This window comes from Streptomyces sp. NPDC049627, assembly GCF_044465645.1.
Lineage (GTDB): Bacteria > Actinomycetota > Actinomycetes > Streptomycetales > Streptomycetaceae > Streptomyces.
Map to the genome: position 1 here is coordinate 333227 of NZ_JBITLW010000006.1, position 114167 is coordinate 447393.

The 114167-nt window shown below is 69.3% G+C and carries 102 protein-coding genes, 1 tRNA gene and 4 pseudogenes (2 of these 107 running past the window's edge); 46 read left to right on the plus strand and 61 right to left on the minus strand.

Features of this window, described 5'->3' with window-relative positions; translation table 11 throughout:
• Positions 1-81: the 5' portion of a hypothetical protein gene (locus ACIBU0_RS18600; protein ID WP_398819158.1), read on the minus strand. The gene continues 663 nt to the left of window position 1, outside the view; the window shows 81 of its 744 coding nt (coding positions 1-81); it begins with the start codon at positions 79-81; its stop codon lies beyond the left edge, outside the window.
• A gap of 167 nt (positions 82-248) precedes the next feature.
• Here ACIBU0_RS18600 and ACIBU0_RS18605 point away from each other — a divergent pair, with 167 nt between their 5' ends.
• The 7 genes from ACIBU0_RS18605 (at position 249) to ACIBU0_RS18635 (ending at position 8565) form a co-directional block, all read left to right on the plus strand.
• Positions 249-1019, plus strand: coding sequence for an SDR family NAD(P)-dependent oxidoreductase (locus ACIBU0_RS18605; protein ID WP_398819161.1), 771 nt, complete (start codon positions 249-251; stop codon positions 1017-1019).
• Between the two features lie 122 nt (positions 1020-1141).
• Positions 1142-2260: an LLM class flavin-dependent oxidoreductase gene (locus ACIBU0_RS18610; RefSeq protein ID WP_398819164.1), complete on the plus strand. Its 1119-nt coding sequence runs from the start codon at positions 1142-1144 to the stop codon at positions 2258-2260.
• Between the two features lie 96 nt (positions 2261-2356).
• Positions 2357-4087: an amidohydrolase family protein gene (locus ACIBU0_RS18615; protein WP_398819166.1), complete on the plus strand. Its 1731-nt coding sequence runs from the start codon at positions 2357-2359 to the stop codon at positions 4085-4087.
• The gene (locus tag ACIBU0_RS18620; protein WP_398819169.1) at positions 4084-5547 is read left to right on the plus strand and encodes an aldehyde dehydrogenase family protein; all 1464 of its coding nucleotides are present in this window, start codon (positions 4084-4086) and stop codon (positions 5545-5547) included. The genes ACIBU0_RS18615 and ACIBU0_RS18620 overlap by 4 nt, the downstream gene beginning before the upstream one ends.
• A gap of 564 nt (positions 5548-6111) precedes the next feature.
• A complete protein-coding gene (locus tag ACIBU0_RS18625) occupies positions 6112-7053 on the plus strand; it encodes a hypothetical protein (protein WP_398819172.1) in 942 nt (313 codons plus the stop codon).
• 25 nt (positions 7054-7078) lie between these two features.
• Positions 7079-7558: a hypothetical protein gene (locus ACIBU0_RS18630; RefSeq protein WP_398819175.1), complete on the plus strand. Its 480-nt coding sequence runs from the start codon at positions 7079-7081 to the stop codon at positions 7556-7558.
• Positions 7559-7773: 215 nt separating this feature from the next.
• Positions 7774-8565, plus strand: a complete 792-nt coding sequence (locus tag ACIBU0_RS18635; RefSeq protein ID WP_398819178.1) for an alpha/beta fold hydrolase — start codon at positions 7774-7776, stop codon at positions 8563-8565.
• Between the two features lie 6 nt (positions 8566-8571).
• Here the strand turns inward: ACIBU0_RS18635 and ACIBU0_RS18640 are convergent, their stop codons facing one another.
• A complete protein-coding gene (locus ACIBU0_RS18640; RefSeq protein ID WP_398819181.1) occupies positions 8572-8967 on the minus strand; it encodes a nitroreductase/quinone reductase family protein in 396 nt (131 codons plus the stop codon).
• Positions 8968-9306: 339 nt separating this feature from the next.
• On the opposite strand from ACIBU0_RS18640, the gene ACIBU0_RS18645 reads away from it, so the two are divergent.
• A complete protein-coding gene (locus tag ACIBU0_RS18645) occupies positions 9307-10131 on the plus strand; it encodes an endonuclease/exonuclease/phosphatase family protein (protein ID WP_398819184.1) in 825 nt (274 codons plus the stop codon).
• Positions 10132-10325: 194 nt separating this feature from the next.
• On the opposite strand, the gene ACIBU0_RS18650 is transcribed toward ACIBU0_RS18645, so the two are convergent.
• The 4 genes from ACIBU0_RS18650 to ACIBU0_RS18665 form a co-directional block, all read right to left on the minus strand.
• Positions 10326-12611, minus strand: a complete 2286-nt coding sequence (locus tag ACIBU0_RS18650; RefSeq protein ID WP_398819186.1) for an ABC transporter permease — start codon at positions 12609-12611, stop codon at positions 10326-10328.
• Complete coding sequence (locus ACIBU0_RS18655) at positions 12608-13300, minus strand: ABC transporter ATP-binding protein (RefSeq protein WP_398819188.1); 693 nt, start codon at positions 13298-13300, stop codon at positions 12608-12610. Before ACIBU0_RS18655 ends, ACIBU0_RS18650 begins: the two co-directional genes overlap by 4 nt.
• A 58-nt stretch (positions 13301-13358) precedes the next feature.
• Complete coding sequence (locus ACIBU0_RS18660; protein ID WP_398819191.1) at positions 13359-13769, minus strand: hypothetical protein; 411 nt, start codon at positions 13767-13769, stop codon at positions 13359-13361.
• A gap of 200 nt (positions 13770-13969) precedes the next feature.
• Entirely contained in the window at positions 13970-15487 is a 1518-nt protein-coding gene (locus tag ACIBU0_RS18665; RefSeq protein WP_398819194.1) for a CehA/McbA family metallohydrolase, read from the minus strand.
• 241 nt (positions 15488-15728) lie between these two features.
• Here ACIBU0_RS18665 and ACIBU0_RS18670 point away from each other — a divergent pair, with 241 nt between their 5' ends.
• From ACIBU0_RS18670 to ACIBU0_RS18685, 4 genes are all read left to right on the plus strand, one after another.
• Complete coding sequence (locus tag ACIBU0_RS18670; RefSeq protein ID WP_398819197.1) at positions 15729-16577, plus strand: LLM class F420-dependent oxidoreductase; 849 nt, start codon at positions 15729-15731, stop codon at positions 16575-16577.
• 156 nt (positions 16578-16733) lie between these two features.
• The gene (locus ACIBU0_RS18675; protein WP_398819199.1) at positions 16734-19319 is read left to right on the plus strand and encodes a bifunctional FO biosynthesis protein CofGH; all 2586 of its coding nucleotides are present in this window, start codon (positions 16734-16736) and stop codon (positions 19317-19319) included.
• Positions 19320-19428: 109 nt separating this feature from the next.
• Positions 19429-19980 carry a hypothetical protein gene (locus ACIBU0_RS18680; RefSeq protein WP_398819202.1) on the plus strand — a complete coding sequence of 184 codons (552 nt, stop codon included), beginning with the start codon at positions 19429-19431 and terminating at the stop codon, positions 19978-19980.
• 82 nt (positions 19981-20062) lie between these two features.
• Positions 20063-21247 carry a DUF418 domain-containing protein gene (locus ACIBU0_RS18685; RefSeq protein ID WP_398819205.1) on the plus strand — a complete coding sequence of 395 codons (1185 nt, stop codon included), beginning with the start codon at positions 20063-20065 and terminating at the stop codon, positions 21245-21247.
• Between the two features lie 36 nt (positions 21248-21283).
• Here the strand turns inward: ACIBU0_RS18685 and ACIBU0_RS18690 are convergent, their stop codons facing one another.
• Complete coding sequence (locus ACIBU0_RS18690; RefSeq protein WP_398819207.1) at positions 21284-21793, minus strand: DUF2165 domain-containing protein; 510 nt, start codon at positions 21791-21793, stop codon at positions 21284-21286.
• An 88-nt stretch (positions 21794-21881) separates the two neighbouring features.
• Between ACIBU0_RS18690 and ACIBU0_RS18695 the strand changes: the two genes are divergently transcribed.
• Positions 21882-24458, plus strand: a complete 2577-nt coding sequence (locus ACIBU0_RS18695) for a tetratricopeptide repeat protein (RefSeq protein WP_398819210.1) — start codon at positions 21882-21884, stop codon at positions 24456-24458.
• A gap of 12 nt (positions 24459-24470) precedes the next feature.
• Here the strand turns inward: ACIBU0_RS18695 and ACIBU0_RS18700 are convergent, their stop codons facing one another.
• The 3 genes from ACIBU0_RS18700 to ACIBU0_RS18710 are packed head-to-tail and all read right to left on the minus strand — an operon-like array spanning position 24471 to position 26106.
• On the minus strand, positions 24471-25106 hold the full coding sequence (locus ACIBU0_RS18700; RefSeq protein ID WP_398819213.1) for a class I SAM-dependent methyltransferase: 636 nt from the start codon (positions 25104-25106) through the stop codon (positions 24471-24473).
• A complete protein-coding gene (locus tag ACIBU0_RS18705; protein WP_398819215.1) occupies positions 25103-25297 on the minus strand; it encodes a DUF397 domain-containing protein in 195 nt (64 codons plus the stop codon). Before ACIBU0_RS18705 ends, ACIBU0_RS18700 begins: the two co-directional genes overlap by 4 nt.
• Entirely contained in the window at positions 25294-26106 is an 813-nt protein-coding gene (locus ACIBU0_RS18710; protein WP_398819218.1) for a helix-turn-helix transcriptional regulator, read from the minus strand. Before ACIBU0_RS18710 ends, ACIBU0_RS18705 begins: the two co-directional genes overlap by 4 nt.
• A gap of 114 nt (positions 26107-26220) precedes the next feature.
• On the opposite strand from ACIBU0_RS18710, the gene ACIBU0_RS18715 reads away from it, so the two are divergent.
• From ACIBU0_RS18715 to ACIBU0_RS18730, 4 genes and pseudogenes are all read left to right on the plus strand, one after another.
• Positions 26221-26655: an ATP-binding protein gene (locus tag ACIBU0_RS18715; RefSeq protein ID WP_398819220.1), complete on the plus strand. Its 435-nt coding sequence runs from the start codon at positions 26221-26223 to the stop codon at positions 26653-26655.
• Between the two features lie 226 nt (positions 26656-26881).
• Positions 26882-27682 (plus strand): helix-turn-helix domain-containing protein, encoded by an 801-nt coding sequence (locus ACIBU0_RS18720; RefSeq protein WP_398819223.1) that lies wholly within the window; start codon positions 26882-26884, stop codon positions 27680-27682.
• A gap of 19 nt (positions 27683-27701) precedes the next feature.
• A pseudogene (locus ACIBU0_RS18725) lies at positions 27702-28059 on the plus strand (hypothetical protein).
• Between the two features lie 212 nt (positions 28060-28271).
• Entirely contained in the window at positions 28272-29387 is a 1116-nt protein-coding gene (locus tag ACIBU0_RS18730) for an ADP-ribosylglycohydrolase family protein (protein WP_398819226.1), read from the plus strand.
• 114 nt (positions 29388-29501) lie between these two features.
• Here the strand turns inward: ACIBU0_RS18730 and ACIBU0_RS18735 are convergent, their stop codons facing one another.
• Both ACIBU0_RS18735 and ACIBU0_RS18740 read right to left on the minus strand, forming a co-directional pair.
• Positions 29502-31076, minus strand: a complete 1575-nt coding sequence (locus ACIBU0_RS18735) for a sodium:solute symporter family protein (protein ID WP_398819228.1) — start codon at positions 31074-31076, stop codon at positions 29502-29504.
• Positions 31077-31202: 126 nt separating this feature from the next.
• Positions 31203-31988, minus strand: a complete 786-nt coding sequence (locus tag ACIBU0_RS18740) for an SDR family oxidoreductase (RefSeq protein ID WP_398819231.1) — start codon at positions 31986-31988, stop codon at positions 31203-31205.
• A gap of 76 nt (positions 31989-32064) precedes the next feature.
• Between ACIBU0_RS18740 and ACIBU0_RS18745 the strand changes: the two genes are divergently transcribed.
• The gene (locus ACIBU0_RS18745) at positions 32065-32904 is read left to right on the plus strand and encodes a hypothetical protein (protein ID WP_398819233.1); all 840 of its coding nucleotides are present in this window, start codon (positions 32065-32067) and stop codon (positions 32902-32904) included.
• A 125-nt stretch (positions 32905-33029) separates the two neighbouring features.
• On the opposite strand, the gene ACIBU0_RS18750 is transcribed toward ACIBU0_RS18745, so the two are convergent.
• The 3 genes from ACIBU0_RS18750 to ACIBU0_RS18760 form a co-directional block, all read right to left on the minus strand.
• Positions 33030-33221: a DUF397 domain-containing protein gene (locus ACIBU0_RS18750; RefSeq protein ID WP_398819235.1), complete on the minus strand. Its 192-nt coding sequence runs from the start codon at positions 33219-33221 to the stop codon at positions 33030-33032.
• Between the two features lie 217 nt (positions 33222-33438).
• Entirely contained in the window at positions 33439-34296 is an 858-nt protein-coding gene (locus ACIBU0_RS18755; RefSeq protein WP_398819238.1) for a helix-turn-helix domain-containing protein, read from the minus strand.
• A gap of 386 nt (positions 34297-34682) precedes the next feature.
• Entirely contained in the window at positions 34683-35438 is a 756-nt protein-coding gene (locus ACIBU0_RS18760; RefSeq protein WP_398819241.1) for a GPP34 family phosphoprotein, read from the minus strand.
• A gap of 250 nt (positions 35439-35688) precedes the next feature.
• On the opposite strand from ACIBU0_RS18760, the gene ACIBU0_RS18765 reads away from it, so the two are divergent.
• Together ACIBU0_RS18765 and ACIBU0_RS18770 are read left to right on the plus strand one after the other, a co-directional pair.
• A complete protein-coding gene (locus ACIBU0_RS18765; RefSeq protein ID WP_398819244.1) occupies positions 35689-38373 on the plus strand; it encodes a D-alanyl-D-alanine carboxypeptidase in 2685 nt (894 codons plus the stop codon).
• A gap of 198 nt (positions 38374-38571) precedes the next feature.
• On the plus strand, positions 38572-40434 hold the full coding sequence (locus tag ACIBU0_RS18770) for an MFS transporter (protein ID WP_398819247.1): 1863 nt from the start codon (positions 38572-38574) through the stop codon (positions 40432-40434).
• Positions 40435-40488: 54 nt separating this feature from the next.
• On the opposite strand, the gene ACIBU0_RS18775 is transcribed toward ACIBU0_RS18770, so the two are convergent.
• The 3 genes from ACIBU0_RS18775 to ACIBU0_RS18785 form a co-directional block, all read right to left on the minus strand.
• Entirely contained in the window at positions 40489-41358 is an 870-nt protein-coding gene (locus tag ACIBU0_RS18775; protein WP_398819250.1) for a MerR family transcriptional regulator, read from the minus strand.
• 65 nt (positions 41359-41423) lie between these two features.
• Entirely contained in the window at positions 41424-41927 is a 504-nt protein-coding gene (locus tag ACIBU0_RS18780; RefSeq protein WP_398819252.1) for a glutathione peroxidase, read from the minus strand.
• A gap of 9 nt (positions 41928-41936) precedes the next feature.
• Positions 41937-42929 (minus strand): ArsR family transcriptional regulator, encoded by a 993-nt coding sequence (locus ACIBU0_RS18785; RefSeq protein WP_398819651.1) that lies wholly within the window; start codon positions 42927-42929, stop codon positions 41937-41939.
• An 84-nt stretch (positions 42930-43013) separates the two neighbouring features.
• Between ACIBU0_RS18785 and ACIBU0_RS18790 the strand changes: the two genes are divergently transcribed.
• Both ACIBU0_RS18790 and ACIBU0_RS18795 read left to right on the plus strand, forming a co-directional pair.
• Positions 43014-44216 (plus strand): MFS transporter, encoded by a 1203-nt coding sequence (locus ACIBU0_RS18790; protein WP_398819255.1) that lies wholly within the window; start codon positions 43014-43016, stop codon positions 44214-44216.
• A 153-nt stretch (positions 44217-44369) separates the two neighbouring features.
• Entirely contained in the window at positions 44370-45155 is a 786-nt protein-coding gene (locus tag ACIBU0_RS18795; protein WP_398819258.1) for an SAM-dependent methyltransferase, read from the plus strand.
• A 38-nt stretch (positions 45156-45193) separates the two neighbouring features.
• On the opposite strand, the gene ACIBU0_RS18800 is transcribed toward ACIBU0_RS18795, so the two are convergent.
• Positions 45194-45628, minus strand: coding sequence for an SRPBCC family protein (locus tag ACIBU0_RS18800; RefSeq protein WP_398819261.1), 435 nt, complete (start codon positions 45626-45628; stop codon positions 45194-45196).
• 372 nt (positions 45629-46000) lie between these two features.
• Between ACIBU0_RS18800 and ACIBU0_RS18805 the strand changes: the two genes are divergently transcribed.
• Positions 46001-47095, plus strand: a complete 1095-nt coding sequence (locus ACIBU0_RS18805) for a substrate-binding domain-containing protein (RefSeq protein WP_398819264.1) — start codon at positions 46001-46003, stop codon at positions 47093-47095.
• A 39-nt stretch (positions 47096-47134) separates the two neighbouring features.
• Here ACIBU0_RS18805 and ACIBU0_RS18810 read toward each other — a convergent pair whose 3' ends face one another.
• Positions 47135-47500, minus strand: coding sequence for a hypothetical protein (locus ACIBU0_RS18810; RefSeq protein ID WP_398819267.1), 366 nt, complete (start codon positions 47498-47500; stop codon positions 47135-47137).
• A 1051-nt stretch (positions 47501-48551) separates the two neighbouring features.
• Here ACIBU0_RS18810 and ACIBU0_RS18815 point away from each other — a divergent pair.
• The gene (locus ACIBU0_RS18815) at positions 48552-50192 is read left to right on the plus strand and encodes an FG-GAP-like repeat-containing protein (RefSeq protein WP_398819270.1); all 1641 of its coding nucleotides are present in this window, start codon (positions 48552-48554) and stop codon (positions 50190-50192) included.
• Positions 50193-50382: 190 nt separating this feature from the next.
• Positions 50383-50775, plus strand: coding sequence for a hypothetical protein (locus ACIBU0_RS18820; RefSeq protein ID WP_398819273.1), 393 nt, complete (start codon positions 50383-50385; stop codon positions 50773-50775).
• Positions 50776-51204: 429 nt separating this feature from the next.
• Here ACIBU0_RS18820 and ACIBU0_RS18825 read toward each other — a convergent pair whose 3' ends face one another.
• From ACIBU0_RS18825 to ACIBU0_RS18840, 4 genes and pseudogenes are all read right to left on the minus strand, one after another.
• On the minus strand, positions 51205-52038 hold the full coding sequence (locus ACIBU0_RS18825; RefSeq protein WP_398819275.1) for a PIG-L family deacetylase: 834 nt from the start codon (positions 52036-52038) through the stop codon (positions 51205-51207).
• 253 nt (positions 52039-52291) lie between these two features.
• Positions 52292-52750, minus strand: coding sequence for an ATP-binding protein (locus ACIBU0_RS18830; RefSeq protein ID WP_398819276.1), 459 nt, complete (start codon positions 52748-52750; stop codon positions 52292-52294).
• A 33-nt stretch (positions 52751-52783) separates the two neighbouring features.
• On the minus strand, positions 52784-53062 hold the full coding sequence (locus tag ACIBU0_RS18835; RefSeq protein WP_398819654.1) for an HPr family phosphocarrier protein: 279 nt from the start codon (positions 53060-53062) through the stop codon (positions 52784-52786).
• Positions 53059-53298, minus strand: a pseudogene (locus ACIBU0_RS18840) (PTS-dependent dihydroxyacetone kinase phosphotransferase subunit DhaM); the annotation flags it as partial. The pseudogene ACIBU0_RS18840 and the gene ACIBU0_RS18835, both read right to left, overlap by 4 nt.
• Before the next feature lie 32 nt (positions 53299-53330).
• Here ACIBU0_RS18840 and ACIBU0_RS18845 point away from each other — a divergent pair.
• The 4 genes from ACIBU0_RS18845 to ACIBU0_RS18860 are packed head-to-tail and all read left to right on the plus strand — an operon-like array spanning position 53331 to position 57460.
• Positions 53331-53840: a putative PEP-binding protein gene (locus tag ACIBU0_RS18845; protein WP_398819279.1), complete on the plus strand. Its 510-nt coding sequence runs from the start codon at positions 53331-53333 to the stop codon at positions 53838-53840.
• A gap of 9 nt (positions 53841-53849) precedes the next feature.
• Entirely contained in the window at positions 53850-54926 is a 1077-nt protein-coding gene (locus ACIBU0_RS18850; RefSeq protein WP_398819282.1) for a medium chain dehydrogenase/reductase family protein, read from the plus strand.
• A gap of 60 nt (positions 54927-54986) precedes the next feature.
• Positions 54987-56852 carry a glycoside hydrolase family 15 protein gene (locus ACIBU0_RS18855; protein WP_398819285.1) on the plus strand — a complete coding sequence of 622 codons (1866 nt, stop codon included), beginning with the start codon at positions 54987-54989 and terminating at the stop codon, positions 56850-56852.
• Positions 56849-57460 carry a hypothetical protein gene (locus ACIBU0_RS18860; protein WP_398819288.1) on the plus strand — a complete coding sequence of 204 codons (612 nt, stop codon included), beginning with the start codon at positions 56849-56851 and terminating at the stop codon, positions 57458-57460. The genes ACIBU0_RS18855 and ACIBU0_RS18860 overlap by 4 nt, the downstream gene beginning before the upstream one ends.
• Before the next feature lie 263 nt (positions 57461-57723).
• Here ACIBU0_RS18860 and ACIBU0_RS18865 read toward each other — a convergent pair whose 3' ends face one another.
• Positions 57724-58992 carry an MFS transporter gene (locus ACIBU0_RS18865; RefSeq protein ID WP_398819291.1) on the minus strand — a complete coding sequence of 423 codons (1269 nt, stop codon included), beginning with the start codon at positions 58990-58992 and terminating at the stop codon, positions 57724-57726.
• Between the two features lie 57 nt (positions 58993-59049).
• Positions 59050-60171, minus strand: a complete 1122-nt coding sequence (locus ACIBU0_RS18870) for a DUF5937 family protein (protein ID WP_398819293.1) — start codon at positions 60169-60171, stop codon at positions 59050-59052.
• A gap of 12 nt (positions 60172-60183) precedes the next feature.
• Here ACIBU0_RS18870 and ACIBU0_RS18875 point away from each other — a divergent pair, with 12 nt between their 5' ends.
• On the plus strand, positions 60184-60555 hold the full coding sequence (locus ACIBU0_RS18875) for a hypothetical protein (RefSeq protein ID WP_398819296.1): 372 nt from the start codon (positions 60184-60186) through the stop codon (positions 60553-60555).
• Positions 60556-61091: 536 nt separating this feature from the next.
• On the opposite strand, the gene ACIBU0_RS18880 is transcribed toward ACIBU0_RS18875, so the two are convergent.
• The 6 genes from ACIBU0_RS18880 to ACIBU0_RS18905 form a co-directional block, all read right to left on the minus strand.
• A complete protein-coding gene (locus tag ACIBU0_RS18880) occupies positions 61092-62039 on the minus strand; it encodes a hypothetical protein (RefSeq protein ID WP_398819299.1) in 948 nt (315 codons plus the stop codon).
• A 344-nt stretch (positions 62040-62383) separates the two neighbouring features.
• On the minus strand, positions 62384-62533 hold the full coding sequence (locus tag ACIBU0_RS18885) for a hypothetical protein (RefSeq protein ID WP_398819301.1): 150 nt from the start codon (positions 62531-62533) through the stop codon (positions 62384-62386).
• A gap of 153 nt (positions 62534-62686) precedes the next feature.
• A tRNA-Arg gene (locus tag ACIBU0_RS18890) sits at positions 62687-62759 on the minus strand.
• A gap of 230 nt (positions 62760-62989) precedes the next feature.
• A complete protein-coding gene (locus ACIBU0_RS18895) occupies positions 62990-64513 on the minus strand; it encodes a hypothetical protein (RefSeq protein WP_398819304.1) in 1524 nt (507 codons plus the stop codon).
• Positions 64510-65436 (minus strand): hypothetical protein, encoded by a 927-nt coding sequence (locus tag ACIBU0_RS18900; RefSeq protein WP_398819306.1) that lies wholly within the window; start codon positions 65434-65436, stop codon positions 64510-64512. The genes ACIBU0_RS18895 and ACIBU0_RS18900 overlap by 4 nt, the downstream gene beginning before the upstream one ends.
• 228 nt (positions 65437-65664) lie before the next feature.
• On the minus strand, positions 65665-66486 hold the full coding sequence (locus ACIBU0_RS18905; protein WP_398819309.1) for a hypothetical protein: 822 nt from the start codon (positions 66484-66486) through the stop codon (positions 65665-65667).
• Between the two features lie 152 nt (positions 66487-66638).
• Here ACIBU0_RS18905 and ACIBU0_RS18910 point away from each other — a divergent pair, with 152 nt between their 5' ends.
• On the plus strand, positions 66639-67040 hold the full coding sequence (locus ACIBU0_RS18910; protein WP_123761386.1) for a helix-turn-helix transcriptional regulator: 402 nt from the start codon (positions 66639-66641) through the stop codon (positions 67038-67040).
• A gap of 221 nt (positions 67041-67261) precedes the next feature.
• On the opposite strand, the gene ACIBU0_RS18915 is transcribed toward ACIBU0_RS18910, so the two are convergent.
• Positions 67262-67870, minus strand: coding sequence for a hypothetical protein (locus ACIBU0_RS18915; protein WP_398819312.1), 609 nt, complete (start codon positions 67868-67870; stop codon positions 67262-67264).
• A 285-nt stretch (positions 67871-68155) separates the two neighbouring features.
• Positions 68156-70639, minus strand: coding sequence for a Mu transposase C-terminal domain-containing protein (locus ACIBU0_RS18920; RefSeq protein WP_398819315.1), 2484 nt, complete (start codon positions 70637-70639; stop codon positions 68156-68158).
• Between the two features lie 701 nt (positions 70640-71340).
• Between ACIBU0_RS18920 and ACIBU0_RS18925 the strand changes: the two genes are divergently transcribed.
• The 7 genes from ACIBU0_RS18925 (at position 71341) to ACIBU0_RS18955 (ending at position 80516) form a co-directional block, all read left to right on the plus strand.
• Complete coding sequence (locus ACIBU0_RS18925; RefSeq protein ID WP_398819318.1) at positions 71341-72234, plus strand: pentapeptide repeat-containing protein; 894 nt, start codon at positions 71341-71343, stop codon at positions 72232-72234.
• 228 nt (positions 72235-72462) lie between these two features.
• Positions 72463-73176, plus strand: a complete 714-nt coding sequence (locus tag ACIBU0_RS18930; RefSeq protein WP_133928839.1) for a TetR/AcrR family transcriptional regulator C-terminal domain-containing protein — start codon at positions 72463-72465, stop codon at positions 73174-73176.
• Positions 73177-73382: 206 nt separating this feature from the next.
• The gene (locus ACIBU0_RS18935) at positions 73383-74744 is read left to right on the plus strand and encodes an aminotransferase class III-fold pyridoxal phosphate-dependent enzyme (RefSeq protein ID WP_398819321.1); all 1362 of its coding nucleotides are present in this window, start codon (positions 73383-73385) and stop codon (positions 74742-74744) included.
• 44 nt (positions 74745-74788) lie between these two features.
• Positions 74789-76048, plus strand: a complete 1260-nt coding sequence (locus ACIBU0_RS18940; RefSeq protein ID WP_398819324.1) for an aspartate aminotransferase family protein — start codon at positions 74789-74791, stop codon at positions 76046-76048.
• A 43-nt stretch (positions 76049-76091) separates the two neighbouring features.
• Complete coding sequence (locus ACIBU0_RS18945) at positions 76092-77543, plus strand: amino acid permease (RefSeq protein ID WP_133928836.1); 1452 nt, start codon at positions 76092-76094, stop codon at positions 77541-77543.
• A gap of 59 nt (positions 77544-77602) precedes the next feature.
• Complete coding sequence (locus ACIBU0_RS18950) at positions 77603-79570, plus strand: acetoacetate--CoA ligase (RefSeq protein WP_398819327.1); 1968 nt, start codon at positions 77603-77605, stop codon at positions 79568-79570.
• Between the two features lie 40 nt (positions 79571-79610).
• Positions 79611-80516, plus strand: coding sequence for an amidohydrolase family protein (locus ACIBU0_RS18955; protein WP_398819330.1), 906 nt, complete (start codon positions 79611-79613; stop codon positions 80514-80516).
• 125 nt (positions 80517-80641) lie between these two features.
• Here the strand turns inward: ACIBU0_RS18955 and ACIBU0_RS18960 are convergent, their stop codons facing one another.
• The gene (locus ACIBU0_RS18960) at positions 80642-80941 is read right to left on the minus strand and encodes a hypothetical protein (protein ID WP_166662367.1); all 300 of its coding nucleotides are present in this window, start codon (positions 80939-80941) and stop codon (positions 80642-80644) included.
• 47 nt (positions 80942-80988) lie between these two features.
• Positions 80989-81366, minus strand: a complete 378-nt coding sequence (locus ACIBU0_RS18965) for a MerR family transcriptional regulator (protein ID WP_133928832.1) — start codon at positions 81364-81366, stop codon at positions 80989-80991.
• A gap of 123 nt (positions 81367-81489) precedes the next feature.
• On the opposite strand from ACIBU0_RS18965, the gene ACIBU0_RS18970 reads away from it, so the two are divergent.
• Positions 81490-82431, plus strand: a complete 942-nt coding sequence (locus ACIBU0_RS18970; RefSeq protein ID WP_133928831.1) for an aromatic alcohol reductase — start codon at positions 81490-81492, stop codon at positions 82429-82431.
• Positions 82432-83106: 675 nt separating this feature from the next.
• Here the strand turns inward: ACIBU0_RS18970 and ACIBU0_RS18975 are convergent.
• On the minus strand, positions 83107-84048 hold the full coding sequence (locus ACIBU0_RS18975) for an AraC family transcriptional regulator (protein WP_123761374.1): 942 nt from the start codon (positions 84046-84048) through the stop codon (positions 83107-83109).
• Positions 84049-84153: 105 nt separating this feature from the next.
• Between ACIBU0_RS18975 and ACIBU0_RS18980 the strand changes: the two genes are divergently transcribed.
• Entirely contained in the window at positions 84154-85185 is a 1032-nt protein-coding gene (locus ACIBU0_RS18980; RefSeq protein WP_398819335.1) for an aldo/keto reductase, read from the plus strand.
• 80 nt (positions 85186-85265) lie between these two features.
• Positions 85266-85682, plus strand: coding sequence for a pyridoxamine 5'-phosphate oxidase family protein (locus ACIBU0_RS18985; protein ID WP_123761372.1), 417 nt, complete (start codon positions 85266-85268; stop codon positions 85680-85682).
• 280 nt (positions 85683-85962) lie between these two features.
• Here the strand turns inward: ACIBU0_RS18985 and ACIBU0_RS18990 are convergent, their stop codons facing one another.
• The 12 genes from ACIBU0_RS18990 to ACIBU0_RS19045 all read right to left on the minus strand — a co-directional run bounded on the left by ACIBU0_RS18990 (position 85963) and on the right by ACIBU0_RS19045 (position 97222).
• Positions 85963-86598, minus strand: coding sequence for an LUD domain-containing protein (locus ACIBU0_RS18990; protein WP_351682941.1), 636 nt, complete (start codon positions 86596-86598; stop codon positions 85963-85965).
• A complete protein-coding gene (locus ACIBU0_RS18995) occupies positions 86595-88079 on the minus strand; it encodes a LutB/LldF family L-lactate oxidation iron-sulfur protein (RefSeq protein ID WP_398819339.1) in 1485 nt (494 codons plus the stop codon). Before ACIBU0_RS18995 ends, ACIBU0_RS18990 begins: the two co-directional genes overlap by 4 nt.
• Complete coding sequence (locus tag ACIBU0_RS19000) at positions 88076-88816, minus strand: (Fe-S)-binding protein (protein ID WP_123761369.1); 741 nt, start codon at positions 88814-88816, stop codon at positions 88076-88078. The genes ACIBU0_RS18995 and ACIBU0_RS19000 overlap by 4 nt, the downstream gene beginning before the upstream one ends.
• A complete protein-coding gene (locus ACIBU0_RS19005) occupies positions 88807-89703 on the minus strand; it encodes an amidohydrolase family protein (RefSeq protein ID WP_123765013.1) in 897 nt (298 codons plus the stop codon). Before ACIBU0_RS19005 ends, ACIBU0_RS19000 begins: the two co-directional genes overlap by 10 nt.
• 11 nt (positions 89704-89714) lie before the next feature.
• Positions 89715-90722 (minus strand): aldo/keto reductase, encoded by a 1008-nt coding sequence (locus ACIBU0_RS19010; protein WP_398819342.1) that lies wholly within the window; start codon positions 90720-90722, stop codon positions 89715-89717.
• The gene (locus ACIBU0_RS19015; RefSeq protein ID WP_351682958.1) at positions 90719-91477 is read right to left on the minus strand and encodes an SDR family oxidoreductase; all 759 of its coding nucleotides are present in this window, start codon (positions 91475-91477) and stop codon (positions 90719-90721) included. Before ACIBU0_RS19015 ends, ACIBU0_RS19010 begins: the two co-directional genes overlap by 4 nt.
• Before the next feature lie 29 nt (positions 91478-91506).
• The gene (locus ACIBU0_RS19020; protein ID WP_398819345.1) at positions 91507-92358 is read right to left on the minus strand and encodes a fumarylacetoacetate hydrolase family protein; all 852 of its coding nucleotides are present in this window, start codon (positions 92356-92358) and stop codon (positions 91507-91509) included.
• Positions 92355-92699: an L-rhamnose mutarotase gene (locus ACIBU0_RS19025; protein ID WP_398819348.1), complete on the minus strand. Its 345-nt coding sequence runs from the start codon at positions 92697-92699 to the stop codon at positions 92355-92357. Before ACIBU0_RS19025 ends, ACIBU0_RS19020 begins: the two co-directional genes overlap by 4 nt.
• Positions 92700-92706: 7 nt before the next feature.
• Entirely contained in the window at positions 92707-93591 is an 885-nt protein-coding gene (locus ACIBU0_RS19030) for a carbohydrate ABC transporter permease (RefSeq protein WP_123761365.1), read from the minus strand.
• A gap of 77 nt (positions 93592-93668) precedes the next feature.
• Positions 93669-94589 (minus strand): carbohydrate ABC transporter permease, encoded by a 921-nt coding sequence (locus tag ACIBU0_RS19035; RefSeq protein ID WP_123761364.1) that lies wholly within the window; start codon positions 94587-94589, stop codon positions 93669-93671.
• A 12-nt stretch (positions 94590-94601) separates the two neighbouring features.
• Positions 94602-95969 carry an ABC transporter substrate-binding protein gene (locus ACIBU0_RS19040; protein ID WP_123761363.1) on the minus strand — a complete coding sequence of 456 codons (1368 nt, stop codon included), beginning with the start codon at positions 95967-95969 and terminating at the stop codon, positions 94602-94604.
• 137 nt (positions 95970-96106) lie between these two features.
• Positions 96107-97222 carry an enolase C-terminal domain-like protein gene (locus ACIBU0_RS19045; RefSeq protein ID WP_123761362.1) on the minus strand — a complete coding sequence of 372 codons (1116 nt, stop codon included), beginning with the start codon at positions 97220-97222 and terminating at the stop codon, positions 96107-96109.
• 128 nt (positions 97223-97350) lie between these two features.
• Between ACIBU0_RS19045 and ACIBU0_RS19050 the strand changes: the two genes are divergently transcribed.
• Complete coding sequence (locus ACIBU0_RS19050) at positions 97351-98115, plus strand: FadR/GntR family transcriptional regulator (protein ID WP_123761361.1); 765 nt, start codon at positions 97351-97353, stop codon at positions 98113-98115.
• Positions 98116-98342: 227 nt separating this feature from the next.
• Positions 98343-101501 (plus strand): DUF1349 domain-containing protein, encoded by a 3159-nt coding sequence (locus tag ACIBU0_RS19055; protein WP_398819353.1) that lies wholly within the window; start codon positions 98343-98345, stop codon positions 101499-101501.
• Positions 101502-101988: 487 nt separating this feature from the next.
• Here ACIBU0_RS19055 and ACIBU0_RS19060 read toward each other — a convergent pair whose 3' ends face one another.
• The 7 genes from ACIBU0_RS19060 to ACIBU0_RS19090 form a co-directional block, all read right to left on the minus strand.
• Positions 101989-102303: a hypothetical protein gene (locus ACIBU0_RS19060; RefSeq protein WP_208299043.1), complete on the minus strand. Its 315-nt coding sequence runs from the start codon at positions 102301-102303 to the stop codon at positions 101989-101991.
• 191 nt (positions 102304-102494) lie between these two features.
• Positions 102495-103337, minus strand: coding sequence for an aldehyde dehydrogenase family protein (locus tag ACIBU0_RS19065; RefSeq protein WP_398819357.1), 843 nt, complete (start codon positions 103335-103337; stop codon positions 102495-102497).
• Entirely contained in the window at positions 103334-103882 is a 549-nt protein-coding gene (locus tag ACIBU0_RS19070) for an aldehyde dehydrogenase family protein (RefSeq protein ID WP_398819360.1), read from the minus strand. The genes ACIBU0_RS19065 and ACIBU0_RS19070 overlap by 4 nt, the downstream gene beginning before the upstream one ends.
• Positions 103879-104313 (minus strand): cupin domain-containing protein, encoded by a 435-nt coding sequence (locus ACIBU0_RS19075; protein ID WP_133928818.1) that lies wholly within the window; start codon positions 104311-104313, stop codon positions 103879-103881. Before ACIBU0_RS19075 ends, ACIBU0_RS19070 begins: the two co-directional genes overlap by 4 nt.
• 21 nt (positions 104314-104334) lie before the next feature.
• On the minus strand, positions 104335-104637 hold the full coding sequence (locus tag ACIBU0_RS19080; protein ID WP_133928817.1) for a putative quinol monooxygenase: 303 nt from the start codon (positions 104635-104637) through the stop codon (positions 104335-104337).
• Positions 104634-105704, minus strand: a complete 1071-nt coding sequence (locus tag ACIBU0_RS19085; RefSeq protein WP_398819364.1) for an Ldh family oxidoreductase — start codon at positions 105702-105704, stop codon at positions 104634-104636. The genes ACIBU0_RS19080 and ACIBU0_RS19085 overlap by 4 nt, the downstream gene beginning before the upstream one ends.
• A gap of 107 nt (positions 105705-105811) precedes the next feature.
• Positions 105812-106540 (minus strand): GntR family transcriptional regulator, encoded by a 729-nt coding sequence (locus tag ACIBU0_RS19090; RefSeq protein WP_398819367.1) that lies wholly within the window; start codon positions 106538-106540, stop codon positions 105812-105814.
• 80 nt (positions 106541-106620) lie between these two features.
• On the opposite strand from ACIBU0_RS19090, the pseudogene ACIBU0_RS19095 reads away from it, so the two are divergent.
• Positions 106621-107009, plus strand: a pseudogene (locus tag ACIBU0_RS19095) (MBL fold metallo-hydrolase); the annotation flags it as partial.
• A gap of 86 nt (positions 107010-107095) precedes the next feature.
• Here ACIBU0_RS19095 and ACIBU0_RS19100 read toward each other — a convergent pair.
• Positions 107096-107325 (minus strand): annotated as a pseudogene (locus ACIBU0_RS19100) (transposase family protein); the annotation flags it as partial.
• 50 nt (positions 107326-107375) lie between these two features.
• A complete protein-coding gene (locus ACIBU0_RS19105) occupies positions 107376-107594 on the minus strand; it encodes a hypothetical protein (protein ID WP_133928813.1) in 219 nt (72 codons plus the stop codon).
• A 368-nt stretch (positions 107595-107962) separates the two neighbouring features.
• Between ACIBU0_RS19105 and ACIBU0_RS19110 the strand changes: the two genes are divergently transcribed.
• Positions 107963-109144: a hypothetical protein gene (locus tag ACIBU0_RS19110; RefSeq protein WP_133928812.1), complete on the plus strand. Its 1182-nt coding sequence runs from the start codon at positions 107963-107965 to the stop codon at positions 109142-109144.
• 601 nt (positions 109145-109745) lie between these two features.
• On the opposite strand, the gene ACIBU0_RS19115 is transcribed toward ACIBU0_RS19110, so the two are convergent.
• Genes ACIBU0_RS19115 through ACIBU0_RS19125 form a run of 3 tightly spaced genes read right to left on the minus strand, consistent with a single transcriptional unit; the run spans position 109746 to position 113047 of the window.
• Positions 109746-110513, minus strand: a complete 768-nt coding sequence (locus ACIBU0_RS19115; protein ID WP_351675917.1) for a hypothetical protein — start codon at positions 110511-110513, stop codon at positions 109746-109748.
• 3 nt (positions 110514-110516) lie between these two features.
• Positions 110517-112607, minus strand: a complete 2091-nt coding sequence (locus tag ACIBU0_RS19120) for a hypothetical protein (protein ID WP_133928810.1) — start codon at positions 112605-112607, stop codon at positions 110517-110519.
• Positions 112604-113047 (minus strand): hypothetical protein, encoded by a 444-nt coding sequence (locus ACIBU0_RS19125; protein WP_133928809.1) that lies wholly within the window; start codon positions 113045-113047, stop codon positions 112604-112606. The genes ACIBU0_RS19120 and ACIBU0_RS19125 overlap by 4 nt, the downstream gene beginning before the upstream one ends.
• A gap of 518 nt (positions 113048-113565) precedes the next feature.
• Between ACIBU0_RS19125 and ACIBU0_RS19130 the strand changes: the two genes are divergently transcribed.
• Positions 113566-114167: the 5' portion of a hypothetical protein gene (locus ACIBU0_RS19130; RefSeq protein ID WP_398819373.1), read on the plus strand. It continues 112 nt past the right edge of the window; 602 of the gene's 714 nt are visible here — the first part of the coding sequence; its start codon is at positions 113566-113568; its stop codon lies beyond the right edge, outside the window.

Consider the following 114167-nt stretch of genomic DNA (forward strand, 5'->3'; position numbering starts at 1 on the left):
GGCGATGGCTCCGCCGGTCACCAGGGCCGACCCCACTGCCACGATCCTGATCTTCTTGTTCTTCAGTCTCCGCTTGGACATGGCGAGGATTTTGGATTCCCTTGACGGTCGCCGACAGGGTCAAACATCCCTACTTGTGAGTCACGTGAGATTCGCCTCAGCAACGCCGGCGACTTGCATCTGACGCATCGTCAGGTATGCCGCTACGATGCGGAGTCCACCGTGTCCACCATGTGCAGGGGGCCGCAATGGGCAAGCTCGACGGACGGGTCGTCATCGTCACCGGGGCAGCGCGCGGACAGGGCGAGCAGGAGGCGCGCCTCTTCGTCGCGGAGGGTGCGAGAGTCGTCGCCGCGGACGTTCTCGACGACCAGGGGCGCAAGCTCGCCGAGGAGCTGGGCGCCCTCTATGTCCACCTCGATGTCGGCGAGGAGGCGGACTGGCAGTCGGCGGTCGCCGCGGCGAAGGCGGCGTACGGCCATGTCGACGGCCTCGTCAACAACGCCGGCATCCTGCGCTTCAACGCCCTCCTCGACACGCCTCTCGACGAATTCATGCAGGTCGTGCGGGTGAATCAGGTGGGCTGCTTCCTCGGCGTCAAGACGGTGGCGCCCGAGATGGCCGACGGCGGCACGATCGTCAACACCGCCTCGTACACCGGGGTGACCGGCATGGCGGCCGTCGGGGCCTACGCCGCCACCAAGCACGCCATCGTCGGCCTCACCCGCGTCGCCGCCCTGGAGCTGGCCCCCCGGCACATCCGCGTCAACGCCATGTGCCCCGGCGCCATCGACACCGCGATGTCCAACCCGGCCCAGCTGGACCCGGCTGCCGACCTGGAGGAGATGTCCCGGGCGCTCGACACGCTGTACCGCAAGCTCGTGCCGCTCGGGCGGGTCGGGCAGCCGCAGGAGGTGGCGCGCCTCGCGCTGTTCCTGACCTCGGAGGACTCGTCGTACATCACCGGGCAGCCGTTCGTGATCGACGGGGGCTGGCTGGCCGGCGTCTCGGTCGTCTGAGCGCCGCCCGGCCTTCAGCTGACTGCCCGTCAGCTATTGACCATCCATGCGCCCGGTGCCACAGTCGGCGGCAGATCGCTATCTGACGAAGCGTCAGAAACTACTGGGGACGGTGAACCTCCTTGGAATTCGGGCTCTTTGTACAGGGATACGTGGGCAAGCGCGCCGAGACCGACCCGCTCGCCGAGCACAAGGCGCTGATGGAGGAGACCGAGTACGTCATCCAGGCGGACAAGTCCGGCTTCAAGTACGCCTGGGCGTCGGAGCACCACTTCCTGGAGGAGTACTCGCACCTCTCCGCGAACGATGTCTTCCTGGGCTACCTGGCCCACGCGACGGAACGGATCCATCTCGGGTCGGGGATCTTCAACCCGCTCGCCCAGGTCAACCACCCGGTGAAGGTCGCCGAGAAGGTGGCCATGCTCGACCATCTCACCGGCAACCGCTTCGAGTTCGGCAGCGGGCGCGGCGCCGGTTCGCACGAGATCCTCGGCTTCCTTCCCGGGATCACCGACATGAACTACACCAAGGAGATCTGGGAAGAGACCATCGCCGAGTTCCCCAAGATGTGGCTCCAGGACGAGTACGCCGGCTTCCAGGGCAAGCACTGGTCGCTGCCGCCGCGGAAGGTCCTGCCGAAGCCCTACGGGAAGTCCCACCCCGCGATGTGGTACGCGGCGGGGTCGCCGTCGTCGTACTCGATGGCGGCGAAGAAGGGGCTCGGCGTGCTGGGCTTCAGCGTGCAGAAGGTCGCCGACATGGAGTGGGTGCTGGAGCAGTACAAGACGGCGATCGTGGACGCGGAGCCGGTCGGGGACTTCGTCAACGACAACGTCATGGTGACGACGACGGCGATCTGTGCGCCGACCCATGACGAGGCGATACGGATCGCCCTGAACGGCGGGCTGCACTATCTGCCGTCGCTCGTCTTCCGGTATCACGACACCTTCCCGCGGCCGGAGGGGTTCCCGGTGTGGCCGGAGACGCTGCCCGAGTACACCGCCGAGTTCGTCGAGGTCCTCATCGAGGAGGAGCTGGTGATCTGCGGGGATCCGGACGAGGTGCTGCGGCAGTGCAAGCGGTGGGAGCAGGCGGGGGCGGACCAGCTGAGCTTCGGGCTGCCGGTGGGGATTCCGAAGGAGGAGACGTTGCAGACGATTCGGCTGATCGGGGAGCACGTGATTCCGAAGATCGATACGGATCCGGTTCATCGGACTTCGCGGTTCCGGAGCGGTGCCTGAGGGTTCGTCGGCGGCTGCGGGTTCGTGGGGGCTGGTCGCGCAGTTCCCCGCGCCCCTTGGCGGCATGTCCCACACGTGAGTTGAGGAGTTGACGTCATGCTCGATCACCTCATCAAAGGCGCGACCGTCGTTGATGGGACGGGCGCACCCGCCTACACCGCCGACGTCGGCATACGCGACGGCCGTATCGCCGTCATCGGCATCGTCACCGAAGAAGCCCGGTCCACCGAGGACGCCACCGGACTCGTCCTCGCACCCGGCTTCGTCGACCCCCACACCCACTACGACGCCCAGCTGTTCTGGGACCCGTATGCCACACCCTCCCTCAACCACGGCGTCACGACCGTCGCGGCCGGCAACTGCGGGTTCACGCTCGCCCCGCTCAACCCCGGCCGGCCCGCCGACGCCGACTACACCCGCCGCATGATGTCCAAGGTCGAGGGCATGTCGCTGGTGTCGCTCGAAGAAGGGGCGCCCTGGAGCTGGAACTCCTTCGGGGAGTACCTGGACGCGCTCGAAGGGCGGATCGCCGTCAACGCCGGGTTCATGGTGGGGCACTGTGCGCTGCGGCGGTATGTGATGGGGCCGCAGGCCGTCGGCGGACAGCCCACCGACGAGCAGCTCGACGCCATGCTCCGGCTGTTGCACGACGCCATGGATGCCGGAGCCTGGGGTTTCTCCACCACTCAGTCGTCCACGCACTCCGACGGGGACGGGCAGCCGGTCGCCTCCCGGCATGCGCTCCCGGCCGAACTGCTCGCGCTGTCGAAGGCCGTCGGGGAACACGAGGGGACGCAGATCGAGGGGATCGTCGCCGGGTGTCTCGATCAGTTCAGTGACGCCGAGATCGATCTGCTGGTGGAGATGAGCGCGGCGGCGGGGCGCCCCCTGAACTGGAACGTCCTGACCATCGACTCGGCCGTGCCCGCCCGCGTGCCCCGGCAACTGCTGGCGAGCGAGCGGGCGCGCAAGGCGGGCGGCCGGGTCGTGGCGCTGACCATGCCGATCCTCACGCCGATGAACATGTCGCTGGGGACGTTCTGCGCGCTGAACCTGATCCCGGGGTGGGGGCCGGTGCTCGGGCTGCCCGTGCCCGAGCGGATCGAGAAGCTGGGCGACCCCGCCGTACGGGCGGAGATGGTCAGGCGTGCCCAGTCCGAGGAGGCGGGTGTCTTCCGGCGGCTGACGAACTTCGGGCGGTACGTCATCGGCGACACCTACAGCGAGGCCAACCGCGGGCTGAGCGGGCGGATCGTGGAGGACATCGCGGCCGAGCGCGGGCTGGACCCCTTCTCCTGCCTCGTGGAGATCTGCGCCGCCGACGAGCTGCGTACCGTCCTGTGGCCCATGCCCACCGACAACGACCCCGCGTCCTGGGCCCTGCGCGCCGAGGCCTGGCAGCACGAGGACGTCCTGCTCGGCGGGTCGGACGCCGGGGCGCATCTGGACCGGATGTGCGGGGCGCCGTACACGACCCGGTTCCTCGGGGACTGTCTGCGCGGGCGGAGGCTGGCGAGCCTGGAGCAGGCGGTGAAGATGCTGACCGACGATCCCGCGCAGCTGTTCGGGCTGCGGGACCGCGGCCGGATCCAGGAGGGCTTCCATGCGGATCTGGTGCTCTTCGACCCGGAGCGGATCGACGCCGGTACGGCCACACTGGTGCACGACCTGCCGGGTGACAGCCCGCGGCTGGACTCCAGGGCGATCGGCGTGCGGGCCGTCTGGGTCAACGGGGTCGAGGCGATCCGCGACGACGTGGTGAGCGGGGCCGTGCCGGGGCGCGTGCTGCGGTCGGGGCGGGACACCAGGACGGTGGCCACGAGGTGAGCTCTCAAGGGCCGGTTCGGCAGCGGTTGTTCCTCGGGGGCTCGTGGGTGGAGCCGGACGGCGGCTATTACGCCGTGATCGATCCGGCGACGGAGGAGACCGTCGGGTGGGCGCCGGAGGCCTCGCGGGATCAGGTGCACGCGGCCTGTGCCGCGGCCCGCGAGGCCTTCGGGCCGTGGTCGCGTACGGCGCCGGAGGAGCGGGCGGCGGTGCTCGCGCGGGCCGCCGACATCATCCGCGGCCACCTCGTGCCGTACGCCGAACTCGCCCAGGCCGAGACCGGCGCGACCACCGGGACGGCCCGGGGCATGCAGGTCGGCGTCGGAGCGGCCCGGTTCCGGCGGTACGCGCGCGTGGAGCCCGCCGAGTGGGCGATCCCGCCGCAGGTCAACGAGGCGGGGCCGATGGGGAAGGCGGGTGTGATGGGCGCGCTGGCCGTCCGGCAGCCCGTCGGCGTCGTCACCTGCATCACCTCGTACAACAACCCGTGGGCCAACCCGGCGGGCAAGATCGCCCCCGCGCTGGCCATGGGCAACACGGTCGTCGTGAAGCCCGCCCCGCAGGATCCGCTGTCCGTCTACCGCATGGCGCAGGCGCTGGAAGCGGCAGGGGCGCCGGCGGGGGTGGTGAACGTCGTCTCCGGGCGGGCGGTGGAGGTCGGGGAGGCGGCCGTGTCGTCCCCGGACGTCGACATGGTCAGCTTCACCGGCTCCACGGCGGTCGGGCAGCGCATCGCCGAGGTGTGCGGGCGGGACATGAAACGCCAGTTGATGGAGCTCGGCGGGAAGGGCGCGGCGGTCGTCCTCGACGACGCGGACGTCGGGTCGGCGGCGGCCGGGATCGGGACGACGTTCTCCTTCTACAGCGGGCAGATCTGCACGGCGCCGACGCGGGTGCTGGCCCAGCGGGGCGTGTACGACCGGCTGGTCGAGCAACTGGCCGCGTACGCGGGACGGTTGACGGTGGGCGATCCGCGCGAGGCGTCCACGATCGTCGGGCCGGTCATCTCCGCGGAGCACCGGGACCGGGTCGAGTCGTACGTGGAGACGGGCCGGAAGGAGGGCGCGGTGGTCGTGGCGGGCGGTGAACGGCCGCCGTACGAGCGCGGTTTCTACGTCGCGCCGACACTGCTCGCGGACTGCACCAACGACATGCGGGTCGCCCGGGAGGAGATCTTCGGGCCGGTGGTCGTCGTCATCCCCTTCGGTGACGAGGAGGAGGGCATCGCCCTGGCCAACGACAGCGACTACGGGCTGATCGACTACGTGTGGTCGTCAGACGTGGCCCGCGCCTTCCGGGTCGCGCGGCGGTTGCGGGCCGGCGGGGTCGGGATCAACACGGTCGGCCGGAACATGGAGGCGCCGTTCGGCGGCTTCAAGAAGAGCGGAGTGGGCCGGGACGTCGGCTCGTACGCGCTGCACGCCTACAGCGAGGTGCAGGCGATCGTGTGGCCGGGGTGACGGTGGTCGGGGTGGCGCTCGCTTGCGCCCGCACGCGGGCAGGGCGCCGGGGTCGTCTACGGGTGGATTCGGACTGTCCGGGCCGTGTTCGGTGCCGTCGCCGTAGGCCTTGATCCGGCTGCTGTTCGTGCTGACCTTCGCCCTTCTTGACCTGGACCTTGCAGTCGAGGTCGGCGCAGTGCGGGCGTTCCTTGACGGCTCCGTCGAAGAGCATCCTGAACGGCTGCGAAACAACGCCGGTCACCTGGCCGGCGAAGTCCAGCGCTCAGGAACCGAGCTTCTTCCGTACTCCCGGCCCCGTGCAGTCGGCCGGTGCTCTGATGTCGACCGGGGCGAGTAGGTCGGCCCACGAGCACCGATGCGACCACAGCGCGTCGGTAGGCGCCGCAGCGACCGGGCTGTCGTACCCGAACAACCCGCTTCCTGTGTCCAGGCCACCAAGCAACCAGGCCGTCGGCGTAACCGCGAGCCGGGCCCGCGGTCCTGACAGATGTCAGGACCGCGGGCGAGCCGGTCCTCCTACGGTTCGAGGTGTCGCAGCGTTTCGGGGGAAGAGGGATGACCATGGCCGGACGCACCGGGTCCTGTCCAGGGCGGGGCAAGGCCGTGGCCGCGCTGCTGCTCTGTCTGGCAGCCCCGGCGCTGTCGGCCTGCACGACCGCACCACCACCCCCGTCTCCCCGGACCACCGCCCCCGAGCCGACCGTCGCCGCCCGCGCGCTCACGCCCGCGGAACGGCAGACCCTGGCCAGGGCCGAGGCGCTCCTGACGCGGAACTGCATGGAGGAGCGGGGATTCTCCTTCCACGTCACCGAGGACCTGCCGGACGGGGTCGACCGTCTCTTCCCGTACGTCGTCGACGACGAGGGCTGGGCCGCCGAGCACGGCTACGGCAGCGACATCCAGCGGAAACGGGACACCCTCGCCGCGAAGAGCCCGAACCAGCTCTACTTCCGGAGCCTCTCCGCGGAGCGCAGGGACGCCGCCGTGGACGCGCTGAACGGCCCGGAGCCGACGGGTCTGGAAGCGCGGGTTCCCGGCATGGGCGTCATCCGGCACAGCGATCAGGGGTGCGAGTCCGAGGCGCAACGGTCCCTCTACTCGGACCTGCGCAAGTGGTACAGCGCGTGGAAGGTGACGGACGCTCTCGAGCGGTCCGTACCGCCCGCGGTCGCACGGGACGAGCGCTTCACGGCGGCGGTCTCACGGTGGTCGACCTGCATGCGGACCAAGGGCCACTCGTACAGCTCCCCCCTGGAGGCACGACAGCGGTTCGTGCGTCCGGCGGGCGCGACCGGATCCGGCGAGTCCCGCGCCACCGAGATCGCGACCGCGAGGGCGGAGGCCCAGTGCGCAGGCACCTCGGGTCTCGCGAAGACGGCCCGCACGCTCGCGCTCGCTGAACGGGCGAGGATCGAGTCCGCCCATCCCACAGAGTTCATCAACAGGAAGACGCTGGAGTCCGGGGCGCTGAACCGCGCCCGGGACATCGTCAAGACCGGCTGACTCCCCATCTGAGAGGTATGAGCAAATGAAGCGACTCACTCTGCTCGCCACCGGTGCCGCGATGCTCTTCGCGACGGTCGGCCCGATGGCCGCCGCGCAGGCCGCGGACGGACCGGCCGCCGCGCCGCGCGCGGCCGCCGCCGCCGCGGAGGACGGCAGGCTGCACGCGTGGGCGGACCCCTACCAGCGGGGCGCCCACTGTTCCTGGTCGGGCAACAAGCGTGACTGGGACTACGGCGACGACGGTGTGACGGGCAACTGCGAGCCGATGCGCAACCGCGCCTCGTCGCTCGAGAACCGCGGGTTCGCGGGCGGCTACGACGATGTCGACCTCTACTACAACCAGGACCAGTCGGGGGTGTACGCCTGCCTCGGCCACGGTGACGCGTGGCTGGACCTTTCGGGAGGGGACTACATCTTCAACAACGGCCTGTGGTGGTGGGAGGGGAAGAACGAGTCGGTCAACAACAACATCTCCTCGCACTCCTGGACCGACGGCTGCTGACCGGCTGATGTCGACCGTGCCGGGGACGGGGCCCGGCACGGTCCACCGTTGTGACCGTCTCGTCCTGGGTTCACCGACACGGGAGCCACCCGACTGGTCGGGCGGGACGCCGGCTCGTGTGCGCTGCACGCGTACAGCGACCCGCAGGCGATCGTCCGGCCCGGTTGACCGGCCGATGGCTGGTGCCGGGAGGGCGAGTTGGGCACAGTCGCCCCATGGAGCAGATGGTGCGGGTCAGGGACGGCGAGGTCTGGGCGGACGACACGGGGGAGGCACGGGGGGCGGGGGACGGTCCGCCGCTGGTGCTGCTGCACCCGGGGGTCGGTGATTCCCGCATCTGGGAGCCGGTGCTGCCCGCGCTGCGGGAGCGCCACCGTGTCATCCGGTACGACGCCCGCGCCTTCGGCCGGTCCCCGGCGCCGACGACGTCGTACACCCAGAGCGAGGACCTCAGGAGCGTCCTCGACCACTTCGGTCTGGACCGGGCGGTACTGGTCGGCACCAGCATGGGCGGCAAGACCGCGATCACCTTCACCCTGGACGACCCCGGCCGCGTGGCCGCCCTGGGCCTGCTGGTCCCGGGCGTCAGCGGCTACCCGGACCTGGAGTCGCAGGAGCTGATCGAGCAGATCGGGAAGCTCGCCCAGGCCGGCGACATGGACGGCCTGGTCGCCCTGAGCCTGCGCGCCTGGGGCGCGGCGGGCACCGCCCCCGACACCGCCGCCGCCGAGCACCTGCGGGCGGTGATCCCCGCCTGGTTCAGCAGCTACGGCCACGAGAGGGAGGACGCCCCGGCCTTCGACCGACTCGGTGAGCTGAGCCTGCCGTGTGCGCTGCTGCTCGGCGAGAAGGACATGCCCGAAGTGGTCCGCTGCAATGAGGAGATGGCCGCCCGCATCCCAGGGTGCCGTCTCGTACGGCTTGAGGACTGCGACCACTTCCCGACCCTGCGGGCACCGGACGCGGTCGTACGGTTGGTGGCCGAGCTGTGCGCGCGGGTGGTCTGATCGGCGTCAGCCGTCCAGATCCACGCGCACCGTCAGCAGATTGGTCCCGAGCGCCCTGACTCCGACGCTGTTGAAGCGTGGCAGCCCGCGCAGGCGGGCGATGGGGTCGTCGTCCGGCAGCAGGTGGGCGGTGCCGGTGTGCCACCGCCCCCGGATCCGCACCCGCACCCGGGGATCGGCCTTGATGTTGCGGACGTACTGGGACTTGTCACCGAACTCCGAGACCAGCCAGAAGGAATCACCGACCCGGCGGCCGCCCACCGGCGTCTGCCGGGGCAGTCCGGAGACGCGGCCCGTGGTCTCCAGGACGGTCTGGAGCGGGAGACGGCGCAGCATCGGATTGCCGACGCGGCGCTGGAAGGCCGTGGCGGCGCGGAAGCGGAGATCGGCGAGGCGGGACATCGGCGGTGGGACTCCTCGGATTCTGGGAGAAAGATCGGTCGTCTGCTGGACTGCTGCTGTCGGTTCTCCGGGCTTGCTTTGTAACGCGGATTTCCAGGGTCGTCGACGTCCCCCGGAAGGCCCGGTTCCGCGGGCCCCCGTATCCCTGGCGTTCTGGAGACGTCTGATGCGTGCAATGCCCCGTCGTGCCCTGGCCGCCGTTCCCGCCGCACGCCGCACGCCGCACGCCGCACGCCGCGGGCAGCTCGCTTGCGGGATGGGGCACCGCGTCGCACGTGAACGGTCGAACTGTTGCTTCAATGGTCTCCGGCGCGGCATGACGAGAGCGGGTGGCTGCGGATGCGGGTCGTGACCTGGAACCTGTGGTGGCGCTTCGGGCCCTGGGAGGCCCGGCAGAAGGCCATCCTCGCCGAGCTGCGCGAGCTGCGCCCCGACGTCGTCGGTCTGCAGGAGGTGTGGGCCGCGGACGGCGAGAACCAGGCGGAGTGGCTGGCCGCCGAACTCGGCATGCACTGGGCCTGGGCGCCCTCACCCGCCCCCGAGCGCTGGCGCCGCCGCATCGGCGACCACACGGTGGACATCGGGAACGCCGTACTGAGCCGCTGGCCGATCGCCGCCGAGCGCACCCTGCACCTGCCCGCACCCTCCGATGTCGACGACGGCCGCCTCGCCCTCTTCACCCGCCTGGCCACCCCCTCCTACGACATCCCCTTCTTCACCACCCACCTCACCTCCGCCCTGCACGCCTCGGCCGTACGCTGCCGCCAGGTCACCGCGCTCGCCGAGTTCGTCGCCGAGAACCGCGTCGACACGCCCTTCCCCGTCGTCGTCACCGGCGACTTCAACGCCTGGCCCGACTCCGACGAGATCCGCCTCTTCGGCGGCTACCGGACCGCGCCCGCCGTGCCCGGCCAGGTCTTCTTCGACGCCTGGCAGTACGCCGACCCGTCCGGCCCCTCCGCCACCTGGGACCGCGAGAACCCGTACGTCGCGGCCGGCCTGGAGCCGAGCGTGCGGATCGACTACATCCACGTGGGGCCGCCCGGGCTCGGCGGGCTGGGGCACGTGCGGGGCGTACGACGGGCGGGCGACGGTCCGGTGGACGGGGTATGGCCCTCGGACCATGCGGCGGTGGTCGCCGACCTGCGGGACGGGCCGGTGTAGGTACGGCTACGCGCTGCGCCTCGACCCGATCTCCAACGCCGTCGGCAGGGCCGACGCGACGTTCTCCGTCTGGTACTGAGGTACGCCACGGGAGCCAGTCCAGGAGCCGCACCGGAAGACGCCCGCACGACCGTCTGCTGATTCGGCTCGGCCTACTGTGAGCAAGCCGAGCCGGTGCGGCGCAGGCGCTGTGTTCAGTCGCGGCGGATCAGTTCCGGGTCGATGCGCCGGCCGACGAGCGGCAGCGTTCCGAGGGCGGACAGGGCCGCCACACCCAGTGCCGCGAAGGCGAGCACCGGGAGGCCGGCGAAGTCCCAGTAGATCGCGCTCCCCCCGGTGATCAGGTAGCTGGACTCGGCGAGCTTGCCCGTCAGGAGGGCCAGTGCGAGACCGATGCTCAAGGGCAGCACGACCTGTACGCACTGCGCCGCCCGCATCGTCCGCGCCCGTGCGCCGATCAGGGTGATGGCGGTGACCTGCGGGCGCCGCTCCACCGCCCGGTCGGTCGCCGAGACGACGAAGGCCGCGGTCCCGATGACCAGACCCATGATCATGCCTACGGCGAGCAGGGTTTCGAGGACGGCGATCTGTTCGAGGCCCTCGATGTTCACGCCGACCAGCTCGATCTCGGCGATCGGTGCGACCGCGGCGATACCGTCGAGGACCTGGCGGACCTGATCGGGATCGGAGTCGCTGGTGAGGACGTACTGCCCCGACTCGGGACGGGCGCCCGCGGGGAGTTCGGACGGCGGGACGAGGATGGTGGCGCTGCCGGCCACGGACGGGTCGTACGGCGCGTACAGCACGCTGTCGGAGCTGAGGGTGAGGTGCAGCGTCCTGCGCTGGGCGCCTTCCCGCAGGTGGTAGGTGAAGCCGACTCCCGGGCGGATGCCGGGGTCCACCCCCGCGTTCGGGTTGTTGAGCATCAGCACCTTGCCGTCCACGCAGCCTTCCGCGCGCCGCACCATCTTCGCCAGCTGGGCGCAGGTGGCCACCAGCGCGGTGGCCTGGGGCTGGACTTCGGAGCCGGGTTTGTTCAGGTCCGTCCAGGAGTCCATCGTCAGGGCATGGGCACGTACCCCCGGCACCTCGGCGAGCCGGCGCTGTTGTTCGGCGGTGAGGTTGGACCGGGAGATGGAGTAGTCCTGCACTGGAGCGGACGGCCGGGAGACCTGGTCCAGCTGGATGAGCACGCCCTGGGCGAGGGAGGCGGCGAACACGAGCAGGACGAGACCGGTGACGACCCGCATGGTGCTGCCCGGTTCGACCTCGTTGCGGCGCATCGCCAGATTCAGGGTCAGGGACTGCGTGGTCCGTGCCAGTCGGCGGGCGAGGACGTAGGAGATCAGGGGCAGGGTCAGCACCAGCCCCAGGCCCGTCAGCAGGATGCCCGCCGGGATCAGCAGCACGTTGGGGCCGATGCTGTTGGCGGGATGGTCGGTGAAGCCGGTGGCGCAGTAGCCGATGACGATGCCGAGGCCGGTCACCAGCAGCAGGGCGCCCCACTTGGCCGGGCGCTTGGACACCGCGGTGCGGCGGACCGCCAGCGGATTGGCGGCGGCGTCGCGGGCGCTCGCCCGTCCGACGAACCAGGCGAGGACCGGGCAGCCGATCAGGCAGACGGCGATGGTGGTCGCGGAGGGCGCGCCGTCCTCCGGGTACCACCGCAGGCTCGGCAGTCCGGTCCGCGTCATCACCTGGTTGAGGACCCAGTACTCGCCGAGGCCGAGGATCGAGCCGAGCAGGGCCGCCACGACGGTTTCGGCGGCGTTGACCCGCTGGGTGCCCTTGGTGCTCAGGCCCAGCAGGCGCAGGGAGGCGAGGCGGCGGTTGCGGCTGGCGGCGGAGAGCCGGGCACAGACGGAGAGGAAGATGCCGAGGGGGAGCAGGACGAGGGAGCCCAGGGCGAAGCGCAGGTAGGTGAGGGTCGAGGGCTCGACGGCCGGGAAGGGGGCGTAGCTGTATCCCCAGCCCTTCAGGGCGCGTCCGCCGTCGGCGATCTTGCCGGGGGTCGTGCCGACGTAGGCGAACAGTTCGTCGGGATGGGCGAGTCCTGCCGTGCTGATCAGGCCCTCCTCGTGCCCTGGCAGGAGTCCCTTGACCGCGGGCCGGTCGCGGAGCAGGTCATGCACGCGGGGGGAGACGAACACCTCGCCCGGCTCCGGGAGCCTGTTCAGCCCCGGCGGGATCTTGTCCGCGTCCTTGGTCCCCTTGGCGACGAACACCCGGGTGAACGCCTTGGAGCCGTACGGGTCGGTCCGCTGGAGGACCAGCGTGGAACCCGCGGGCTGTGCGGAGCTGGACCGCGGCTGCCGTGCGGCGGCCCGGCCGTCGTGGGCGTCGAGGATCTGCGGGATGGTGAGGACCAGGGCGAGGCAGCACACCCCGAGGGAGCCGCCGGCGGCCATGAGGAAGAAGCGGATGCGGTTGCCGCGGCCGGAGCCGAAGAGCAGGCGCAGACCGAGCAGGAACTCCCTCACGCCGCCCCCCGGGGAGTGAGGACCCCGTCGGACATCGTGTAGTGGCTGTCGGCCTGCGCGGCGACGGCGGGGTCATGGGTGACCAGGATGACGGCGGTGCCCTGCGAGCGGGCCAGACCGAGGAACTCCTTCAGTACGGCGGCCGCGTTGGCGCTGTCGAGGGAGCCCGTCGGCTCGTCGGCGAAGACGACGGCCGGACGGTGGACCAGGGCGCGTGCGACGGCTACGCGCTGGCCCTGTCCTCCCGACACCTGTGAGGGACGCCGCTCGCGAAGTTCGCCGAGTCCGAGCCGGGCGAGGACCTCGCCGGCGGCCGCGAGCGCGGGCTTCTTGCGCTGCCCGGCCAGGCGCAGCGGCAGGGCGGTGTTCTCCTCGATGGTCAGCTCGGGGAGCAGTTCGCCGTACTGGAAGACGAAGCCGAAGCGTTCCCGGCGCAGCGTGCTGATCTCGTCGTCGGTGAGGTCGCCGAGCGTCTGTCCTTCGAACCGCACCTGTCCGCGGGCGGGGGGCAGCACGCCCGCGAGGCAGTACAGCAGCGAGGACTTCCCCGAACCGCTCTGCCCGGTGATGGCCGCGACCTCCCCTCTGGAGATCGAGAGGTGGGCGTCGCTGACAGCCAGTTGCTCGCCGTAGGAGAGGTCTACTCCCTGGGCGGAAAGGACTTCTGACGTACTGATGGCTTCCCCCAAAGAAGCGACCGGGCCCAGGGGGTCAACCTGGGCCCGGGACGTGCCGGTGTGCTGTCGCTTACCTCTGGTAGTGCTTGGTCGGCGAGCAGTTGTCGGGGTTCAGCGAACCCTTGTCACGGCAGACACGGATGTACGCGTCGTCGGTGTACTGCTGCGAGGGCGCCCAGTTGAGGTAGTCCAGCGGGACGCTCTGCTTCTGCTTCCCGTTGTAACGGCTCCAGTCGTAGCCCTCGACCTTCACCTGCATGTACACGTTGTGGCCGTCACCATTGTCGGTGTCCTTGAGGTTGCCCTTCCACTCGAAGGCACCGTGGTTCTGGCCCGAGGGCCACCACTTGTACTGGCCGCTGTTGAACTGCGCACCCGACGTCGACATCGTCGGAATGGTGTGCCACGAAGCGGCGACGGCCGTGCCCGCTCCCAGAGCGAAGAGGCCCGCGGCGAGAGCGCCTGCTGCCAACTTGCGCATGTTTCCTCCCGTTTATTTTCTGTTGTACGGCTTCGGTGGTCATGCCAAAGCCGCCGTGAAGCTAACATCGACGAAAAGGGGAGGATGGGCGTTATTGGTCGGATCCAGAGGTATTTGTCGAGCGTGAGATTCGGACAGCCTTACGATGATCTTGCTCTCGCTTTGCCAAAACATGACCATGATCGGCTGTGGCCGTGGTGCTACGAACGCCCCAGAAAAATGGGATTCGTGAACGCCGCCAACGCCCCCGGCAACGGCCCCGCCGCCGCCTCGTGCCGCAACTCCGCCCGCACATAGGCCGCGTACGAGGGCGTCGTGCGCCACTCCACGACCCCGGACCCCGCCACCGGCAGCGGCGCGCTCGTGAACAGCACGCCCTGGTCCGTCACGAAGCGGACCGTGCAGCGCGGGGCGCCCGAGGCCTCCAGGCGGACGGTGACCGGGGTGTCGCGGTCGACCTCCAACCGCTCGCCGATGCCCGCCTGTTCACCCCGTCCGCCCGACACCGTGAAGGTCAGGGAGACGTTCTTGGACTCGGCCACATATGACCGCCCCGCCCTGATCCCCTCCTGGATCGCCTCCCGCGTCAGGTCGTCGGCGAGGACCACCGTCTGCGGTGAGCCGACCGGGTCGGGATCGCGGTGGGCGTCGCTGTTGCCCATCGCCGGGATCCAGGAGCGGGAGTTCGAGCGCACGGCCGCGACGAGCGTGCTGTCCCAGTCGGCCAGCGCCACCTCGTCGTCGGGGGTGTACGGCCCGTTCCAGACCTCGATCGCGTCCGCCTCGCCGAAGCCGAACTTCCAGTTGCAGCCGACGCACGTGGCGTGCGGGTGGGCGGGGACGACGAGGCCGCCGGCCTTGCGGATCTGCCGGGCGAAACGGCCGAAGCGGTTGTCGCGCGCCCGGTAACGCCAGTCGATGAACGTCCCCGGCTCGGTGCCGAGCGCCACCACGTGGCCGTTGCGCGTCGTGACCTCCTCGCCCAGCATCAGCAGCAGGTCGTCGCCCGCCACGTCCGCCCAGTGGGCGTGCGAGGAGTGCGTGTTGTGCTCCGACGTGTTGATGAAGTCCAGGCCCGCCGCCCGCGCCAGCGCCGCGATCTCCGCCGGGGTGCGGCGGCCGTCGGAGTACCAGGAGTGCAGGTGGCAGTCGCCCCGGTACCAGGCGCGGCCCCGTCCCTTCGCCCGCTCCGGCGGGTACGCGGGCTCGACGGCCTCACCGGGCTCGCCGTAGGTCAGCGTGACGGTGATCTCGTACGACAGCCCCTGCGGCGCCACCGTGTAGGGGCCGAGGGCGATGGACCACGTGCCCTCCCGGAGCGGCCCCGGGATGTACCCCGGCGTCGCGTCGTCCGCCCGGATGAAGAACTCGGTCCTGGCGCCCCCCGACCAGCCCCGGAAGCCCTTCCCGCCCAGCTCGGTGCCGCGCCAGTCGAAGATGCCGATGTCGAGGGCGTTGCCCGGGGTGCCGGCCGGGACCGAGGGCTTGTCGTAGGTGTAGGAGACCTTGATCTCCTGTACGCCGTCCGGGATTTCGAGCGGTACGTACACGAAGTCGGGGGACCCGGGCGGCAGGGTGCCCCGCACCGTACGGGTCTGCGCCTGTCGGCTGTCGTCGGCGCCTCTCGCGAAGGTCACGCTTCCCAACGTAAGCGCGGCGGCGGCGCTCGTCACGAACAGTGCGCGTCTTCCCAGTCCGGCGTGGCTGTCCTCGCACATGCTGCGGCTCCCCAGGGCGTCGTGAGTGACAGGGCGTGGGTGGTGCAGTGGTGGAGCGGTGGTGGTGCAGTCGTGGTGGGTGCAACTGTCGTATTCAGCCGTGAACTGCCGGGCAAGGGAAGGGAATCGGCAGCCAATCGCCGGTCGATCGTCAGCTGACGGAGTCGCGGGGATGAAAGGGATGAAAGGTGCCGACCGGTCGGTATGGACATCCCTGCGTCCGCGCGGTACAGATGCAGTCATGCGCATCTCCGTGACGATCTTCCTCACCGACGAGACCATCACCCCGACCCGGCTCGCCCGTGAGCTGGAGCGGCGCGGGTTCGCCGGGCTCTACCTGCCCGAGCACACCCACATCCCCGTCGAGCGGACGACTCCGTACCCGGCGGGCGGCGATCTGCCGCCCGAGTACGGCCGCACCCTCGACCCCTTCGTCGCCCTCGGCCAGGCCGCCGCCGTCACCGAGCGGCTGGGTCTCGGCACCGGCATCACCCTTGTCGCCCAGCACGACCCGATCGCCCTGGCCAAGCAGATCGCGACGCTCGACCATCTGTCCGGCGGGCGGTTCACCCTCGGGCTCGGATTCGGCTGGAACGTGGAGGAGGCCGCCGACCACGGGGTCCAGTGGGCCTCGCGCCGCGAACTCGTTCGGGACCGGATGGCCCTGATGCGGGCGCTGTGGGCGGACGAACCGACCGCGTACGAGGGGGAGTTCGGGGCGGTACGCGCCAGCTTCGCCCACCCCAAGCCTGCGCAGAAGCCGCGCGCGCCGAAGGTCGTCGGCCCGCGCACGCTCATCGGCGGAGCCGCCGGCCCCAAGCTGTTCGCGCACATCTGCGAGTACGCCGACGGATGGATGCCGATCGGAGGGCGCGGACTGTCCGAAAGTCTCCCCCGGCTGCGGGCTGTATGGACCGACGCCGGGCGTGATCCGAACGCCCTCCAGATCGTGCCGTACGCCGTCTACCCCAGCCCTGGCAAGCTCGCGCATTACGCGGAGCTGGGGATCGAGGAGGTCGTGGTGCAGTTGCCGCCGGCAGGGGAGACGGAGGTTCTGCGGGTGTTGGACGAGTACGCCGAGTACTTGTAGCCGAGCGGGTGGGCAGCCAACCAGGGGCGCGGGGCTGTATCGATATGCGGCTCCGCCGCGTGGGCGCGACCAGCCACAACGAGCCCGCACCAGGCGACGAACAGCACCACCCCAGACCCCCTCCGACCCCCAGAATCCCGAACGTATGCTCAAGGAATGACGACTCCTGCGACCCCCGGAACCGGCCCGACCGAGAACTCCATGCGTCGCGCCCTCAAACGCGCCCGGGACGGCGTCGCCCTCGACGTCACCGAGGCCGTCGTACTGCTCCAGGCCCGCGGCGAGGCCCTGGACGACCTCGTCGCGTCCGCCGGCCGCGTACGAGACGCCGGCCTCGACCAAGCGGAGCGTCCCGGCGTCATCACCTACTCGAAGAGCGTCTTCATCCCCCTCACCCGGCTGTGCCGGGACAAGTGCCACTACTGCACCTTCGTCACCGTCCCCGGCAAGCTGCGCCGCGCCGGCCACGGGATGTTCATGTCCCCGGACGAGGTCCTCGACATCGCCCGCAAGGGCGCCGCCCTCGGCTGCAAGGAAGCCCTCATCACCCTCGGCGACAAGCCCGAGGACCGCTGGCCGGAGGCGCGCGAGTGGCTGGACGCGCACGGCTACGACGACACCATCGCCTACGTCCGCGCCATCTCCATCCGGATCCTGGAGGAGACGGGACTCCTCCCTCACCTCAATCCGGGCGTCATGACCTGGACGGACTTCCAGCGCCTCAAGCCGGTCGCCCCGTCGATGGGCATGATGCTGGAGACGACAGCCACCCGCCTGTGGTCCGAGCCCGGCGGCCCGCACTACGGCTCCCCGGACAAGGAACCCGCCGTACGCCTGCGCGTCCTGGAGGACGCGGGCCGTTCCTCCGTCCCCTTCACGTCCGGGATCCTGATCGGCATCGGCGAGACGTACGAGGAGCGCGCCGAGTCCCTCTTCGCGCTCCGCAAGATCTCCCGCGCCTACCACGGCATCCAGGAACTGATCATCCAGAACTTCCGCGCCAAGCCGGACACCGCGATGCGCGGCATGCCGGACGCGGAGCTGGACGAACTCGTCGCCACGGTGGCCGTCGCCCGGCACATCCTCGGGCCCGCCGCCAACATCCAGGCACCGCCGAACCTCGTGGACTCCGAGTACGAGCGCCTCATCCGCGCCGGCATCGACGACTGGGGCGGCGTCTCCCCGCTGACCATCGACCACGTCAACCCCGAGCGCCCCTGGCCGCAGATCGAGGAACTGGCCGAACGCTCGGCGGCGGCCGGCTTCGAGCTCCGCGAACGCCTCTGCGTCTACCCGGAGTTCGTGCAGCGCGGCGAGCCCTGGCTGGACCCGCGGCTACGTCCGCACGTCCGGGCACTCGCCGACCCGGAGACGGGACTGGCGCGCTCCGAGGCCCTCCCGGAGGGGCTGCCGTGGCAGGAGCCGGAGGAGGCGTTCGTCGCGTCCGGCCGTACGGATCTGCACACCACCATCGACACCGAGGGCCGTACGTCCGACCGCCGCGACGACTTCGACGAGGTGTACGGCGACTGGGGCGCCCTGCGCGAGGCGGCCGCGCCCGGGATGGCGCCCGAGCGGATCGACACGGACGTGCGCCAGGCGTTGCGCGTGGCGGCCGACGCCCCCACCAAGCTGACCGACGCCGAGGCACTGGCCCTCCTGCACGCGGACGGCCCCGCCCTGGACGCCCTCACCCGCATCGCCGACGACGTCCGCAAGTCGGCGGTCGGCGACGACGTCACGTACATCGTCACCCGGAACATCAACTTCACCAACGTCTGCTACACCGGCTGCCGCTTCTGCGCCTTCGCCCAGCGCCGCACGGACGCCGACGCCTACACCCTTTCCCTGGACCAGGTCGCCGACCGCGCCCAGCAGGCCTGGGACGTGGGCGCGGTGGAGGTCTGCATGCAGGGTGGCATCCACCCGGACCTGCCCGGCACGGCGTACTTCGACATCGCGAAGGCCGTGAAGGAACGCGTCCCCGGCATGCACGTCCACGCCTTCTCCCCGATGGAGGTCGTGAACGGCGCGACGCGCACCGGCCTGTCGATCCGCGAGTGGCTCACGGCGGCGAAGGAGGCCGGCCTGGACTCCATCCCCGGGACCGCCGCCGAGATCCTCGACGACGAGGTCCGCTGGGTCCTGACCAAGGGCAAGCTGCCGACGGCGACCTGGATCGAGGTGATCACGACGGCCCACGAGCTCGGCATCCGCTCGTCGTCGACGATGATGTACGGCCACGTCGACCAGCCCCGCCACTGGCTCGGCCACCTGCGCACCCTGGCCGACATCCAGCAACGCACCGGCGGTTTCACCGAGTTCGTCACCCTCCCGTTCATCCACACCAACGCACCGGTCTACCTGGCCGGCATCGCCCGCCCCGGCCCGACGACCCGCGACAACCGGGCGGTGACGGCCATGGCCCGCCTGCTCCTGCACCCCTACATCCCCAATATCCAGACGAGCTGGGTGAAACTGGGCACGGAAGGCGCGGCGGAGATGCTCCGCTCCGGCGCCAACGACCTCGGCGGCACGCTGATGGAGGAGACGATCTCGCGGATGGCGGGTTCGTCGTACGGCTCCTACAAGTCGGTGCGGGACCTGATCGCCGTGGCCGAGGCGGCCGGCCGCCCGGCGAAGCCGCGCACGACGCTGTACGGCGAGGTGTCGGAGGAACGGCAGCGGGCGGCCGCCGCTTCGGACGGGCATCTGCCGGAGCTGTTGCCGGTGCTGGACTGAGAATGAGTCCACCGCGGGGGTCGGTACGATGATCCGACCCCCGCCGGAGGGGTTCTCAAAGCCTTCCGTAGCTTTCCGTAGCGTTCCGTAGCCGAGGAGATGCGTGCCCGTGCCTGCTCCCAAGGTCTGGGTGACCGGTCTGACGGTGGGAGCGACAGCCGCCGTCGCCGTCCTCGCCGTGCAGGCCGACAAGGGGCCGCACCCGACGGCCACGGCGGCCCGCCCGAGCGCATCGGTGTCGGCGGGCGCGAGCCCCGCCCCGTCGAAGTCCTCCGCACCCGCCGCCGTGCCGGACGGCTCGGGCACGGGACGCCGGATCGTGTACTCCCTCGGCCGGAAGCGGGTCTGGCTGGTCGACGCGAGCGACGCGAGCCGCCGTACCTTCGCCGTCTGGCCGGGCACGGTGAGCCCGGACGCCGGCACCTACGCGGTGTCCTCGCGCAACGAGGCCACCACCGGCTCGGACGGCGTGAAGATCGAGAACATCGTCTACTTCACCGCGAAGTCCGGTATCTCCATCGCCTTCTCCAACGCCGTGGACGGCTCCTCGCCCCCGCCCGCCGCGGGCAAGCAGACCGGCGGGATCCGGATGCGTGCGGCCGACGGGGCGGCGCTGTGGACGTTCGGGGAGACGGGTACGACCGTGGTCGTGGTCAAGTAGGCGTCCTCTGCATCCTTCGATGTAGGGCAGGTTCGGCACCGCTCACGACGATTCGGGCCGATGCCGCCGTGACGATGAATCCATGACGCACACGGACGCGCGAGTGGCGCAGGCCCTGGATTCCTCGCCCACCGGACGGCGACTGCCCCTCCTCGACGTACTGCGCGGGGTGGCCATCCTCGGCACGCTCATGACGAACGTATGGATCTTCACCGGACCGGGCGGGGAGTGGGGAGCCCTGGAGTCCGGTTCGAGTGAGCTGTCGTTCGGATCGCTCGCGGGAGCCGTCGAGGCCACTTTCAGTGTGCTGGCGAACGGCAAGTTCCTGTCGCTGCTGACGATCCTGTTCGGCGTCGGGCTGGCCATCCAGTACGGCTCGGCGAAGCGACGCGGACAGCCGTGGCCGGGGCGCTACCGGTGGCGGGCGCTGTTCCTGTTCGGCGAGGGCACGGTGCACTTCGTGCTGGTCTTCGCCTGGGACGTACTGATGGGGTACGCGGTCACCGCACTGCTCGTCGCCTGGCTGCTGACCCGCTCGGAACGGGCACAGCGACGGGTGATGTGGTGGGCGGCGGGAGCGCATCTGACGGTGATCGGCCTGCTGACGGCGGCCCTGGCCCTGACCGGCGATGGCGAGGACGGCGGCAGCGTCTCCCGGGACGTGGTCGACCTGTATGCGCACGGCGACTACCTGGACCAGGTCAGCTTCCGCCTGGAGAACGCGACAGCGCTCCGCATGGAGCCGGTGCTGACCTTCTTCCTCCTGGTCTTCCTCTTCCTCCTCGGCGTACGGCTGTTCCGGGCGGGAGCCTTCGGCGCGGACGAGACAGCGCGCCGGCTGCGCTCCCGCCTGCTGCTGTGGGGACTGGGCCTCGGCCTGCCCCTCAACGCGGCGACGGCACTGGCCGGCCCGGACCTGTTCCTGCTCGCCCGCTACGGCACCGCCCCGCTGCTGGCCCTCGGCTACATCGGGCTGATCGGCGCCCTGGTGGACCGGGTACGGCGGCCCGGCCCGCTGATGACCGGGCTCACCTCCGTAGGCCGCACCGCCCTGTCCGGGTACGTCCTCCAGAACGTGCTGTGCGTCCTCGTCTCGTACGGCATCGGGCTGGGCCTCGCGGAGCGGCTGGGCGGCACGGGCCCCTGGTGGGTGGTGGGTCTGTGGGCCGCGGTCTGCACGGTGCTGATGGTGGGCTCCACGCTGTGGCTGCGGCGGTTTTCGGCAGGGCCCCTGGAGGCGGTCCAGAAATGGGCCCTGCGTCACTGATGCCCGTCCCGGTATCCGTCAGGCGTCGGTTATCCGTCAGGCGTCGGTCTGCCGTGCCTGCCCGAACGGCAGATGGTTGACGATCAGCACGATCCCGCTGAACACCAACACCCGGGTCGCGGCGTCGAGCCCGTTCCAGGTCTTGGACTGCCACATGGAGAACCACTCACCGCCGATCGCGATGAACCCGGCGCCGAAGAGCAGCAGCAGCATCAGCAGGCCGTAGGTGGAGAAGCGGCGGGCACGGACGTCGTCGCGACGGAACCACAGCCAGGTGCCGTATATCAGCACGAGGGCGGCAACGGTCTCCCAGACGATGATCGCGACGTACGCCGCGTCCTGAAGTCCCGTGCTGGTGATGGCTCTCCACATCAGGTCGTCGTCCTTGAACGTCGTGTCCATCGCCAGGACGTGCCGCACGAACTGCTGGTTCGTGCCGAAGTCGGTGATGTTCCCGAAGGCGACCAGGGCGATGTAGAGGGCGACGCTCGCGGTGAGGAGGGTGGCGGTGAGGTGAAGTGCGCTGCGTGGGGGTGTTGTTGACATGGTGGTCATCTTCTCTGGCGGGGCGGTGTGTTCGGTATGCATTGAGCCAGAATGATGGGCAGGAGAACCCGACCGGGAGGACGCACGGGTGGCGCAGTCGCGGCCGTCGATGCAGGAGCTGATCGCGCGGCGACAGCGTGCGGGCTTCGCTGGACGCAGTGCCGAACGGGCCGCGTTCCGCGCGAACTTCGACATTCCACCGGAGGACGACAGGCATCGGTTCCTGTTCCACGTGCACGGGAACGCGGGGGTCGGGAAGACTTTTCTGGTGCGCGAACTGGAGCAAGTCGCGCGTGACCGCGGTGCGTTGACGGCGTTCGTCGACGAGAACACGGGCAGCGTGCCGGAGGCGCTGGCGGCGATCGCCCGCCAGTTCGCCGCGCAGGGCCGGCGGTTGAAGGATCTGGAGCGGTTGCTGGCCACGCACCGGGAGCGGTGGCACGAGGCGCAGGCGGCCGCGGCCGCCGCGTTCGAACCACGGCCCCAGACGCCTTCGACAGGCAGCACGGCGGTGGCCAGGGCCGGTGTGTTGGGTCTGGGCATGATGCCGGTCGTCGGACCCTTCGCCGGCGTACTGGACCCGGCCCAACTCGCCCAGGGCGCCGACCGGTTACGGGCCTGGCTCAGCGCGCGTTTCCGCAGCCACCAGGACGTCGAGCTCGTGCTCTCGCCCGAGAGCGTGCTCACGCCCGTGCTGCTGAGCGAGCTGTCCGACGCGGCCTCCGCGGTGCCGTGGATCGTCCTGTTCTTCGATACCTACGAACGGACCGGGTCGTTTCTCGACGGCTGGCTGCGCGATGTGATGACCAGCGGCCGGTATGGCGCGCTGCCGGGCACGGTCGTCGTGGTGACGGCCGGCCAGCTGCCCTTCGACTACGTCCGGTGGCGCGGTTTCGGCGAGTTCGTGAAGGACGTACCGCTCGGGCCGTTCACGGACGCGGACGTGCGGGCGCTGCTTGCGTCCCGGGGAGTGGTGGCCGAGCCGGTCGTCGACGAGGTGCTTCGCCTCACCGGCGGACTTCCGGTTCTCGTGTCGATGCTCGCCGAAGCCCGCCCCGCAGACCCGGACGACGTGGGAGACCCGAGTCCCACCGCCGTGCATCTGTTCCTGAGAAGGGAGCAGGATCCCGTGCGGCGGGAGGTCGCCCTGCTGTGCGCGCTGCCCCGGCGGCTGGACGCGGACGTGTTCCGGACCTTGGTCGACCGACCGGACGACGAACTGGACGCGCTGTACGAGTGGCTGCGGGGCATGCCTTTCGTCGGCGAGCGGGGCGATCGGCTGCAGTATCACGACGTCGTACGGGCGCCCATGCTGCGCTCGCAACGGAGCCGCTCGCCCCAGACCTGGGCCGAGCGGCACCGGTCGCTGGCGGCGGCCTTCCGGCAGTGGCGGACCGAGACCGCGGCGGGCCGCGGCACCGAGGAGGCGTGGGCCGACGAGGGGTGGCGGGAACTGCGGCTGGCTGAGTCGTATCACCTGCTCTGCGCGGGGGAGCGGCGGGTGATGCCGGAGGTGCTGCGGGACCTCGTCGACGCCTGTGACCAGGGTGAGTCCATCGCCGGGCGGTGGGTGCAGATGCTGGTGGACGCGGGGCGGGACGCGGGCGTGGAGGCCCTGGCCGGGAGAGCGCACGAACTGTCGCGAGCGCTGGCCGTCGGCGGAACGGCGGACGTCCTGGGGGTGTTGCTGGGCGAGGCCGAGTTCGACGGGGCGACCGGTGCGGGCGGCTCTGGCGTGGCGGTCCTCGGCGGGGCCGGCTCGGCGGCATCCGGCATGGGGCAGGGCACAGCCCCGGCGGGCAGGGGCAGCGCGGGGGCCCCGGGCGCGGGCCGTGGCACAGGAGGCCGGCCCGGCGTGTCCCGCGATCCCCTGCCGCGGGGCCCGGGTCGCGGGGCACTGGCGCGCTCACGTGGCGGTGTGGTGGGCGCGGGACGCCGCGACACGCCGACCGGGGACGACTGGAGCTCCGTACTGCCCCGCACTGCCGTGGCCCGGGCCTACCGAGTCCGGGCCACGGCCCACGACCTGGCCGGCAACCTCCACGCGGCCGTCGCCGACCTGAACCGGGCGCTACGGATGGCTCCGCAGGACGCCCTCAGCCTCACCCTGCGCGGCGAGTACCACAGGGCCCTGGAGCTCTATGGCAAGGCGCTCGACGACCTGGACCGGGCGATCCGGCTCAACCCCGTCGATGCCTTCGCCTGGGCCTCCCGCGGCGCCACGCGTCTCAGCCGCGGCGAATTCGACGCCGCCCTCGCCGACCTGGACCGGGCCGTGGAGCTCAAGGCGGACTACCCCTGGGCGCTGGTCCGCCGGGCCCGGGTGCACCGTGCCCTCGGCGACCCCGTACGGCAACTGGCCGACCTCGACCGGGCTGTGTCCCTGGACCCCGACTGGGCCTGGGTCCGCTGCGAGCGCGGTGACGCCCTGCGCGTCGCCGGACGCGACCAGGACGCCCTCGCCGACTACGACCACGCGCTCACCCTGGAACCCGGGTACGGCTCCGCCCGCGCGAGCCGTGGCGCTTCCCTGGCCAACCTCGGCCGCTACGAGGAGGCCCTTGCCGATCTGAACCGGGCGCTGGAACTCAGGCCGTCGTACACCTGGGCCGCGGAACAGCTGGCTGCCGTTCGCCGCCGGATGGAGGCCGACCCGGGTCGCTGAGCCGCCGACCGCCTACTCTCGCACGCAGCGCAGGAACAGGTGGGGCTCGGGCTCGGCGGCGGGGTGGTCGGGCGTGAACAGCACGTCCTCCGCGGACAGCACCGTCAGCCCCGCCGCGCCGACCATGGCGGTGAAGTCGCCGGCGGCGAAGCTGGTGGCCCGCACGCTCTGCCCCATGAAGACGACCTCGACGTCCTCCACGTCCGCCGGGACGGTCGCCAGCACCATGCTGCCTCCCGGCCGCAGCGCCCGCGCCAGTCGCCGCACGAGGGTCTCCTGCATGGCGCGGGACATCTGCAGCAGGGCGAAGTACACGCAGACTGCGTCGAACGCCCCCTCCTCCAAAAGGACTTCGCCGATGTCGGCGTGCCGGAAGACGGCTTCGGGCACCTGCCGGGTGGCGAGGTCCACCATGACGGGGGACGCGTCGATCCCCAGCACGTCGTGCCCCGCCGCGGTGAGCGTCTCGGCCGTGGGCCGCCCCGTCCCGCTGCCGACGTCCAGCACCCGGCTGCCCGGTCCGAGCCGCCCGACCAGCCACGCCAGTGACGCCCGGTGCGCCTCGGAGTGCGCGAACGCCTTCTCGTAGGCGAGCCCCAGCACGTCGAAGACGGCGGCGGCCCGGTGTGCCTGGTCCTCGCCGGTCACGGTGTCGCGGGCATCCTGTCGATGAACTCCGTCCAGGAGCTGCGTTCGAAGGCGAGTTGGGCGCCGTCCTTGTCCTTGGAGTCGCGGACGTGGACGGTTGTTTCGGGGGAGGGGGATATGGCGACCTCGACGCACTCGGGGCCTTCGTTGCTGCTGTAGCTGCTCTTGAACCACTTCAGCGTGGGCGTCATGTCTCTGCTCCCAGTACCTTCTCGATGAACGCCAGCGATTCCCGGGGGGTGAGCGCCTGCGCCCGGATCATTCCATAGTTCATTTCCAGGGTCTGGACCTCTCGTGGATCACTGATCAGTCGGCTGAGGAACTGGGCCTCCAAGTGCCCCAGAGTCTGGCCATCCGGGAGTTTCAACAGCTGAAGCGACCCGCCCATGCCAGCGTGATCCTCACGGTCGGTGGGCATTACCTGGATCACGGCGTGCCTCGACTTGCCGATCTCCAAGAGATGTTCGAGTTGTCGCCGCAGCACCATCTTGCCCCCGATCGGCCGCCGAAGCGTCACCTCTTCCTGGACAAAGGTGATCTGCGGCCGGGGGGTGCGTTCGAAGACGGCCTTGCGTGCCATGCGCGCGGCCACGAGGCGGTCGATCTCGTCCTCCGAATAAGGGGGCCGTCGCATGGCGTACAACTCCCATGCGTACTCCGGTGTTTGCAAGAGACCGTGGATGTGGTGGCTGGCATAGGCCCCGAGATCGACTGCCTCGCCCTCCAGCTTCGCCAGGTCCCGCACCTTCTTCGGATACCGAGCCTCCTCCACGTCCTTCTTCATCGCGGAGAGCTTCCCGCCCGCCCCGAGCACCTCATCGGCCTTGTCCAGGAACTCGGGCTTGGGGACCCTCCGCCCCCGCTCCACCGACGAAACCATCTCTTCGCCGTAGCCGATGGCCGCCCCGAGTTCCGCCTGTTTCAGCCCCGCGGCCTCGCGCCACACCTTGATCTGCCGGCCGACCGCCATCAGTACGGCTGTTGCTTCCTCGTCTTCCACTCTCACCCCTCCAGACGTACGACCCGTACGACCCCCAACCCGCATCCGGACAGTCACGCTCCGTACCGAGGTCGTTGCTGTTCAGCGTAGGAACGGCTCGCCACGCTAGGTGACATGAGCCCGGAATCCCTCCCCCAAGTCACCTGTCTCACGCACTCGTTCACGGTTCTGTTGTCCGCTTCTCGAAGAGGTGCTCGACTCGCCCGACTCCTCACCGAGCGACAACTGGAGGACTGGGGACGGCCTTTCGAGGGTGCGACACACGTCGTGGCCGAGCTGGCGTCGAACGCGGTCCTCCACGGGCGAGTCCCGGGCCGGGACTTCAGGCTGACACTCAAGTTCCACGCCGATCACACCCTCCGCATCGAGGTCACCGACGCCCGGGGCGACCGGATCCCGCAGGTCCGCGACGCGGTGGGCGGGAAGGCGGAGTCAGGCCGGGGCCTGCTGATCGTGGCGGCGTACGCGGACCGTTGGGGCGTCGACGAGGCGTCGGCCAACTGCAAGACGGTGTGGGCGGAGCTGACACCGGATCGCGGGGAGTCGTGACGCGGCCGTTCCCGACGCCAAAGACCAAAGAACCGGGAAAAGAACCGAACCCGCCCCCACCGCCCCCGTCGATCACCCGCAGGGGTGAACATCGCCAACTCGGCTGGCGTGGAAGGGAATCGATGGTGCAGCGTCAGCCGCAGACAACCGCACACATGAATCGGCCCTCGCCGGGACTGGCATCCCAGTGCGAGGGCCTAACACCGAGGAAGCGAGACCCTTCCCGATGACTGAGCAGCAGCCTAGCGCGCCCGCGCGCGCCAAGTCCGGCCATTCCGCCGGAGGCGTGGAGCACGTCAACGAACCCCACCACGACCAGTTCGTCGTGGTCGGAAACCACCTCGCCCAGCACCCGGAGCTGTCCCTGACGGCGATCGGTCTGGCGGTGCACATCCAGTCGCTGCCCGCCCGTACCCCCATCGGGATCAAGGCCCTCACTGCGAAGTTCCCCGAAGGGGAGATGCGGATCGCCGCCGCCCTGCGGGAGCTGGAGGCGCACGGGTACCTGGCCCGCACCAAGGAGCGTCTTCAATCGGGCCGAGTCGTGACCCGGACGATCTCGTACAACAAGCCGGGGCGCACGGTCGTCCGAGCGGCGGCGGAGCCCGCCCGGCGCCCGGCACCGCCGCCCCGCCCGGAGGCGTCAGCCGGGCCCCGCGCCGCCATCGACGTCCTCGCCGGTCTGCGTGCCTACGACTCCCGCCTGCTGCTGGCGGAACGCGACGTACACCGCCTGGCCCCAGCCGTCTCCGCCTGGCTGGAGAGGGGCGTGCCGCCCACCGCCGTACAGCGGACCCTGACGAACGGCCTGCCCCAGGACCCCATCCTGAATCCGGCGGCGTTTCTGGCTCACCGCCTGGCTGCGCTTCTGCCGCCGCCCCTCCCAGTCCCGGCCCGCCATCCAGCCCCGGCCCCGACCCTGGTCCGCCCGGACCCCCTCCAGACCTGCGAGGGCTGCGACCGGGCGTTCCGGTCCCCGCAGCCGGGCCGCTGCCGGGACTGCCGTGCGGTCGGCGCGGCGGCGTAGAGACGTGGACGCGAGCCCCATGACAAGCGCCGCGCACGCACCCCTGATCCCCATGCCCGAGCTGACCCCGGACGCGCTGCGGGCCGCAGTGGCGCGTATCGCGCCGAGCCGGATCCCGGCCCTCACGCAGCACCTCTTCGAGGCCACGACGAACGCCCAGCAGACACAGAGCCTCGCGCCGCTGCGAGCCTTCGTGCTCCCCCAGAGGGGGTACCCCCACATGGGCCGTGTTCGTAGCGATCGAACGGCATCCGGAACGCGCTGCACGGCTGCGTGAGCTGGAGGGCATCGTGGACGCGGGGGAGGGAGATCCTGCGGAGGCCATCACCGAGATCCGCGAGCTCCGAGCGGCCGCTGAGGCAGAGGCGGGGCTGTGACGGACTGGCGGCCGGGGCTTCATCAGCTTTCTGGCCGTACCCCGCCATGAGTGCGTCTACGTCTGCAATGTCACCTGGTACGGCTCATAACTGCCCACTTACGTTCACTTCGGCCACACCTCGCATACCGAACCACTCCCTCAACTGATCGTCCCCGGTCGATTACAGTGACGAACGGTCGTACGGACGGACGGTGTCACGGGGAGGTCTCGATGGGTGCGACAGCCGGCGCCGTCTGGGGCCGTACCGAGCAGCAGGACTTCCGTAGCCGGGTGCGTGGGACGCTGCTCGGGGTGGCCGTGGGGGACGCCCTCGGGGCGCCGGTCGACGGGCTCGGGCTGGACGAGATCAAGGAGCAGTACGGTCCCGAGGGGCTGCTCGATCTCGGGTTCGGGTACGGGCGGCGCGGTGCTGTGAGTCATCTCACGCAGCTGACGCTGTTCTCCGTCGACGGGTTGATAAGAGCGCAAGTCAGACGGGACACCGGCGCCTGGCATCCGCCGACCGACGTGCACCGGGCGTATCTGCGCTGGGCCGCCACCCAGCGGGACTGGGGTCCCGACGAGCGCCGCAAGGACGACGGGTGGCTGGCGCGCGAGGAGTGGCTGTACGCCCGCCGGGACCCGACCCGCGCCCTCCTGCTCGGCCTCGGTGACGACACCATGGGCACCCTGGAGTCGCCCAAGAACGCCGCCGAGCTCGGACCCGAGGCGACCGCACGTTCCGCGCCGTTCGGGCTGCTCGTCGGCTGGGAACCGCAGCTCGTCGTCCAGCTCGCCGTGGAGTGCGCGACGCAGACCCACGGCCACCCCGTCGCCTACCTGTCGGCGGGCGCCTACGCGGTGATCGTGCACGGGCTCGCCTGCGGGGAGAGCCTCGACGGGGCCGTGCAGCGGGCGCGTGCCCTGCTCGCCCTGCGGCCCGGGCACGAGCCCGTGTCGGACGCCTTGCAGCACGCGCTGGGCGCGGTACGGCAGGGCATGCCCACCCCGGCGCGGGTGGAGGAGCTCGCGGCCGACGGGTCGGCGGACGGACTGCTCGCGGCCGCCGTGTACTGCGCCCTGGTGGGGGAGGACGTCCGCCACGGCCTCTGCCTCGCCGTGAACCACGACGGGCCCTCCGCCGCCGCGGGCGCCCTCACCGGCGGGCTGCTCGGCGCCCTGCACGGCGAGACGGCCCTCCCGCCCGCCTGGCTGGCCGAACTGGAAGGCCGCCCCACCATCCTCGAACTCGCCGACGACTTCGCCATGGAGATGACCCAGGGCCCGGCCCTGCACGGACCGGCCGGGGCATCGCCGGGCTGGCTGGCCCGGTACCCGCGCGCCTGACGCGAATGCGCGAGGCGTCACGGACGCCGAGGTCCCCCAGGGGCATGCTGTACGGCTTCGCCACCAACGTCCTGCGCAACACCCGCCGCACCGCCCGCCGCCAAGAGCGGAGGGTCAGTCCTTGGACGTCGTGGGCACCACGGCGTCCGCCGGCCCCGCCGGCGTCGGGATCACGGCCGCCGCGGCCCCGTCCCCGTCCGTGTTGATCTTCTCGATGATCGCGAGGCGCTCCGGGGTGTCCTCCGGCTTGATGAAGCCGACGACGATGTACAGGACCAGCGACACCGCCAGCGGGATCGAGACCTGGTACTGGAGCGGGACACCGCCCTCGATCTGCCAGCTGATCGGGTAGTTGACCAGCCAGAAGGCGAGCAGACCCAGCGACCAGCTGGTCAGCGCGGCGGTCGGGCCGGAGCGGCGGAACGGGCGCAGCAGGCCCAGCATCATCGGGATGGCCATCGGGCCCATCAGACCCGCGACCCACTTGATGACGACGATGATGATGCTGCCGAACGTGGGGGAGTTGACCTGCGTCGCGGCCGCCATGGACAGGCCGAGGAAGACGACCGTCGCGATCCGGGCGACCCGCAGGCCCTGACCCTCGCTCCACGCCCGCGCCCTGCGCCACACCACCGGCGCGCAGTCCCGGGTGAAGACGGCCGCGATCGCGTTGGCGTCGGAGGAGCACATGGCCATGGTGTGGGAGAAGAAGCCGACGATGACCAGACCCAACAGGCCGTGCGGGAGGAGCTGTTCGGTCATCAGGCCGTACGAGTCGGAGCCGTCCCCCTTCTGCGACGTGACCAGCAGCGGCGACATCCACATGGGGAAGAACAGGACGACCGGCCAGACCAGCCACAGCAGCGCCGACAGGCGTGCCGAGCGTTCGGCCTCGTACGCGCTGGACGTGGCCATGTAGCGCTGGGCCTGGTTGAGCATGCCGCCGTTGTACTCGAAGAGCTTGATGAAGAGGAAGGCGAGCAGGAAGACGGTTCCGTACGGCCCGACCAGCGGCTCACCGTGGCCCCGCAGCTCGGGCTCGTCCCAGGCGCCGAAGAAGCCGATGCCCTTGTCGTCGAGTTCCAGGACCACCGCGACGAACATCGCGACGCCGGCCAGCAACTGGATGACGAACTGGCCGAGTTCGGTCAGCGCGTCCGCCCACAGCCCGCCGATGGTGCAGTAGACGGCGGTGATGCCACCGGTGATGAGAATGCCCTGGTTCAGCGAGATCCCGGTGAACACCGACAGCAGCGTCGCGATCGCCGCCCACTTCGCGCCCACGTCCACGATCTTCAGCAGCATGCCGGACCAGGCCAGCGCCTGCTGGGTCTTCAGGTCGTAACGGTTCTTCAGGTACTCCAGCGGGGAGGCCACATGGAGCCGTGAGCGGAGCCGGTTGATGCGGGGCGCGAACAGCTTCGAGCCGATGGCGATCCCGAGCGCGATGGGGAAGGACCAGGTGACGAAGGACGTGACGCCGTAGGTGTAGGCGATGCCCGCGTACCCGGTGAACATCACCGCGCTGTATCCGGACATGTGATGCGAGATCCCGGACAGCCACCACGGCATCTTGCCGCCCGCGGTGAAGAAGTCGCTGACGTTGTCCACCCGTTTGTGCGACCAGACGCCGATCGCCACCATCACGCCGAAGTAGCCGATGAGCACGGCCCAGTCGAGACCGTTCATGTGCGCCCTCCCAGGGTTCAGCCCGGCGCTCATCCTGGGCGCTGTCGCGTGAACACGACAAGCGAGCGGAAGGTCAAGGGAAGGTAAAATTGTTCGAGATGAGGGTCTGCATTCATCCATGTGAACTCATCGCATCAGCTCCCCAGCGTTGACCAGCAACGACTGCCCCGTGAGAGAACGTGCCCTGTCCGACGTCAGGAACACCACCGTGTCCGCCACATCCCCGTCCGTGGCGAGATCGGGCAGGGCCATCCGTCCGGTCAGCCGCTTGAGTACGTCGGCCTCGGGCACGCCCTCCGTCTGCGCCGTGAACTCGACGAACGCCCGCACCGGAGGCCCCCACATCCAGCCCGGCAGTACCGTGTTCACCCGGATCCGGTACGGGCCGAGCTCCCGCGCCAGCGAGTACATCGCGCTCGTCAGCGCCCCCTTCGACGCCGCGTACGCCGCCTGCCGCACCTCCGAGGGCGCGGCGACCGAGGACTGCGTCCCGATGAAGACGACCGAGCCCCCGCGCTCCTTCAGGGCCGGCAGGCAGGCCCGCGTCATCCGCAGCGACCCCAGCAGGTTCACGTCGATCACCGACTGCCAGGTGGTGAAGTCGGCGTCCTCGAGCCCCCCGAAGTAGGAGTCCCAGGCGGCCACATGGACCACCCCGTCGATCCCCCCGAACCGCTCCCGCGCGAGCGCCGCCAGCGCCTCGCACTGCGTCTCGTCGGTGATGTCCGTCGCCCGGTACGCCGTGTGCGCCCCGCCCGGATCGATCTCGGCCGCGCACTTGGCGAGGTTGGCCTCCGTGCGCGCCCCGAGGGCCGCGTTCCCCCCGTCGCGCACCACCGTGGCGGCGACCTGGTGACCAAGCCCGGCGCCCACTCCCGACACGACGACGGTCTTGCCCGCGAGCAGTGACATTCCGCTGCCTCCCGACTCTGGACGCAATATCTGACGGGCCGTCAGAGTATGGGTGACCGGAGGAAAGGGGAACCGCATGAGCGAGGACACCCGGAGCGAGGTGTACGCCGAACTGGCCGCCGTCGGCCCGTACGGAGTCCACCCGGGCCACGCCCTGATCACCATGGTCGAACCGCACCCGGGCCACGAGTACGCCTACAACCGCTGGTACGAGGACGACCACTACTACGCCGGCGCGATGGCCATGCCCTGGATGTTCGCGGGCCGCCGCTGGGTGGCGACCAGGGATCTGCAACTCCTGCGCTACCCCGAGAAGTCGGCGATCGCCCAGCCGGTCACCGCCGGCTGCTACATCTCGACGTACTGGATCACGGACGGCCGCTACGACGACCACATGCGCTGGACGGTCGCCATCAACAAGCGCCTCAACCGCGACGCCCGCGTCTACCAGGACCGCACCCACGTCTTCACGGCGTTCCAGGACCACGAGGCGACGGTGTACCGCGACGGCGCGGCGGGCCCTCGCGACCGCCATGCCCTGGACCACCCCTACGCGGGCCTGGTGGTCGAGGTCATCGACGCCGACTCGGCCGAACAGCGCGTCGAACTTCTGGAGTGGCTGCGCGCCCGTCACCTTCCGGGGCGCCTGGCGGGTTCACCGGCCGCGCTGGTGACGGTCTTCCGGCCCACGCCCCTGCCCCTCGACCGCATGTCGTACGTCAAGCAGGTCGAGGGCACGGACACCCGCCTGACGCTCCTGTGGTTCCTGGAGGCGGACCCGAGGCGGTGCTGGGAGGGGCACTTCGCCGACCTGGGCAGGATGGTCGACGAGTCGGGTCTGGGGCGGGTGGAGCTGGTGGCGCCGTTCATTCCGACCGTGCCGGGGACGGATCGATACGTCGCCGAGTTGCGCTGAGCACGGACACAGCCGAGCCCCCTCGGCAAGGACGGCGGGCTGGTCGAGAGGGCTCTACCTGTGGTGCTTGTGCAGTTGTCGATCGTGAGGTCGGTTGAGGGTGAGGATCAGACAGACCCGCCCCTTTACGCCTTGACCGACGCCACGAAGGTGTTCCACGCCTCTGCGGGGAACGCCAGGATCGGGCCCTCGGGAACCTTGGAGTCCCGCACCGCCATGGCTGCCGTGACCGGTGACTTGACCTCGACGCACGCGCCGTTTCCTGTGGAGTACGAGGACTTGGTCCACGTGTCCGTGGAACCCTGACGAATTGCCATGTTTGCTCCGAATTGCCAGATGGTGAGTTGCTGTCACCGCCTCACGCGGTCCGGACCGGGACCCGCAAGACGATTCACGCCAACCTGTGGTGCTCGGTGGCGTGATCGACGCTACTCGCCAACATCGGCCGACGAAGCGACTATTCACTCGGCTGGGTGGCATATTCCATTGGAGTCTTCCATCCCGCCTGGGGGACGGTGTACCGTACGGCGCTTCTCAGCGCGCGTACTCCTTCGCGATGTCCGCGATGAACTGGCGGGACTGCTCCACGTTCAGGGCCTGCGCCCGCAGGTGCTCGTACATCACGCTGTACTTCTGGACGTCGTTCGCCTTCTCCAGGTACAGATCGCTCGTCACGCCCTCGATGTAGACGACGCTGGAGTCGGCCGCGTCCGGGAACTCGAGGATCGCGTACTGCCCGTTGAGGCCCGGGTGCGCGCCCATCTCGAACGGGATCACCTGCACGGTGACGTGCGGCAGCTGGGACTGCTCGACGAGCTGCTCCAGCTGGTCGCGCATGAGGGACTTGTTGCCGACGACCCGGCGCAGGGCGGCCTCGTCCAGGACGGTCCACAGCCGCAGCGGGTTCTCCTCGGTGGAGATTCGTTCCTGTCGGCGCATCCGCACCTGGACCCGCTTCTCGATCTCGGCCGACGCCGTCTCCGGCAACGCCCCGGCGATCAGGGCCTCCGCGTACTGCTTGGTCTGCAGCAACCCGGGGACGACCTGCGGGTCGTACACCCGCAGACTCGCCGCGTCCGTCTCCAGCCCGATGTAGACGCTGTACGGGATGTCGCCGAAGGAGTGCCACCACCCCTGCTGCCGCGAGTCCTTGGCCATCTGCATCAGCGAGTCCACGATCCGGTGGTCCTCCACCTCGTAGACCCCGCACAGATCGCGGACGTCGCGCTGGCTGATACTGCGCCGTCCGTTCTCCAGCCGGCTGATCTTCGACTGCGACACCAGCAGCCGTTCGGCCACCTCTTCGGCCGTCATGCCCTTGAGCTCACGGAGCCGGCGCAGCTCCTGGCCCAGCCGGCGTCGCCTGACGGTGGGATTGACATTGGACGCCACGGGACGTGCACCTCCGGCTGCCTGCCTGTGTTTGCCACTTTGCGTATCTGCTGTTGAGCAGACTGCCACCAAGGTGCTTCCTACCGCTGGGAAACGGTGGATATGCGCTGGATACACGCCAGTTCGGGGAAACCCCGGGAAACCCCCGGCACATGCGGCCGCGCGGGGCGGCGGAACCGTTTGTGCCCGTCCGTGTCCACGGACGTACGGTTCCGTCGCCCCGCGCGGACCAGCGGCTCCCGAACCGGGTCTTGGGGACTGCGGCGCGGCGCTCGGTGTGCGTGTGGAGCGTATGGAGCTGTGAAGCATGTGGTGCTGTGAAGCGTGTGGTGCTGGTCGAGCACATGACCCCGTGGGTGCCGCGGCCCGTGTCGTGGGACTGCGGCTCAGTGGGCCACGACGCGCGCCATGGATCCGCGGCGCGGCTGCACCGGAACGCCACGGGCGGGTTCCGCTGCGGCCCTGCCGCCGGGGGCGGCCTGCCGGCCGGCCGGGGCCGGGCTGCGGCGCGGCTGGGCCGCCACGCCGTTCTGGACGTCCATCACGGCGTGCGCGACGAGACCGCCCATGGGGTCGTGCCTGATCAGATCCCGCAACCGGGAACGAGAGGACCGCCCCTCGTTCCCCGGATACAGATGCTTGCCGAGGCCGACCGCGTGTGCCAGGGCGGCGAGCGCCGCGGTCCGCGGGTCCGGCGGTACGCCGGTGCGGATCGCTGAATCCAGCCGGGCCCTGATCTCCCGGCTGATGGCGTTGTCCGTCGCCTGGTAACGAGTCGTCGGCAACACCCCGCACATCTGACCGGCGACGGCATGCACCATGCCGCACCGCTCCAGATGCGAGAGGTAGGTCTGGCGCAGCCCCAGCCGGGGCCCGCCGATCCAGTTCACCGCCCGCACGGGAGCGCCACGCCTTCGCAGCAACTCCAACGCGCAGTCCAGTGTCGGATCTCCAGTCGGCCGTGGTACTACCACGGCGATACGATCCCCGTCTGGGGCTATCCGTCCGGCCAGCGCGAGCTCCACTAGCTGCGCTCCGGCCAGACCGAGGTCGAGCGACTGCGGCTGTGCGGTGGTTCCCGTGGTCGGGTCCAACGCCAGCAGCAGAAGCTCCTCCGGAAGTGTTCTGCGGCTCCTGCCCATCCATGCCTCCCCGCGTGGATGAATGACAGGGTGACCCCTCTCACATTGGTCTGTCGAGGGTGCGTGACCGGTTCGTGAGGGAACCGGTAGGTATGTCGTTCTCGTCTACCGCAGGAGCAGAGGGCCGCGCACAGGACACTGGTACATGGTTCGGACAGCGGCACGGGGGCGCACGGGCGCGGTGTCCGGGCGACGGCTCACGGTTCGGCAGACGCACGCAGGGCGTGCGGGGCACATGGAGGAGGCATCGGTGGCGGGCGAGTCCCCCGACAAGTCGAAGCAGCGCGAGTCGTCGGCAGAACCGACGTCGGGGAGCGCGGGTCCGGTTCCGGCGTCCAGGCCCGAATCCGCCGTCCCCGCCCGTGACCCTCGGCTGGCCATGGCCCGCGAGAGCGCCGCGCCCCAGGGCCGGAGCGTCTCCCTCCAGGGACGCCCCACGGCGCCCCAGAGCGACGTGGACACGGCGACGCGCGTCCTGTCCCGCCACGACCTGGAGGCCGTCCGCGCGGAACTGGCGAAGGCCGCGGCGGAGGCGGGAGCCGACGGCGCGGAGGCGGTGGGCCAGGGTGCCGGGAGCGGGAAGGCCGGGGGCGCGGACGCCGTCGGCCGGGGTTCCGAGAACGGGAAGGCCGACGACGCGGACACGGGCGACGAGGGCGCCGAGAACGGAGACGCGACGCCCGAGGACGCGGCTGCGCCGACCGCGGATTCCGAGGCCCCCGGTGCGGAGGCTGAGGCTGACGGTGCCGAGGGCACCCGGAGGTCGGACGCAGGGGCTGTGGACTCGGAGGCCCTGCCTGGACGCCTGGCGGCCGAGGCCGGCGATGCCGGGGACGGCGAAGCTGTGCGCGTCGAGGACGCGAAGCCCGGCCACGCCGAAGCGGAGGCCGGCAGTGCCGGGGACGCCGAGGCCGCGCAGGCCGAGAGCGCGGAGGGTGCCGCGGACGGGGCCGACTCGGAGGCGTCGGGCAAGAGCGACGACGACGCCGAGGCGCCCGGTGATGATCGGTTGAGGGCGGCTGTGGCCGCCTGGGTGGCTTCCTCGGGCACGGCGGACGAGGACGCCGAGACCGACTCCGGCACCGAGGAGGGCAAGGGCGCGGACGCGGCGCCGAAGGCCGAGGCCGGGCCCGACACGGAGGCGTCCGGCGAGGCCGCCGGTGAGGGCTCTGGCGCGTCCCCCGAGGCAGCCGCTGCGGAAGCCGCCGACGCGGGTGAAGCCGCCCCCGCCGCTGACGACACCCCCGCCGCCACCGAACCCGCAACGGAACCCGCCACCGAGTCGGACCCCGCACCCGACGACGCACCCGCGGCCGCCGACGGCGAGGACGCCCCGCAGGGGCCACCCGTACCCGGCGACGAGAGCCGCACGGGTGGTGCGGGTGGGAACACCAAGGCCGAAGGCGAAGCCAAGGCCGTCGATCAGCCGACCGCCGTCTTCAAGGCCGTACGCCCCAAGCCCCACGTCGACCAGCCCACCACCATGCTGAAGGCCCCCAAGCCCGAGGCCCCCTCCGAGCGCACCAGCAAGTTCGTCGCACTCAAGCCGGACATCAAGCAAGACAGCCCGAAGGCCCCCGCCCCCGCCCCGGCGCCGGACGTCACCGCCGCCATCCCCCAGGTCGGCCCCGAGCGCACCACCCAGCAGCCCCTGCCCCCGAAGCCCCCGCTCGACCTGCTCGCCGAGCTGACGAACACCCCTCCGCCCCCGGACACCCCCGTCCGCACGCTCGTCCGGCGGATCAAGATCTGGACCCCCCTGGTCCTGCTCCTCGCGATCATCTTTGCGATCGCGCAGGCCGTACGCCCCCTGCCCGCCCCCACCCTCGCCCTCACCGCAGAGGAGTCGTACGCGTTCGACGGCAGCAAGGCGTCCCTCCCCTGGCCCGGCGAGGGCCAGGGCTGGATGGACGTCACCGGCATCGGCACGATGGGGAACTTCGGCGAGCAGACCCCGGTCGCCATCGGCTCCGTGGCCAAGGCCATGACCGCGTACCTCGTCCTCAAGGACCACCCGCTGCAGCCGGGCAAGGACGGCGAGAAGATCAAGATCGACGCCCTGGCGGAGAAGGAGGGCGGCTACAACAAGGACGGCGAGTCCACCCTCGACACCGTCAAGGAGGGCGACGAGATCACCCTCCACGACGCGATCGCGGCCATCATGATCCCGTCCGCGAACAACATCGCCCGCCTGCTGGCCCGCTGGGACGCCGGAACCGAGAAGGCGTTCATCGAGAAGATGAACGCCACCGCCGAGGAACTCGGCATGAAGAACACGACGTACACCGACGCCTCCGGCCTGAAGGAGAGCACCGTCTCCACCGCCGAGGACCAGGTGAAGCTGGGCAACGAGCTCGTCAAGATCCCGGCGCTGATGGAGATCACGTCCATGGGCCAGTGGATCGATCCGTCCGGGAAGAAGTGGTACAACTACAACTATTTGGTCCCCTACAACGGTGCCATCGGCATCAAGACGGGCACCACCACCGCGGCCGGCGGCAACCTCCTCTTCGCCGCCCGCAAGGAGGTCGGCGGCGAGACCGTGACGCTCGTCGGCGCCGTCCTCGGCCAGCACAAGTCGCCGATCATCCAGACGGTGAACGACGTCAGCAAGACCGCGATGCTGGCCGCCCAGGACGAGCTGACCTCGGCGAAGATCCTCAAGAAGGGCGACGTCGTCGGATACGTCGACGACGGCCTCGGCGGCCACACCCCCGTCGTGCTCACCGAGGACGTCACCGCCGTCGGCTGGCCCGGCTTCAGGGTGAAGCTGTCCTTCGACGCCGACGACGTCCCGCACACCGCGAAGGCCGGCACCAAGGTGGGCACGCTCACCGTCGGAGACGGCACGAGCGGCGCGGTCAAGGTTCCGGTGGCCCTGGAGACGGACCTCACGGAACCCGGCTTCACCCAGAAGCTGACCAGGCTCCTCTGACCCACCGGCAGCCGAACCACACCCAGCACGCATCCCGCCGGGGGCGCCGCCCGGCGGGGTGCGTGCTAGCGTCACGAAACGGGCAGGTCGTCGCTCGCAAGGCACGACCGGAGAACCTTCGGTGTCTGGGCCGACAACACGCGGGACACGGGACGCGGCCAGAACAGAAGACGGGACAGCACGGGGAGTGCCTCACAAGTGGCCACTGCGGAGCCGACACGCGCCGACGACGCCGATCCCGGACGGGGAGCCGGTCCGCGAATACGCGTACCCGCGCCACGCCGGGCAGACCGTCAGAGCGGGCCGGAGGACAGACCGCCGTCGCGTCTGACCGCCGCCGCCCTCGCCCTGCGTGAGCGTCTGCTGCGGCACCCCGTGCTGTCGATCACGGGCCTGGCCGGACTCCTCCACGTCGTCTGGTTCTTCACGTTCGCAAGCAGCGGCGGCGACCTCGCGGCCCAGGACGCCTGGGCCGAGTTCGTCGGCCGGCACCCGGACTCGGCGTACAACCTGGCCTGGTACGGCGGCATGCACCCGGTGTCGTACAGCGTGGTGTCGCCGTATCTGATGTCGGTCCTCGGCGTCCGTACGACGATGATGATCGCGGGGACGATCTCGGCCGGTCTGCTCATGCTGGTCCTCCTGCGCAGCCGGTCCGTGAAGAACCCGCTGTGGGCAGCGCTCGCCGGGGTCTTCGGGCTGATCTGCAACGCGATCTCCGGACGGGTCACCTTCGGCCTGGGCATGATGTTCGCGCTGGGCGCGGCCGCCGTCGTGTTCTGCTGGCCGTACCGCTGGCGCTACAAGCGGTGGGCGAAGGCGCTGTGCGCCGCTCCGCTGGCCGCGCTCGCCACCATGGCGTCGCCGGTGGCCGGTCTGTTCGTCGGCTTCGTGGCGGTGGCGCTGTTCCTGCAGAAGCGGCGGCCGGGCGCGTGGGCGCTGGGCCTGGCTCCGGCCGCGGTCGTGGCCGTGTCGGCGTGGTTGTTCCCCTTCTCGGGCACCCAGCCGATGGTGATCGGCTCGGTGATCCTGCCGCTGCTGCTCGCGGTCGCGACCTTCGTGATCGTCCCCGAGGAGTGGAAGACGGTCCGGCTGGTGTCCGCGGTCTACGGCCTGGCCGTCGTCCTCGTGTGGGTGATCAGCTCGCAGATCGGCTCCAACATCACCCGCCTGGCGATGCTCTTCGGCGGGGTGATCCTGGTGGCCGCGCTGCCCTTCACGGTGCCGCGTTCGCGCAAGTGGTACACGGGCGTGCTGGCCCTGCTCACCTTCGCCGGCTGGATCGGCTACAAGACGGTCGACGACATCATCCACGCCGCCCCGGAGGCGTCCTGGACCCGCGACCTGGCGCCGCTGGTCAACGAGCTCCAGGAGGTCGGTGCCGAGAAGGGCCGCGTCGAGGTGGTCCCGGCCCGCTCCCACCGCGAGGCCTCCGCGCTCGCGCCGTACTTCAACCTGGCCCGCGGCTGGACGCGCCAGGCCGACATGGAGCGCAACAAGCTCTTCTACGACGGCACGCTCAACTCGGCGAACTACTACGAGTGGCTCAAGCGCTGGGCCGTGCACTTCGTGGTGCTGCCCAAGGACGAGCCGGACCCGTCGGCGGCGGAGCGTGAGCGGAAGCTGGTGCAGCGCGGCATGCCGTACCTCAGGCAGGTGTGGGGCGACGCCAACTGGCAGCTGTTCGAGGTGACCCACCCGGCGCCGCTCGCTGAGCCGAACGCGGTCGTCGAGCGGGCCGAGCAGGGTGAGATGACGATGCGGGTGAGCAAGCCCGGCCGCGTCCTCATCCGGATCCCCTACTCGCCCTGGCTGAGCATCGTCGACGCCGAGGGCAAGAAGCTGGACCCACCGCAGGAGACGGAGGCGTCCAAGAACCGCCCCGACGACGAGCCGAAGTCGTACGACAACGTCAACGGCTGTCTGATGGAGACGGAGGAGGACTCCTTCGGCGACCAGTGGACGATGCTGCTGGCCCCGAAGGCCGGGACCTACCGCCTGGCGGCGCCCTACGGGGTGCCGCGCGGGACGCCCTGCCCGGAGGAGATGCGCCAGGGCTGAGCCCCGGCGCAGCGCCTCAAGGTCTTCGCCGGTCTCTTCCCGGTCACTTCCCGGTCACTTCACCGGGAAGGCCACGTCGCACACCGGATCCTCGGCCCCCGCAGCGTCCCAGTCCGCGAAGTAGATCTCCCGGCACGGGCCCGCCTGCGCCAGTCCGAGCTGCGGGATCCACGCCTCGACCGCCTCGAAGGCGGCCATGATCTGCGGATGGGCCACCTGGGCCTTGGTGATCCGGGTGCAGGCCAGCCGCTGGGCCGGCTCGACGCGTACCTTCGTCTCGCGCGTACGGCCCTGCTTCTCCAGCCACACCCGGGCCGCCGCCTCGTCGGCCACCGGCACGCAGGCCTCGGCGGGCCCGTCGCTCTCCAACGACACGTCGGAGTGGTACACGACGAACGGCGGTGCCGTGATGCCGCCGCATTCCTTCGCCGCCTCCTCCAGGCGTCCCAGCGACGCGCCGATCCAGGCCGGCAGCTCGCCGGCCAGCACATGCCGGGTCTCGGTGATCAGCACCTGCTCGGGCACGTCCACCGTCTCGACCACGAACTTTCCGTACATCTCGGAGCTCCTCCCCGACAGTCGTCCACGGAGGTACTCGGCGAGCGTCCGCTGCCCCGCCACCCGCGCCTCGACGTCCGCCCAGTACGCGGCGAGCCGGTCGGCGGCCACGGCCCCGTCCGGTGCCTCGACGATCCCGGCGATCTGCGCGAGCGGCATGTCCAGCTGGCGCAGGAGTGCCACGAGGCGGGCGCGTTCGATCTGGTCGGCGCGGTAGTAGCGATAGCCGTTGAGCGCGTCGACGTGCGCGGGGGCGAGCAGCCCCAGGCGGTCGTACAGCCGCAGGGCCTTGGCCGACAGCCGGGCCCGCGCGGCGAACGCCCCGATGGTCAGCAGGTCGTCGTCCACGGCCTCATCCTCCGTCACCGGGCGGCTCGTCCGCCCGGTGCGAGGAACGGTCGGCCCTGCCCCTGGGGCAAGGTCAACGCCGGTCAGGCGAGCGCGCCCTCGACCGCCGCCACGACCTCGGCGGCCTCCGGCTCGGTCTGCGGCGAGAAGCGGGCGACGACCTTGCCGTCCCGGCCGATCAGGAACTTCTCGAAGTTCCAGCGGATGTCGCCGCTGTGCCCCTCGGCGTCGGCGAAGCCGACGAGCCGCTCGTACAGCGCGTGCCGGCCTTCCCCGTTCACCTCGACCTTCTCGGTCATCGGGAAGGTCACGCCGTACGTCGCCGAGCAGAACTCGGCGATCTCCTCGGCGCTGCCGGGCTCCTGCCCGAGGAACTGGTTGCAGGGCACGCCGAGCACGGTGAAGCCACGCTCCGCGTACTGCTCCTGGAGCTTCTCCAGGCCCGTGTACTGCGGGGTGAGGCCGCACTTGGAGGCCACGTTCACGACCAGTACGGCCTTGCCGGCGTACTGGGAGAGGTCGGCGGAGCCGCCCTGGAGGGCGCCGATCTCGACGTCGAGGGGGGATGCGTTGGTGTCAGCAGTCATAAGCGGATGCTAGCTCCGGTAGGTACCGGACCCGAGGCCCGGCCCCGCCGCCTTCACGAGCACCTCCCCGGCCGCCGTACGCGCATAGAGCACCGACCGCCCCGCCCGCCGCCGCTCCACCAGGCCCGCGTCCAGCAGCACCCGCAGATGCCGGCCGACCGAGCCCAGCCCCTGCCCGGTCACGGCGACCAGCTGGGTGGTGCTGAGCGGGGAGCCGAGGAGGACGAGCACCGCGGCACGCGCGGCCCCCAGCAACGCGCCGAGGCTCGCGGGAACGGCCCGCGCCCCGGGGTCGGTGAGCGCGCCCGCGCACGGGTAGACGACGGCGTACCGGTCGGGCTCCTCCCAGGACACCCAGCCGCCCTTCGGCGTGACCGGCACGAAGACCAGCTCGGCGCCGGAGATCTCGCGGGGCGGGTATTCGTGCGGGTTCACCTGGAGCCGGTTGTCGCCGAGCCAGCGCGTGCGGCCCGGCCGCAGGGAGTCCAGAACGGCCGCCCAGCCGCCCCGGCTCACCTGCGCGGTCTGCGCGACCACATCGGCCTCCAGCACGCGCCGGCGCCGGTCCCAGTCCGGGCGTACGGTCTCGGTCCAGACGTGGTCGAGGAGCGCGGCGGCGCGTTCGGGCAGGTCGTCCCGGTCCAGTACGGCGGGGAGGGGCCCGGCGAGGGAGACGGTGAGGTGGGCGCGGGCCGCGTCGGGGTCCGCCGTGCGCACGCGCGCGAGGCCCTCCTCGAAGGTCTCCCCGTCCCTCGGGGTCGGGGTGAGGAAGTCGGCGATCCAGTCCTTCCCCAGCCCGGCCCGGACCAGCCGCGCGGTGACCGGGTCGGCGGCCAGCCGGGCCCGGTAGCCGGCCAAGTGCCGTCGCAACCAGGCCTGTTCACCGGGATGCGAGGCGGCACCGGCATGCAGCAGCTTCAGCGCGGCGAAGGTCTCGGCGAGCGGGGAGAGCAGGAACCGGCTTCCGGCGAGGGTGTCGGCGTTGATCTGCCACCAGCCCATGCCCCGTGCCCCCTCCACCCTGCGACCTTTCGCGCCCCGGCGAAACAATAACGACCGGTTTCCCGGCCGCCGCAGACTCCGCGCATGCGCAGCTACCGACAGCTCTTCCACGCCCCGGAGTTCACCCCGCTCTTCCTCGCCTCCTCGGCCGGCGTCCTGGCCCAGACGATCAGCGGTCTCGCCCTCGGCACCCTGGTGTTCCGGGCCACCGACTCGCCGCTGCTGTCGGCGGTGAGCATGTTCGGCCCGTCGCTGGCGCAGGTGCTGGGGGCGGCCTTCCTGCTGTCCGGCGCCGACCGGCTGCCCCCGCGGTCCGCGCTGACCGGGATCTCCCTCGCCTCCGCCGCCACCACGGCCGTCCTCGCGCTTCCCGCGCTGCCCCTGTGGGCGGTCTTCCTCGTCGTCCTCGGACAGGGGCTCGTCGCGTCGCTCGGCGGGGGAGTCCGCTGGGGCCTGGTGAACGAGATCCTCACCAAGGACGGCTTCCTGCTGGGGCGTTCGGTCTTCAACATGATGGCCGGGATCACCCAGATCACCGGATACGCGACCGGCGGCGTCCTGGTGGCGGTGCTGTCGCCGCGCCTGTCGCTGCTGTTGGCGGCGGCGCTGTACGGGGTGGCGGCAGCGGCGCTCCGCCTCGGCCTGACCGCCCGTCCGCCCCGCGCCCAGGGCCGCCCGTCGGTCGCGGCGACCTGGCACACCAACGCCCTGCTGTGGTCCTCGCGCCCCCGCCGTCTCGTCTTCCTCGCCCTGTGGATTCCCAACGGCCTGATCGTCGGCTGCGAATCCCTCTACGTCTCCTACGCCCCGGACGCGGCGGGCACGCTGTTCGCCTGCGCGGCGCTCGGGATGTTCGTCGGCGATGTGACGGTGGGCCGCCTGGTGCCGCCCGCGCTGCGCCCGAGGCTCGGCGTACCGCTGCTGCTCCTGCTGGCCGTCCCGTATCTGTTCTTCGCGCTGCACCCGGCGGTGCCGGTGGCGGCCGTCGCCGCGGCCGTGGCCTCGGCCGGCTTCGGCGCGAGCCTCGTCCAGCAGGAACGGCTGATGGCCCTGACCCCGGGCGAACTCAGCGGTCACGCCCTGGGGCTGCACGGCTCCGGGATGCTCACGATGCAAGGGGTGAGCGCGGCGCTGGCGGGATCCGCGGCCCAACTGACCTCTCCGGCGGCGGCGATGACGGTGATGGCGGCGGCGTCGATCGCGGTGACGCTGACGTTGGCGGCGGCGAGCCGTCGGTGCGCGGGGGAGGGCGGGCTCGTGGCCACGGTGAGCTCGGGGAGACTGTGACGCCTCGTCCGGCGCCTCCGCGCAGGAATGGCAAAACATCACGGCGCGTGAGATTTATCGGCACCAACTCCCTTGAGGCCAGGGAAAGTTCACCTAGGTTGGTTGCGGATTTGACCACCGGCGACGCTTCGCGCCCACCCCCAGGAGGCCACCGTGCCCGACCCCGACACCTCCAAGCCGCATTCGGCGCGCTTCTGGAACTACTTCGTCGGCGGCAAGGACCACTACGAGGCCGATCGGAAGATCGGGGACGAGATCAAGGAGATCTTCCCCGGCCTCGTCGACGTGGCCGTCACCAGCCGCCAGTTCCTGGGCCGCGCCGTACGCCATCTGGCCGGTGAGGCGGGCTTACGGCAGTTCCTGGACGTCGGCACCGGCCTGCCCACCGCCGACAACACCCACCAGGTGGCCCAGCGCGTGGCGTCGGACGCCCGGATCGTGTACGTCGACAACGACCCCGTCGTGCTGGCCCACGCGAGCGCCCTGCTCACCAGCACCCCCGAGGGCATGACGACGTTCCTGGACGCCGACCTGTACGACCCCGAGGGCATCCTGGACGCCGCCGCCGGCACGCTGGACCTCTCCCGCCCGGTCGCCCTGATGATCCTCAACACCCTCGGCCACGTCGCCGACCACGACCAGGCCCGCGACCTGGTGCGCCGCCTCCTGGCCGGCCTCCCCCCGGGCAGCCACCTGGTGATCAGCGACAGCACGGCCACCAGCGAGGGCATGATCGCGGCGTCGGAGGCGTACAACGCGAGCGGCGCCGTGCCGTACCACGTGCGCAGCATCGGCGAGATCGCCGCGTTCTTCGACGGCCTCGACCTGGTGGACCCGGGCATCGTCCAGGTCCCCGAGTGGCGCCCCGACGTCCATGGCCCGACGGACCCGGCGACGGCGGCGGTCGACGCGTACTGCGGGGTGGGCCGCAAGCCCTGACGGGACGATCAGGGGGGCGGGGGCCGACTTCGTGCCCGTCAGCGCGTGCCCTGCTCCACGTACTCCTTGAACTGCTCGAGATCGCTGCGGACGAGCCGCTCGATCGCGTTCGCCTGGGCGAACCCCTTCGGCCCGCCGAAGGTCTCCCTGACCGTGCCGGGGTCGTACTCCAGCCGCGCCTGGACCCGGGTGTGGTCATCGTCGATCGGCAGCAGCGAGAAGGATCCCGCGAGCTCGGGCTCGCCCGTGGTACGCCACTCCAGCACGCGCTCCCCCGCCCGATCGGAGACCCGGGCCTCGAACTCCCGGGTCCGCCCCCCGGTCTCGACGCCCAGCCGCGTCCGGCCGCTCTCCTGCGCACGGGCCTCGCGCACCCCGGCCAGGAAGCGCGGATAGTCCTCCACTTGGTGAAGGCTGTCCCAGGCCCGGTCGATCGGAACTCCGACATCCACGTGTTCTTCGAGGGTGCTCATGGCCCACCTCCACGTCCGGTTCGCGAAGCCATGACCTTCTGCTTCCAGTGTGCGCCCGGGTGCCCGGGGGATCTCCCGCAGCTTTCTGTAACCGTTCCGGTTCGCACCGTTGACACCTCGCATCTCCCCCTTTAGCGTCGCGCCAACTTCCGAACATGTGTCGAGATTTCGAACATTGAAAGGCGATTGCCCGTGCGCCCCCGGAACCAGCACGTACCTGGCCGGAACGCCCTGTTATGTGCGGCTCCACGAGGGGCGCCGGGCTGATCCGACCCGGCGTATCGCTCTGTCCGGGGTGCGGTCCGTCCAGGAAGCGCCGGCGGCGCCTGATGCGCCGCCCCTCAACGACGAGAAGACCAAGGAACGATCACCGTGCACAACCGAAGAACCGTGCTCGCCGCCCTGGCGGGAGCGGCCTCCCTCGCCCTCACCTCGACCGCCTGCGGCCAGAACGGCGAGGGCGACTCCGAGGACAGCCCCGGCGACCGCACCGTCGGCCTCGCCATGCCGACCCGGACCTCCGAGCGGTGGCTCACCGACGGGAAGAGCCTCGTCCAGAGCCTGAAGGACAGGAAGTACAAGAGCAAGCTGGTCTACGGCGACGACAACCCGAAGGTCCAGATCTCGCAGATCCAGAACCTGATCAAGCAGGGCGTGGACGCGCTGATCATCGCGTCCATCGACGCCAAGTCGCTCGACGGCGTGCTGCAGACGGCCGCCGACGCGGACATTCCGGTGATCGCCTACGACCGGCTCATCCTCGGCACCAAGAACGTCGACTACTACGTCTCGTTCGACAACGAGATGGTCGGCAGACTCGAGGCCCACCACATCATCGAAAAGCTCGGCCTGGAGGACGGCAAGGGCCCGTTCACCATCGAACTGTTCGCCGGCTCGCCCGACGACAACAACACCAAGTACTTCTTCGACGGTTCGATGGCGCTGCTGGAGCCGTTCCTGGCCGGCAAGCAGTTGGTCGTCCCGTCCGGCCAGACCGCGCTCGACAAGATCACCACCCTGCGCTGGGACGGGCCCACCGCGCAGAAGCGCATGAGCGGCATCCTCGGTCAGTGGTACCGCGGCAAGCGGCTCGACGCCGTCCTGTCGCCGTACGACGGCATCTCCAGGGGCATCCTGTCCGCGCTGAAGTCGGACGGATACGGCTCGGCCGGCAAGCCCCTCCCGGTCATCACCGGTCAGGACGCGGAACTGGCCTCGATCAGGTCCATCATCGCGGGTCAGCAGTCGCAGACCGTCTACAAGGACGTCCGTCTGCTCGCCCGGGCCGCCGCCGAAATGGTCGACGACATACTCAACGGCAGGACGCCGTATCTGGACAGCAGCACCGATTACAACAACGGCACCAAGGACGTGCCCGCCGTCCTGCTGCAGCCGGTGAGCATCGACAAGGCCAACTACGACGTTCTGGTCAGGGACGGCTACTTCACCGAAGACGAGCTGAAGTAGTCCCCGGGGTCCCGGCCCGGCGCCGGGACCCGTATGAAGTTACCTGCCGAGGACGACGGTGTTGTTGCAGCCCTGGGTGGAGCCGATGTCGGTGATCTGCGTGCCGGGCGAGCCCTCGCCGTTGGACCGGTTGGCCTCCCGGCCGTTCTGGAATCCGTACTGGCCCTGAATGTCGATGTTCTCTTCGGTCGTACTGCAGGAGGTGCTCTGGCTGACGACGAGCGTCTTGCCCTCTTTGCTGTCGGCCTTGTGCGCGTGTCCGCGCTTGTGTCCGTGCTTGTGTCCCTGTCCGTGCTTGTGCTCGTGCTTGTGTCCGTGCCCGTCGGCGTGGGCGGCGCCGGTGCCGAGGAAGCAGACGGCACCGAGGAGGGCGGCTACGACAGCGGTCTTGCGAGGCTTGCGCATGTCTTCTCCGAGCGTTGAAGCGGACGCGTACGCGATCCGCCACGTCATAAGGTGACGAGAGGTTAATGCGGAAATGTCCGAGATGTTCTCGTCGGCACGCCGGATTGTCCGACCATCACGGGCGCTTCGCGCGGAACCCCCCGTGTGGCTGCCGCCCGATCGGCCCCTCCCGATTTGCTGTTTACGCACCGCTCAAGGACGTCCCCGCCTCCGCCGAGCCGATGCCCGACGTCCGGGGGATCGCGGTCGACTCGCGCACCATGCCGGCGAAATGACCCACGGCGCGAGGGGCTGACACCCCGCCAACCTGTGGGATGTCGCCTGAGCGTATGGCCTCGTCCTGGGCCGGGGTGGACACGCGTGGAAGAGGTAGGTTTGGATCAAGTTCGGCAGTGATCTGCAGAGGATGCGCATGCCGGGCTGGATCACGGGGGAGTCCGACCAACTCGCCTGACCAGCCACGGCTCGTGGAACGGGGGACCCATGACCAGGTACCAGTGTGTGCCCGCTGTGGCGGGCGCGATTGCCGTCGGCGCCGCGCTCCGATCAAAACGGATCGCATGAACAGGGAATCAAGCTGTCCCTGAAGTAACGGCTGCCGCTGCCGCGGACCCAGCCACCACCGTGCCCGCAGTCGGGCTTGCCTGCGTCGAGTCCGGCGTGTGCCGAGCCGACTGGGCGGGCCGCCCCTGAAGGACTACCAGCATGCCGAGAGCTCCCTACATGTTGAGGAAAAATGCGCATAAATCGCATACATAAGCTACTGATGTCAGCCGGTGCGCTGATCCTGGCAACCGCCACGCCCGCCATCGCGGACACCCCACCCCCGACTGCCCCTTCCACCAGCCCTCCGTCCTCCATGCCGTCCGATCCCCCCGCACCCTCCGCGTCGGCAACACCCACACCCTCTGCACCCACACCGTCCGCACCCTCTGCACCCGCACCCTCTACGCCCGCACCCTCCGCGCCCGCACCCTCCGCCGACGACGATGCGGTCGAAGACGACCAGTGGACGAGCGAAGCGGCCGAGAAGTTCTGGACCCCCGAGCGCATGGCCGCGGCCACACCGGACTCTCCCCGCCCCGAGGCTCCCGCCGGCTGGCAGCCCTCAGCACGCCGGTCGGCCGCGGCAGCCGCCAAGGACGGCCACTACTTCGGAGGCGTCCCCACCGTCGGCACCTTCTTCCACTACACAAGGGACCCCGCCACCGACAAACTGGAAGGGCGTTTCTGCTCGGCCAGTGTCATCGACAGCCCGCAGGGCAACGTCATCCTGACCGCCGCACACTGCTCGGGCGGCAGCAAGGGCATGTTCGTACCCCGCTACGACGGCGCCGCGACGAACCCCGCCCCCTACGGTCGGTTCCCGGTACAGCAGTGGATCCGTGACTCCCGCTGGTACAAGGTGGGCGAACATCCCACCCGTGATGCCTACTCCGACCTGGACTACGCCTTCGCCCGGGTGGGCCCCAACAGCGGCAACCACAGCCTGCAGAAGGCGGTCGGCGCCGCTCTCAAGCTCGGCCAGGTGAACGGCGACTACAACCAGACCGTGACGGTGGTCGGCTACCCGGGAAGCCACAACCCGAAGAACCGGCCGATCATCTGCTCCGACGTCACCACCCGCCGGCTCCCCGGCTACCGGCAGATGCGCATGGAGTGCGGTGGCTTCTACGGAGGCACCTCCGGAAGCCCCTGGATCACCGGCCTGAACTCAACGACCGGCAGCGGAACCGTGATCGGCAATCTCGGCGGCTACTACGGCGGCGGCCTGGAGAACGACAGCGACCGCATCTCCTTCGCCGTCACCTACGACGCGCGTGCCCTGGAGATCTACGCCGCCGCGAAGAACAACACCGAACCGCAGAACCACCCGCGTGGCTACAGCATGTACCCCACCGGCGGCGGCCTGTGGACCAACGCCAAGAAGATGGCCTCCGGTGACTACAACGGCGACGGCAAGACCGACATGATCGTGGTCTGGGTGGACGGCGAGGTGACCCTCTACGCCGGTGACGGCAAGGGCGGCTTCTCCGGCGAGAAGAGGATCACGAAGTCCGACACCTGGAAGGACGCCAAGGTCATCGCCGGAGGCGACTTCACCGGCAACGACTCCTCCGACCTCGTCGTGGTCTGGGTGGACGGCGAAGTCACCCTCTACACCGGCGACGGCAGTGGCGGATTCGCCAAGGAGACGCAGCTCCAGAAGCCCAACGACACCTGGCGCAACGCCATCCAGATCACGGCCGGACGCTACAGCGACAACAAGTGGACCGACGACCTCATGGTCCGCTGGGTGGACGGGGAACTCTCCCTCTACACCGACGTCGACGGCCGGGGCCTGCTCCACGAGCACAAACTCAAGGACCCCAACGACACCTGGAAGCACGCCACGATCCTCACCGCCGGCAACTTCACCGGCGGCTCCAACTGGGACGTGATCGTGCGCTGGTCGGACGGCGAGCTCTCGCTCTACCGCGACTCGGGCCCCTCCGGTGTGGGAACGGAAGTCCGGATGGCGTCCTCTAACCAGTTGTGGACCCACGCCTCTGTCATGACCGCGGGCGCCTACACGCAGGGCGAGCCCAACGACCTGCTCGTGCGCTGGTCGGACGGTGAGACCACCCTCTACACCGACACCTCCACCACCCTCGGCCGCGAGCACATGCTCGTGCCGCCCAAGGCCGGCTGATCCCCCCTCTCAGGAAGGCGAGGTACGCGCGATGTACCTGCGCACTGCAGCGACCGCTCTCACCGCGACCATCATCGGCCTCACGGGCTCTCACACAGCCTCGGCGGCGGACGGTCCGGGCCTGAGCGTCAGCATCCGCGCAAACGACAGCGACAGCACCGCGGACGGCCCCCTTCACCAAGGTGCGCCCGTGCTGATCACGTCCGACGTCGACCTGACCTCCCTGGCCGTGGACGGCAACGGCAGCTTCACGGTGAAGTCTCCGGCGTTCACCAAGGATGTGACCGTGGAGATGCGGAAGAACAGCTTCGGGGAGGGCACCGGCACCATCAGCTGCGACATCGGGCCGGGAAGCTACCCGGTCGACATCGCCGGGCAGCACGCGAAGTCCGAAGCGATCGGCAACCGGGGGCACCTGACCATCACGGTCAAGGACGACAAAGACCAGTACTGCGAGCAGGAGGCCGGTCCCTTCAGTCCCACGGGAACCGGCACCGTTGCCGCAGCCGGCGTCGGCGGTGCGATAGTTCTCGCCGCCATCGGCTACACCGCCGTACGCCGCAGGAGCACCAGGAACACCTGAACCGGCACTGGCGGGGGCCGCCGTCACCACACGGCGGCCCCCGCGTTCACCCTCCGCAGCGAAGAAGGCGGAAGCCCTGGCGACGCCGGTGAACATGTCGCCGGTCCGGTACGACTTGGCCGCCGGGTCGAGGGCGTAGGCATGGGCGCCCGCCACTTCCGGCACAGGGCTGCACGCGACGACAAGGAACTCACGCCCCAGTTCTTCCCTGACCAGCTCGCCACCTGGCTCGGCCTCACCCTGGCCACCGAAGCCACAACGCACTCCTGGCCAAGACCGCCGACGACATCACGGCCGCGGATGCCTCCATAGTCGGCGTCCGGGACATCGGCCGCCCGCCCACTTCCAGCCCTGGGCGGGCGGCCCCCACATGCCCCTGCCGGGTTGGTGTCGGGTGGGTGACTCGCTCGGTCGCGCAGTGCGGGCGGATCAGCGCAGTCCGGCGAAGAGATCGTTCTCGGGTACGGCCGCGCCCGTGGCGTCCTGGACCCGTACGAAGGTCTCCATGCCCATCAACTCGCCGAACCTCTCCTTGCCCATCTTCAGGAAGAAGATGTTCTCGCCCTGACTGGCGTGGGCGGCCAGCGCATCGAACTTCTGACCGCTGAACGCCGTGGTGTCCACCCACGTGGTGATCTCATCGTCGGGAAGGCCGATCTCGGCCAGCGCGGCGGTCTCGGCAGGATCCGGCTCCGGCATGTCCTCACCGAACTCGCGCATGAGCTCGCCGAACCGCTGCATCATCGAGCGGGGCGCCGTGGTCCAGTACACCTTCGGTGTCAGCGTGGTCATCTCCAGCGCCGCCATCGTGATGCGGTGGGCCTGGATGTGGTCGGGGTGGCCGTAGAAGCCGTTCTCGTCGTAGGTGACGACCACATCCGGTCGGTAGTGCCGCATGAGTTCCGCAAGGCGGGCCGCGCCTTCCTGCACGGGGGTCTGCCAGAAGGCCCCGGGGGCGTCGTTGCTCGGCCAGCCCATCATTCCGGAGTCGGCATAGTCGAGCATCTCCAGATCGCTGATCTTCAGGACCTCACAGCTCGCCTCGAGTTCTTGACGGCGCATCAAGGCGACCGCCGCCGGATCGTGCCCCGGATCGCCCGGCTTGACACCCCCCGGCCCGTCACCGCAACCGCCGTCGGTACACGTCACGAGAACCGTGCGGATGCCTTCCGCCGCGTACCGCGCGAGGACCCCTCCGGTTCCGGTGGCCTCGTCGTCGGGGTGGGCGTGTACTGCCATGAGCGTCAAGGGCCGGTCAGTCATGGAACAGTCCTCCTGCATAGGTCTTGGTCCGGGTGCGCGGCGGGCGTACCGCGCCCCTGGGGCCGGGATCCTGGCAGGGCCGACGACCTTGCGGTCGCCGTGTCGCCCGCCCGTGCGGCGCCTGCCCCCCGGTCGATGCAACCGTGCCGACGGGACTGGCTGTTCCCGGCGCGGCCACTTGTTCCAGGCGCCGGCGTTCAACGCGAACGAGGTACAGGCGGCCGGCCGTCGGCTGTTCCGCCCGCTTCACCGGTCAGCGTCTGCGGCTGGAGTCGTTCACCGTGCTGGTCGCCGGTTGTGGGGAGGGCGCGGGGCACGCGTCGTGCGGAGAGGGCCGCGACGATGCCGGTTTCCACGACCGTTCTCCCTGTTCGGCAGGGTGGGGGCTGTCGTGCGACGGGCACCTTCGAGGCGCCGGCCCTGAGTCGGTGATCTCGATGCGCACGGCGCGGCGGCCGCCGACCTCGGGCAGGGACAACCGCAGCACTGCCGGCGGCAGTGCGTGGACGATCGCGTTGGTGGTCAGCTCCGAGATCACCAGGAGGGCGTCGTCGGCTGTGGGGGTGGGCACACGCCATCGGGTGAGGACGGTGCGTGCCTGTCGGCGTACGACGGAGACGGCCTCGGAGATGTGCGGCAGCGCGCAGACCAGCTCGGCCTGCGAGGGCTGGGCCATGTCTGCGTCAGACGTGTTCGTGGCGGGGATGGTCATCCTCGGCCACCTCCGCTGGTGGCGGTCGGATCACTAGGCGGTGGCGAGGATCTGGGCCAGCGCCGCGACGGCCTGTTCGGCGTCGTGGCCTTCGGCGCGGACGGTCACGGTGCTTCCGACGGTGGCGCCCAGGCCCATGACGGCGAGGACACCGGTCGGATTGACCGTCCGGTCGGCGTACTCCAGTTGTATGGCGCTGGTGAATGCCGCCGCGGCCCGGCGAGTTGGCCCGCGGGGCGGGTGTGGAGGTTCGCGGGCAGGACGGCGGCCGTCTCGTGTCGGGGCGGGCCGTGGTGCTGGTGGTGGGGTCAGAGCTTGTGGACATTGCGGGCCTCCTTGGCGGCGTCGGCGACGGCTCCTTCGACGAAGGGCGTGTCGACGATCAGCACGTCGGGACGGGGATGGTCTTCCAGGACGGTGCGGGCGGTCAGCACGGAGCGGCCGAGGTCGGGCAGGACGACGACACCGGCTCCGCGGTCGACGCTGCGGACGGCGGCGAGGACGAGGTCGTAGCTGGTGCCGATCCGGCCGTCGTCGGTGCCTCCGGCGGTGGCGAGGGGAACTCCCCGAGGCCGTCGCCGTGGCTGACGGCCTCGCCCAAGAAGCCTCCTTCTTCTCCATCGGCAGCAACGACCTCACCTGCCAGATCCTGGGCCTGGACCGGCGCGACCCCACCGCCACCCGGGCCATGGCGGCACACCCCGCGGTACTCGACGCCATCGCCCGTGTCGTCGCACACCCCCTGGTGACCCCCCTCCTCATCGGCCTCGGATGCGACAGCCTCTCGGTCGGCCCCGCCGCCCTCGACGAGGTCCGCGCCCGTATCCGCCGGCTCCGTCATGACACGTGTGCCTCCCTGGCCGCCGTCGCCCTGACCCGCGAAACCCCTGAAGAGGTCTGGCGACCCGTCGAGCAGTGCGGCCGGCCCTCGCTGCCGTGCGAAGAAGGGGCCGGCAGCATGAAGAAGCTCGTCAACTCGCCCGATGTCCGGCCGCTGCATCGCCCGCGTGGGCGCACCCCGGTTCACGGCGGATTTGCCCTGCTTGAGCCGTACGAAGGATCGGATGCGTCGACAGTGCAGCCGACCTAGGCTGAAAGCATGAAGCGCGTCGTCGTTGATCATTTCGGCGGCCCCGAGGTCTTGAGGGTCGTAGAGGACGACGATCCCCGACCGGGGCCCGGTGAGGTGTGCGTCAGGGTGCTGGCCGCAGGCGTGTCGTTCACCGACGCCCAGCTGCGCGCCGGCACGTATCTCGGCGTACCGAAGCCGCCGTTCACGCCTGGCTACGAGCTGGTCGGCATCGTCGAGGAGCTCGGCCCGGGCTGTTCGAGGCTGCGCGAGGGGGACCGCGTCGGTGCGCTCACGGTGTGGGGCGCGGACGCGGAGCGCGTGTGCGTGCCGGAGGCGGAAGCGGTCGAGGTACCCGAGAACCTCGACCCGGCGGAGGTTCTGAACCTCGTCTTCACTTACATGACCGCCTACCAGCTGCTGCACCGCGTGGCAAAGGTGAGAAGCGGCGAGACCGTGCTCGTGCACGGTGCCGCGGGCAGGGTGGGCACCGCGCTCCTCGAGCTCGGAGCGGCCGCGGGGCTCAAGCTCTACGGGACCGCGTCGGCCCGCGACCGCGCCGCGGTGGAACGGCTCGGCGCGGTGGCGATCGACTACCGCAACGAGGACTTCCTGGAGCGGGTGCGCGAGCTCCCCGGGAAGGGCGTCGACGTCGCCCTCGACGGGCTCGGCGGCGCCGTGTCGCTGCGCTCCTTCCGTGCGCTGAGGCCCGGCGGACGGCTCGTCGTGTACGGGCACTACGCCACGCTCGAGCACGGGCACAAGAACTGGCGGGCATGGGCGGAGTGGTACGCGTCGACCGGGGCCGTCGGGCTGTGGAGCCTTCTCTCGCGCCGCCGGCACATGCTCGTCTACCGGATCCAGAAACTGCACGGTCAGCACCGCCAGCTGATCCCCGTGGCCGGAGGCCACCCAGCGCTACCCGTGGGTGGGGGTCCCCGTGACCCGGACCTGTTCCGGGCGGACTTCCGCGCGCTGCTCGAACTGCTCCGTGAGCACAAGATCCACCCGGTCGTGGCCGAACGCCTGCCGCTGTCCGAGGCCCGGCGCGCGCACGAGATGCTCGAGCGATCGGCGGCGAAGGGAAAGCTCGTGCTCGTGCCATAGGCCGGAGGCGGAGGCCCACGCCGAGGCTGTGGCGCCCGAGGCCGAGGAGGATGCCAGCAGATGGTGCGCGACGGCCCAGCCGGCCAGGTGGAGGAGGCCGTGCCCGGCGGAGCGCGGCGGGCGCGCTACCTGCCCATCGCCGAGCACGGCATGATCGGCGACCTGCACACCGTCGCGCTCGTCGGCACCGACGGCACGATCGACTGGTACTGCTGCCCCCACTTCGACTCGCCGAGCGTGTTCGGGGCCATCCTCGACGCCGACCGCGGAGGACTGTTCCGTATCGCGCCCGACTGCGAGGGCTGGACGTCCAAGCAGCTCTACCTCCCCGACACCACCATCCTCATCACACGCTTCCTGATGCCCGACGGGGTGGGCGAGGTGCAGGACTTCATGCCCCCTCCGCGTACCGGTGAGGCGGCCCACCGACACCGCATGATCCGCCGGGTGCTCGCCGTGCGCGGACAGATGCGCTTCGTCGTCGACGTCGCCCCCCGCTTCGACTACGCGCGGGCCCGCCACGAGGTCGGACTCACGCCGCACGGCGCGCTCTTCCGCTCTCCCGAGCTGCGACTCGGTCTCTCGACGCGGCACCCGCTCGAGATCGTGGGCAACGGCGACATCCGCGCGCGGGTCGCCCTCCGGGCCGGGGAGACCGCCACCTTCGTACTCGACCGCGTCCAGCCCGGCGAGGGACAGGTGCCGTACGCCGATACCGACATCACGGCCGAGTTCGATGCCACCGTGGCGTTCTGGCGGCGTTGGCTGCGCGGCTCGCGCTACAGCGGACGCTGGCGCGAGATGGTGCACCGCTCGGCACTCACACTGAAGCTGCTCACGTACGCGCCCACCGGCGCGATCGTGGCCGCCCCCACCACCAGCCTGCCGGAGGAACTCGGCGGCACCCGCAACTGGGACTACCGCTACACGTGGATGCGTGACGCCGCCTTCTCGCTCTACGGGCTGCTCAGGCTGGGGTTCACGGAGGAGGCGGGCGCCTTCATGGAGTGGCTGGAGCAGCGATTCCGCCGCGCAGTGAACTACGGCGAGTCGGGCCCCTTCCAGATCATGTACGGCATCGACGGGCGCGAAGACCTGCCGGAGGAGGAACTCTCCCATCTGGAGGGCTACATGGGCTCGGCTCCGGTGCGGATCGGCAACCGGGCGGCGACCCAGCTCCAGCTCGACATCTACGGCGAGCTGATGGACTCCGTCTACCTGTGCAACAAGTACGGGCGGCCTCTCTATCACGACGGCTGGATGGAGCTCACCCGCAACCTCGAGTGGCTGATGGACCACTGGGACCAACCCGACGAGGGGATCTGGGAGACACGCGGCGGCCGACGGGACTTCACGTACTCCCGGTTGATGAGCTGGGTCGCGGTCGAGCGCGCGGTCCGCATCGCCCGCCAGCGCGGCCTGCCCGCCGACCTCCCACGCTGGATGGCCGTCCGGGACAGCATCTACAACCAGATCATGCAGCGCGGATGGAACTCCACCCGGCGGGCGTTCGTCCAGCACTACGACACCGACGTGCTCGACGCCTCCCTGCTGCTCATGCCCCTGTGCAAGTTCGTCGCGCCCACCGACCCCCGCTGGATCTCCACGCTCGACGCCATCACCGCGGAGCTGGTCTCCGACAGCCTCGTCTACCGGTACAACGCGAAAGCGTCACCCGACGGGCTCGTCGGCACGGAGGCGACCTTCTCGATGTGCTCCTTCTGGTGGGTGGAGGCGCTCGCCCGGGCCGGTCGGCTCGACGAGGCGCGGCTGGCCTTCGAGAAGATGCTGACCTACGCGAACCACGTCGGGCTGTACTCGGAGGAGATCGGTCCGACGGGCGAGCAACTCGGCAACTTTCCCCAAGCCTTCACGCATCTGGCGCTGATCAGCGCCGCCTTCAATCTCGACCGCCGGATCGAGTGAGCGTCCCGGCTCCAAACGGCCATCAGCACGGCTGGCGCCGCGCTGCCCTGACCACGTGGGACGAGCTGCGCCACCGGCAGATCCGCCGCCTCGCCGGCGAACTCGGCGACGAGCACACGTATGCGCTGCCGGGCGGGGACGCCCTCACCCTCGCGGTGGGCGACGTCGTCCGCGTCCGCCAGAGCGACTACTGCTCCCGGCGCGGCGAGGGCCCGGACATACTCAAGGGCTACCGCGCCGTCATCACGGCGATCGACGCGAACCACAACGTGCAGATCGGCTGGCGAATCCACGACAAGGACCTGAAGCAGACACGCTACGAGTCGGCCTGGGTGAAAACAGAGAAGATCGTCAACGGCGCGCTCTCCCTCGGCTATGCCATGGCGATCGCCGCGAGCCGGGGCCTGACGTGCGATACCTCGCTGAGGCACGGCCACGGCGCGAACGCGTCCGCCACGTATCCAGGTATCACCCGCGCGAGAAAGCAGAACCACATCTGGCTGCCGCCGGCCGTGCTGGAGAACGAACAGACCCGGGCCCAACTCGGCGAGGCCCGCACCGAGAAGGAGCGCCCGCGGCGTGGGTACTCCGCCGGGCCTGCTTGGTGAAGCCCTTGCGCGGAACTCTGTGATCGTGGATCGCGGTTCGCCTCATGCCCGGCCGGCCAGCGTCGTCATCCAAGGTCGCGGAGCCCTCATCTGCGCCGTAGAACCCTCGTATGAGGCTTCGGCCGCCTGTGGAGCCGATGCCGGCGCAAGTCCGCGACAGCGCGCCCGCCCCGGGAGCGCTGCCTTATGGGGCCAACGCGATCGTTGTCAGGCTGCGGCGACCGTGTCCTCGGCTGACCTGCGCATCGCGATGATTCGCGCGCTCACTCCGGTTCGGCCGTGATCACCGCTGTCTCTCCCGGCGCCACGACGCTTGCCGTGCCGTCGGCTGCGACGAAGGGCTCCTGACCGGGCTGCCGTGCGCCGATCCATGCGAGGGTGAGCGTGGCGGTCACGGCCAGGACGACAACGGCGGCTCCCGAGAGCAGGAAGGCGTTTTCGACTCCGGCGAGGGTGATGGCGGTCGAGGCCACAAAGGGGGAGATCGCCAGGGCTCCTGCCACCCCGGCCTCCCACAGGCCGAGCGCCTTCGCCAGATGATGGCTCGGTATGCGCTGCTGCACCAGTGCGATCAAGGGAATGTCCGTGAGGGCCGAGGCCAGCCCCGTGGCGGTCAGGAGAACCGCCGCCACAGCAGGGGAGGTGACCGTTCCCAGCGGAGCCCGGAAGATCCCGAGCAGGGCCCACGCCAGCACCGCGGCCAGCGCGAGTCTGCGGATGCGCAGGCCGGCCAGGAGCAGGGCGCCCACCACTTCGGCGACCCCGGCGACGCCGAGCAGCAGGCCGTACTGGCCGCCCTGTCCCACGACCGCGACCAGCCCGACGGTCAGGAAACCGTTGGTCAGGGCGAGGGCGAGCACGAAGGTCACGATGACCACGAGTACATCGGGAGCGGCCCGCACGGCCCTGAGCCCGGCGCTGAGATCGGACCACAGCCCGGTCTGACCGCCGGCCGGGGCGGGGCGGGTCACGCGGATGGCGGCCACGGCGGCCGCCGAGCCCAGGAAGGTCAGCCCGTTGACCACCAGCGCCGACTGCAGCGAGCCGAAGGCCAGCAGCGGCGCGAGCATGAGCGGGCCGACGAAGAAGGCGGCTCGGAAGGCGACTTGCAGCAGTCCGCCTGCCTGCTGGAGGCGCTCGTTCGGCACGATCTGCGTGACGATGGCGTTGCGGGCCGGGGCGAACGGGGCGCCGATCAGCGCCAGCAGCGCCGTGGTCGCCACGAGCAGGGGCAGGTTCAGCAGGTCGAGGGCGAGCAGGACCGAAGCCACGGCCACCACGGCGACGCGGGCCAGGTCGGTGGCGATCATCAGCTTCCGGCGGTCGCGTCGGTCGGCGTACGAGGCGACGACGAAGGTGGCCACGAACGCGGGCGCGAACGCGGAGACGCTGACCAGGGCGACGGCCGTGGGGTCCTTCGTCAGTGACCAGGCCAGCCAGGCGGTCGCGGCGGTGTACAGGCCGTCGCCGAAGCGTGAGATGCCCTGACCGGCGAAGAGAAGCAGGAAGTTGCGGTCCTTCAGCAGTGACATGCGGCCCACTGTCGGATCCAGTCGGGGGCCTGATCCACTTATTAGGCAGATGGCTAATCAGTCGTACTCGGTCGCCTCGCCGTCGCCGTGCAGGAAGCCTTCCAGGCTGGGGGTCAGGCCCGCCACCTGTCCGGGCGCGAGCCGGTACAGGACGTAATAGCCCTCGCGGCTGCGCTCCAGCAGGCCCGCGTCCGCCAGCACCCGCAGGTGCTTGGACAGGGCGGCCTCGCTGACTCCGACGAGCGGGGCCAACTCCTGGGTGCTGCGCGGGCGTTCGGCGAGCAGTCGCAGGGCGCGCAGCCGGGTGTCGTCGGCGAGCGCGCGGAGTGTGCCGACGAGCCTGGTCGGCGGAATCCTCGGGCGGGCTTCCCGGACGATCGAGGAGACGGGGAAGACGAGCCCGAGGGGCCACGGACCGTCGCAGTTGACGCGTACGTGCGGCCACACGTAGGCGCTGGGGGCGAGGACGAGTGTGTCGTCCGGGCCGATGGCGACCTCGTGGTCGTGCGGCCGCTCCAGCCAGAAGCGTTCGGCCTGCGGATCGCTGCGCACCTCCGGCCACAGGCCGCGGAGCATCCCGTACAGGCCGCGCTGCTCGATCTGGTGTCCGGCCTCACTGACGCCGGCGGCGAGTTCGGGTTCGATCCGGGCCCATTCCTCCTCGAACGCCTCCCGCCAGTAGCGCTCCAGCATGCTCAGGAACCGTTCGAGCAGGGCACGGGGATCGTCGAGGAGCATCGCGGCCATCGCTTCGTCACTTTCCCGTGCGACTCGCTCCCGCACCAGGCCGCGTACCTCCGGTTCGGCCAGCACGCGCGGATCCCTGCCCTCGCCGCCGCCCGGCCAGGGCGTGAGCAGGGGGACGGCGAACTCCAGGCGGACCAGTTCCGGATCCGCCCTGCGCAAGCCGGCCAGTTCGTCTTGGAAGTCCGTCAGCCCGCCGGTCGGCTGCGGAAAGAGGAACTCGGGGAAGTACGAGCGCACCGCGTAGGAGAACGCCTCGATCTCACGCTTCAGCGCCGGGGACAGCTTGCGCATCGCACGCACCCAGCCGTGCTGGACGGGGTGGTGCTTGGGCTCCACCAGCACATGGAGACTCAGTACGGCTTCCATCGTCGGCGAGTAGGCGAACCCCACCCGCTCCGCACCGCCGGCCGGGACCCGGAACACGATCGTCATGACCCGTCATCCTTGCCGCACGGCGTCCGCGACGGGAGCCACACCGCGCCGCAAACGGCAGGGGCCGACCTCAAGGACATCCAGGAGATGCTCGGCCACTCGCCGATCACCATCACGGCCGACACGTACACGAGCCTGTTCCCCGAGGCCGACCTCGCCATCGCCGAGACCGCAGCGCGGCTCGTACCGCGCGCCCACGCCGCCTCCGAGAACACCCCTCCCACCGAGGAGCCCGAGCCCGCCGACGCGGTAAAGCCCGACACGGAATCCGTGCCGAACGGTGCTGATCCGTCGGGAGACATTCGGGAGATCAACTCCCCATCCGCTCACGCAAACGGCCCCGGACGAGTAGTCCGAGGCCGATCAGAAGCCCTCCCCGGGTAGAAATCCCAGGTCAGAGCGTCAACGCGTTGTGCCGCCGACAGGATTCGAACCTGCGACACCCGCTTTAGGAGTTTTCCCTGGGCGGCGCTGTGACCTGCGGAAACGTCGGCTGCGGGGTGTCTGGCCTGGGAAAACACCCCTCCGTAGTTCTCGCGTGTTCACGGGACTTCCCGTCCTTATACGTGCTGAATCCGTTCTGCGCGGCACTGCCTGGCGGGCATCGACTGGTCGTGCAGATAGGGCCACTGAACGGCCCGTCCGGTTCTGGAGAGGAGCCCGGCATGCACATGCCGAACAGCTGGCCCGCACGACGACCAGTACCAGGAGTGAGTGATCACGAACCGAGAGGGAAGGGGCTTAACGCCCTCTCAGACGATCACACACCCAACAACGTGACAACGTCGTGCGCAGGGTGACAGGCATGCCAGCCGGTGAACGATGTCGGAAAGCCGTTATGCGGGAGAACCGTACGTACGGTTTGAAGCGGCGGGGACTGGACACGGAGCGGGCAGCCACCGCGCCAGTCCCCGACGCTACTAGGCTCGGTTTTCGGCAAGCGCCGGGTTCTGGGTGGGGGTGTCGGTCGGGGCGGGGACGTCCTTCCCGGCGATCTCCGGCGCGCCGAACCAGGCCACCGCGACCGCGCCTGAGACCGCCAGGACGAAGCCGATCACCGCCAGCCAGGCGAAGCCGGGGCGTGAGGCGTCCCCCAGCCACCAGACGCCGATCATGCCGGGCAGCACGGTCTCGCCGACCACCAGCGCCGCCGTCGCCCCGTTCACCGAGCCGATCTGCAGCGCGACGGTGTGCAGGTACATGCCGCCGATTCCGGCGACCAGAATGGCGTACAAGGCCGGGTCGGTGAGCAGCGTGCCCAGGTCGAACGGACCGATCCCGTTCAGCACTCGCACGCCCACGCCGAGCGCGCCGAAGCCGAGACCGGAGAGCAGACCGGCCAGGATCGCGGCCCGGGCGCCGAGCAGCCGGACCAGGACCGTGCCGCCCGCCATCAGCAGCAGTGAGATCGTGAGGAGCCACCAGTGGGTTGTGATCGGCGTGTGCCCGCTGCCCTCAGGGCCCGCCGCGCCGGCGAGCAGCACCAGCGCCGAGCAGACGACTGCGATCGAGGTCCACTCCGCCCGGGTCAGCCGGATGCCGAGCAGCTTGACGCTCAGGACGGCCGTGATGATGAGGTTGGCGCTGATGACCGTCTGGGAGAGGAACAGCGGCAGCAGACGGGCGGCCAGCGCGCCGAGCCCGAAGCCGACGAAGTCCAAGACCGTGCCGACGACGAACTCCCAGGTCATCGCGGCCTGGGCGGTGGAGGAGAGACTGGGGCCGCCATACGTGGTGACCTGTCCGGTGGTGTGCCCGGCGGCGGCCGCCTCGCGGCGGGCCGACTTGCGGGAGCCGACGGCCTGGAGGACGGAGCCCGTGCCGTAACAAATCGAGGCCCCAACGGCGGTCAGGAGTCCTATGAGCACCGAGCACTCCGTTCAGGGGGTGGTTCCTGGCTGTTCTCCCTGCCAGACGAGGGATCGACCGCCCGCGTTGCGCGGACCGGGTCTGCGTCGAGATGGATGTGAAGAAGGCCGTCCGGCATCCAGCGGAGAACGGGGCGTAACGATCAAGCGGAGATGCCCGCTGCGTGTTCACGCTGGAGTACGTACCTGCGCTGTTCGGTTACTGAGCTTCGCCGCGTGATGTCGCAGCAGGCCCCGGGCTGCGACCGCCGGCAGTGGAGACACCACCACTGCGGCCGAATAGGACCATCGGCTGCTGCCGCCCCTGAACGACGAGTCGTACGGGAATCTCGCCGAGCCTGCGCTCAACCGCCTACAGCGCCGCCCGTGAGCTTGCCGGCCTTCAGCGTGCCGAAGGTCGGCTTGAGGTAGTTGCGCATGATGCCTTCGGCCCGCTCATACGACGTCTCGTCGAGCTCGGCGACACCGAGCCGGCGGTCGAGCAAGAAGGCCACGCTGGCCTGGTAGCCGGATCTGTTGGATGCGGACTCTCCGAACGGGCTTGAGCCCGGTGTTCGCCATGCTGTGGAACCTGCTGACGGCCAATGCCACGACTACGACGAACAGCGCGCCTACCCGAGAGAGGTAAACGCGCTGGTCAGACACTGTGCCCCCGGCAGGATTCGAACCTGCGACATCCGCTTTAGGAGAGCGGTGCTCTATCCCCTGAGCTACGAAGGCAGGGATCTGTCGGAAAATGTGTCTGAAATTAATGCCCAGATGGGATGGGCGTCAGACGTGTTCCCGGCAGAGGTGTGGCGGCATGGCTGGCGTGCAGCTGTGCCACCGCCCACAGTGTAGCGGCTGGCATGGTGGCGGCTGGAGGGTTGGTCATCTTGGCCGTTGGGCGGGAGGTCTGGCCGAGTGGTGCCGGCGGCTCAGCAGGGGCAGACGACCCGTGGACGGCGGGGTCAGGCGGCGAGGGAGAGTGGCTTCCGGCCCAGGGCCCGGGTGATGGAGTTGTTGACCCAGGCGTAGCCGATGTAGATCAGCAGGCCGGCGTTGGCGCCGTAGGCGGGGACGCGTTCGTGGGGGTAGGCCTGGTCGAAGCGGGAGTGGTTCGACTCGCTGTCCTGCCGGAATCCCAGGAGTCGGCGACCGGCAGGTGTGTTGGGTGGGATCTGCCTCAGATGTTCGGTCCGGTTGAAGCGCGGCTTCTTGTTGGACGGGTCGATTTCACGGTCCTCTTTGGTTTCATCCACGCGAATACGCAACTCGTGGTCGCCGTGTGAGCAGGGGACGACGAGGCGGTGGTAAAAGCGGCTCTTCTTCTGCTTTCGGCGTTCCAGCTCTTCTACGGGTAGGGGTGTGTAGTAGGTCTCGCCGTCCACCGTGAAGCGGCGCTGGCAAATTCGCCCCTCCGCGGTGTAGAGGTCGTGACTGCACTTCTTGTTCTTTTCGTAGTGTTTTTCGTAACGCTGCAGAGAGTGAGGTTCCAGCCCGCCATGCTGGCGGGTGAAAACCACGATTCCGTCTGCGACCAGGGGGGCTCGGTGGACACCGCGGAGGGCGGTGTCGTACGTGAACGCACGGATGCCGGGTGCTTTGCTCAGGATGTGGTGCATGAGCCGAACCACAGCGGTCCCTTCGTCTTCCCGTTCAGGGTCGCGCTTCCTCGATTTGGTGCGTACGGACTCCAGAGCCAGGATGACTCGGCTGTGCGGAGTGCGGGTTACACGGACAGCGAGGGAGAGGAACTTGTTTCCGTAAACCGGCTTGCCTCCGCCTTCGGTGGTGGTGCTGGCGTCTGGGTCCACCCGGTGACGTCGAACTTCTCCCGTTTCCTTGTCTACGATTTCATGCCGGGTGTGTTTGGACGGTGGTGCCGCCACTGTTGCGTCTCCATGGATAACCTGTTCGCGCTCAGGGTAGATCCAGCTTCCGCGTGATCCTGACTCCGTCAGCATCCCCATGTTGAGAGCTTGCTGGATCCACAAATCCCGGCTTGCATCACGCACAGCACCCATATGCGTCTTGAGGTGGTTTTTGAAGAAATAGTTCCACTGGCTCAGGCTCGGGCCGATCGGTTTGAGGGAATCGGCTTCCTCGGACCCCAGGTGCTTTCGTACAGCTTCACAGACCGGGTTCCACCAGAGCTCGCGTTGGAGATGGCGTGCTGTGCTGCGGGCCGAGCGGAAAATGGATATCGAGCACAGAAAGACAAAGTAAATGTACGGGGGATACTCGGGCGGGCGCCCGACGCTGCCGGGTTCGCGTACTGGCAGGGCCTGCCGGACCGCCTCGAACAGGTCGGGATTGTTCAGAAGAAACTCGAATCGCTCGTCGATCGTCAGCGGGGGCGCTTGGTGGCCTGGCTGAGGCGGGGGGTCCGAGGCGGAGCCGAAGGCGTCGTCGGGGATCGGGCCCAACAGCCAGTCGCGGGCTTTCGTGGTCTTCCCCTTGGCCCGGCGGGAGGGTTTCTTGGGCGCGGTCACGCCACCTCACCGCCTTCGCCCTCGGCGTTCCACTGGTGCCCGGCGAGCGCGGCGGCGGAGTCGAGGGAGGACAGGCCGAGGCGGCGGGCGACCTCGGAGAGCTGGCCGGTCTCGGAGAAGATCCTGCGGGCGACGTAGCGGGTGACGTCCTTGGGTTCGACCCTGCGCTCGTGGGTGGCCAGTCCGCTGCGGCGGGCGATGTCGCCGAATCCGGAGCAGACGCTGGCCTGCGAGCGGTACGCGGACGAGGCCATAGTGACCAGGCGCGGCGGTGCTCCCGTCGGCCCGCTTCGTACGAGATGCGAGTGGCGCAGCCACAGCACCCGCACGCCCCACTCGTCCAGGAGGCAGCAGCGGCTACGGGTCCGCGTGGCGCCGTCCGTCCAGATTTCGGCTTCGGTGAGGTCGAGGTCGTCCGTGGTCGCAGCGGCGATCTCCGCCGTGTGCAGGCCGGCCAGCAGCAGTGCCAGGAGGGCGGCATGCCGGGTGGCAGGCATGCCGCGCTCCGCGTGGAAGCGAAGCAACTGGACATCGGAGTCGGTCAGTTCGGCGCCCTGCTTGCGGGGGCTGCGCGGAATCGGCGGGAGATCGACGAGCGGGGCCGCCCTGGTGAGGCCCAGCGCCCGTGCTTCGGCGAAGAGCGCCTCAAGGGCGGAGCGGCGTTGCCGGCGGGTGCCGTCGGCCGGGTTGAGGATGAGGCGCTGGTGGCGGTCGTGGCCGGGGGCGTCGATGAAGTACGTGGCGAGCTGGGCGGAGACGTCGTCCAGGTAGGTCACGCCCTGTGCCTCGGCGAACCGCTGGAGGCGTTCGGCGATCTGGGTGTAGAGGACGACGGTCTCGAGGCTGAGTTCGCCGGAAGCGGCACGTTGACGCCAGATCCGGGCGACGGACAGGAGAGCGTTCTTGATCTTTGTCCTGGCCACGGGCACCTTCCCGTTTCCGGCCGCGCGAACGGGCGCGCGGCACAGTGGTGCGGCAAAGGGGCGCGCGCCCGTTAACGTGGGTGGTGCCCCTCACCTTGTGTGAGGGCATGCCGAAGCCCCTCGGGTGCGCGGCTGTACCGCGCGCGGAGTGGTGGAGGTGGGGGGTCCGGCAGTGCCACCCGGGCAAGGGATGCGGCGCTGCCGGACCTGCTCTGTTCGTGCGGTGGTCTACGTCACGGACGCTCCCCTCAACTTGGCGAGGATCGTGGCCAGCCCGCGGAGGTGGCTGTGCAGGGCGACCATGTCCTCCGCGGACAGGCGAGCTAGATCGGCCAGGAGGATCGGCGGGCTGAGCAGGCGGATCAGGTCCTCGTGCGCCGTCCCGGAAGAAGGCACGTCGGCGGGCGGTGGCGGGTGGGGGATGGGAGCAGCAGGCTCCGCGTTTTCGCCCGGGGGATCGACGGGCGCATCGGCCGGTGCGGAGTCCGCGGCTTCCGCTCGCGACCGAGTGCGCGGCTTTGGGATGGTGGCGCCCTCGTTCCAGCGCAGGTAACCGCCGTCCTCGGGGCGCAGCATGCCGACGCTCACCATTAGGTCGACCAGGATCTCCACCTTGCGGTGCTGTGTCTCGTCGGCCTCCGAGAGGCGCATCAGCTTGCTCACGAGACCGACCCGCAGCGCGGGGCCCTGCGCCAAGCGGTGGCTCGTGCTCCGAGTGAACCAGGACTTCGCCCACGCTTCGCGCAGTGCGCGCAGGCCCTTCTCCTCGCTCGCGTCCCAGGCCTGGGCGACTTTCTCCCCCGCCTCGGTAGGCCGGTAGGTGCTTCGCCCCGGTGCCTGCTCGATGAGTCCGTACGCGCGCACGAAGGCTATGACGAGCCCGCAGCGGCGGGCTGGAACGTCGGTGGCCTGCTCAAGATCGCGTGCGGTGAAGGTGTCCTTGGCGGCGCACGAGGCACGGGTGATCGCCAGATGCTCATGAGCCAGGACCCGGTCCGTCGGCAGGGGCTTCGTGGTCGGAGCGGGGGTGTTCCGTCGGGTCCTCGTCACCGATCGGCTCCTTCCTCGCAAGCCCTGTTCGTGCGAACGTAGAGAATCTCCCCGGAACGAACGTCGGCGTTGACCCTCACAAGATGTTGCCACTTGAGTAGCATGCGTGAGGGTGGGGCGCATCCTGGCGGCGCCTCCGTCACACTGTTCACATGCCTGGAGGAAATCGACGTGCCCAAAAGCCGTGCGCATACGTCGTCGACGGCCCTTGGCCGTACGCCGTGATGGATCACCATCTCGGAGCGCAGGTGGCCCAGGCGGTGGCCCGCGCGCTCGCGGAGGCCATGGAGCGTCAGAAGATCAGCGCCAACGCGCTGGCCCAGGCGAGTGACGTCAACCGGCAGGTGATCGCCAACGTGCTGGCCGGGACCGTGTGGCCCGATCTGCTGACCGTGGCGAACCTGGAGGGCGCTCTCGGGGAGCCGCTCTGGCCCAATCACCTGGAGTGGCCGCGGGATGAGAGCGGGCGGAAGGTGCAGCCGCAGGCCGAGGGGATCACCCGGCAGCGGGACGTGGAGACGGCGGAGCGCGACGAACGCCGCCCTCGAACGTGATGGGCACTCGGGCATGGCTGTTCGACCCTTCGGGGGTGAGTTGGCCGAACGCCCGGTGCGCGCTACGGCAAGCCGGTAGCGTCAAGGACGGCGACCTGTTGGGCGCTGACCGCCGCCGTGTCCAGGCCCAGGGCTACCAACCAGGAGGCCAGACGCGGCGGCGGTCTATTGCTGTGGAGTTGTAGCTGGGTCTCGAGCCCACGGCCCGCGTCGGCATGGGGTCAAACGGCCTGCCAGGGGGCCGCGAGGCGGTAGAAGACGTTCGTTCCCGTGTCGGCGCTGTTGGGCTTCTCGCTTTTGGTCAGCGCGCCGAGCCTGACGAGGTTGTCCAGAACGGAACGGTTTCGGCGGACGGCGTCAGAGGGATCGCCGAGGGCGTCGGTGACCGCCCGCGCGCTCCATTCGCGCTGACCCTCGGTCGAGATCACCTTCATGAGGACTACGGATCGCGCCCCCCTGACGAGTACGACCGGATTTCCAGAAGGGAGTTGCGGGGCCGCGGGCGTACTGGTCTCGGAATCGGTGGGTGTCGCGGGCGGACTCTCCGGGTCGGTGACGACGCGGAGGTGCGGACTCGGAGACTGACTTCGAGTGGCTCGCAACTGCTGGCCCTCTCGTACGGCCGCGCGCAGGGTCTCCAAGACGCGGCCGGCCTCCTCGCGGTTTCCGCGGGCATGCTCAAGCTCCGCTTCGAGCTCGCCGATCGAATCGCGCAGCCGGCGCAGTTGCTCTTCGTGGGACTCGATGAGCGCATCGCACTCGCGGAGCATCTGCTCCAGGTCCTGAGCCACCCAGTCTGCCGAGGGCAGGTGGCCTTCGAGCTGACTCATGGCAGTAACAGTAGAGGTGAGTCAGGCAGGCCGTCTGCCCGTATGGCAGAGGAGAACAGACACGGTCAGGCCCGGGCACAGATGGCTCGTGCGCGATCGGTATTGCGACCCGGGCAGACCTTCTGCCGCCCTCCTTGTCGCAGGGCGGAGCAGGGGCAGAGGGCAGGGGGACATCCGGATGGTGCACGAATGCAAGTCTTAAGCGTCAGTCTGATCCGGGGTTGGTCATGAAACCTGGTTTCTGCGGCTGACTGCCTCCCCAACAGCTCTGTGATGCCGAGTCGTTCACACGGCGATGGATCGGACGCCCTGTTCGGTGATCTCCTCACGGCCGGAGAGGATCGCGTCGATGGAGGCGGAGCGCACGAGGTGGGCCAGGGCTCCTGCCCAGCCGCCAGTCCTGTGGTGCAGTGCGGGTGCCAGCCGAAGCAGAGAGCCGGGCTCGTGACGGCGTAGCCGAAGGGTCTTGTCGAGGGACTCGACCAGGCATCGCCAATCCGGCCCCCACGGTATGGGGGCTGCCTGTAGCCGAGTCAGACGTCCCTGACCTGCCCCGTGCGTCCGCGCGAAGGGGTTCTCTGCCGTGTCTGAGGCGGCGTAGACAAACAGGACAGGCACCTGATCCGCCAGGAAAGTCAGTGCCTCAACAGGCGTCGAACTAGCGGCAGTTGGCGCCTTCGGAAACGCGTCGTCGACCAGGATCAGACCGGTCTCCGATGACATCAGGGCTTCCTGTACGGCCTCGGAGGCAGCGACTGTGCTCATCCTGCCCGGGTGAGGGGGGAGGCCGATGAGCTTTCCCAGCCGGAGGAGTGCTGTCCGGTCACTGTCGGCCGGGTGGAGGCGGAGGTAAACGGCCTGTCCGAGCGGACGGCCGGCGATGGTCGCGTGAGCGAAATGTCGGCCCAGTTCCTGCAGGGCGGTGGTCTTTCCGCTGCGAGGGGGTCCTGTGACCAACAGCCCTTGCCTCCCGCTCGTGGTAGTCCGGTTCAGCAGGGCAAGCCGGGCGCTGAGATGGAACGCCTCTTGGAGGAACGGCGTGCGCAGAATGGGGAGTTGAGCGTGGTAGGACAGCCGATCCTGGATCGAGTCCAGCTCGGCGGATGGCTCGCGAGCGGGGGCATCGGGCTGGGATCGGTGTGTGGTGCTGGTAGCCCTCCAGGCCCGCATGGAGGGCGGTTGCCCCAAGGTGTCGATGGCCCGGGGTACCTGCAACCAGACATCCGCCCTCGTGCGCACCCACACCTGGCGGAGGTCGTACGGGTCAAATCTCAATTCGACAGGGTGAGTTGACGGCAACAAGGCGAGTTCGGAGTGGAAGTAGCGGTGCCCCTTGACGAGGATGCCTCTCTCCGTCACCCGACGGGTCACGCTGGGCAGAAGGCGCACCCTCGCCTGCCTGCCCAGTGGCAGATGCACCCATCCCAATCTGGCGACGCAGGCTTCATACGCTGAATAGGGCGTCGCGTGTCGGCGCTGGCCGCCCGTCGCCTGCAGTTTCCATTGGGGCTGGTGATGCCAGACCGATTCCACCCATTGCTCGGCCCAGTCCTGCAACCAGCTGATGAGAGAAACGTCGTCGTGGGAGGGGTCCCCCTTGAGCGTGGTCAGCTCCGCGCTGAGGAGGGTGACGAGTCTGCTGGTGATGCGCTCTCCGACCGTCTTCTCCACCGGGCGGCGCTTCTCGATCCGAATACCCATGGCGCGGCACTCGTTCTGGAACTCACGCCTTCGGCGCATCCGCGAACCGTCGAGAACCATCGATTCAGGGAGGATCAGCGGTACGGCCACGCGCTCATCGCCGCTGCCGTACGCAGTGCGAAGGGCGGGAGGACCGCACAGGCGGGCCAGCAGGGCCGGGCCGTCCACTCCGTCGTGGGGCATGTGGACCGTCAAAGTGCAGACTGTGTGCGTCAGTTCGTCGATCGCGACCGTCATTCGCACTGATCGCAGGGAAGGGCCAGCCAGGTGCGAGGGAAGTGGCAATTCGAACGTGTCGACGTACACGCGCTCGCCGGGGCGGGAGAGCCTGATTCCGTTCTCGTCGATCAGTGTGATGCCACGTGCGTCGCCGCGCTGTTCCCGGACCATTTTCACCAGCCGCTGGAAGGTGGACCGTGACGGCAGGGGCACCGCGCCGATGCCGTATCGCGTGTCCAACATGCGACCGACCGACCGCCGGTACTCCTCGGCTGACGTGGTACCCCCTTGCCGGACCTCTTCCGCCATGAGGGTCAGCAGCACCTCCAGGACCCGTGGGTCCTGGTGTGCGCCGGGAGTCCGCTCCCGCACGGCGCGTCCGTCGACCAGCCCGTCGAGTCCATCCGCCTGGTACCGCTGACGACGGCGCCGCACCGTGCGTGCCGAAGCACCGGTCACTCCTGCCGCGGTGAGTTCGGCAGCCTTGGCTGCTTCCCGCTGGCTCAGCGTGCGGACAGCGGGGTCGTACTCGGAACGAGGTGCGGCGTCTTGAGCGGATCCCAGAGGCAGACCGCTGATGACCTCCGTGATGTGCCGTTCCCACCAACGGGCTTGTTCGAGGACCGCCTTGGTCGTCGGCACGACTCGGACCGGAGGCACGCGCGAACCGTGTTCCAGCACCTCGAAATCCGAGGACAGAGCCAGCTCCTCAACCGAGGGATAGGCCAAGTCACCCAGAGAATCGGTCAGTTGAACAAGCCCGCGCGTGAAACCGGCTACCACCCAACCCCGGCCCGCATACCGGACCTGGTCCCCCAGACCCAGGCGCGGGGGCCACGACACGTCCATCGGCCTTCCTCACGAGGTGTCGTACAAGAGCAGCTCGTCCACCGTCCTGCGCCCACCCTGTCCATAAAACTAAATAGAATTAAGCAATATGGCGAAACAGCGTCGAGCGCGCCAGGACGGGCTTCGCGAGCCTGAGTGACGGCCGTGTCCGCTCAGCTCAATCACCGTGCAGACAGTGCGCGGCCTCACCACGGAGGTTTTGGAGGTCGGCCAGAGCCTCTGGTCGATGGTGTGGACCTGGACGTCCCTAACAGTGGCCGAGGACCAACTTGTCGTCCAATGCTCTCGGAGAAAAGATCAGGTGAAAGGGATCACCACGCCAAGGGGGGGAACAGGTGAGCGCCTCAGCGCGGTCCACGGTCGGCCAGCTGGCGCTAGGGCTGCCCTGGGCGACGGGGACTCGCAACGGCTGGGGCGAGTGCGCCGTTGCCGTCGCACCGGCTATGACTCCGAGCTTCCTCGTCGACAGCGGCGCCCTCCAAACTCGGTGAACCCGATACATCCAGCCCTTCCCGTCCTGGCCTTCCTGCGTGAAGGCCCTCGTCTGACCTGGCCGACCTGCGCGACGGATGATGGTTGCGCCGACGTGCCGTGGGCGGCGTGGGCGCCGTACGAACGGTGTCTGGCTCATCTCGAAGCGGAGGAACGGCGCCAGACTCTCGGGGGCGTTGTCGCCCGGTGCGGCGGTGGACTGCCGCGGCGTGCCCTTCACCCAGGAACTGCGGGAGGAGCTCAAGACAGCGGTGGACAACACCTTCGTCGGCGACGCGTTCTTCTGGCTGGCTCACTTCTTGCACGATGCCTCGTTCGACGAAGTCACCTTCAGCGGAGACGCGCTCTTCGAGGAAGCCGTCTTCGAGTTCGGGGCCTCCTTCGAGTATGCGCAGTTCCACGGTCCCGCCTGGTTCCAGGACGCACTTTTCGCTCCAGATGCGGACTTCGCTCACGTCACCTTCGCCGGCGAGGCGTTCTTCTCCCGCACTCAGATCTTCGGCGAGGCGTTCTTCCACTACGCCCAGTTTTCCCACGGTGCTGTCTTCGTCTCAGCAGAAGTCGAGGAGAAGGCAACATTCGACGGGGCGACGTTTGGCCAGGACGCGGTCTTCGCCGGAGCCCGCTTCAAGGGTGATGCCCGCTTCCCCGGAACCGAGTTCGCCCAGCGGCTGGCGGGCCCGATCGTCTGCGGTGGCGTGTTCGACCTGTCCCAGTCAGTCCTGCGCGCCCCGGTGCGGATAAGGATCGCAGCCGCTCGCCTCGACCTGCTTGCCGCGCAGATCGATGCGGCGGTCAGCTTGGTTGTCCGCTACGTAGACGTTCATATGCAGGACGTCACGCTCTCCCGGCCCGTCGCGATCAACTTTCACCCTCGATGGATCGGAAGCACGCGAGTTCGCGGATTCCTGGAGGGGGTAACTGCTGAACCCGCGCGTGTCGCCTGGTTGGTGGCAGGAACGAGGGCGTGTTCGTCTATGCCTACAGGGGATGAGACGGCTGGCCCGCCCTGCGAACTATGGCCCCAGCCATGCGGAGCGAACGCAACGTGTTCTTCGGTTCCTGTTCGCCGGTGCCGGCGGGGATGCCACCGGTCACGATGAGGGCAATGTAGCCGTGGATCGCGGCCATGACCGACAGGCCGATCTCCTCCGCGGGCCCTCTCGGACCTCGCCCCGCTTCTGGGCATCCTCGATGAGCCGGGCTGCGAAGCGGGCATAGGCATGCCTGTGCTGGTCGCGGACCGGGAGGCCGGCCGAAGATGCCGTTTCGCCGCCCCGGAGAAGGGTTAACGTTGCGGGTCCGACTGAGTACGTGGGGGAGGAACCCGGATGAGCGAGAGCAGTGGTCCGCGAAACCGTGCCCGGCAGGGATCGCGCGCACCCTTGTCGCGCGAGGAGGTGGTGGACGCTGCTGTGCGGTATGCGGACGAACATGGGCTGGAAGCGCTGACCATGCGGGCGCTTGCCAAGGAGATGGGTGTCTATCCGACGGCGCTTTACTGGCACGTCGGCTCCAAGCCGCAGTTGGTGGCGGCGGCGTCGGCGCGAGTCCTGGATGGCATCGTTCTGCCGTCTGTGCACGGGGTGAACTGGGATGTCTGGCTGGGGGAGGTGGCCCGACTGTGCCGGGCCGCCATGCACCGGCATCCGAATCTGGTTCCGATCATGGGGTCGCAGCTTGCGGTGTCGACGACGGCGGTCCCGTTCGTGGAGCGGATACTCGGTGTGCTGGAGGGGGCGGGATTCACCGGGAACGACCTGGTCGACGTCTACAACACGGTGATCGGGTTCGTGCTGGGCTGGGTGACTCTGGAACTGTCCGCGCCCCCCTCGGACGCCGAGGCCGGCTGGCAGAAGGGCTTCGCGGCAGAGCTGCGAGGGATCGATCCGAATACGTTCCCGGTGCTTGCCCGAAACCTGCCGCTGCTGGAGAACAACGCGTTCCTGACCAGGTGGGAGTCGGGACGGGACAGGCCCATGGACCGTAGCTTCGATGTGGCGCTGGATGTGCTGGTCAGAGGGCTGCACTCCAAGATCATCTGACGTCTGAGGGGCGGTTGGGCGCCCCCGGGCCTTCGTCTGGGGAAACAGAAGGTTTACCCATACCCCTTGCTCTTGTCCCGCGTACAAGACATTCTGTTCGACGTACAAGCGATTCAGTCGCTTTTTCAGCCTTTCGGCCTGTACATACGCACCGCCGCTTGCGAGCCCGCCTGGCACGCTTGCGCGATCTCCAGGAGTCACCCGTCATGGACCATGCGCTGTCCGCCTCTCGCGTCGCGATGCAGCCCGACGGCAGTCGGCTGATCAAGTTCTTCTTCGGCGAAGAGCTGCCATTCGTCAGTCACGGGCGCGGGGTGTTCGTCTACGACGCGGACGGGCGCCGTTACCTTGACGGCTGCTCCGGTGCGGTGACGGCGAATCTGGGACACGCGGACCCGGAGATCCTGCAGGTCATGGCCGAGCAGGCTGAGCGGATCACCTTCGCGCACCGCGGGACGTTCCACAGCGAGCAGTCGGAGAAGCTTGCTGAGCGGCTGGGCGCGATGACCGGCTACCCGTACGTCTTTTTGTGCAACAGCGGCTCCGAGGCGGTGGAAACGGCGCTGCGGCTGACCCTGCAGTACTGGCGGGAGCGGGGCGAGCCGGAGCGGGCGCGGTTCCTCTCCCATGCGGTGAGCTACCACGGCGCCACGCTGGGCGGTCTGTCCTTGTCGGGGCATCCTCAGCGCCGCTGGGTCGCCGAGGCGCTGCTGCACGGGTTCAACGAGCTGACTCCCCCCTACGCCTACCGGTTCGCCGAAGGCCGAGACGATGCAGCGTTCACTGCCTTCCTCACTGAGAGGGCCGCCGAGGCGCTGGACTCACACGGCTCGGGTGCGGCCGGCGTGGTGGTCGAGCCGGTCGGCGGCGCGGCGGGAGGCGCCATCACGCCGCCCGACGGCTACCTGCCTGCTCTTGCCGAGCTGTGCCGGGAGAGGGGCCTGCCGCTGATCGCGGACGAGGTCATGACGGGCCTGGGCCGCACCGGCACCATGCTGGCCTCGCAGCACTGGGACGTACGCCCGGACCTGGTGGTACTCGGCAAGGGGATGGGTGCCGGATACGTGCCCGTGTCTGCCGTGTTGGTAAGTGAGCACATCGTTGATGCCATCGCCGCCGGGACCGCGTCGGTCACCAATGGGCACACCTACGGCGGAAACCCGCTCGGCAGCGCCGTCGCCCTGGCCGTGCTGAAGGCCGTGGAGTCCCGGAATCTGGTGGCGAACGCTGCGGAACGGGGCAAGCAGCTACGGGCGGGTCTGGAGGAGCTGGCCGCACGACATGAGGTCATCGGCGAGGTCCGCGGCCTTGGCCTGCTTCAGGGACTGGAACTCGTCAGCGACCGCGTGACCCGAAGCCCCGGCGACCCCGTCGGCTCCCTCACCCGGTCAGCCGTCCTGGCCGCCCGCGAGCAGGGGCTGCTGGTCTACCCGGCAACCGGCGGCATCAACGACGCGATCCTCGTTGCTCCTCCGCTCACCGTCACCGCCGAGGAGACCGATCTCCTGCTCGCACTCCTCGACGACGCCCTGAGCGCGATGAGTCAGTACACAAGAGCCAGGGCATGAACGCGCTGCCTGCCAGCCGCCAGGACCAGGAACGGAGCTCGGCCGTGCCCGAGACTCTGCTTCACGAGTACCGCGCCCGCACTCCGCGATCGGCAGCCGCCTTCCAGCGGGCTGCCGCGGTGCTGCCCGGTGGAGAGACCCGGTTCATCACGTACTACCCGCCCTACCCGGTCATCCTCGCCGAGGGCCACGGCTCGCGGCTGTACGACGTCGACGGCATCGAGTACCTGGACCTGGTCAACAACTACACCTCGCTCGTCCACGGCAACGCATACGAGCCCGCCATGCAGGCAGCCGCGGCAGTGCTGTCCTCAGGTCCGGTCTTTCCCAGCCCGCACGAACTGCAGTGGCACCTTGCCGAGTTGCTCGTCTCCCGCATCTCGTCCGTGCAGCGGGTGCGGTTCACGAACTCGGGGACCGAGGCGTCGGTGCTCGCCGCGCGCCTCGCCCGGCGCGCCACCCGCCGGGCGCGGATGCTGCTGTTCGACGGCGCCTACCACGGCAGCGCGCCCCCGCTGCTGGCCGGTGATCCCGACGTGGTGACCGTTCCCTACAACGATCTCGATGCCACAGCCAAGGCGCTCACCGCCGACATCGCCGCGGTGTTCGCCGAGCCGTTCCTCGGTGCCGCGGGAGTGATCCCCGCGCAGCCGGGTTTCCTGTCAGCCGTGGCCGACCTGGCGCGCGAGCGCGGGGCGCTGTTCGTGCTGGACGAGGTGCAGTCGTTGCGCAACGCCGTGGGCGGCGAGCAGGGCCGGCTCGGTCTGCGCCCGGACCTGACCGTCATGGGCAAGGTCATCGGCGGCGGCCTGCCGATCGGCGCGATCGGCGGCAGTGAGGAGCTGATGCGGCTGACCGCGGCGACCACCGAGGGGAATCTGGCGCACTCCGGCACCTTCAACGGTCACCTCACCGCCGCGGCCGCCGGGGCCGTCACCCTGCGCCACCTCGACACCGGGGCGATCGACCGCCTCGACCGGGCCGCCCACCAGCTGGCCGGTGCCATCACCACGGCGGCGGCCGAAGCGGGATTCGCGGCCTCGGTGACGCGCGCGGGATCCATCCTCAACCTGCACCTGGCCGCTACCGCGCCCCTCAACGCCGAACAGGCCCGAGCGGCGGCCACTCCTGCGCTCAAGGCGTTGCACGTGGCGCTACTCCTCGACGGGCTCTACACGACCCCTCGCGGAATGATCAACCTGTCGACCGCGCTGGACGCGGACGACCTCGAACGTGCCGCACAGGCGTATGCCCACGCCTTCCAGCGGCTCGCAGACGCGGACATTCCCACCCTGTCCCGGTGATCTCCGCGTCTTTCCTGATCCGGCGACCTCCTGGAGGCTCCAGATGATCAACAACTCTACACCCCCGTCCCCGCGGGCTCTCAAGCCCGTCCTGTCCACCCGGCAACTCAGCATGATCGCCATCGGCGGCGTCATCGGCGCCGGCCTGTTCGTCGGCAGCGGCACGGCGATCTCCGCGGCGGGCCCCGCCGTGCTGCTGGCCTACATCGGCGTCGGCGCCGTCGTCTTCCTGATCATGCGGATGCTCGCTGAACTGGCTGTAGCCTCGCCCGACTCGGGCTCCTTCGCCACCTACGCCACCCGCGCCTTCGGCCCCTGGGCGGGCGTCACCGTGAGTTCCCTGTACACCTATTCATGGGTGGTCGTGATCGGCTTCGAGGCCACTGCCGGCGCGGCCGTCGTGCACGGGTTCTTCCCAGCGGTGGCACCGTGGGCGGCGGCTTTGGTCTTCATGCTGGTGTTCACGCTGACCAACCTGGTCTCGGCTAGAGCCTTCGGCCAGTTCGAGTTCTGGTTCGCGCTGATCAAGGTCGTCGCGATCTGCGCGTTCCTGGTCATCGGCGCGCTGGCCATCACCGGTGCGCTGCCCGGCACCGATGCGCCGGGACTGTCCAACCTCACTGGGCACGGCTTCGCCCCGCACGGCTGGCAGCCGGTCTGGCTCGCCTGTCTGGTGGTCTTCTTCTCCTTCTTCGGTGCCGAGAGCGTGACCATCGCCGCGGGCGAGGCCAAACAGCCCGCCGCCGCGGTCCGCCGTGCGATGCGCTCGGTCATCGTCCGGATCATGATCTTCTACGTCGGATCGGTGGCTGTCGTCGTCACCCTCATTCCTTCCGACTCCAAGGACATCGCGGCCGGCCCCTACGGTGCCGTACTCGCGCGGCTCGGTGTCCCGCACGCGACCGCGATCGTCGACGTCATCGTCCTGACCGCGGTGCTCTCGCTGCTCAACTCCGGTATGTACGCCTCCTCCCGCATGATGTTCGCTGCCGCTCGGCGTGCTGAACTGCCTGCCGCTCTGGGACGCGTGACCGCGCGCGGCGTTCCCGCCAACGCGGTCCTCGCCGCGAGCTCCGGCGGTTTCCTCACCGTGGTGGCCGACTACTTCTTCCCCACCGACTCCGTCTTCCTCTTCCTCCTGCAGTCCTCCGGGACCATCGGCGTCGCCGTCTACCTCTTCATCGCAGCCACCCAGATCCAGACCCGCCGCCGCATGGGCGCGGCCGAGGCCGAAAAACTCACGGTGCGCATGTGGGGCTTCCCCTACCTTCCCGCACTGGTGGTGCTGATCCTGGTCGGCATCGTGACCGGACTCGCCTTCGACCCAGGCAGCCAGAGATCACTGCTGCTCAGCGGACTGGCCACCGCCGTGGCTCTGATCGCCGGAGTGATCAAGCAACTCCGATCCGCATCGGCGCCGGCCCAGCGCCCTGAGACGGGCACCCTGCCCACAACGCCCGAGTCGCCGCATCCGCAGGCCCCCGCGGGTGCCTGATCTCGTGGTTGGTCAGGCCGTGAACGGCCTGACCAACCACATCCGCGAAGGAGCACCACATGAACGAGCCGGAGATGCTGCGCGCCCCGGCCGCAGACGTCGGCCACACCACCGTGATCGGCGACTACCTCGCCTGGCTGGACAAGCACCGCAACCTCGCCTTCACCGACTACCGAGCCCTGCACCGCTGGTCCGTCACCGACCTCGAAGGCTTCTGGTCGTCGATCTGGGAATACTTCGAGGTCCGCGCGCACACCCCCTACGGTCGAGTGCTCGGCCGTAGGGACATGCCCGGCGCCGAATGGTTTGCCGGCGCCACCCTCAACTACGCCGAGCACGCCCTGCGCCCAGGCGAACACATGCCCGGTGATCTGGCGGTACTGGCCCGTTCCCAGACTCGCGGGCCGGTCCAACTGACCTGGGAGGAACTGGCCCAGCAGGTCGCACACGCCAGGGCCGGTCTGCGCCGGCTCGGTGTCCGTCGGGGCGACCGGGTCGTCGCCTACCTGCCGAACATCCCCGAGACCCTCGTGGCCTTCCTGGCCACCGCCAGCCTGGGAGCCATCTGGTCAAGCTGCGCGCCGGAGTTCGGCGCCCGGGGCGTCATCGACCGGTTCTCGCAGATCGAGCCCACCGTTCTGCTCACCATCTCCGGCTACCGCTACGGGGAGAAGGACATCGACCGACGCGAGGAGGTCGCCGCCATCCGGGCCGCACTGCCCACCCTTCGCCACACCGTCCACGTCCCGTACGGGCCCGGGCATCTCCCGGACACGGTGTCCTGGGACGACCTGCTCGCCGGGGACGCCGAGCCCGGCTTCGAAGCGGTCCCCTTCGCCCACCCGCTGTGGGTGCTGTTCTCTTCGGGCACCACGGGCCAACCCAAGCCGATCGTCCACGCCCACGGCGGCATCCTGCTGGAGCACCTGAAAAACCACTCCCTGAGCTGGGATCTGCGCCCGGGCGACCGCATCCTGTGGTTCACCACCACGGCCTGGATGATGTGGAACTCACTGGTCTCCGGGCTGCTCGTGGGCGCCTCTGTCGTGCTGATCGACGGCAACCCCCTCCATCCCGACCTGGACTGGCAGTGGCGCCTCGCCGAGAACACCGGCGCCACCCTCATGGGTGCCAGCCCGGGATTCCTGATGGCCTGCCGCAAACAGGGCCTGACCCCGGCAGCGGACCACGACCTGTCCCGGCTGCGCCAGATCGGCGCCGCCGGAAGCCCACTGCCACCCGAGGGCTACCGCTGGGTGCACGAACAGTTCGGACCCGACGTGCTGCTCAACGTGGGCAGCGGCGGCACGGATGTGTGCTCGGGCATCCTGCAGGGCAGCCCCCTGCAGCCAGTGTGGGCCGGAGCCATCTCCGGCCCCTGCCTGGGAGTGGCCGCCACCGCCTACGACGAACAGGGCAACGAGGTCACCGACGAACTCGCCGAACTGGTCATCACCCAGCCCATGCCCTCCATGCCGACCGGCTTCTGGGGCGACACCGACGGCTCCCGCTACCGGGAGACCTACTTCCACGCCTACCCGGGCGTGTGGCGCCATGGCGACTGGGTGCGCTTCGCGGCAGCGACAGGCAGCTGCACGGTGGCAGGACGCTCGGACGCCACCCTCAACCGCGGTGGGGTTCGTCTGGGCACCGCGGAGTTCTACCGCGTCATGGAAGAACTCTCCGCAGTCGACGACAGCCTGGTCGTCCACCTCGAGGACACCGCCGGCGGCCCCGGAGAACTCCTCCTGTTCGTCGCACTGCGCGACGGCGCGGAACTCGACGACGCCCTGCGCAAGCTGATCACCACCCAGCTGCGCAACGCCCTCTCCCCACGCCATGTGCCCGACACCATCCACGCCGTGCCCTTCGTACCCCGCAACCGCACCGGCAAGAAACTCGAGGTACCGGTCAAGAAAATTCTTCTTGGGGCCGCCCCCTCCGAGGTAGCAGGCCGCGACACCCTGGCCGCCCCCGCGTCGCTGGACACCTTCGCCGCACTGGCGGCGCAGCGCCTCGCGCACTGAACCCCCGGCCATTCGACGAGCCCCGCAGGGAAGAGAACGCATGGAAGCCACCGCCCTGGCCGCGATCGACATGCACGTCCACGTCGAGCAGGACAGCCACGGCTGCTACTCACTCGACGACGAACTCATGGACGCCTCCGCGGCCTACTTCAAGTCCTCCGCACACCGCACGCCCACCCTCGCGCACATCGCCGACCACTACCGCGCCCGGCACATGGCGGCAGTCGTGTTCACCGTCGACGCCACCGCTTCGACCGGCCACCCGGCGCTGTCCAGCGAGGAGATCGCCGACCAGGCCGCCGCACACCCCGACGTCCTCATCCCCTTCGGCTCCGTCGACCCGCACGCCGGACAGGCCGCGATCCGACACGCCCGACGCCTGGTCACCGAACACGGTGTACGCGGCTTCAAGTTCCATCCCAGCCTTCAGGCCTTCCAGCCCAACGACATCCGCCACTACCCGCTGTACGAAACCCTCGCCGAACTCGGCGTCCCCGCCCTCTTCCACACCGGGCAGACCGGCATCGGGGCCGGCCTGCCCGGCGGACGCGGCATCAAACTGCGCTACTCCGACCCCATGCTGCTCGACGACGTGGCAGCCGACTTCCCCGGCCTCACCATCATCATGGCGCACCCCTCAGTCCCCTGGCAGGACGCGGCAATCTCCATCGCCACCCACAAAGCCAACGTCTACATCGACCTGTCGGGCTGGTCACCGAAGTACTTCCCGCCCCAACTCGTACGAGCGGCTGACAGCTTCCTCAAACACAAGGTGCTCTTCGGCTCGGACTTCCCCGTCCTCACCCCCGACCGCTGGCTGGCCGACTTCGCCGAACTGCCGTTCAAGGACGAGGTAAGGCCCCTGGTCCTCAAGCAGAACGCGGCCCAGATACTGCGGCTGGGAGTGTCTGACCATGACGGATCAGGACCAAGGAGACACGTCTGATGAGGGAGACCGCCGTGGAGAACGAGCAGGCTGAGCAGCTGGTCAGGCACCATCGAGTCGGTGTCGCACAAGCAGCTCGTTGCGATGCTCATCGCCCGGCGGGGACCGTGGGCCTGACGGATTGCTCACGGCCGCAGCGCCGTACGGACCCTGCTGCCCGTCGTCCCGCCCGCCGGGTCGGCCGGCTCGCCGCCGCCTCGGACCTGCTGTTCTCCGCGCTGGACCTGCACGCCCTGCTGCCCGTCGCCTCCGTGCCCCTGCTCACCCGGCGGATCCGCCCCGCGCTGGAGACCCTGCGCCGGGCCGAGGCCGCCGAAGGACGCCTGGTCCTGGCCGTCGACATCAGCCACTGGCTCCGTCCGGATGCCCCGACGGGCGCTGGCGAGGCGGCCGACGTCGATGCCGTTGAGGCCGACGTCGCCCACAGGCCGGGGGTCATGCCCCTCCGCCCTCGGGCCCTGGGGGTTGCGAGTCACGCTGGGGTCAGCAGGTCTGCGTGGCCCGTTCGCCGGAGGTAGTCGATCACCGCGTCTCGGCTCTTCTCCAGGCACACGATCCTGTTCTCGACGACGCGCAGCTCGCGAGCGAGCTCCTCTGCCAGGGTCTGGGTGCACGCGCCTCCTGCCTCCTGGGCCGAGGGAGCCTCGATGTCCAGCACGATCTTGATCATCCTCGTCGACAGGCCGGCCTCGATGAGCGCCCGGACGTGACGTGCGTGCTCGACCTGGTCCTCGGAGTAGTCGCGGTAACCGTTGGACGACCGCGACGACTCGATGAGCCCCTGCTGCTCGTAGTAGCGGAGCATCCGAGCCGGGGCTCCTACCTTTTGGGCGGCCTCACTGATCTTCATCCCTCGCTCCTCCTCGTCAGTCGCCGACTTGACCTTGACACTGATGTCAAAGTTTACGGTGACTCTCGAGACCCCAGCGACCAGAACGCACTGGGGAAAGGCGAACACGAGAGCGATTTTCAGATGACCAACGACAGCTCGATCCCCACCTCCCGGGACATCCTCATCATCGGAGCCGGGGAGCTCGGCATGCCCGTCATCCGCAACGTCGTCCGACGAGCGAAGGACGTGGCAGGCTCGTCCGTCAGCGTGCTCCTGCGGCCCAGCGCCATCGCGTCCACGGCACCCGACAAGCAGCGCGACGTCGCTGAGATCAAGAACCTGGGCGTGAAGATCGTCGAAGGCGACCTCGTGAAGAACACCGTCGACGAGCTCGCCTCCCTCTTCGCCGACTACGACACGGTCATCGGGTGCACGGGCATCACCGCCGGCCTCGAAACCCCCATGAAGGTCGCCCAAGCCGCCCTCCAGGCGAGGGTCCCGCGGTACTTCCCGTGGCAGTTCGGCGTCGACTTCGACGTCATCGGCCGCGGAAGCCCGCAGGACATCTTCGACTCCCAGCTGGACGTCCGCGACCTGCTCCGGTCCCAGGACCAGACCGAGTGGGTCATCATCTCCACCGGCATGTTCATGAACTACCTCTTCGAGCCCGGCTCGGGCATGGTGGACCTGCCCAACGACACCGTCAACGCGCTGGGAAGTCTCGAGACGGCGGTCACCGTGACGACGCCCGAAGACATCGGCGTCCTCACCGCGGACATCCTCTTCGCCGAACCTCGCATCCGCGACGAGATCGTCTACCTCGCCGGTGACACCATCACCTACGGCGAACTGGCCGAGACGCTCGAGACCGTGCTGAAGCGTCCGTTCCGCCGTGAGGTGTGGACGGTTCCATCGCTGCTCGACGAGCTGGCCGCCGACCCGGACAACATGACGCGGAAGTACCGGGCGGTCTTCGCGCAGGGCCGCGGCGTCGCGTGGGCGAAGGACGACACCTACAACGCACGCCACGCGATCCCCGTGACCGACCTCCGCGAGTGGGTCGAGGAGAACCTCGCCGGCTGACGCATCCCGAGCCCCTGCGCGCGCAGCGTCGGCCTGCAGTTCTTCACCGGCGACCTCCAGGGCAGCCATGGCCCGGACGGCATCGTCTTCACCGCGCTCGCCGCAATGTCGGGCAGAGTCGGGAGAGCAGGCGACAACGGAGCCGACGTCGTGGCTGTCGCCCCTGTCGCCCCTGTCGCCCCTGTCGGCCAGCGCTGGGTTATCCAGTGCCAGCACCGCAAACAAGGCCGCTCAGGCGCCGCTGTGGGTGTTCAGGACTTTCACATCCGCATCTGTGGAGCGAATACAACGACGGCACCACCGATCCGGATCCTGCCGATATCCGTCTGACGGATACCGCTCTGACGCTGCCCGAGGCCAGTGCCCCTGTCGCCGTGGCGATGCCTCCAGGAACTCGGTGAAGTTGCAGAAGAACGCGCAACCGGCCAACTTGCCGACGATGTCGTGCAGGTACGGGCCGCGTGGCCGCCGAACCGCGAGGTGAAATTGCTGCTGGTCACCACGAGTTGGTGGAGCCTTGCCGAACGCCATCCCGATGGTCCTGTGGTGGTGATGCTGGACGGCATCCTGGGCCTCTGTGACGTTATCGGGGATCGGTCAGTGCTCACCCATGCAGCCAACCAGCGGACGCACGCATCGGCCGGGCCCCGCCGGAAGCCGAACGCGGCCGAGGCGTCATGGCGTCTCGGTCCGCACGCGCTCGGTGCCGTCCTGTCGCGCGCGGGTCCGGTAGCGCAGCGGTGACTCGCCGACGACGCGTTTGAACGCCGTGCTGAAGGCGCTCTCCGAGCCGTAGCCCAACTCCTCGGCGAGCGCCGCGACGCGGGTGTCACCGTCCCGGAGCGCGCGCTGGGCGAGCAGCATGCGCCACCGTCCCAGGTAGGTCAGCGGTGGCACACCGGCCGCCTCCCGGAACCGCTCGGCGAAGGTCGTCCGGGACATCGCGGCGGCCCGCGCCAACTCCTCCAGTCCCCAGGAGCGTCCGGGGCGGCCGTGCAGCAGGTCGAGGGCGGGGCGCAGACGCTCGTCGACGAGCAGCCGCAGCCAGCCTGAGGGCAGCGCGGCCTGGCCGGCGTAGGACCGCAGCACTTCCAGCAGGAGGAGCTGACCGTACTGGCGGACCGCGAAGGCCGAGCCGGGCCGCTGCGCGGTGGCCTCGTCGAACAGGCGCAGCAGCGCGGCGAGGAGCCGGTCGTCGGCACCGGCCGATTTGATGTGCGCCAGGGGCGGCAGCGACTCGAGGAGGAGCGTGCTTCCGGCCGCGTTCAGACCCACACTGCCGCCGATCACGATGTCGTCGGCGTCGCGGTCCGCAGACGCGAAGCGGTCGGTGGAGAAGTCGGATTCCGGCTCCACCTCCTGGCGGGGTTCCGGGCCGGCTTCGAACGTGGCCCAGGAACGGCCGGTGAGGATCGCCACGTCACCCGCCACGAGGTCGACCGGTTCGTCGATCCCGTCGGTGGCCAGGCGGGCCCGACCACTGACGAGCGCGAAGAACTTGACCGGGTCGGAGAGCGGTGCGCGCAGCCGCCATCCGCCGCGAGCCGCGATGCCGCCCGTGAGGACGCCGCGGACCTCGACCAGATCGAGTGCTTCGGAGAGTCGATCGGTGGCCATACCCGTACTCTCGCTCAAAAAATCGGGATTCTCAAGTATTCATCGTCCGGCTGCCTTTCGGGAGACTGGTGGCAGAAGCTCGCAGACGGACCTAAAGGAGGGAACATGCGTTACCGCGGCCTGGGCAAGACCGGGATCAAGGTGAGCCCTTACGCTCTCGGCGCGATGATGTTCGGAGCCATCGGCAATCCCGACCACGACGACTGCGTCCGCATCATCCACCGGGCGCTGGACTCCGGCATCAACCTCATCGACACAGCCGACGCGTACGGACACGGCGAGTCGGAGGAGATCGTCGGCCGGGCGCTGAAGGGCCGGCGAGAGGACGTCGTGCTCGCGACCAAGGCCAGCAGGCCGATGAGCGACGACCCGAACCACCAGGGGGCGTCCCGGCGCTGGCTCGTGCGCGCATTGGAGGACTCGCTGCGCCGCCTCAAGACCGACTATGTGGACATCTACCAGATTCACCGCCCGGACCCCGACACCGACATCGAGGAGACGCTCGGGGCTCTCACCGACCTGCAGCGAGCCGGCAAGATCCGCACCTTCGGCACCTCGGCCATGCCGGCCTCCGACATCGTCCGCGCCCACTGGGCCGCCGAGCGGCGCGGCCTTTCCCGGCCACGTACCGAGCAGCCGGTGTACTCGATCCTCGACCGGGGCATCGAACGCGAGGTGCTCCCGGTGGCGCAGGAGTTCGGCATGGGCACCCTCGTCTGGTCGCCGCTCGCCGGCGGGCTGCTGACCGGGCGCTACCGCAAGGGCCGGCAGACCGCGACACACCGCTCCTCGAACTACGACTTCGCACACCTCAAGGACGAACGGCGGCTCGACGCCGTCGAACAGCTCATCCCGCTCGCCGAAGAGGCGGGCATGCCGCTGACCCATCTGGCCGTGGGCTTCGCGCTCGCTCACCCCGGCGTGACCTCCGCCCTCCTCGGACCGCGGTCCATGGCACATCTGGACGATCTGCTCGCAGGCACCGAGGTCATGCTCCCGGACGACGTCCTGGACCGGATCGACGCCATCGTGCCGCCCGGCACGGACACCGGCACACTCGACGTCGCCCACCAGCCGCCGGCCGTCCTCCAGCGGGCACTGAGGCGCCGGCCGCCGGTCGAACGCGCGGCGGCGTGACGGCACCGTGCCGTTGGTCTGCGATGTGATCCGACGGAGGCCCCGCATCACGGGACCCGTCTCATGGAAGGGACAGATCTATGTCTGATGCTCCGCTGCCCGAGGCCGCCCTGGCCTTTCTCCGTAAGCCGAACCCGGCCGTCATGGCGACGGTCACGGCGAAAGGCCGCCCCGTATCGGTGGCGACCTGGTACCTCATCGAAGACGACGGACTTCTCATGCTGTGCATGAACGCCGACCGCGCCCGCCTGAAACACCTGCAGAACAACGGCCACGTGTCGCTGACCGTGCTCGGAGCGGACGACTTCGGCACGCATGTATCTGTCCAGGGGCACGTCGTGTCCATCAAGCCTGATGAGGGACTCGCCGACATCGACCGACTCTCAAGGCACTTCCTCGGCAAGGACTACCCTGCCAGAGACAACCCGCTCGTGACGGTCCACGTGGCGATCGATCGATGGTTCGGTTGGTCCGGAGGTCGTCCCGTTCAGTACTGACCTCGATCTTGTATGAGGGTCCGTCAGCTTTCTGGCGGGCCTTTCGTCTCGTTCGAGGTGAGGATTCCTACCGGTGTGCAGGCTGATGGCCCAGCTGCCGCGCTATCCCGCCACGGGTACGTGACGGCGCGCCGCCCCTCCGGTGACGCCAGCCACTCCCACCGGCCCGTCGCGGCCCGCGATATCAGCGGAGCGAGTAACTCCCACTCCTGATCGGTGAGTTCATGGCGACGTATCACCCCACCATGATCCAACACCCGATGATCTTTGAAGACGGACCCTAGTCGTCCGCGATCACGACGAGGTCGAGCGTTCGCGGTCCGTGTACGCCCTCTACCCGGTCCAGTTCGATGTCGCTGGTGGCTGAGGGACCGGAGATCAGGGTCAGCGGCCGGCGCTGGTGGAGCAGGCTCAACGCCTCGGGTACATCAGCGACGATCCGGTTCGCCCGGACCACGCAGACATGTTGATCTGGGAGCAAGGTCAGCACACGGCGTCCCTGTCCCGGTCCGCTGTCGAGGACGACGGTGCCGGTGAGGGCGATCGCTGCGGCGACGGTGGTGAGCACAGCGTCCGCCGCGTCGAGCTGTCGGACCGTGAGCGGCGGAGCGTCCTCCAACCGGGACCAGGGCCCTTCGGGTACGAGGTCGTCGGGGAAACCCGGGGGCAGCACAACTGACCTTGCTCCGGTGCGGGCCAGCGCGCGGCCCACGGCGGCGACGGCGTCGGACGGCGGGACCCGGACGACGGTGGCGCGGTAGTCGGCGGCGCGTTGGACGAACAGCTCGACGACGTCCAGCCCAGCCTGCTGGGAACGCGCATCGTGTGGGGCGGGGTCGCCGTCAGGAACCTCGGCATCCGGCACGTCGACCAGCGCGCTCCGGATGTCGCCCAGTACGGTGTCGCGGCCGCTCATCGGCCCTCCCCTTCCGTCGTCGTACCGCCTGCTTCTCTCGTCCGTCGCCACCAGGCGCGCAGGGACTCGCGCGCCGGCGCGGGGGTGTCACGGGTGCCGGACCAGCGGGCGAACGGGCCGGGCAGCACTCCGATCCGGCCGTCGCGGGCCACCAGCCGGGCACCCAGTGCGGCGAGTCGCTGAACCGCCGCCAGCCGCCTCGGGGAGGACAGCACCGCGCCTGCGGCCTTCATGGCGAGCGTCTCGGGAGTGGGCAGCAGCCGGTCCCCCCGCTTGGCCTCCACGGCCTTCGCCCGCAGATGGACCAGCACCTCCGGAATGTTGATCTTCACGGGGCAGGCGTCGTAGCAGGCGCCGCACAGGGTCGAGGCGAAGGGCAGTGAGGCCGCGTTCTCCACTCCGACGAGCTGCGGGGTCAGTACGGCTCCGATCGGTCCGGGGTACACGGATCCGTAGGCGTGGCCGCCGGTGCGCTCGTACACCGGGCAGACGTTCAGGCAGGCCGAGCAGCGGATGCAGGACAGGGCCTGCCGGCCCACCTCGTCGGCCAGGGTGGCGGTGCGGCCGTTGTCGAGCAGCACCAGGTGGAAGTGCCTGGGGCCGTCGCCTTCGGTGACGCCGGTCCACAGCGAGGTGTACGGGTTCATCCGCTCGCCGGTCGAGGACCGTGGCAGCAGTTGGAGGAAGACGTCCAGGTCGGCGAAGGAGGGCAGGACCTTCTCGATGCCCATGACGGTGATGAGGGTGTCCGGCAGGGTCAGGCACATCCGCCCGTTGCCCTCCGACTCCACGACCATCACCGTGCCAGTGTCGGCGGCCGCGAAGTTGGCGCCGGAGACGGCGACCTTGCACCGCAGGAACTTCTCGCGTAGATGCAGCCGGGCGGCTTCGGCGAGCTCGCGTGGATCGTCGCCGAGGCCTTCGGGGGCTGGTCTGCCCCAGTTCTTCATCTCCCGAAGGAAGATCTCCCGGATCTCGGAGCGGCCCCGGTGGATGGCCGGTACGAGGATGTGTGAAGGCCGGTCCCCACCCAACTGCACGATGAGCTCGGCGAGATCGGTCTCGTAGGCGCGGACGCCCGCGTCCGCGAGCGCCTCGTTGAGGCCGATCTCCTGGGTCGCCATCGACTTGACCTTGACGACCTCGCTCTCGCCGGTCGCCTGAACCAGCCGTGTCACGATGGCGTTCGCCTCGGCCGCATTCGACGCCCAGTGGACCGTGCCGCCGGCGGCGGCCACCGCCTCCTCCAGCCGCAGCAGATGCTGATCGAGGTGGCGTAGGGTGCGGCGCTTGACGACCGCCGCCCGCTCGCGCAGGTCCTCCCAGTCATCGAGCTCGGCGGTGACCGCCAGCCGCTTGTCGCGGATGGTTGTGGTGGCACGGCGCAGGTTCGCGCGCAGCCGGGTGTCGGCGAGCGCGGCGCGCGCGGCCTCGGGGAAGGCCGGTGTGCCCAGCCATACGACGTTGTCGGCGCCGTTCATGCTGCATCCCCTTCCGTGGAGGCCAGGATTTCGGCCAGGTGCAGGGTCCCGATGCCCGTACGCAGCCGGGACAGGCCGCCGCCGATGTGGGTGAGGCAGGAGTTGTCGCCCGCGCACAGGTACTCCGCGCCGGTGTCCAGGACATGGCGCATCTTGTCGACCAGCATCGCGTTGGACACATCCGCGTTCTTCAGCGCGAAGGTGCCCCCGAAGCCGCAGCAGGACTCGGCGGCGGGCAGCTCGACGAGGTCGATGCCCTTCACCGCGCGCAGCAGCCTGAGCGGCCGGTCTCCGACCCGCAGCATGCGCAGCGAGTGGCAGGTCGGGTGGTAGGTGACCCGGTGCGGGAAGTAGGCGCCCACGTCGGTGACGTCGAGGACGTCGACGAGAAGTTCCGACAGCTCGTACACCGTTGGCACCACCCGTTCGACCGCCTCAGTGAGCACGGGATCTCCCAACTGGGCGGCCACTACGCGGTGGTGGTCGCGCACCATGCCCGCGCACGAGCCGGAAGGGGTGACCACGGCGTCGTAGCCCGCGAAGACCTCTGCGAAGCGGCGCACCATGGGCAGCGTTTCGGGGCGGTAGCCGGTGTTGAAGTGCATCTGGCCGCAGCAGGTCTGGGCCTGCGGGAACTCCACGGTGTGGCCGAGCCGTTCCAGCAGTTCGGTCACCGCGCGACCGGTGCGGGGGAACATCATGTCGTTGAAGCAGGTGATGAAGAGAGCTATGCGCATGGTGTTTCCTGAACGGCCGGGGAACCGATGACGGTCAGGCCGTAGGTCCGCAGTGCGGTTCCGGTGAAGACCTCCCGGCGTTCGGTGAGATGGAGTTCAGCCGTCAACTCCTTTGCTGCGTCGATTACGTCGGTGTAGGTGGCGGCCAGTCGACAGACGGGCCAGTCGGAGCCGAACATCAGCCGCCGCGGACCGAAGGCATCCAGCACGGTGCCCGCGTACGGCCGGAGGTCCTCGACGCTCCACCGGTCCCAGTCGGCCTCGGTCACCATGCCGGAGAGCTTGCAGACGGTGTTGGGCAGTGCGGCCAGCAGGCGCACCGTGTCCGCCCACGGCCGCAGCGCGCCCGAGGCGATGGGGGGCTTGCCCGCGTGATCGAGTACGAACGTGAGGTCGGGAAGCAGGCGGGCGGTCTCATACGCGGCCGCGAGCTGGTGGGGCCTGATGACCAGGTCGTACACGAGTCCCGCCTCGGCCACCGCGGCGAGCCCCCGCAGCACGTCCGGTCGCATCAGCCAGAGAGGGTCGGATTCGCCTTGTACCTGGTGGCGGATACCCACCAGGTAAGCACCTCCCGGCTTCTCTCGCAGCGCCGCGAGCGCACGGGCGACATCTGGGGACGTCAGGTCGGTCCAGCCCACGACGCCGGCCACCAGGTCGCTGCCCTGGGCCAGCGCCAGCAACTCGGGTGTCTCCTGAGGCCCGTCGATCGTCTGGACCAGGACGCTCGCCGTGACGCCGGCGGCCCGGGCCGCGGAATCCAGATCGGCGAGCAGGAAGTCGCGGCGCAGCAGGGCGAGTTCCTGTCCGGTGATCCAGTCCTGGTCGCGGACGGAGAGGTCCCACACGTGGTGGTGTGCGTCGATGATGCCCTCAGCGGTGATCATCTCCATGGCGGTCACCCTCCCGACTCCGGTGCGGCGGCGGGGACGGGGACGTCCGCGGGCAGCAACTCCTCGGCACGTAGTTCGTCCCAGAGCGCGGTCGGTACCGTTCGCCGCATCTGGTCCACCGTGTCCTGGACCTCCGTGGCGGAGCGTGCGCCGGACAGCACGCTCGCGACCGCCGGATGGCCGAGCGGGAAGTGCAGAGCGGCTGCGCGCAGCGGTACGCCGTGGCGGTCGGCGACCGCTTGCATGCGCAGCGCCCGGTCCAGTACATACGGCGGGGTGGGCGCGTAGTCGTACATGGCCCCGGGTCTGGGGTCGGTGAGCAGACCCGAGTTGAACACCCCGCCGACGATGACACTACGGCCACGGGCGGCGGCCTCCGGCAGTACCTCCGCCAGTCCCTCCTGCTCCAGGAGGGTGTAGCGGCCAGCGAGCAGTACGACGTCGATGTCGGTCTCGCGCAGGAAGCGGGTGGGGAGCGCGCACTGGTTCATTCCGATGCCGATCGCCTTGACGACTCCTTCGCCGCGGAGCCGTTCCAGCGCCGGGTACGCCTCGGTGAGGGCCTGCTCGGCGTGGTGGTCCGGGTCGTGCAGCAGAGCGATGTCCACACGGTCGAGGCCGAGGCGGTCCAGACTCGCTTCCAGGGAACGCAGGACTCCGTCAGAGCTGAAGTCCCATACGCGGCGGTGCGTGTCGGGTACGGCGAAACCGTGGGCGAGATCGTCCCCGCCGCCACCCTCCGGGTGCGGTTCGAGCAGCCGCCCGACCTTGGTGGAGAGGGTGTAGGCGTCGCGGTCCCGGCCGCGCAGTGCGGCACCCAGGCGGCGCTCGGACAACCCGAGTCCGTAGTGAGGGGCGGTGTCGAAGGTGCGTACGCCCGCGTCCCAGGCAGCCTGCACCGCGGCGGACGCGGCCTCGTCGGAGACCGGGCGGAAGAGGTTGCCGATGCCGGCGGCCCCGAACGACAGCTCGGTGACCCTGACATCGGTGGTGCCGAGCGTGGTCGTTCTCATCTAACAGCCCCCGGGCGCAGCCGGAGCCCTTGCACGCCACCGTCGACGGCGAGGGCGATGCCGGTGACGGACGCCGCGGCGGGGCTCGCCAGGTAGACCACGGCCGCTGCCACCTCGTCCGCGGTGACCAGTCGGCCCAGGGGCTGGCGTGCGTCGAGGGCGGCGCGTTCCACTTCCGGGTCGTCGGCTGCGTCCAGGAGCCGGGTCACCCAGGGTGTGTCGGCGGTGCCGGGGTTGACGCAGTTGACGCGGATGGCCTCACGAACATGGTCCGCGGCCATCGCGAGGGTCAACGACTGCACCGCCCCCTTGCTCGCGGAGTACAGGGCGCGCTGGGGAAGGCCCGCGGTGGCCGCGATGGAGCACGTGTTGACGATCGCGGCGTGCGACGAGCGCCGCAGATACGGGAGGGCGGCCCGGGTGGTGCGCACCGTCCCCAGCACGTTGACGTCGAGGACGCGGTGCCACTCCTCGTCGGGGTTGTCCTCGACGGTACCGATGGCGCCGATGCCCGCGTTGTTGACGAGGATGTCCAGGCCACCGAGCCGTTCGGCGGCCTCCGCCACGGCCGAGCGTACCGAGGCGTCGTCGCCGAGGTCGGCCTTGATGGCGATCAGCGGCTCGGGGGCGACGGAGGAGTCGAGGTCGAGGACGGCCACCGTGGCGCCGTGCTCGGCGAGCATCCGGGACGTGGCCAGCCCGATGCCGGACGCGCCGCCGGTGACGACTGCCTTCAGGCCTGACAGGCCGCTCAAGTTCCTCAAGCTGCTCACAGGGGTGCCTTTCACGCTTGGCCGAAGGTCTGGCGCTGGGCGCCGAGGCAGTCGACGGAGAGCTCGACGCTGTCGCCGGGGCGGAGATAAGGGGTGCCGGGAAGACCCAGAGCCACACCCGCCGGAGTACCGGTGTTGATCACGTCCCCCGGCTCCAGGACCATGTACTGGCTCAGGTACGACACGATGTGACCAACCGGGAAGATCATGTCGCTGGTGTGCCCCTCCTGTCGCTTCACGCCGTTGACGCTCAGGTGCAGGCCGAGGTCCTGCGGATCGCCCACTTCGTCGGCGGTCACCAGCCACGGTCCGAGCGGGTTGAAGGTCTCGCAGGACTTGCCCAGGTCCCACTGCGAGGAGTACTCCAGCTGGAACTCCCGCTCCGAGACGTCATGGCTGATCGCGTACCCCGCGATCACGTCCCATGCGGCCTCGGGTCCGTCGAGGTAGCGGGCTCTTTGTCCGATGACGACCGCCAGTTCGACCTCCCAGTCGGTCTTCACGGAGCCGCGGGGGATCAGCACTTCGTCGTACGGGCCGATCACCGTGCCGGGATCCTTCATGAAAACCACGGGCCGCGGGGGGATCGCCGCGCCGGTCTCGGCGGCGTGGTCGCGGTAGTTCAGGCCGACGCAGACGATCTTGCCGGGGCGGGCGAGAGGGGTGCCGATGCGTAGACCGTCCGGGTCCAGTTCGGGCAGTTCTCCCGCTTTGACGGCCGCGCGGGCCCGGTCGACTCCACCGGAAGCGAGGAAGGCGCCGTCGATGTCGGAGGTCACCTGGGACAGGTCGAGCAGCCGACCATCCTCGGCGCGGACTGCGGGACGCTCCTCGCCGGGGGCGCCGACTCGTAGAAGTTTCACCGGGCGTCTCCTTGCGATGGGTGCAGATGCCGGATTTCGGTCAGGTCGGACCAGTTGCCAGCGGTGCCGGTATCGGCCCAGGCCTCCTGGCGCGGATCGCTGAGTCTCCAGCGGTCATGGGTGGTCGCGGCGGTGTGGATCGCGGCCATGTCAGCCGTGAAGTCGTCGCCGTGGTGGTCGAAGCAGGCGGACGGCGTGTCCTCACGCAGGAGGATGCTGCAGTCGCGGACGTTCGCGGCCCGTAGCGCTGCATCGACGTGCGGCCGGACAGCGGAGTGCGGTCGCGGATACAGCCCGCGGTCTTCGGGTCTCAGACGGATCGTCTGGGCAACCCGTGTCATCTGTTCCTCACTCCTTGGTGGCGCCGGCGAGCATGCCGGCCACGAGGGCGCGCTGGGAGAAGAGGAAGACGATCAGTACGGGAACGATGGTGACCAGGGTGGCCAGGGCCAGTTCGGGCCGCATGATCTGGTTGCCGGTGCCGCTGGAGGTGTTGAACAGCGGTGAGGCGGCGAGCAGGTTGTTCAGCCCCACCTGCGCCGGATACTGCGAGCTGTCGGGCAGCATCACGAACGGCAGGAAGAAGTTGTTCCAGTTGCCGACGAAGTTGAAGAACCCGACCAGGGCGATCACCGGCTTGGCCAGCGGCATCGCGACGAGACGGAAGACCTGCCACTCCGAGCAGCCGTCGATCCGTGCGGCGGACAGCAGGTCGGCGGGGACGTTGGAGGAGAAGTAGATGTAGGTGAGGTAGACCCCGAACGGGAAGAAGGAGAAGGGCAGGATCACCGACCAGATCGTGCCGTCCAGGTGCACGGCGTTCATCCCCAGGTACAGGGGAAGCACCATCGCGGCCGTCGGCATGAGCATCACGAGCATGGTGACGGTCAACAGCATCCGGCGCCCGATGAACTGGGTGAGAGCCAGCGCGTATCCGGCGGGGATCGATGTCACCAGCGTGATGACCAGTGCACCGAACGTGTAGAGGGCCGAGTTCTTCAGCCAGGTGAGGATGGCGCCTTCCTGGAAGGCGTAGAGATGGTGCCAGGCGTCGGCGATCGAGGTGAAAGACCCGAAGGAGAACGGGTTGTCCCGCACGATCTGGCCGTCGGTCTTGGTCGTGGCCAGCAGGAGCCACACCACCGGCACGCAGAAGAACAGCACGGCCAGGGTCATGACGATGAGCCAGGCCACCCGGGCGGCCAGTGAGCGTGGGCGGCGCGTCCGGTGCATGGGCTTCCTCGGGCTGGTGCGGGCGCCGTCGGTACGGGGCGGCTGGGTTCGGCGGGCTGTGGTCGTGGAAGCCGTGGTCATCGTTCGTCCCTGTCGAACAGGCCGGTACGGAAGACGACGAGCACCGCGCAGGCCAGGCCCAGGATGAGCAGGTCGACGGAGAGCGCCGCCGCGCCGTTGAAGTCGCCCGACTGGAAGGCGTACTGGTAGGACAGCTGGTTCGGTGACCAGCTGTCGGGGATCATGCCCCAGCTGGCGAGGGAGACCAGTTGTGGCTCGACGAAGAGCTGGGTGCCGGCCGCGAAGGCCAGGATCAGCATGTACGCGATCCACTTGGTGATCATGGGGATCTGGATGCGCAGGGCGATCTGGAGCGTGCTGGCGCCGTCGATGCGGGCGGCCTCCAGGATCTCGTCCGGGATGCTGTTGAGCGCGCCGTACATGACCACGATCCAGCCGCCGGCCCCGGTCCAGAAGGCGATGACGGTGAACAGCACCGGCAGGTGGCCGGGGGCGTTGACCTGGGCGAGGGTGTTCCATCCGAAGGCCTTGAGCAGCCAGCCGACGGGACTGGCGGCCGGGTCGAGGAGGATCAGGAAGAGCAGGACGCTCGCCACCCCGGCGAGGGCGCCCGGCAGGTAGAACAGGAACCTCAGGGTGGTGGAGGCCCTGCGCATGCGGCCGTGCAGCATCAGGGAGAGCAGCACCACCAGGATCATCAGGCTGGCCAGCCAGAACACGAGGTACAGGCCGATGTGGAGGAAGGCCGGCCCGAAGCGGTAGTCGGTGAACGTCCGGGTGAAGTTGCCGATACCGACGAGTTGGTGGCGGGAGTTGGACAGCGCCAGCCACACCGCGTAACCGGTGGGCAGGATGCCGAAGGCGAGCAGGAGGAGGAAGTAGCCGGAGACGAAGACGTAACCGGCGCGTCCGACCGGGTTGCGGGCCGAGCGGCCGCCGCGGCGGCCGCTCCGCTCCGTTGCGAGGTGGGTGGTCATCGGTCCGCTTCGCTAGTTGACGGTGTATCCGAGGGACTTGGCCTTGTCGGTGATGGCCGTCTGCCAGGTGCCCAGGGTGTCGGTGAGGGTCTTGCCCGAGTTCAGGGCCGGGACCACGGTGGAGGAGTAGATCGCTTCCTGGCTGTACTGGGTTGCGGACCAGCCGGGCCAGATGAGTTCCGCCGCCTCCTGGAAGACCGGGCTGACGTCCTGGGCGAAGTAGCCGGTCTTCTTCTGGCCGGCGAGCCAGGCGACGGCTGCCTGCTTGTACGCGGGGTAGGTGCCCGCGGTGGCCTGGTAGTCGTCGGAGGTTGTCATCCAGGTGACCAGGTCGGCGGACGCCTTGAGGTTCTTGCTGTGGGAGGAGACGAACCACAGGCCGCCGCCGACGTTGCCGGTGTAGTTCTTGGTGTCGCCCTCGAACTTCAGCGGCGCGGCGGCGGCGATCTGCCCCTTGGGGATCTTGAAGGTGGAGTTGAAGAGCACCTGCCCGTACCAGGAGGGGCCGGGGAGCAGAAGGACCTTGCTCGCCTCCTTCTTGATGAAGCCGGCGCTGAAGACGGTGTCCTTGGACACCGAGCCCTTGGCGATCAGCCCGTCGAGCAGCTTCGCCATCCGGGTGCACTTGGCGTCCTGCAGGTCGACCTTGACCTTGTTGGCGTTGGTCACGGTGCTGGCGGGGCACTGGCTGGCCCAGAAGTACACCTCGGGGCTCCAGGCGTCCCCGGCGGTTCCGACCAGGTAACCGGGGTGCTCCTTGGCGACCTTCTTGCCGAGGGCCTCGTACTCCTCCCAGGTGGTCGGGACGGAGTAGCCGAACTTGTCCAGGAGCTTCTTGTTGTACCAGAGCACGTTCTGGGCGAGGTCGTTGCGCAGACAGTAGGTGGCGCCGTTGGCCTTGCAGGGGTTCAGCGCGCCGTCCGCGAAACCGTCCAGGGTGGACTGCGGGATCAGGCCCTTGTCGACGGGTGCGGCGAAGGGGGTCTTGCCCTGGGTGGTCCAGCTGCCGTCGTTGACGTTGGCGCTGAAGGCGACGTCCGGCCAGCCGCTGCCGCTGCGGTCGAACAGCCGGACCTTGGTCTGCAGGTCGTTGGCGCCGTTGGCGTCCCCGCTGTACGTGACGATCTTGATCTTCACGTCCGGGTGGGCCTTCTGATAGGCCTGCACGCCGGGGACTCGGGCGGCGTCCGCCCAGACCGTGATCGGGCTGCCCGCCTCCTGCTTCACCGGCTTGAAGGCCGCAGGGGAGGAGGACGCCCCGGCGGATGTGGGGTCCGCGCTGCCGCAGGCGGCGAGCGCGAGAAGGGAGACGGCGCCCAGGGCCGCTCCGGCAACGCGTCTGACCTGACGGCGGGAGGTGACGGGAACGTCGCTGTTCATGACTGACCTCATGTCTGGGTTCTGCGGAGATCCGCGGGATGTCGGCGCAAGCACCGGAGAGGGGAGGTGTGGAGGGATCAGGTACCGAAGGCGTGGAGGGTCGGGTACGGCGCGATCGTGGGAGAGGGGCGGGCTGATCAGGCCTTCGGCGGCGCGAAAGTTTCCTTGTCGACAAACCGCTGGAGGACGGGAGGGTAGTCCAGGCCGGCGGGCAGCGCCACGCCGGGCCCGGTGGGGGCGTGGACGAGTCCTTGGGCGTCGATGCCGCTCTCGCGGCTGATGGGATTGCCCATGACCAGGGACTCGTAGTAGGTGGTGTTCGAGATGGCCATGCACAGGTGCCGGTTGGGGATCTCCGGCCCGTGCACCTCGGCGCGCAGCCGGTAGGCGTCGGCGAGGTGGGCGGTGCGCATGGCGCCGGTGAAGCCGCCACGCAGTTGGGTGGAGGCTCGGACGCCGAAGGTGGCGGCGCCGGCCTGGATGAAGTCGGCCGAGTTCATGTGAGCCCCGTCGGAGGTCTCGGCCACCAGCAGGGGCACCGCAACCGCGTCGGCGAGGCGCTTGTACGCGGTGATGCTGAACTCCCGGATCGGCTCCTCGTACCAGAGGTAATCCGCGTCGGACAAGGCGTGCCCGAGGTAGATCGCGTCGGGGAGGTCGAATCCTGCGGACCCGTCGAACATCAGGGGAATCGCGTCCCCTACGTGTTCCCGTAGGGCCACCGACAGCCGGGCGTCGCGGCGTGCGTCGCCCCAGGCGTGGAGCTTGATGGCGGGGTATCCGAGCTCCAGGGCCTGGTCAGCGATGTCCAGGTACTCCTCCACCGAGGAGTAGGTGACGGTCGAGGCGTAGGCGGGGATCGAGGTGCGGAAACCGCCCAGCACCTGCCAGGTGGGCCGGTCCGCGAGCCTGCCGGCCAGGTCCCACAGTGCGGTGTCGACGAGGCCGAGCAGATAGAGGGGCAGCTCCTCGGTGCGGTCCAGCTCCCACATGCGGTGCCACAGCCATTCCCGCTGCAGCGGGTCCTGGCCCACGAGCTCCTTGCGCAGGAAGCGGTCCAGCAGGTCCGCCAGGATGACGGCGCTGCCCCGACGGGGGGCCATGGCGATGCCCTCGACTCCTTCGTCGGTGCAGATGCGCAGCACGGCCGCCTCGCCGTCCGGCGGGCTGCCCTGCAACCCGTCACGCCAGACGAACGGCGGACTGGCGCCCGGAACCCGGACCGGATAGCTCTCCACATCGGCAATGCGCACGGTCGTTACCCCTTGCAGTGGCAGCTAACTGCTGCGAAATTTTCGTGTAACGTAAGTCGTCATACGAATGCTGTCAAGGTGTTCGGAGCAGTAGACTCTGCGATCGTCCACACCGGCGAGGGGGCCCCATGGCGAAGAGCGGTCGAAACGGCGTCGAGGATCCGGCGGCCCTGAAGCCCTGGCCCAAGCGACCTGCGCGGCTGGCCCACGCGGTGGTGGAGTCCCTTACCGACAGCATCGTCTCGGGTGCCATCCCGTCGGGCTCCACCTTGCCGGTCGAACCCGAACTGTGCGAGACGTTCGGCGTCAGCCGCATCACGATCCGTGAGGCGGTCAAGTCGCTGGAGGCCAAGGGGTTGGTTCGGGCCCGGCAGGGTTCCGGCACCACGGTCACCCAGTCCGAGGAGTGGAATCTCCTGGATCCCGTCGTGCTGGCGGCCACCGTCCAGCACGACGACGAACTCGTCGTGCTGGACCACCTTGTCGGCGTGCGTTCGGTCCTTGAGGCGCAGATGGCGGCCCAGGCCGCCGAACTCGCCACGGATGACGATCTCCGGGAGGTGGAAGGGCTGCTCGACCGCCTCGAAGACGAAATCGCCACTCCCGCCCGGTTCGTCGAGAGCGATGTGCTCTTCCATGACCGGATCATGCAGGCGTCCCGGAACAGGCTGGGCCGTTCCATCATCCGGACCGTGCACACCCAGGCCCGCAGTACGTTCCTGTACACCGGCACTCCCGACGGCCGCGCGTGCGAACAGGCGAACGCCGAGCACAGCCGGATCGTCGAGCGGCTCCTGGCCCGCGACCCCGTGGGTGCAGCGCAGGCCATGACGGCCCACATCGAAGCGGCCTGGAGCCGCCGCCGTGTCCCGCACTCCGGTGGCACCGGCTGAACGCACCCCGCACCTTTGCGTGCGCCGGAACCCGCCCCCGAGCCGTCAGGCCGGGGGCGGGTTTCTTTTGTGCTGCAGATCTATTTCTGCGGCACATATTGACAGCATACGTATGACGACTAACGTTACGTCGCCGTATCACCTCCGCAATCACCGCAGGGCTGTGTCCTCCTGAGGGGGATGACGCAGCCCTGCGCGTGCCCTCTTGCACCATCGGAAGGTCTCAGATGCGCCCAACCCGCTCCCGTCGCACACTGAGTGACCGGCTCAGACCATGTCTGGCCGCACTCGCGCTCCTCACCGCCTCTGCCGGGGCCGTCGTCGCGCAGGCGGTGCCCGCGTCCGCCGCCACCGCCGCGACGCTCCATGTGTCCCCCAACGGCACCGGCACCGCCTGCTCGACCAGCCAGCCGTGCTCCGTCACCCAGGCCCAGACCAACGTCCGGGCCATGAACAACTCCATGACGGGCGACATCGTCGTGGAGGTCGCTGACGGCACGTACCGGCTGACGGCCCCCCTCACCTTCACCTCGGCGGACTCCGGCACCGGCGGTTACTCGGTGATCTGGAAGGCCGCGCTGGGCGCCCGTCCGGTCATCACCGGCGCGCAGCGGGCCACGGGCTGGACGCTGCACGACTCGGCGAAGAACATCTGGCAGGCCGACGTCGGCACCGGGTTCGACACCCGGCAGCTGTACGTCGACGGCGTCCTGGCGACCAGGGCCCGCTCCTCGATCAGCCGCGCCGACCTGACCGCGACCACCAGCGGCTACACCTTCACCAACACCGCGCTGAACTACCTCAACAGCCTTGCGAATCCCGGTCGTACGGAGATCCACGGCATCGGATCCTTCACCGACCGCTATTCCCCGGTGTCCGGCATCAGCAACGGCACCATCACCATGGATCAGCCGGCCTGGGACGACAACACCTTCGGCTACGACACCCTGACCAAGCCCTTCCGGTCGGCATCGCTCTACATCGAGAACGCCTACGAACTCCTCGACACGGCCGGCGAGTGGTACCTCGACACGAGCTCCGGAACCCTGTACTACAAGCCGCTCGCGGGACAGAACATGAGCACCGCGGACGTCGAGGTGCCGAAGCTGCAGTCGCTCATCGACGTCGGGGGAAGCTATGCCTCTCCCGCCACCCACATCACGTTCTCGGGGCTCCAGTTCTCGGGCACCAGCTGGCTGGGCCCCAGCAGTGACGGCTACGCCAGCCAGCAGACCGGGGCGTACCTCAAAGGTACGTGGGACCGTCCGTCGGACGCGCTGACCTCCTGCCAGGGCGGCTGTCCGCTCTTCGAGGCGACCCGCCCCCACTGGGACCAGATGCCGGCCGCCGTCCAGGTCTCGGCCGCCGACCACATCACCCTCACCGGCAACCGGTTCACCCAGCTCGGGCAGGTGGGCCTCGGCATCGGCCAGGACGCCAACGCCCACGCCAGCGGGGTCGGCCTCGGTGCCGACACCGTCACCGCCACCGGCAACGTCTTCACGCAGGACGCCGGCGGAGGCATCGTCGTCGGCGGGCTCCAGGCGGACGCGCATCACCCCAGTGACAGCCGGATGACCAACAAGAACATCACCCTGAGCAACAACGTCATTCACGACGTGGCGCTCGACTACCGGGACATGTCGGCCATCCTGGCCACCTACGTCAACGGCGCGACCATCTCGCACAACGAGGTGTACAACCTGCCCTACTCGGGGCTGACCATCGGTTACGGCTGGGGAACCAACGACCCGGGCGGCAGCCAGGACTACGTGAACCGCGGTCTGTACGACTACCAGCCCGTCTACACGACCCCCACCACCGCCGCGAACAACCACATCACCGACAACTACCTCCATGACGTCATGCAGCAGATGAACGACGGCGGCTGCATGTACACCCTCTCGGCGTCACCCGGCAGCACCTTCGAACGCAACTACTGCCACACCAACAACAACTACTACGGCTTCTACCACGACGAGGGATCCAGGAACTTCACGGACACCAACAACGTCTTCCGCAACGTGGGCCGGTGGTCCCAGCAGAACGGCTCCTCAACCAACAACACCGGTGCCCTCACCTTCAAGGACAACTGGTCGACCACGTCCTCGACCAACGTCTTCAACGGACAACGCGGTAACGTGATGAGCGGCACGGTGGTCGTCTCCGACGGCAACTGGCCTTCCGCCGCCCGCACGGTCATGGACAACGCGGGCATCCAGCCCCAGTACCGGCCCCTGACCACGGACCCTGTCACGGCCCCCTACAGCGGCTATTCCTCCACTCCCGCCCTGACCGGCCAGAGCGGCGGTCGCTTCACCGTCACCGACGCGGGAGCCGACATCTGGGGTGCCGGCGGCCAGCACGACGACGCCTACGGCACCGCCTACCTGGCGAACTCCGCTGTAGCCGGCACCTCGGTGACCGCGCGGGTCGACAACGTCGACAACACCAACGGCTGGGCCAAGGCGGGCGTCGTCCTGCGCAACAGCCTCACCGGCAGCGGCTCCTCCCCGGGATACGCGGTCGCCACGGCGACCCCGGGCCACGGTGTGTGCTTCCAGTGGGACTCCACCGCGGACGGCTACCTGGACCAGATGTCGTGCACGTCCTCGACGGTCAAGGCGCCGGTGTGGGTGCGGCTCACCCGCACGGCCACCCAGGTGTCCGCCTTCTATTCCACCGACGGATCCAGCTTCACACAGGTCGGATCGGCGGTCACCCTGCCCGCCATGGCCGCCACTCAGGACGCCGGTGTCATCCACAGCGCCCACAGCACCACCGTCGGCAGTGCGACCTTCAGCAACCTGCGGATTGTCACCTCTCCGTTCAAGGCCTACGGCTCCATCCCGGCCGCGGTGGGCCAGAGCCAGGGAGTGACCTCCCTGACCAACGCGGGTATCGACACCTGGGCCTCGAGCACGCAACACGACGACGACTACTCCGCGGCCTACCAGTCCGGCGTGGCGGGAACGTCGTCGACCGTCACCGTCCATGTCGACAGCCAGGACAACACCAATATCTGGGGCAAGGCCGGCCTGATGCTGCGCAACGACATCACCGGCACCGGCTCCTCCACGGGATACCTCGTCCTCGCCGCCACGCCGAGCAAGGGCGTCACCATGTCGTGGGACTCCAACAGTGACGGCTACCTCGACGCCGCCACCACGAAGACCGGCACCGGCACCGTCGCCCCGGTCTGGCTCCGCCTGGTCAGGAGCGGCGACTCGGTCACCGGCTCCTACTCCGCCAACGGGACCAGCTGGACCACGGTGGGTACGGCGACGCTGACCGGTGCCAACAGCACCGAGGACGCGGGCGTGTTCTTCAACGCTCACACCGGAGCACCCGGCACCGCGAAGTTCAGCCAGTTCTCCGTGAGCTGACGAAGCAGTTCCGGTAACGGTCTCCGGGTTGTGGTGGGGGTTTCCGCACCACAACCCGGAGACCCGTCATGCCCGCGCCGAACTCCGCGCAGCAACGAAACCTCAACGCCCGCGGCAACGGAGGCAGAGGGCCGCCGACCACATCGATGCCGACGTGCTCGCGTTGGGGCAGCTGCCGACGCTGGAGCTGTGCCACCGCCACGCGCGAGGGCCGAGGACCGTATCCACGCTGCCCAAGCCACCGGCCTGCGCCGCATCCGCCACTTTGCCAGGCACTGGCCATGGGCAGGCCTGATCACCAAGGCTCTGCAACAGCTCGGCAGCACTGCCAAGTCCCGGCTGAACGGCCACATCCTGGTGAGCAGCTCCACGGCCTTAAGCAGTGGAAACCTGTGCCCATCCGACGCGACAGACGCGCCACCAGCCTGCCCCGTGCAGAAATGTCCGCCCCGAACAACCCGAAAGGCCGTCAGCAAGTTGATGGCCCTCACACGAGATCGAGGCTAGCGCGACTCATGCCATTGCTTCGCGCCGCGGGAAACCTTGCGTGAGTACTGAAGGGGACGACCTCGCGGAGCTCCACTACTGCGCCCAGGCGAGTGCGTTGGCTGCGGCCGAGGAGATAGGCGAAGACCAAGATGGCGATGGTCCCAGCGGCGATCGCTGGGATCATCGGCACAAGGATGTCGATCGGTGAGACCTTCAGGGCCGCTGCCGCACGAGCGGTGGAGCCGCCCAACAGCACGGTGTTGAGTACGCCGTTGGCGGTGGCGGTCACACAGGTCAGGACGACGGGGCTCATGTCGAGACGGAGGTAGACCGGCAGGAGGGCGGAGGTGACAATGATGAGCGTTGTCGAGCCGTCGCCGTCGGCCCACCATCCGCAGGATGGCTCTGACGAGCGAGTCGAGGCGACCGACGTCGATCATGATGCCGAAGAACGTGATGGCGGAGAATAGCAGGGCTGCGGTGGGCGCGACGTCCTCGATCGACTCAGGCGGTGACCCAGTAGGTGCGCGTGTTGGTGAACTCGCGGATGCCGGCGGCAGCCAGTTCGCGGCCGTAGCCGCTGCGTTTGGTACCGCCGAAGGGCAGGCGCGGGTCTGAGGCGACGATCGCGTTGACGAAGGCCGCCCCGCTGGTGATCCTGTGGGCGAGGGCGACGCCCCGGCCGGGGTTGGATGTCCAGATACTCAGGCCGAGTCCGTACGCAGTGGCGTTCGCGAGACGTACGGCGTCCTCGTCGTCCCGGGCGACGGTGATCGCGGCGAGCGGGCCGAAGGTCTCCTCGTCGAAGGCGGCTATGCCCGGGCCGGTGTCCGCCAGGACGGTGGGCTGGTAGAAGTAGCCGTCTCGGGGGAGCGGTTTGCCTCCGGTCAGCAGGCGGGCGCCGGCGGCGACGGACTTCTCGACCTGCCGCTGGATCGCCGCCCGCAGGTCATTGCGGGCGAGCGGGCCGACCTGGGTGTCCCGTTCGCGCGGGTCGCCGACCCGCAGGGCTTCGACGCCCGCCACGAACGCGGCGGTGAAGGCGTCCACAACGGAGGCGGCGATGATGAACCGCTTCGCGCACACGCAACTCTGACCAGAGTTGGTGAAACGCGCCTTCACCGCGGCCGCTGCGGCCGCTTCGACGTCGGCGTCGTCCAGGACCACGAAGGCATCCGAACCGCCCAGTTCCAGTACGGACTTCTTCGCCGCGCGCCCTGCCGCCGAGCCGACGGCCGCGCCTGCCCGGTTGCTCCCGGTCAGGGTGACGGCGGCGACGCGGTCGTCCTCGATGAGCCGGGAGGTGACCTCCGGCACGGCGCCGTCGGCGATCACCAGTGTGGTCACCAGATGCTCGGGGAAACCGGCCTCGACGAAAAGAGGTCCTGCAGGGCGAGCGCGCTGCCGGTGACGTTGGAGGCGTGCTTGAGCAGGATTCCGTTGCCCGCGACCAGGGACGGGACGGCGAAGCGCATGACCTGCCAGATGGGGAAGTTCCACGGCATGACGGCCAGGACCAGACCGATCGGCTCGTGGGCGACCCAGGCTTCGGCTCCGTCGATGTCCACGCGTTCGTCGGCGAGGATTCCCGGGCCGTGCTCGGCGTAGTACTCGGCGGTCAGTGCGGACTTGCTCACTTCGCCCTCTGCCTCGCCGACCGGCTTGCCCGTCTCGGTGACGGCCAGATGGGCCAGGGCTTCCTTGTGTTCAGCAAGGACGTGGGCCAAGTGACCGACGCGGGTGGCCCGTTCGGAAGCGGGGACGCGGGCCCAGGCGCGGGCGGCGGCATGAGCACGCTCCACAGCCGCCTCGATCCGTACGGTGTCCCAGGCTTCGTACTCGGCGAGCGGTTGTCCTGTAGCGGGGTTGGTGGTGCGGATGGCGGCGCTCATGAGGTGGGGGATCCTCCCTTGTCGTGCTGGGAGAGGTGCTCGAAGGTCTCGCCGGTGGCGGTGATGGTGCGGGTGACGTCCCGGCCGCCGTAGACCCAGTAGATCCGCATGACGCCCTCGCCGCGGTTGAAGAACCGGTGCGGGATCCCGGCGGGCACCCAGGTCGCCTGGCCGGCCTCCAGGTCGAAGAACTCTCCGTCGATTTCCGCGGTCGCCTCACCTTCGAGGATCAGGACCGACTCCTCGACGTTGTGGCTGTGCAGGGGCAGACCGGTGCCGGGTTGGAACACGGTCTGGCCGGTGGTGATGACGGCTTTCTGTGAGTTCCACTTGCCGACGTAGGGGACGGTGGCCACTCCGCCACCACGGTCGAAGCGTTCGACCTCGTCGGGATGGATGAGCAGGTTCGGCGGGGTGGGCTTGGCGCACATGCGGCGGCTCCGATTGAGAGGTCAGGAGTGGTGGAACAGGCGGCGGGAGAGCGTGTTGACCTGGCTGCCGGGGACGATGTACTTCGCCGCGGCCTCCCGCCAAACCTGGAAGTGGGGTGCGGCTCGGTGTGCCTCGACGGCGGCCTCGTCGTCGTAGATCTCGTGGAAGACGAAGTGGTGGTCGTCGTCCAGGTCGCAGACGACGTCGAAGTAGCGGCAGCCGGGCTCGTCGGTGAAGGAGCGCTCGGCGTTCTCCTCGATGGCCTTGAGGAAGGCGTCACGGCAGCCGTGGACGACCTGGAGGGACACGGTCAGCGCGATCATGTGGACAGCTCCTGCGGAGTGACGGGACGGGGCAGGGGTACGGCGGTGGCTTCGGCGATGCGGCCGAGGGAGGACCAGGTGTCGTCGGCGAGGGTGATGCCCTCGCTGCGCAGGCGCTCGGCGGTGCGGAGCTCCGGCTCGCCGGGGACGAAGATCTCGGCCGTGCCCGGGGCGGCGGGGGTGGACTTGGTCTCCTCGATCAGGGTTTCCATCCGCTTTTCGAACTCGGCCGGGTCGGCCATCGCCGCGATGTCGACGCAGATCAGCAGGTGGCCGACGCCGCTGCGGTCGCTGGGCCGGTAGGGGCCGACGACCGCCGAGCCGAAGGCACTGCCGGTGAGCACGCCCGCCAACACGTCGAACATGAAGGAGATGGCGTAGCCCTTGTGGCCGGCCATGGGCAGGATCAGGCCCTCGATGGCGCGGTGCGGGTCGGTGGTAGGCACGCCGTCGGCGTCGGCCGCCCAGCCGTCGGGGATGGGCTCGCCGCGCTCCTTGGCGTGGTAGATCTTGCCGCGTGCCACGGCGGTGTTGGCGATGTCCATCACGACCGTGCCGTAGCGGCCGCCCGGGGCGGCGATCGACCACGGGTTGGTGCCGATCCGCTTCTCCCGCCCACCCCAAGGGGCCATCGCCGGACTGGCGTTGGTGGCCAGCAAGGCCACACAGCCCCGCTGGGCGGCCTTGCGGGTGAAGTACGCGGCCGTACCGAAGTGACCGGAGTTACGGACCCCGACCGCGCTGATCCCGTGCCGGCGGGCGCGCTCCACACCCCAGGTCACCGCACGGTCGGTGAGCACCTGGCCGAGACCGTGACACCCGTCCACGACCACGACGGCGCCGCTGTCGGTCACGACCTCGGGAGCGGCGACGGCGGTGGTCGCGCCACTTGCGAGACGACCGAGGTACCAGGGCAGGCGCAGCATCCCGTGGGACGGATGGCCCCACAGCTCCGCGGTCACCAAGGTGTCCGCGAGCAGCCGGGCGTCCGCGGGCGGAACTCCGTGGGCTTCGGTGGCGGCAGCGGCGAATCGGAGCAGGTCGGCGGCGCCGACGGTTTGCGGCATGAGACGGCCCCTCGTAACGAGGAATGATGTATCCAGTCCTGTATACAGGATGGCTCATGCGGAAGCCACCAGCACGGTTGACCGCCGGATCGAGACGCGCAGGGGGGCTACTGGCGGTCGACATCCAGGTGGACGTTGGTGCCGAGCGCGAAATCCTGGCCGGTCAGGCTGTCGATGAGCGCCTGGAGGGTCTGCGCGAGATGGTGCCGGGCGGCCGCTTCCGCCGCCTGTGCGTCGCCCTGCACGATCGCCTTCAGCATCGCGCGGTGCTCCTCCAGCGACGTGAGCATGCGGCGCTGGCCGCTGTGCGAGAGATGCCTCAGCCGTACGGTCTCGCTGCGCAGGTCACCGATCGTGCGGGCGAGATAGGGGTTGCGGCAGGCGGCGATGACGGCCTGGTCGAAGCCCTCGGTCACCTCGTAGAAATCCTGGTAGGACCGCGTCTGCGCGGCGGCGTCCAGCGCACGGAAGGACTCGTCGAACTCCTCCAGCCGCTCCAGCAGTTCACGGAACGGCACCAGCACGCGCCCGTCGGCCGCCCCCGCCGTCGCGACCGATGCGGCCGCACGAGGCTCCAGCAGCATCCGGAACTCGAACAGGGCCCGCACCCCGCCCAGCGAGATCACGGCCACCCGGGCCACCTCGCCCGGCACGAAATCGACCAGCCCTTCCCGGGCCAGCCTCCGGATCGCCTCCCGCACCGGCGTCCGCGAGGCACTCAGTTCCTCGCCCAGCTGGACCTCGCTCAGCTTGGCCCCCGGCCGCAGCCGCAGCGATTCGATGTCACTCTTCAGCCGCTCGTAGACCGCCTCGCTCTTACCGGTTGCCCGAGCCACGGAACTCCTCGTCGATCCTGCCGCACACATCTGTGTATACAGACTAGCGGGGTCATCCCCTCAGGGGTTGACCACTAGCCGGCGCCCCCGTCCTCGTCCACTTGGACGACCGGCTGCTGTGGAAGCACACCCACCCCGACCACAACCCCGGCGGTTACCTCTCCGACAACCAACGCATCCCCGTCGCGGGCACGGAACTGCGGGTGCTGCACACCCCTGGGCACACGCCCGGAGCCATCTGCCTGTACCTGCCCTCGCTCAACACCGTCTTCACGGGCGACACGCTGTTTGCGGGGGGCCAGGAGCGACCGGTCGGTCGTACTCGGACTTCCCGACCATCATCCGCTCGATCCGGGACCGCCTCCTTGTGCTGCCACCGGCCACGGAAGCGCGCACCGGGCACGGACAGGCCACCACCATCGGCGCGGAAGCGCCCCACCTCGCCGACTGGATTACCCGAGGTCCCTGAGTGGCGGCGCTCAGCGAGGATGCCCTGCCCGTGGGGGCCGTGAGTCTCGGTGATCCGCGCACCGCGCGGGCCAGCACTGGTTGCCGCAGCAGGGCAAAGTCCGCGTCGACCTCGCGCAGGACTTCCAGCAAGCCCGGCGCGCGTTCGGCGAGCAAGTCATGACCTGGCTGGTGTAGGCGTGGGCGGTGGACTCGCTGGTCCCGAACCCAGCAGCGATTTTCACGAGGGTGGTGTGTTCGCGCAGGTACACCAGTGCCACCATCGCGCACTGGGAGGGGCGGAGCTTGCAGCGCCGGCCGCCCTCACGGGTGACGACGCGGCTCTACTTCCCCTCCATGAGGAACTGTCCGCGCTCCCGTACGATGGTCACCATCTCGGCGGGTTACGGCGCCAGCGCGAACGGCTTCTCGCACAGCACCCCGCGCTCAGGAACAGCAGGGTGTGCTCATGGCGGACGCTGTTGGGAGAGGCCACGTGCACGAGGCCGACGGTGGCGAGTTGCTCGAAGCAGACGTATCGGCGCCCGGTGGGCACCCCGTACTTGTCGCCGAACTCCTCCGCCTTTTCCGGTCTGCGCGAGGCCACGGCGACGAGGTAGACGTCCGGGCAATCCGCCAAGCCCGTGGGCGAACTTGCTCGCGATCGAGCCGGTTCCCACGATGACCCAGCGGATGGGGTCGGGGCGCGACCCTCCGCATCCTGCTGCCGCCGGTCACGGGTGTGCATCCGACGTGGGTTCGCGCGTTGTGGGGTGTGGATGCCCAACAGGCCCACCAGAGCGGGAAGATGTCGGTGACCTTCATGTGCCGCCGGGAAAATGTGCGGCACCCGCACTGGTCTGCTGGAAACATGGTCGCCTGCGAGCACAACGCCGGTCAGCGGGACCAGGTGATGCCCGTCTCGCCCACCGCGCGCGTCACACATCGCGTGGCACGGAGAACGAGGAGACGCCGATGTCCGAGGCCGCCGACTCACCGAACCTTCATATCGCCACCCCCTCGGTCTATCTCGATCTGTGGGTGTGGATCCGTCTGGCACGCGCGGCGAAAGGAACACCGCAGGAGGCATCCGACACGAACCTGCTCGCAGCCGTTCGAGACGCCTCCGCGGCAGGTGTCCTCTTCCCGCTCTCGGCCACCCACTACATGGAGGTTGGCAAGATCACCGACCCGCGCCAGCGGGCGGAAGTGGCCCGGGTCATGGCCTCCATCTCGCACTGTCGCACCATGCGTTCACGCCGTGTCCTGCTCAGGCATCAGATGCTGCACGCCATGCACGTGAGCTTCGGCCGACCGACGTTCCGGCCCCGCCCGCCGCGAGTGCTCGGCATCGGGGCTGCCTGGGCGCTCGTCGGTGAACGCGCCCCGCTGATCCTCCGTGGCCCCTCCGGCAAGGTCGACATGGACACGGTCCCGGAGCTGCGGGATCTGCTGCGCAAGGCCAACCAGTACGCCGAGTTCCAACTGCTCGCGGGGCCGAGGGACGAGGAGATCGAGAACCTGCGTCGGTTGGGATACCGGCCCGAAGCCATGCGCAAAGTCACCCGGAGCAGACTCGAGTGGGAGGAGATGTATGCCGAGATGCTGGCCGACGACCCGGTCAGCCGGCATGAACTGCGCGTACGAGTTCAGGCACGCGAACTCCTCCACGAGCACTACGAACTGCTCCGGGAACTACTCGACGAGTACCACATCGACCTTCACCGGGAGATCGGACTTGACAAGGCCCGCCCGAGGTCCGGCCGCCCCCGCATGACTGCGTTCGCCGACCGGATGCCGTCGGTGCGCATCGCCGTGGACCTGAAAGCCGAGCTCTTCAGCAATCAGACCAAGACCTGGACGATGAACGCCCTGTACGACGTGGACGCGTTGGGGATCGCGGTGCCGTATTGCCACGTCGTCGTCCCGGACCGCGAAATGGCGAATCTGCTGTCACGGTCCAAGGCCGGTCCGCGCAACGGCACGCGCATCGTCATGCGACTGCGGGACCTGCCCGCCGAACTGGCCGACCTCCAGGCTCAGGTGCACGCCGCCGGCGGTGACCCGTGGGACCGCGACTGGATCGGTCCGGGAGAGGACTTCTGCACCGCCATTGAGGATCTGCGCGCACTCGCGCCGCATCGCCCTGCTGCATGATCGACGGAGTCCCGCGGTTCGGAACCGGAGCGGAAGCGGATGCATCCGGCACGCTGACGGGTATAGGCGGTCAGATCACGGCGGGCCAGTAATGCGTGCAGGTCACGGCACTGATCGTCGCTCAGCTCGACGCGCAGGCTCCTCGGCATGACGTCCTCCCCGCAGGACGCCTACCCAACGCAACCAACTTCACCGGACTCGCTTAGGCCGACGGCGGCTACACCAGGCAGTCTCGGCGCGAGGTGCCTGGTGTAGCTACGAAGAGGCTCGAGTCCGGTTCGGACCCGGACATGAACTGGTGTCGGACATGTCCCGAAGTCACCGCTCGCCGTCGGATGGTCGGGCCGTGTGAGGAGGCAGGCAGCTGCGGGGCGCTGGGGCGCCGGGTGAGCGGTGACCGTACTCCAGGTAAGGCCTTTCCTCGGGGTGCCGGTCCACACGTGTACGCCGCCAAGCGACATCGAAGGAGAGGGCCCCGTCGCTGGCCTGCACCAGGCGCCACGCATGCCAACTGGTCCGCGGCGACAGCAGCCACCGCAGTACAAGCGTGGTCACCGGCATCCCGTCGTCCCGTAGGCTGGACGAGGAGCCCTAGCGCCGGTCACGCGTCACCCGCCAAGACGGATGGCGCGTGCCCGTTCAGCAACGCCTGTGCCTTCAAGGCGTGTTGAGGGCGTTGGGCGCTCTCCATGCCCGCGGCCAGCAGCGTGTAGAGCATGCGTTTCTGACTGGGCTCGGGGAAGCTGGCCAGGAATTCACGCAGTACCTCAAGCGTCTGATGCTCGACCGTCCGCTCGTGCTCGGGCCGGAACCGGGCGAAGGCCTCCGCCACCTTGCTCGCGTCGCTGAGAACGGTGGAGAGCTTGGACCAGTCGGCGTCGTCCCGCTCGACCCATCGCACCAACAGGGCGACCGGATCGGCGAGTTCGGAGGCGACTGCTTCGGCCGCCTGTCGGCGCAGGATGTCGGCCACGGCCTGCTGTCGCTGCGCGGACAGCAGAGCGCTGACGGCGGCCTGGTCATCGGGCGGCAGATCGAGCGCGAGCGAGGCCCGGAACTCGATGGCCGGATCTGTGGACAACGAGCGCTTGGCTCGCAGGTGTTCCCCGACGACATCCCGCGCGGTGGCGAGATCCGCCGGATCGCATGCTACGGCGACATCGGCCGCCGCCCTCCTGAGGACAGCACGCACAGCCGCTGCGAGCTCTTCGCTCGCGGCCGGATACGGCGGCTCGGTGAGGATAGTGGCCGTGATGCGGGCGGCGAAGCCGATCCCAGGACGCGAACTGCGCAGCCTGACCTCGAAGTCGGTCAGGCCGTGCCGCACTGCCCTGCGCATGCGGCGGCGCGACCAGGCTGAGGTGGCCACGGATCAGGACTCCACAGGCGTGGACTCGTAGTTGAGGCGCGCTACCGACAAGGCTGCGGGCAGCCTGAGGTCCTTGCGCAGCTCGATCACGGCCTCGTCGTTGACCACGCCAGGTTCGCCGAAGATGAGCGCCGAGATCGGCGTGGAGTACAGGTGCTGTACGACGATCTCGTTGAGGATTTCTGTCACAAGCTCGCGCGACACCTCCGTCGTCTGCCGGAAGTGCGCCCACGCGGTCAACAGCTCCCGGCACTCCGCGTCGACCCGGTCGTCGGCCAGCGCCACGTTCCAGCCCTGGACGAGCGCCTCTTTGACGTCCTCCTTCTGCTCCGCGGCCGCCAGCATGACCTGCAGAACGTACGGATCGACGCGGGGGTCCAGTAGTGAGAGGAAGGCCCGGTGGCCGGCCAGGTGCTTCTTCTCGGTGGCCCACTTGATCACGGTGTTCCACACGCGGGGCAGTTGGCCCTCGCGGGCGGCGATGTCGCGCAGCGCCCGCTGTGCCACGAGTACGGCGCCGTCGGAGTCGGGCCGGTCGAGGATGTGCCGCAGGCGGACGAGGGCCTGGCGCGGGTAGTGGTCGGCGAAGTCGCCCTGGCAGACCAGAGCGACAACGGTCGCCACGGCTTCTGAGGTCTCTTGCGCCGAGTCCAGCAGCAGGGAACGGACCTCGGCGCCCAAGGTGTCCGCCTCGGCGGCGACCGTGAGGACGCGAGCGATCAGCTGCAAGTGCTCGGGGCTGCTGTCGCCGTTGTCGATCCAGGCGTGGATCTGCTTGATGACGCGGATGTCGTTCTCCGCGACGGCCAGCTCGACCAGTAGGTCGCCGATGGGGGCGAGTCGATCGGCCCCGGGCCCCTTGGGCGACGTGATGGTGTCGAGCCATGCCAGCAACGGCGGGTGGATGTCGGCGCGTTGCTGCCAAAGGTGGAGCAGGACGGCACGAGCGTAGCCGCGCTGGTGGTCGAGGGTGACGGTCCGCCCAGTGACCTTCGCTCCCAGGGCCTTGAGCCGGGTGGTCAGATCGGGCCCGGTCAGGATCGTCCGAACGCTGGTCTCCCGCGGCTCGTCCAGGAGCATCCTGGATCCGTCCTGGATGGTCAGCGCGTCCTTGTTGTTCAGGAACAAGGTGGAGACGAGCAGAGCGCGGTCCTCCGGCTTGTCCTCCGTCTCGGCGAAGACCTTCTGGACGTCGGACCACCATTCCTGGAAGGCGCTGAGCGCCGCCTTCAGCCCCTCTGTGGAGTTCACGGCGGAGGCGAGCTTGTCGGCCAGGCGCGCGCCATCCGCAGGACGGCTGTCATCGGTCAGCAGATGCGCGGCCTCGCCGACCAGACCTGTCCCGGAGGAAGCCGTGTTCAGCCAGCGCAGCCGGTCCGGCCGGTGATGCACGTACTCCAGGTGCGTCCGTGCCACTCGTTGGGCGCAGGGCTTCGTCGTTGCGCGGACGACGACCCGGGCCAGGGTCCCGGAGGCGGCTTCGGGCCACCCGTGCTCGTCGGCGATCACGACCAAGTACGAGCCCACATAGAGCAGCTCCTCGGCGTAACTCACCAGCTGCTCCGCGAAGTTCCCCACGTTGCGCCAGGAACTGATCTCCGCGGCCACGTCCAGCAGGTATCCCGTGCCCGGCTCGTCGGGCAGCACGGAGATGTCCGGGGAGCGGGGCTTCTCCCAGTCGGGCCGGATCTCCCGAAGGGCCAACGGCCTGCCGGGAGCGGCCTGTTCCTTCTGGGAGATCTCCCACAGGGCCTTGATCCCGGCGGTGCGTTTGCCGTAGCCGGCCGGTCCGACGACGACGGCCAGCCGGGGCCCACCGCCAGTCAGACGATCGATGGCCTCTCCCGCCGTCCGCACCTCCTCGTCCCGCGAACTCAGTCCCACCCACGCAAGGCGCACGACGTCGAGCTCCGCCTGTGGAATCCCGGTCACCGGCAGCTGCGGCTTGCTCGTCATGGTGACGGAGCCGGCGGCCACGATGATCTTCGAGTTGTGGTTGTTGCCGACGTCCACCCGCAGTTCGGGCGTGGGTATGGGGACCGGTGGAGCGGGAGGCAGGGGCGGAACGGCGTCGGGAGCGCTCTCCTCGCTCACCGGCCTCCCTCCGGCGTCCCGTAGTGGAAGCCGCCCGAGGCGTTGATGGCACCGCCGGCGATGACGACCTGGCTGTTGGTGTTGTGGTGCACGCTCGTCCGCGCGCCTGAACCCTCATCGGCCTCTTGAACCTTGGCAGCCAGCTCCTGAAGATCTTGCGCCGCGTCCGGATGCCGCTGGAGGAAGGCCGCCAACTGGATCAACAGGTCACCGCGCAGCCGCTCCTCCACCGCTCCGCGTTCACTTTCAGGGCTGTCGACGAGCTGCTGCCGTGCCGTGTCGATCAGTCGCAGTACCTGCCCGGCGCCCTGCTCACCGTCGCGACGAAGGATTCGGGCCACCGCACCCCGTACCGAGTCCCAGGTGCTCCTGACCATCTCGGTGACGAGAGCGGCAGCTCCCACACCCGCGACCTGCATGATGTCCAACGCGTCCCCCATGGTCGTTCCCCTGCCCAGTGAGGTGCGCAGGGGTCGGTGGCATATTCGACACATCAGGGTGGATGTCGGCGTGGATATCGGCAATCGAAAGTATTTGCCATATACCGGAATGAGTAATTATCAAGCGCTCGAATCTGGCCGATTCGGATCCCGGGTGCGAGACGCCGGGCCTGGCAATCCTTCGTAAGGCCCAGGATGGGCGGCAGTTCATGCTTCAGCTACGGCGTAACTTGGCCAAAGCGCCACTTTAGGTGATTGTCCGGAACCGAGTAGAAAGCACTGGTGTGAGTGATGTGAATCCGGTACGCGCACGGTGACAGAGAGGCGGGCCGGGCCCCGGCGGTCCGGGACAGGTGAGCAGGCCCTCGCTGGCGGGTCGGGGGATGATGCGCGCAGAGTTCTCGGCCGCATCGGCGGATCTTGGCCTTGAGCTCGACAAGTAGAGCGGACCGGTGTGGTTGATCGCGAATATGGCAAATGGCTCGAAGTGGGCGGGCAGGTAGGGGCAGACTGGTTGCATGCAGCTCACTCAGGTGCGAAGTCGCCTCTTTCGTAACATCGTTGACAGCGGCAATGTCGATATCGCGCCGGATGTCACCGCACTGGTCGGCAAGAACGAGAGCGGAAAGACGGCACTGCTGTCGGCGATCTATCGCTTCCACCCTGTGTATCCGCAGGACTCCTTCACCTTGGGGCAGGACTATCCGCGGTGGAGGAAGGTCCCCGACACTCGCTCAGGAGAGATCAAGAACGCCAAACCGATCACCTGCACGTTCACCCTTGACGATGAAGACCTGAAAGCTGTCACCGACGTGCTCGGCCCCGGTGTGATCAAGGGGCGCTCGTACTCACGATCCATTCCTTACGAGGGAACCAACACGGTCATCCTGCAGGTCGACGAAGCCGTGGCTCTGGACAACCTGTACGCCGACGAAGAAGTGTCCCCGGCATTGCGTAGCGTCCTCGGAACGCGGAGCCTGGCCGCTGCCCTCGAGCAAGCCGACGGCCTGGCCGCCGCGGAAGACTCGGACTACACCGCGGTGGACGTCGATCTCTTCACCAGGGCGGCGCGCCAGCGGCTGGGCGACAGTGCGAGTGCCTGGCAGCGGGCCGTACGCAT

Excerpts from the sequence above, each read along its gene's own strand:
- ACIBU0_RS18605 (WP_398819161.1), top strand. The coding sequence starts at position 249 with ATGGGCAAGCTCGACGGACGGGTCGTCATCGTCACCGGGGCAGCGCGC.
- ACIBU0_RS18615 (WP_398819166.1), top strand. The coding sequence starts at position 2,357 with ATGCTCGATCACCTCATCAAAGGCGCGACCGTCGTTGATGGGACGGGC.
- ACIBU0_RS18625 (WP_398819172.1), top strand. The coding sequence starts at position 6,112 with ATGGCCGGACGCACCGGGTCCTGTCCAGGGCGGGGCAAGGCCGTGGCC.
- ACIBU0_RS18630 (WP_398819175.1), top strand. The coding sequence starts at position 7,079 with ATGAAGCGACTCACTCTGCTCGCCACCGGTGCCGCGATGCTCTTCGCG.
- ACIBU0_RS18635 (WP_398819178.1), top strand. The coding sequence starts at position 7,774 with ATGGAGCAGATGGTGCGGGTCAGGGACGGCGAGGTCTGGGCGGACGAC.
- ACIBU0_RS18640 (WP_398819181.1), bottom strand. The coding sequence starts at position 8,967 with ATGTCCCGCCTCGCCGATCTCCGCTTCCGCGCCGCCACGGCCTTCCAG.
- ACIBU0_RS18645 (WP_398819184.1), top strand. The coding sequence starts at position 9,307 with ATGCGGGTCGTGACCTGGAACCTGTGGTGGCGCTTCGGGCCCTGGGAG.
- ACIBU0_RS18660 (WP_398819191.1), bottom strand. The coding sequence starts at position 13,769 with ATGCGCAAGTTGGCAGCAGGCGCTCTCGCCGCGGGCCTCTTCGCTCTG.
- ACIBU0_RS18665 (WP_398819194.1), bottom strand. The coding sequence starts at position 15,487 with ATGTGCGAGGACAGCCACGCCGGACTGGGAAGACGCGCACTGTTCGTG.
- ACIBU0_RS18670 (WP_398819197.1), top strand. The coding sequence starts at position 15,729 with ATGCGCATCTCCGTGACGATCTTCCTCACCGACGAGACCATCACCCCG.
- ACIBU0_RS18675 (WP_398819199.1), top strand. The coding sequence starts at position 16,734 with ATGACGACTCCTGCGACCCCCGGAACCGGCCCGACCGAGAACTCCATG.
- ACIBU0_RS18685 (WP_398819205.1), top strand. The coding sequence starts at position 20,063 with ATGACGCACACGGACGCGCGAGTGGCGCAGGCCCTGGATTCCTCGCCC.
- ACIBU0_RS18690 (WP_398819207.1), bottom strand. The coding sequence starts at position 21,793 with ATGTCAACAACACCCCCACGCAGCGCACTTCACCTCACCGCCACCCTC.
- ACIBU0_RS18705 (WP_398819215.1), bottom strand. The coding sequence starts at position 25,297 with ATGACGCCCACGCTGAAGTGGTTCAAGAGCAGCTACAGCAGCAACGAA.
- ACIBU0_RS18715 (WP_398819220.1), top strand. The coding sequence starts at position 26,221 with ATGAGCCCGGAATCCCTCCCCCAAGTCACCTGTCTCACGCACTCGTTC.
- ACIBU0_RS18720 (WP_398819223.1), top strand. The coding sequence starts at position 26,882 with ATGACTGAGCAGCAGCCTAGCGCGCCCGCGCGCGCCAAGTCCGGCCAT.
- ACIBU0_RS18730 (WP_398819226.1), top strand. The coding sequence starts at position 28,272 with ATGGGTGCGACAGCCGGCGCCGTCTGGGGCCGTACCGAGCAGCAGGAC.
- ACIBU0_RS18735 (WP_398819228.1), bottom strand. The coding sequence starts at position 31,076 with ATGAACGGTCTCGACTGGGCCGTGCTCATCGGCTACTTCGGCGTGATG.
- ACIBU0_RS18740 (WP_398819231.1), bottom strand. The coding sequence starts at position 31,988 with ATGTCACTGCTCGCGGGCAAGACCGTCGTCGTGTCGGGAGTGGGCGCC.
- ACIBU0_RS18745 (WP_398819233.1), top strand. The coding sequence starts at position 32,065 with ATGAGCGAGGACACCCGGAGCGAGGTGTACGCCGAACTGGCCGCCGTC.
- ACIBU0_RS18750 (WP_398819235.1), bottom strand. The coding sequence starts at position 33,221 with ATGGCAATTCGTCAGGGTTCCACGGACACGTGGACCAAGTCCTCGTAC.
- ACIBU0_RS18760 (WP_398819241.1), bottom strand. The coding sequence starts at position 35,438 with ATGGGCAGGAGCCGCAGAACACTTCCGGAGGAGCTTCTGCTGCTGGCG.
- ACIBU0_RS18780 (WP_398819252.1), bottom strand. The coding sequence starts at position 41,927 with ATGACTGCTGACACCAACGCATCCCCCCTCGACGTCGAGATCGGCGCC.
- ACIBU0_RS18785 (WP_398819651.1), bottom strand. The coding sequence starts at position 42,929 with ATGGGCTGGTGGCAGATCAACGCCGACACCCTCGCCGGAAGCCGGTTC.
- ACIBU0_RS18790 (WP_398819255.1), top strand. The coding sequence starts at position 43,014 with ATGCGCAGCTACCGACAGCTCTTCCACGCCCCGGAGTTCACCCCGCTC.
- ACIBU0_RS18800 (WP_398819261.1), bottom strand. The coding sequence starts at position 45,628 with ATGAGCACCCTCGAAGAACACGTGGATGTCGGAGTTCCGATCGACCGG.
- ACIBU0_RS18810 (WP_398819267.1), bottom strand. The coding sequence starts at position 47,500 with ATGCGCAAGCCTCGCAAGACCGCTGTCGTAGCCGCCCTCCTCGGTGCC.
- ACIBU0_RS18815 (WP_398819270.1), top strand. The coding sequence starts at position 48,552 with ATGGCCGCGGCCACACCGGACTCTCCCCGCCCCGAGGCTCCCGCCGGC.
- ACIBU0_RS18825 (WP_398819275.1), bottom strand. The coding sequence starts at position 52,038 with ATGACTGACCGGCCCTTGACGCTCATGGCAGTACACGCCCACCCCGAC.
- ACIBU0_RS18830 (WP_398819276.1), bottom strand. The coding sequence starts at position 52,750 with ATGACCATCCCCGCCACGAACACGTCTGACGCAGACATGGCCCAGCCC.
- ACIBU0_RS18850 (WP_398819282.1), top strand. The coding sequence starts at position 53,850 with ATGAAGCGCGTCGTCGTTGATCATTTCGGCGGCCCCGAGGTCTTGAGG.
- ACIBU0_RS18855 (WP_398819285.1), top strand. The coding sequence starts at position 54,987 with ATGGTGCGCGACGGCCCAGCCGGCCAGGTGGAGGAGGCCGTGCCCGGC.
- ACIBU0_RS18865 (WP_398819291.1), bottom strand. The coding sequence starts at position 58,992 with ATGTCACTGCTGAAGGACCGCAACTTCCTGCTTCTCTTCGCCGGTCAG.
- ACIBU0_RS18870 (WP_398819293.1), bottom strand. The coding sequence starts at position 60,171 with ATGACGATCGTGTTCCGGGTCCCGGCCGGCGGTGCGGAGCGGGTGGGG.
- ACIBU0_RS18910 (WP_123761386.1), top strand. The coding sequence starts at position 66,639 with ATGCCTGGAGGAAATCGACGTGCCCAAAAGCCGTGCGCATACGTCGTC.
- ACIBU0_RS18915 (WP_398819312.1), bottom strand. The coding sequence starts at position 67,870 with ATGAGTCAGCTCGAAGGCCACCTGCCCTCGGCAGACTGGGTGGCTCAG.
- ACIBU0_RS18920 (WP_398819315.1), bottom strand. The coding sequence starts at position 70,639 with ATGGACGTGTCGTGGCCCCCGCGCCTGGGTCTGGGGGACCAGGTCCGG.
- ACIBU0_RS18930 (WP_133928839.1), top strand. The coding sequence starts at position 72,463 with ATGAGCGAGAGCAGTGGTCCGCGAAACCGTGCCCGGCAGGGATCGCGC.
- ACIBU0_RS18935 (WP_398819321.1), top strand. The coding sequence starts at position 73,383 with ATGGACCATGCGCTGTCCGCCTCTCGCGTCGCGATGCAGCCCGACGGC.
- ACIBU0_RS18945 (WP_133928836.1), top strand. The coding sequence starts at position 76,092 with ATGATCAACAACTCTACACCCCCGTCCCCGCGGGCTCTCAAGCCCGTC.
- ACIBU0_RS18950 (WP_398819327.1), top strand. The coding sequence starts at position 77,603 with ATGAACGAGCCGGAGATGCTGCGCGCCCCGGCCGCAGACGTCGGCCAC.
- ACIBU0_RS18955 (WP_398819330.1), top strand. The coding sequence starts at position 79,611 with ATGGAAGCCACCGCCCTGGCCGCGATCGACATGCACGTCCACGTCGAG.
- ACIBU0_RS18965 (WP_133928832.1), bottom strand. The coding sequence starts at position 81,366 with ATGAAGATCAGTGAGGCCGCCCAAAAGGTAGGAGCCCCGGCTCGGATG.
- ACIBU0_RS18970 (WP_133928831.1), top strand. The coding sequence starts at position 81,490 with ATGACCAACGACAGCTCGATCCCCACCTCCCGGGACATCCTCATCATC.
- ACIBU0_RS18975 (WP_123761374.1), bottom strand. The coding sequence starts at position 84,048 with ATGGCCACCGATCGACTCTCCGAAGCACTCGATCTGGTCGAGGTCCGC.
- ACIBU0_RS18980 (WP_398819335.1), top strand. The coding sequence starts at position 84,154 with ATGCGTTACCGCGGCCTGGGCAAGACCGGGATCAAGGTGAGCCCTTAC.
- ACIBU0_RS18985 (WP_123761372.1), top strand. The coding sequence starts at position 85,266 with ATGTCTGATGCTCCGCTGCCCGAGGCCGCCCTGGCCTTTCTCCGTAAG.
- ACIBU0_RS18990 (WP_351682941.1), bottom strand. The coding sequence starts at position 86,598 with ATGAGCGGCCGCGACACCGTACTGGGCGACATCCGGAGCGCGCTGGTC.
- ACIBU0_RS18995 (WP_398819339.1), bottom strand. The coding sequence starts at position 88,079 with ATGAACGGCGCCGACAACGTCGTATGGCTGGGCACACCGGCCTTCCCC.
- ACIBU0_RS19000 (WP_123761369.1), bottom strand. The coding sequence starts at position 88,816 with ATGCGCATAGCTCTCTTCATCACCTGCTTCAACGACATGATGTTCCCC.
- ACIBU0_RS19005 (WP_123765013.1), bottom strand. The coding sequence starts at position 89,703 with ATGATCACCGCTGAGGGCATCATCGACGCACACCACCACGTGTGGGAC.
- ACIBU0_RS19010 (WP_398819342.1), bottom strand. The coding sequence starts at position 90,722 with ATGAGAACGACCACGCTCGGCACCACCGATGTCAGGGTCACCGAGCTG.
- ACIBU0_RS19025 (WP_398819348.1), bottom strand. The coding sequence starts at position 92,699 with ATGACACGGGTTGCCCAGACGATCCGTCTGAGACCCGAAGACCGCGGG.
- ACIBU0_RS19030 (WP_123761365.1), bottom strand. The coding sequence starts at position 93,591 with ATGCACCGGACGCGCCGCCCACGCTCACTGGCCGCCCGGGTGGCCTGG.
- ACIBU0_RS19035 (WP_123761364.1), bottom strand. The coding sequence starts at position 94,589 with ATGACCACCCACCTCGCAACGGAGCGGAGCGGCCGCCGCGGCGGCCGC.
- ACIBU0_RS19040 (WP_123761363.1), bottom strand. The coding sequence starts at position 95,969 with ATGAACAGCGACGTTCCCGTCACCTCCCGCCGTCAGGTCAGACGCGTT.
- ACIBU0_RS19050 (WP_123761361.1), top strand. The coding sequence starts at position 97,351 with ATGGCGAAGAGCGGTCGAAACGGCGTCGAGGATCCGGCGGCCCTGAAG.
- ACIBU0_RS19055 (WP_398819353.1), top strand. The coding sequence starts at position 98,343 with ATGCGCCCAACCCGCTCCCGTCGCACACTGAGTGACCGGCTCAGACCA.
- ACIBU0_RS19060 (WP_208299043.1), bottom strand. The coding sequence starts at position 102,303 with ATGAGCCCCGTCGTCCTGACCTGTGTGACCGCCACCGCCAACGGCGTA.
- ACIBU0_RS19070 (WP_398819360.1), bottom strand. The coding sequence starts at position 103,882 with ATGAGCGCCGCCATCCGCACCACCAACCCCGCTACAGGACAACCGCTC.
- ACIBU0_RS19075 (WP_133928818.1), bottom strand. The coding sequence starts at position 104,313 with ATGTGCGCCAAGCCCACCCCGCCGAACCTGCTCATCCATCCCGACGAG.
- ACIBU0_RS19080 (WP_133928817.1), bottom strand. The coding sequence starts at position 104,637 with ATGATCGCGCTGACCGTGTCCCTCCAGGTCGTCCACGGCTGCCGTGAC.
- ACIBU0_RS19085 (WP_398819364.1), bottom strand. The coding sequence starts at position 105,704 with ATGCCGCAAACCGTCGGCGCCGCCGACCTGCTCCGATTCGCCGCTGCC.
- ACIBU0_RS19110 (WP_133928812.1), top strand. The coding sequence starts at position 107,963 with ATGTCCGAGGCCGCCGACTCACCGAACCTTCATATCGCCACCCCCTCG.
- ACIBU0_RS19125 (WP_133928809.1), bottom strand. The coding sequence starts at position 113,047 with ATGGGGGACGCGTTGGACATCATGCAGGTCGCGGGTGTGGGAGCTGCC.